Origin of the sequence: Pseudomonas sp. MWU16-30322, from assembly GCF_020515535.1 — a bacterium.
GTDB classification, from domain to species: Bacteria; Pseudomonadota; Gammaproteobacteria; order Pseudomonadales; family Pseudomonadaceae; genus Aquipseudomonas; species Aquipseudomonas fluorescens_H.
Map to the genome: position 1 here is coordinate 54,819 of NZ_JAIWYL010000013.1, position 110,845 is coordinate 165,663.

General features: G+C 59.3%; 115 protein-coding genes, 2 tRNA genes and 1 pseudogene (2 of these 118 only partly in view). 63 read left to right on the plus strand and 55 right to left on the minus strand.

Going from position 1 to position 110,845, the window contains the following annotated elements; genetic code table 11:
- Positions 1-359, plus strand: partial view of a DUF4142 domain-containing protein gene (locus LCH64_RS24500; protein WP_003222501.1) — the 3' portion only. The gene continues 145 nt to the left of window position 1, outside the view; 359 of the gene's 504 nt are visible here — the last part of the coding sequence; the start codon falls outside the window, past its left edge; the stop codon is at positions 357-359.
- Positions 360-458: 99 nt separating this feature from the next.
- Here the strand turns inward: LCH64_RS24500 and LCH64_RS24505 are convergent, their stop codons facing one another.
- From LCH64_RS24505 to LCH64_RS24515, 3 genes are all read right to left on the minus strand, one after another.
- Complete coding sequence (locus tag LCH64_RS24505; protein WP_003222503.1) at positions 459-869, minus strand: low affinity iron permease family protein; 411 nt, start codon at positions 867-869, stop codon at positions 459-461.
- Between the two features lie 120 nt (positions 870-989).
- Positions 990-1,529 carry an AidA/PixA family protein gene (locus LCH64_RS24510; protein ID WP_226501551.1) on the minus strand — a complete coding sequence of 180 codons (540 nt, stop codon included), beginning with the start codon at positions 1,527-1,529 and terminating at the stop codon, positions 990-992.
- A 124-nt stretch (positions 1,530-1,653) separates the two neighbouring features.
- Positions 1,654-2,157 carry an inclusion body family protein gene (locus tag LCH64_RS24515; protein ID WP_008076892.1) on the minus strand — a complete coding sequence of 168 codons (504 nt, stop codon included), beginning with the start codon at positions 2,155-2,157 and terminating at the stop codon, positions 1,654-1,656.
- Positions 2,158-2,530: 373 nt separating this feature from the next.
- On the opposite strand from LCH64_RS24515, the gene tam reads away from it, so the two are divergent.
- Positions 2,531-3,301 carry a trans-aconitate 2-methyltransferase gene (tam, locus tag LCH64_RS24520; protein WP_226501552.1) on the plus strand — a complete coding sequence of 257 codons (771 nt, stop codon included), beginning with the start codon at positions 2,531-2,533 and terminating at the stop codon, positions 3,299-3,301.
- 126 nt (positions 3,302-3,427) lie between these two features.
- Here tam and LCH64_RS24525 read toward each other — a convergent pair whose 3' ends face one another.
- From LCH64_RS24525 to LCH64_RS24560, 8 genes are all read right to left on the minus strand, one after another.
- The gene (locus tag LCH64_RS24525) at positions 3,428-4,156 is read right to left on the minus strand and encodes a class I SAM-dependent methyltransferase (RefSeq protein WP_226501553.1); all 729 of its coding nucleotides are present in this window, start codon (positions 4,154-4,156) and stop codon (positions 3,428-3,430) included.
- Between the two features lie 229 nt (positions 4,157-4,385).
- A complete protein-coding gene (locus tag LCH64_RS24530; protein ID WP_226501554.1) occupies positions 4,386-5,645 on the minus strand; it encodes a type II toxin-antitoxin system HipA family toxin in 1,260 nt (419 codons plus the stop codon).
- A complete protein-coding gene (locus tag LCH64_RS24535; RefSeq protein WP_003222513.1) occupies positions 5,638-5,955 on the minus strand; it encodes a helix-turn-helix transcriptional regulator in 318 nt (105 codons plus the stop codon). Before LCH64_RS24535 ends, LCH64_RS24530 begins: the two co-directional genes overlap by 8 nt.
- Before the next feature lie 289 nt (positions 5,956-6,244).
- Positions 6,245-6,318: transfer RNA gene (locus LCH64_RS24540), tRNA-Gly, on the minus strand.
- Between the two features lie 158 nt (positions 6,319-6,476).
- The gene (locus LCH64_RS24545) at positions 6,477-7,361 is read right to left on the minus strand and encodes an alpha/beta hydrolase (RefSeq protein WP_045122324.1); all 885 of its coding nucleotides are present in this window, start codon (positions 7,359-7,361) and stop codon (positions 6,477-6,479) included.
- A gap of 316 nt (positions 7,362-7,677) precedes the next feature.
- On the minus strand, positions 7,678-8,370 hold the full coding sequence (locus tag LCH64_RS24550; protein ID WP_226501555.1) for a pseudouridine synthase: 693 nt from the start codon (positions 8,368-8,370) through the stop codon (positions 7,678-7,680).
- Between the two features lie 33 nt (positions 8,371-8,403).
- On the minus strand, positions 8,404-8,634 hold the full coding sequence (locus LCH64_RS24555; RefSeq protein ID WP_103521444.1) for a cysteine-rich CWC family protein: 231 nt from the start codon (positions 8,632-8,634) through the stop codon (positions 8,404-8,406).
- Entirely contained in the window at positions 8,627-10,114 is a 1,488-nt protein-coding gene (locus LCH64_RS24560; protein ID WP_226501556.1) for a sensor domain-containing diguanylate cyclase, read from the minus strand. The genes LCH64_RS24555 and LCH64_RS24560 overlap by 8 nt, the downstream gene beginning before the upstream one ends.
- 341 nt (positions 10,115-10,455) lie before the next feature.
- On the opposite strand from LCH64_RS24560, the gene LCH64_RS24565 reads away from it, so the two are divergent.
- Positions 10,456-10,722, plus strand: a complete 267-nt coding sequence (locus LCH64_RS24565; protein WP_003222522.1) for a hypothetical protein — start codon at positions 10,456-10,458, stop codon at positions 10,720-10,722.
- Positions 10,723-10,901: 179 nt separating this feature from the next.
- Complete coding sequence (locus tag LCH64_RS24570; protein ID WP_003222524.1) at positions 10,902-11,300, plus strand: hypothetical protein; 399 nt, start codon at positions 10,902-10,904, stop codon at positions 11,298-11,300.
- A gap of 66 nt (positions 11,301-11,366) precedes the next feature.
- Here LCH64_RS24570 and LCH64_RS24575 read toward each other — a convergent pair whose 3' ends face one another.
- Positions 11,367-12,479 (minus strand): enoyl-CoA hydratase/isomerase family protein, encoded by a 1,113-nt coding sequence (locus LCH64_RS24575; RefSeq protein ID WP_226501557.1) that lies wholly within the window; start codon positions 12,477-12,479, stop codon positions 11,367-11,369.
- Positions 12,480-12,611: 132 nt separating this feature from the next.
- Here LCH64_RS24575 and ung point away from each other — a divergent pair, with 132 nt between their 5' ends.
- Positions 12,612-13,304 carry a uracil-DNA glycosylase gene (gene ung, locus LCH64_RS24580; protein WP_003222534.1) on the plus strand — a complete coding sequence of 231 codons (693 nt, stop codon included), beginning with the start codon at positions 12,612-12,614 and terminating at the stop codon, positions 13,302-13,304.
- Positions 13,305-13,423: 119 nt separating this feature from the next.
- Here the strand turns inward: ung and LCH64_RS24585 are convergent, their stop codons facing one another.
- The 5 genes from LCH64_RS24585 to LCH64_RS24605 are packed head-to-tail and all read right to left on the minus strand — an operon-like array spanning position 13,424 to position 18,793.
- Positions 13,424-14,458 (minus strand): AbrB family transcriptional regulator, encoded by a 1,035-nt coding sequence (locus LCH64_RS24585; RefSeq protein WP_226501558.1) that lies wholly within the window; start codon positions 14,456-14,458, stop codon positions 13,424-13,426.
- Entirely contained in the window at positions 14,451-15,965 is a 1,515-nt protein-coding gene (locus tag LCH64_RS24590) for a tripartite tricarboxylate transporter permease (protein ID WP_003222538.1), read from the minus strand. The genes LCH64_RS24585 and LCH64_RS24590 overlap by 8 nt, the downstream gene beginning before the upstream one ends.
- Position 15,966: 1 nt before the next feature.
- Complete coding sequence (locus LCH64_RS24595) at positions 15,967-16,425, minus strand: tripartite tricarboxylate transporter TctB family protein (RefSeq protein WP_201135575.1); 459 nt, start codon at positions 16,423-16,425, stop codon at positions 15,967-15,969.
- Between the two features lie 58 nt (positions 16,426-16,483).
- Positions 16,484-17,461: a tripartite tricarboxylate transporter substrate binding protein gene (locus tag LCH64_RS24600; RefSeq protein WP_103485701.1), complete on the minus strand. Its 978-nt coding sequence runs from the start codon at positions 17,459-17,461 to the stop codon at positions 16,484-16,486.
- A 39-nt stretch (positions 17,462-17,500) separates the two neighbouring features.
- Positions 17,501-18,793, minus strand: a complete 1,293-nt coding sequence (locus LCH64_RS24605) for an OprD family porin (RefSeq protein WP_003222544.1) — start codon at positions 18,791-18,793, stop codon at positions 17,501-17,503.
- Between the two features lie 236 nt (positions 18,794-19,029).
- Here LCH64_RS24605 and LCH64_RS24610 point away from each other — a divergent pair, with 236 nt between their 5' ends.
- Positions 19,030-19,701: a response regulator gene (locus LCH64_RS24610; RefSeq protein ID WP_003222545.1), complete on the plus strand. Its 672-nt coding sequence runs from the start codon at positions 19,030-19,032 to the stop codon at positions 19,699-19,701.
- Positions 19,694-21,079, plus strand: coding sequence for a sensor histidine kinase (locus LCH64_RS24615; protein ID WP_226501559.1), 1,386 nt, complete (start codon positions 19,694-19,696; stop codon positions 21,077-21,079). The genes LCH64_RS24610 and LCH64_RS24615 overlap by 8 nt, the downstream gene beginning before the upstream one ends.
- A gap of 152 nt (positions 21,080-21,231) precedes the next feature.
- Here LCH64_RS24615 and LCH64_RS24620 read toward each other — a convergent pair whose 3' ends face one another.
- A complete protein-coding gene (locus LCH64_RS24620) occupies positions 21,232-22,053 on the minus strand; it encodes an HDOD domain-containing protein (protein WP_226501560.1) in 822 nt (273 codons plus the stop codon).
- Positions 22,054-22,088: 35 nt separating this feature from the next.
- The gene (locus tag LCH64_RS24625) at positions 22,089-23,030 is read right to left on the minus strand and encodes a folate-binding protein YgfZ (RefSeq protein WP_226501561.1); all 942 of its coding nucleotides are present in this window, start codon (positions 23,028-23,030) and stop codon (positions 22,089-22,091) included.
- A gap of 149 nt (positions 23,031-23,179) precedes the next feature.
- On the opposite strand from LCH64_RS24625, the gene LCH64_RS24630 reads away from it, so the two are divergent.
- Positions 23,180-23,434 carry a succinate dehydrogenase assembly factor 2 gene (locus LCH64_RS24630; protein WP_003222550.1) on the plus strand — a complete coding sequence of 85 codons (255 nt, stop codon included), beginning with the start codon at positions 23,180-23,182 and terminating at the stop codon, positions 23,432-23,434.
- Positions 23,418-23,870, plus strand: a complete 453-nt coding sequence (locus tag LCH64_RS24635) for a protein YgfX (RefSeq protein ID WP_226501562.1) — start codon at positions 23,418-23,420, stop codon at positions 23,868-23,870. Before LCH64_RS24630 ends, LCH64_RS24635 begins: the two co-directional genes overlap by 17 nt.
- Here the strand turns inward: LCH64_RS24635 and nadB are convergent.
- Positions 23,839-25,455 carry an L-aspartate oxidase gene (gene nadB, locus LCH64_RS24640; RefSeq protein ID WP_226501563.1) on the minus strand — a complete coding sequence of 539 codons (1,617 nt, stop codon included), beginning with the start codon at positions 25,453-25,455 and terminating at the stop codon, positions 23,839-23,841. The genes LCH64_RS24635 and nadB overlap by 32 nt on opposite strands.
- A gap of 558 nt (positions 25,456-26,013) precedes the next feature.
- On the opposite strand from nadB, the gene rpoE reads away from it, so the two are divergent.
- From rpoE to LCH64_RS24660, 4 genes are all read left to right on the plus strand, one after another.
- A complete protein-coding gene (gene rpoE, locus LCH64_RS24645; protein ID WP_003172477.1) occupies positions 26,014-26,595 on the plus strand; it encodes an RNA polymerase sigma factor RpoE in 582 nt (193 codons plus the stop codon).
- Positions 26,596-26,625: 30 nt separating this feature from the next.
- The gene (locus LCH64_RS24650; protein WP_003222558.1) at positions 26,626-27,213 is read left to right on the plus strand and encodes an RseA family anti-sigma factor; all 588 of its coding nucleotides are present in this window, start codon (positions 26,626-26,628) and stop codon (positions 27,211-27,213) included.
- An 8-nt stretch (positions 27,214-27,221) separates the two neighbouring features.
- Positions 27,222-28,184: a MucB/RseB C-terminal domain-containing protein gene (locus LCH64_RS24655; RefSeq protein ID WP_003222560.1), complete on the plus strand. Its 963-nt coding sequence runs from the start codon at positions 27,222-27,224 to the stop codon at positions 28,182-28,184.
- Positions 28,185-28,394: 210 nt separating this feature from the next.
- A complete protein-coding gene (locus tag LCH64_RS24660; RefSeq protein WP_003222562.1) occupies positions 28,395-29,825 on the plus strand; it encodes a DegQ family serine endoprotease in 1,431 nt (476 codons plus the stop codon).
- Between the two features lie 79 nt (positions 29,826-29,904).
- On the opposite strand, the gene LCH64_RS24665 is transcribed toward LCH64_RS24660, so the two are convergent.
- A complete protein-coding gene (locus tag LCH64_RS24665) occupies positions 29,905-31,338 on the minus strand; it encodes a M48 family metalloprotease (protein ID WP_003222564.1) in 1,434 nt (477 codons plus the stop codon).
- Between the two features lie 98 nt (positions 31,339-31,436).
- On the opposite strand from LCH64_RS24665, the gene LCH64_RS24670 reads away from it, so the two are divergent.
- Together LCH64_RS24670 and LCH64_RS24675 are read left to right on the plus strand one after the other, a co-directional pair.
- Positions 31,437-31,676 carry a sulfurtransferase TusA family protein gene (locus LCH64_RS24670; protein WP_003222566.1) on the plus strand — a complete coding sequence of 80 codons (240 nt, stop codon included), beginning with the start codon at positions 31,437-31,439 and terminating at the stop codon, positions 31,674-31,676.
- A 32-nt stretch (positions 31,677-31,708) separates the two neighbouring features.
- Positions 31,709-32,779, plus strand: coding sequence for an AI-2E family transporter (locus LCH64_RS24675; RefSeq protein WP_003222568.1), 1,071 nt, complete (start codon positions 31,709-31,711; stop codon positions 32,777-32,779).
- Between the two features lie 127 nt (positions 32,780-32,906).
- Here the strand turns inward: LCH64_RS24675 and LCH64_RS24680 are convergent, their stop codons facing one another.
- On the minus strand, positions 32,907-33,374 hold the full coding sequence (locus LCH64_RS24680) for a peroxiredoxin (protein WP_226501564.1): 468 nt from the start codon (positions 33,372-33,374) through the stop codon (positions 32,907-32,909).
- Positions 33,375-33,384: 10 nt separating this feature from the next.
- Positions 33,385-33,945 (minus strand): glycine cleavage system protein R, encoded by a 561-nt coding sequence (locus LCH64_RS24685; RefSeq protein ID WP_003222572.1) that lies wholly within the window; start codon positions 33,943-33,945, stop codon positions 33,385-33,387.
- 325 nt (positions 33,946-34,270) lie between these two features.
- Here LCH64_RS24685 and dapA point away from each other — a divergent pair, with 325 nt between their 5' ends.
- The 8 genes from dapA (at position 34,271) to LCH64_RS24725 (ending at position 39,997) form a co-directional block, all read left to right on the plus strand.
- The gene (dapA, locus tag LCH64_RS24690) at positions 34,271-35,149 is read left to right on the plus strand and encodes a 4-hydroxy-tetrahydrodipicolinate synthase (protein ID WP_226501565.1); all 879 of its coding nucleotides are present in this window, start codon (positions 34,271-34,273) and stop codon (positions 35,147-35,149) included.
- A gap of 17 nt (positions 35,150-35,166) precedes the next feature.
- Positions 35,167-36,282: an outer membrane protein assembly factor BamC gene (bamC, locus tag LCH64_RS24695; protein WP_003222574.1), complete on the plus strand. Its 1,116-nt coding sequence runs from the start codon at positions 35,167-35,169 to the stop codon at positions 36,280-36,282.
- A gap of 4 nt (positions 36,283-36,286) precedes the next feature.
- On the plus strand, positions 36,287-37,048 hold the full coding sequence (locus LCH64_RS24700) for an MBL fold metallo-hydrolase (protein WP_102354439.1): 762 nt from the start codon (positions 36,287-36,289) through the stop codon (positions 37,046-37,048).
- Positions 37,049-37,076: 28 nt separating this feature from the next.
- Positions 37,077-37,790, plus strand: a complete 714-nt coding sequence (gene purC, locus LCH64_RS24705) for a phosphoribosylaminoimidazolesuccinocarboxamide synthase (RefSeq protein WP_003222578.1) — start codon at positions 37,077-37,079, stop codon at positions 37,788-37,790.
- Positions 37,791-37,874: 84 nt separating this feature from the next.
- A tRNA-Ser gene (locus LCH64_RS24710) sits at positions 37,875-37,964 on the plus strand.
- 374 nt (positions 37,965-38,338) lie between these two features.
- Positions 38,339-38,527 carry a hypothetical protein gene (locus LCH64_RS24715; RefSeq protein WP_226501566.1) on the plus strand — a complete coding sequence of 63 codons (189 nt, stop codon included), beginning with the start codon at positions 38,339-38,341 and terminating at the stop codon, positions 38,525-38,527.
- A 75-nt stretch (positions 38,528-38,602) separates the two neighbouring features.
- Positions 38,603-38,917, plus strand: a complete 315-nt coding sequence (locus tag LCH64_RS24720; protein WP_226501567.1) for a hypothetical protein — start codon at positions 38,603-38,605, stop codon at positions 38,915-38,917.
- Positions 38,918-39,004: 87 nt separating this feature from the next.
- Complete coding sequence (locus tag LCH64_RS24725; RefSeq protein ID WP_226501568.1) at positions 39,005-39,997, plus strand: SMEK domain-containing protein; 993 nt, start codon at positions 39,005-39,007, stop codon at positions 39,995-39,997.
- A 27-nt stretch (positions 39,998-40,024) separates the two neighbouring features.
- Here LCH64_RS24725 and LCH64_RS24730 read toward each other — a convergent pair whose 3' ends face one another.
- Together LCH64_RS24730 and LCH64_RS24735 are read right to left on the minus strand one after the other, a co-directional pair.
- Positions 40,025-40,660 carry a hypothetical protein gene (locus LCH64_RS24730; RefSeq protein ID WP_226501569.1) on the minus strand — a complete coding sequence of 212 codons (636 nt, stop codon included), beginning with the start codon at positions 40,658-40,660 and terminating at the stop codon, positions 40,025-40,027.
- A gap of 122 nt (positions 40,661-40,782) precedes the next feature.
- The gene (locus LCH64_RS24735; RefSeq protein ID WP_226501570.1) at positions 40,783-40,932 is read right to left on the minus strand and encodes a hypothetical protein; all 150 of its coding nucleotides are present in this window, start codon (positions 40,930-40,932) and stop codon (positions 40,783-40,785) included.
- Between the two features lie 169 nt (positions 40,933-41,101).
- Here LCH64_RS24735 and LCH64_RS24740 point away from each other — a divergent pair, with 169 nt between their 5' ends.
- Complete coding sequence (locus tag LCH64_RS24740) at positions 41,102-41,455, plus strand: hypothetical protein (protein ID WP_226501571.1); 354 nt, start codon at positions 41,102-41,104, stop codon at positions 41,453-41,455.
- Between the two features lie 91 nt (positions 41,456-41,546).
- Here LCH64_RS24740 and LCH64_RS24745 read toward each other — a convergent pair whose 3' ends face one another.
- Positions 41,547-42,299, minus strand: a complete 753-nt coding sequence (locus LCH64_RS24745; protein WP_226501572.1) for a hypothetical protein — start codon at positions 42,297-42,299, stop codon at positions 41,547-41,549.
- Positions 42,300-42,467: 168 nt separating this feature from the next.
- Here LCH64_RS24745 and LCH64_RS24750 point away from each other — a divergent pair, with 168 nt between their 5' ends.
- The 4 genes from LCH64_RS24750 (at position 42,468) to LCH64_RS24765 (ending at position 44,966) form a co-directional block, all read left to right on the plus strand.
- Positions 42,468-43,520 carry a hypothetical protein gene (locus LCH64_RS24750; RefSeq protein ID WP_226501573.1) on the plus strand — a complete coding sequence of 351 codons (1,053 nt, stop codon included), beginning with the start codon at positions 42,468-42,470 and terminating at the stop codon, positions 43,518-43,520.
- A gap of 123 nt (positions 43,521-43,643) precedes the next feature.
- Positions 43,644-44,000, plus strand: coding sequence for a hypothetical protein (locus tag LCH64_RS24755; RefSeq protein ID WP_226501574.1), 357 nt, complete (start codon positions 43,644-43,646; stop codon positions 43,998-44,000).
- Positions 44,001-44,382: 382 nt separating this feature from the next.
- Positions 44,383-44,637, plus strand: a complete 255-nt coding sequence (locus tag LCH64_RS24760) for a type II toxin-antitoxin system HicA family toxin (RefSeq protein ID WP_226501575.1) — start codon at positions 44,383-44,385, stop codon at positions 44,635-44,637.
- Complete coding sequence (locus tag LCH64_RS24765; protein ID WP_226501576.1) at positions 44,634-44,966, plus strand: type II toxin-antitoxin system HicB family antitoxin; 333 nt, start codon at positions 44,634-44,636, stop codon at positions 44,964-44,966. The genes LCH64_RS24760 and LCH64_RS24765 overlap by 4 nt, the downstream gene beginning before the upstream one ends.
- Positions 44,967-45,090: 124 nt before the next feature.
- Here LCH64_RS24765 and LCH64_RS24770 read toward each other — a convergent pair whose 3' ends face one another.
- The gene (locus LCH64_RS24770; RefSeq protein ID WP_003222579.1) at positions 45,091-45,297 is read right to left on the minus strand and encodes a hypothetical protein; all 207 of its coding nucleotides are present in this window, start codon (positions 45,295-45,297) and stop codon (positions 45,091-45,093) included.
- A gap of 154 nt (positions 45,298-45,451) precedes the next feature.
- Positions 45,452-45,643 carry a DUF1508 domain-containing protein gene (locus LCH64_RS24775; RefSeq protein ID WP_007963291.1) on the minus strand — a complete coding sequence of 64 codons (192 nt, stop codon included), beginning with the start codon at positions 45,641-45,643 and terminating at the stop codon, positions 45,452-45,454.
- 275 nt (positions 45,644-45,918) lie between these two features.
- Between LCH64_RS24775 and LCH64_RS24780 the strand changes: the two genes are divergently transcribed.
- From LCH64_RS24780 to LCH64_RS24810, 7 genes are all read left to right on the plus strand, one after another.
- Complete coding sequence (locus LCH64_RS24780) at positions 45,919-46,884, plus strand: glycosyltransferase family 2 protein (protein ID WP_226501577.1); 966 nt, start codon at positions 45,919-45,921, stop codon at positions 46,882-46,884.
- A 3-nt stretch (positions 46,885-46,887) separates the two neighbouring features.
- Positions 46,888-47,598: a class I SAM-dependent methyltransferase gene (locus tag LCH64_RS24785; protein ID WP_226501578.1), complete on the plus strand. Its 711-nt coding sequence runs from the start codon at positions 46,888-46,890 to the stop codon at positions 47,596-47,598.
- Entirely contained in the window at positions 47,595-47,981 is a 387-nt protein-coding gene (locus LCH64_RS24790; RefSeq protein WP_226501579.1) for a GtrA family protein, read from the plus strand. Before LCH64_RS24785 ends, LCH64_RS24790 begins: the two co-directional genes overlap by 4 nt.
- Positions 47,978-50,074 (plus strand): DUF6311 domain-containing protein, encoded by a 2,097-nt coding sequence (locus LCH64_RS24795; protein WP_226501580.1) that lies wholly within the window; start codon positions 47,978-47,980, stop codon positions 50,072-50,074. The genes LCH64_RS24790 and LCH64_RS24795 overlap by 4 nt, the downstream gene beginning before the upstream one ends.
- A gap of 73 nt (positions 50,075-50,147) precedes the next feature.
- The gene (locus tag LCH64_RS24800; protein ID WP_103485624.1) at positions 50,148-51,068 is read left to right on the plus strand and encodes a LysR substrate-binding domain-containing protein; all 921 of its coding nucleotides are present in this window, start codon (positions 50,148-50,150) and stop codon (positions 51,066-51,068) included.
- A gap of 175 nt (positions 51,069-51,243) precedes the next feature.
- Positions 51,244-52,452: a low temperature requirement protein A gene (locus LCH64_RS24805; protein ID WP_226501581.1), complete on the plus strand. Its 1,209-nt coding sequence runs from the start codon at positions 51,244-51,246 to the stop codon at positions 52,450-52,452.
- Between the two features lie 53 nt (positions 52,453-52,505).
- A complete protein-coding gene (locus tag LCH64_RS24810) occupies positions 52,506-52,871 on the plus strand; it encodes a 5-carboxymethyl-2-hydroxymuconate Delta-isomerase (RefSeq protein ID WP_003222593.1) in 366 nt (121 codons plus the stop codon).
- 3 nt (positions 52,872-52,874) lie between these two features.
- Here the strand turns inward: LCH64_RS24810 and LCH64_RS24815 are convergent, their stop codons facing one another.
- Positions 52,875-53,810: a LysR family transcriptional regulator gene (locus tag LCH64_RS24815; protein WP_226501582.1), complete on the minus strand. Its 936-nt coding sequence runs from the start codon at positions 53,808-53,810 to the stop codon at positions 52,875-52,877.
- Between the two features lie 199 nt (positions 53,811-54,009).
- Positions 54,010-55,191, minus strand: a complete 1,182-nt coding sequence (locus LCH64_RS24820) for a cyanate transporter (RefSeq protein WP_226501583.1) — start codon at positions 55,189-55,191, stop codon at positions 54,010-54,012.
- 267 nt (positions 55,192-55,458) lie between these two features.
- On the opposite strand from LCH64_RS24820, the gene rnd reads away from it, so the two are divergent.
- The 3 genes from rnd to LCH64_RS24835 all read left to right on the plus strand — a co-directional run bounded on the left by rnd (position 55,459) and on the right by LCH64_RS24835 (position 57,933).
- Entirely contained in the window at positions 55,459-56,592 is a 1,134-nt protein-coding gene (gene rnd, locus LCH64_RS24825) for a ribonuclease D (protein WP_103485622.1), read from the plus strand.
- On the plus strand, positions 56,589-56,882 hold the full coding sequence (locus LCH64_RS24830) for a YcgL domain-containing protein (protein ID WP_003222599.1): 294 nt from the start codon (positions 56,589-56,591) through the stop codon (positions 56,880-56,882). The genes rnd and LCH64_RS24830 overlap by 4 nt, the downstream gene beginning before the upstream one ends.
- 118 nt (positions 56,883-57,000) lie before the next feature.
- Positions 57,001-57,933: a D-2-hydroxyacid dehydrogenase gene (locus tag LCH64_RS24835; RefSeq protein WP_226501584.1), complete on the plus strand. Its 933-nt coding sequence runs from the start codon at positions 57,001-57,003 to the stop codon at positions 57,931-57,933.
- 124 nt (positions 57,934-58,057) lie between these two features.
- Here LCH64_RS24835 and LCH64_RS24840 read toward each other — a convergent pair whose 3' ends face one another.
- Entirely contained in the window at positions 58,058-58,651 is a 594-nt protein-coding gene (locus tag LCH64_RS24840) for a nitroreductase family protein (protein WP_226501585.1), read from the minus strand.
- Between the two features lie 165 nt (positions 58,652-58,816).
- Between LCH64_RS24840 and LCH64_RS24845 the strand changes: the two genes are divergently transcribed.
- Complete coding sequence (locus tag LCH64_RS24845; RefSeq protein WP_003222605.1) at positions 58,817-59,266, plus strand: YcgN family cysteine cluster protein; 450 nt, start codon at positions 58,817-58,819, stop codon at positions 59,264-59,266.
- A gap of 35 nt (positions 59,267-59,301) precedes the next feature.
- Positions 59,302-60,531 carry a hypothetical protein gene (locus tag LCH64_RS24850; RefSeq protein ID WP_226501586.1) on the plus strand — a complete coding sequence of 410 codons (1,230 nt, stop codon included), beginning with the start codon at positions 59,302-59,304 and terminating at the stop codon, positions 60,529-60,531.
- A 120-nt stretch (positions 60,532-60,651) separates the two neighbouring features.
- Here the strand turns inward: LCH64_RS24850 and LCH64_RS24855 are convergent, their stop codons facing one another.
- The 4 genes from LCH64_RS24855 to LCH64_RS24870 form a co-directional block, all read right to left on the minus strand.
- Positions 60,652-61,029 (minus strand): DUF2892 domain-containing protein, encoded by a 378-nt coding sequence (locus LCH64_RS24855; protein WP_003222608.1) that lies wholly within the window; start codon positions 61,027-61,029, stop codon positions 60,652-60,654.
- An 82-nt stretch (positions 61,030-61,111) separates the two neighbouring features.
- Positions 61,112-61,582, minus strand: coding sequence for an RNA methyltransferase (locus tag LCH64_RS24860; RefSeq protein ID WP_007911337.1), 471 nt, complete (start codon positions 61,580-61,582; stop codon positions 61,112-61,114).
- Positions 61,583-61,782: 200 nt separating this feature from the next.
- Entirely contained in the window at positions 61,783-62,154 is a 372-nt protein-coding gene (locus LCH64_RS24865) for a YajD family HNH nuclease (protein ID WP_003222612.1), read from the minus strand.
- A 49-nt stretch (positions 62,155-62,203) separates the two neighbouring features.
- Positions 62,204-62,890: a spermidine synthase gene (locus LCH64_RS24870; RefSeq protein ID WP_003222615.1), complete on the minus strand. Its 687-nt coding sequence runs from the start codon at positions 62,888-62,890 to the stop codon at positions 62,204-62,206.
- Between the two features lie 80 nt (positions 62,891-62,970).
- Here LCH64_RS24870 and LCH64_RS24875 point away from each other — a divergent pair, with 80 nt between their 5' ends.
- Positions 62,971-63,255, plus strand: coding sequence for a hypothetical protein (locus LCH64_RS24875; RefSeq protein WP_103484421.1), 285 nt, complete (start codon positions 62,971-62,973; stop codon positions 63,253-63,255).
- On the opposite strand, the gene LCH64_RS24880 is transcribed toward LCH64_RS24875, so the two are convergent.
- Entirely contained in the window at positions 63,252-63,725 is a 474-nt protein-coding gene (locus LCH64_RS24880) for a cyclic nucleotide-binding domain-containing protein (protein WP_103484422.1), read from the minus strand. The two genes, LCH64_RS24875 and LCH64_RS24880, sit on opposite strands and share 4 nt — an antisense overlap.
- Positions 63,726-63,928: 203 nt before the next feature.
- Positions 63,929-65,983 (minus strand): S9 family peptidase, encoded by a 2,055-nt coding sequence (locus LCH64_RS24885; protein WP_226501587.1) that lies wholly within the window; start codon positions 65,981-65,983, stop codon positions 63,929-63,931.
- Between the two features lie 235 nt (positions 65,984-66,218).
- Between LCH64_RS24885 and LCH64_RS24890 the strand changes: the two genes are divergently transcribed.
- From LCH64_RS24890 to LCH64_RS24900, 3 genes are read left to right on the plus strand one after another with little or no spacing between them, the layout of a single operon-like run.
- Entirely contained in the window at positions 66,219-66,716 is a 498-nt protein-coding gene (locus tag LCH64_RS24890) for a hypothetical protein (protein WP_007969598.1), read from the plus strand.
- Positions 66,717-66,732: 16 nt separating this feature from the next.
- Positions 66,733-67,509, plus strand: a complete 777-nt coding sequence (locus tag LCH64_RS24895; RefSeq protein WP_003222625.1) for a class II glutamine amidotransferase — start codon at positions 66,733-66,735, stop codon at positions 67,507-67,509.
- Positions 67,510-67,523: 14 nt separating this feature from the next.
- Positions 67,524-68,066, plus strand: coding sequence for a DUF2937 family protein (locus tag LCH64_RS24900; RefSeq protein WP_003222626.1), 543 nt, complete (start codon positions 67,524-67,526; stop codon positions 68,064-68,066).
- A gap of 152 nt (positions 68,067-68,218) precedes the next feature.
- On the opposite strand, the gene LCH64_RS24905 is transcribed toward LCH64_RS24900, so the two are convergent.
- On the minus strand, positions 68,219-69,133 hold the full coding sequence (locus LCH64_RS24905; protein WP_226501588.1) for a LysR family transcriptional regulator: 915 nt from the start codon (positions 69,131-69,133) through the stop codon (positions 68,219-68,221).
- A 158-nt stretch (positions 69,134-69,291) separates the two neighbouring features.
- Between LCH64_RS24905 and LCH64_RS24910 the strand changes: the two genes are divergently transcribed.
- From LCH64_RS24910 to LCH64_RS24925, 4 genes are all read left to right on the plus strand, one after another.
- Entirely contained in the window at positions 69,292-70,578 is a 1,287-nt protein-coding gene (locus tag LCH64_RS24910) for an MFS transporter (RefSeq protein ID WP_003222629.1), read from the plus strand.
- Positions 70,579-70,641: 63 nt separating this feature from the next.
- On the plus strand, positions 70,642-71,394 hold the full coding sequence (locus LCH64_RS24915) for a 5-oxoprolinase subunit PxpA (protein WP_226501589.1): 753 nt from the start codon (positions 70,642-70,644) through the stop codon (positions 71,392-71,394).
- Complete coding sequence (gene pxpB, locus LCH64_RS24920) at positions 71,391-72,095, plus strand: 5-oxoprolinase subunit PxpB (protein WP_226501590.1); 705 nt, start codon at positions 71,391-71,393, stop codon at positions 72,093-72,095. The genes LCH64_RS24915 and pxpB overlap by 4 nt, the downstream gene beginning before the upstream one ends.
- Positions 72,092-73,015, plus strand: a complete 924-nt coding sequence (locus LCH64_RS24925; protein WP_226501591.1) for a biotin-dependent carboxyltransferase family protein — start codon at positions 72,092-72,094, stop codon at positions 73,013-73,015. The genes pxpB and LCH64_RS24925 overlap by 4 nt, the downstream gene beginning before the upstream one ends.
- A 92-nt stretch (positions 73,016-73,107) precedes the next feature.
- Here LCH64_RS24925 and LCH64_RS24930 read toward each other — a convergent pair whose 3' ends face one another.
- Positions 73,108-74,286 (minus strand): VWA domain-containing protein, encoded by a 1,179-nt coding sequence (locus LCH64_RS24930; protein WP_003222635.1) that lies wholly within the window; start codon positions 74,284-74,286, stop codon positions 73,108-73,110.
- 10 nt (positions 74,287-74,296) lie between these two features.
- Positions 74,297-75,142: a MoxR family ATPase gene (locus LCH64_RS24935; RefSeq protein WP_226501592.1), complete on the minus strand. Its 846-nt coding sequence runs from the start codon at positions 75,140-75,142 to the stop codon at positions 74,297-74,299.
- A 290-nt stretch (positions 75,143-75,432) separates the two neighbouring features.
- On the opposite strand from LCH64_RS24935, the gene LCH64_RS24940 reads away from it, so the two are divergent.
- A complete protein-coding gene (locus tag LCH64_RS24940; protein ID WP_346269212.1) occupies positions 75,433-75,705 on the plus strand; it encodes a DUF2442 domain-containing protein in 273 nt (90 codons plus the stop codon).
- On the opposite strand, the gene LCH64_RS24945 is transcribed toward LCH64_RS24940, so the two are convergent.
- A complete protein-coding gene (locus LCH64_RS24945) occupies positions 75,686-76,762 on the minus strand; it encodes a DUF748 domain-containing protein (protein WP_226501593.1) in 1,077 nt (358 codons plus the stop codon). The two genes, LCH64_RS24940 and LCH64_RS24945, sit on opposite strands and share 20 nt — an antisense overlap.
- A 127-nt stretch (positions 76,763-76,889) precedes the next feature.
- Between LCH64_RS24945 and cysK the strand changes: the two genes are divergently transcribed.
- Both cysK and LCH64_RS24955 read left to right on the plus strand, forming a co-directional pair.
- Entirely contained in the window at positions 76,890-77,864 is a 975-nt protein-coding gene (cysK, locus tag LCH64_RS24950) for a cysteine synthase A (protein ID WP_003222645.1), read from the plus strand.
- A gap of 184 nt (positions 77,865-78,048) precedes the next feature.
- Entirely contained in the window at positions 78,049-78,987 is a 939-nt protein-coding gene (locus LCH64_RS24955) for an aspartyl/asparaginyl beta-hydroxylase domain-containing protein (protein WP_103521574.1), read from the plus strand.
- A gap of 58 nt (positions 78,988-79,045) precedes the next feature.
- Here LCH64_RS24955 and LCH64_RS24960 read toward each other — a convergent pair whose 3' ends face one another.
- Together LCH64_RS24960 and LCH64_RS24965 are read right to left on the minus strand one after the other, a co-directional pair.
- Positions 79,046-79,204: a hypothetical protein gene (locus LCH64_RS24960; protein ID WP_003222649.1), complete on the minus strand. Its 159-nt coding sequence runs from the start codon at positions 79,202-79,204 to the stop codon at positions 79,046-79,048.
- Positions 79,205-79,239: 35 nt separating this feature from the next.
- The gene (locus tag LCH64_RS24965) at positions 79,240-79,662 is read right to left on the minus strand and encodes a hypothetical protein (protein ID WP_346269213.1); all 423 of its coding nucleotides are present in this window, start codon (positions 79,660-79,662) and stop codon (positions 79,240-79,242) included.
- 555 nt (positions 79,663-80,217) lie between these two features.
- On the opposite strand from LCH64_RS24965, the gene LCH64_RS24970 reads away from it, so the two are divergent.
- Entirely contained in the window at positions 80,218-81,081 is an 864-nt protein-coding gene (locus LCH64_RS24970) for a DMT family transporter (RefSeq protein ID WP_226501594.1), read from the plus strand.
- Between the two features lie 135 nt (positions 81,082-81,216).
- Here the strand turns inward: LCH64_RS24970 and LCH64_RS24975 are convergent, their stop codons facing one another.
- Together LCH64_RS24975 and LCH64_RS24980 are read right to left on the minus strand one after the other, a co-directional pair.
- Positions 81,217-82,125 (minus strand): DMT family transporter, encoded by a 909-nt coding sequence (locus tag LCH64_RS24975; RefSeq protein WP_226501595.1) that lies wholly within the window; start codon positions 82,123-82,125, stop codon positions 81,217-81,219.
- Between the two features lie 86 nt (positions 82,126-82,211).
- Positions 82,212-83,836 (minus strand): annotated as a pseudogene (locus LCH64_RS24980) (methyl-accepting chemotaxis protein).
- A gap of 400 nt (positions 83,837-84,236) precedes the next feature.
- Here LCH64_RS24980 and aceK point away from each other — a divergent pair.
- The 5 genes from aceK to LCH64_RS25005 all read left to right on the plus strand — a co-directional run bounded on the left by aceK (position 84,237) and on the right by LCH64_RS25005 (position 92,569).
- Entirely contained in the window at positions 84,237-85,958 is a 1,722-nt protein-coding gene (gene aceK / locus LCH64_RS24985) for a bifunctional isocitrate dehydrogenase kinase/phosphatase (protein ID WP_226501596.1), read from the plus strand.
- A 213-nt stretch (positions 85,959-86,171) separates the two neighbouring features.
- Positions 86,172-90,083 (plus strand): ATP-dependent RNA helicase HrpA, encoded by a 3,912-nt coding sequence (gene hrpA / locus LCH64_RS24990; protein ID WP_226501597.1) that lies wholly within the window; start codon positions 86,172-86,174, stop codon positions 90,081-90,083.
- A gap of 325 nt (positions 90,084-90,408) precedes the next feature.
- Positions 90,409-91,530, plus strand: a complete 1,122-nt coding sequence (locus LCH64_RS24995) for a beta-ketoacyl-ACP synthase III (protein WP_007969627.1) — start codon at positions 90,409-90,411, stop codon at positions 91,528-91,530.
- Positions 91,531-91,721: 191 nt separating this feature from the next.
- Positions 91,722-92,336: an RNA polymerase sigma factor gene (locus tag LCH64_RS25000; RefSeq protein WP_003222662.1), complete on the plus strand. Its 615-nt coding sequence runs from the start codon at positions 91,722-91,724 to the stop codon at positions 92,334-92,336.
- On the plus strand, positions 92,330-92,569 hold the full coding sequence (locus LCH64_RS25005; protein ID WP_003222664.1) for a zf-HC2 domain-containing protein: 240 nt from the start codon (positions 92,330-92,332) through the stop codon (positions 92,567-92,569). Before LCH64_RS25000 ends, LCH64_RS25005 begins: the two co-directional genes overlap by 7 nt.
- A 202-nt stretch (positions 92,570-92,771) precedes the next feature.
- Here the strand turns inward: LCH64_RS25005 and LCH64_RS25010 are convergent, their stop codons facing one another.
- Positions 92,772-94,103 carry a putative porin gene (locus LCH64_RS25010; protein WP_103484437.1) on the minus strand — a complete coding sequence of 444 codons (1,332 nt, stop codon included), beginning with the start codon at positions 94,101-94,103 and terminating at the stop codon, positions 92,772-92,774.
- Positions 94,104-94,382: 279 nt separating this feature from the next.
- Between LCH64_RS25010 and LCH64_RS25015 the strand changes: the two genes are divergently transcribed.
- Positions 94,383-95,507: a GNAT family N-acetyltransferase gene (locus LCH64_RS25015; RefSeq protein WP_226501598.1), complete on the plus strand. Its 1,125-nt coding sequence runs from the start codon at positions 94,383-94,385 to the stop codon at positions 95,505-95,507.
- A gap of 159 nt (positions 95,508-95,666) precedes the next feature.
- On the opposite strand, the gene aqpZ is transcribed toward LCH64_RS25015, so the two are convergent.
- The 5 genes from aqpZ to LCH64_RS25040 all read right to left on the minus strand — a co-directional run bounded on the left by aqpZ (position 95,667) and on the right by LCH64_RS25040 (position 100,877).
- Positions 95,667-96,362 carry an aquaporin Z gene (aqpZ, locus tag LCH64_RS25020; RefSeq protein WP_201138467.1) on the minus strand — a complete coding sequence of 232 codons (696 nt, stop codon included), beginning with the start codon at positions 96,360-96,362 and terminating at the stop codon, positions 95,667-95,669.
- Between the two features lie 291 nt (positions 96,363-96,653).
- A complete protein-coding gene (locus LCH64_RS25025; protein WP_226501599.1) occupies positions 96,654-98,486 on the minus strand; it encodes an ABC transporter ATP-binding protein in 1,833 nt (610 codons plus the stop codon).
- Positions 98,487-98,574: 88 nt separating this feature from the next.
- Positions 98,575-99,132 (minus strand): peptidylprolyl isomerase A, encoded by a 558-nt coding sequence (locus LCH64_RS25030; protein ID WP_003222673.1) that lies wholly within the window; start codon positions 99,130-99,132, stop codon positions 98,575-98,577.
- A gap of 3 nt (positions 99,133-99,135) precedes the next feature.
- Positions 99,136-99,939 (minus strand): alpha/beta hydrolase, encoded by an 804-nt coding sequence (locus LCH64_RS25035; protein ID WP_226501600.1) that lies wholly within the window; start codon positions 99,937-99,939, stop codon positions 99,136-99,138.
- Between the two features lie 14 nt (positions 99,940-99,953).
- Entirely contained in the window at positions 99,954-100,877 is a 924-nt protein-coding gene (locus LCH64_RS25040; RefSeq protein ID WP_025110609.1) for a LysR family transcriptional regulator, read from the minus strand.
- Between the two features lie 49 nt (positions 100,878-100,926).
- Here LCH64_RS25040 and LCH64_RS25045 point away from each other — a divergent pair, with 49 nt between their 5' ends.
- The 3 genes from LCH64_RS25045 (at position 100,927) to LCH64_RS25055 (ending at position 103,281) form a co-directional block, all read left to right on the plus strand.
- Positions 100,927-101,241: a 3-phosphoglycerate kinase gene (locus tag LCH64_RS25045; RefSeq protein WP_201138464.1), complete on the plus strand. Its 315-nt coding sequence runs from the start codon at positions 100,927-100,929 to the stop codon at positions 101,239-101,241.
- Between the two features lie 230 nt (positions 101,242-101,471).
- The gene (locus LCH64_RS25050) at positions 101,472-102,071 is read left to right on the plus strand and encodes an FMN-dependent NADH-azoreductase (RefSeq protein ID WP_103484442.1); all 600 of its coding nucleotides are present in this window, start codon (positions 101,472-101,474) and stop codon (positions 102,069-102,071) included.
- Between the two features lie 343 nt (positions 102,072-102,414).
- Positions 102,415-103,281: a carboxylate/amino acid/amine transporter gene (locus tag LCH64_RS25055; protein WP_103484443.1), complete on the plus strand. Its 867-nt coding sequence runs from the start codon at positions 102,415-102,417 to the stop codon at positions 103,279-103,281.
- 108 nt (positions 103,282-103,389) lie between these two features.
- Here the strand turns inward: LCH64_RS25055 and LCH64_RS25060 are convergent, their stop codons facing one another.
- Positions 103,390-104,688, minus strand: a complete 1,299-nt coding sequence (locus LCH64_RS25060) for a mechanosensitive ion channel family protein (RefSeq protein ID WP_226501601.1) — start codon at positions 104,686-104,688, stop codon at positions 103,390-103,392.
- Between the two features lie 191 nt (positions 104,689-104,879).
- Here LCH64_RS25060 and LCH64_RS25065 point away from each other — a divergent pair, with 191 nt between their 5' ends.
- Positions 104,880-106,220, plus strand: coding sequence for a DEAD/DEAH box helicase (locus LCH64_RS25065; RefSeq protein ID WP_003222685.1), 1,341 nt, complete (start codon positions 104,880-104,882; stop codon positions 106,218-106,220).
- A gap of 62 nt (positions 106,221-106,282) precedes the next feature.
- Here the strand turns inward: LCH64_RS25065 and LCH64_RS25070 are convergent, their stop codons facing one another.
- The 3 genes from LCH64_RS25070 to LCH64_RS25080 all read right to left on the minus strand — a co-directional run bounded on the left by LCH64_RS25070 (position 106,283) and on the right by LCH64_RS25080 (position 108,016).
- Positions 106,283-106,882, minus strand: coding sequence for a hypothetical protein (locus tag LCH64_RS25070; RefSeq protein ID WP_226501602.1), 600 nt, complete (start codon positions 106,880-106,882; stop codon positions 106,283-106,285).
- A gap of 12 nt (positions 106,883-106,894) precedes the next feature.
- The gene (locus tag LCH64_RS25075) at positions 106,895-107,479 is read right to left on the minus strand and encodes a papain-like cysteine protease family protein (protein WP_003222689.1); all 585 of its coding nucleotides are present in this window, start codon (positions 107,477-107,479) and stop codon (positions 106,895-106,897) included.
- Between the two features lie 261 nt (positions 107,480-107,740).
- On the minus strand, positions 107,741-108,016 hold the full coding sequence (locus LCH64_RS25080) for a hypothetical protein (protein WP_003222690.1): 276 nt from the start codon (positions 108,014-108,016) through the stop codon (positions 107,741-107,743).
- A 441-nt stretch (positions 108,017-108,457) separates the two neighbouring features.
- Here LCH64_RS25080 and LCH64_RS25085 point away from each other — a divergent pair, with 441 nt between their 5' ends.
- Positions 108,458-110,845 carry the start of a hemagglutinin repeat-containing protein gene (locus LCH64_RS25085; protein WP_226501603.1) on the plus strand. The gene runs 10,536 nt beyond the window's last position, so the window shows 2,388 of its 12,924 coding nt (coding positions 1-2,388); the start codon lies at positions 108,458-108,460; its stop codon lies off the right edge, out of view.

Below are 110,845 nucleotides of genomic sequence, written 5' to 3' on the forward strand. Positions count from 1 at the left end.
TGGCGCACCAGAAATCCGACTCCAAAGAGGTCAAGGATTACACCATCGTCGTGATCAATGACCGCACCACGGCCAACCAGCATCTGGCAAAGATTGCGAAAAAGCTCGACCTGCCCGTCGCACCTCGTGAAGAAATTGCCGACAAGGCCAAAACCATGATCCCGCAGGTGAAAGACGGTGAAACCTTCGATCAGGCCTACGCCGCAAGCCAGGTGAAAGCGACCGAAGAAGCTATTCAGCAGATCCAGCAGGAAGCGCAGTCAACCGACGTTCCGGAAATCAAGGCATTTGCCGACGAGACGTTGCCAAAACTGCAAAACCATCTGGAAATGGCGCGAGCGCTGCAAGCCAGCCGCTGATCCCGCTTACAAGTCAAAAGATCGCAGCCTGCGGCAGCTCCTGCACCATTCCATGTAGGAGCTGCCGCAGGCTGCGATCTTTTGCTTTTTTGACTTTACTCAGCAGTCATTCAAATCCTGCTTCGGCTTACTCTTCTCCCCCAGCCCATCGAGATTGAACACCTCGCTTTCCCCCAGGCTACGGTAATGCTTGCGCAGCGCCTCCAATTGTTTGAGGTCCAGCGATTCCAAGCCAAGCATCGCGTTCTGCGCTTCCTTATTTACCCGCAACAACTCATCGAGCTTCAGATGCAGGATGTCCGTATCGCGGTTCTGCGTGTTCTGGATCAGGAACACCATCAGAAAGGTGATGATGGTAGTCGAGGTGTTGATGATCAGTTGCCAGGTGTCGTTGAAATGAAAAATCGGCCCACTCAGCCCCCACAGAAAAATCAGGATCAACGCGCCCATGAAGGTTTTCGGGCTACCGGCCCAAAGGGCCAGGGTCTGGGATATTTTTGCGAATTTCATTGCGGTGTTCCTTATTGGGAGACGCTAGAAATTCAGACAGTGAGGGCGTTGCGAAAATTCTGTTTTTCGTTGCCTGTCCATGAAAAACCGGTCTTGCGACCGGCTCATACTTGAGTAGGCTCAGGACGTCAGTTCGACCCTCACCTGCCACTGAAAGTACCCCGCCACTTCACATTGCTGATTGACCAGCATGAACGTTAATCCGCACTGGGCAGTGCCAGGTGTTTTCGGGGTGCAGGCCCAAAAATGATCGTCTGCCTTGCGGCTGCCCGGCACGGCGGGGGATTCGGGGTTGGGCGCGGGGACGGTAAGGCCGGTGTGGATTTCCAGTTTGGGTACAGTAAGAACGCTGCTGTCATCGACGGTCATGCGACAGGCCACCACGCTGTGCTCGGCGATCAGGCTGACGCTTCTGACGCGAAAGTGAACATCACGGTCCATCACGACTAAGACTTTGGTGGTGCTGTCATTTGTAACTATTTCTTTTGAGTTGTTACCCGTGGCGAAAAAGATAAATCCATCGGCAATGTCTGTAGGGTTGGCAGGATCCTGGCTGGCTGTTGGATAGTGCGCAAGCAGAGATTCGGCATCGACGATCAGCAATACATTCTGCGCGCTGTCGACGGTGGAAGAGGGGGAGGTGATCGGTTCGGAAGTCATCATGGATTCCTTTCATGACGTCGCTACACGCTGGCGGCCGCATCGGTCAAGGCAAGACATCCTGATTCCGCCGGGCTGCATCGGATCGGTGGAGCCCCTCGTTGCCAAGGGGCTCGTTACAGGGTCAGTTGTGGATGGAGATGAACGGGTCCCACGAGCAGCAGCCGATGATCTGGCAGTTGCGGTCGACGATCAGGAAGTGGAAGTGATAGGTCACGCGGCCGCAATCCAGGGTCTCGGATGACCAGTAATGGTTGTCGACTTTCTGGCAGCTCGGCACAGATGGATTTTCCCGGTTTGGCACTGCAACGCACGCCGTGGCCTTGCGCGGTGAGGGTGGGGAGATCAGGTCGGCCCCCGCGTTGCCGATGAACTTGTAGAAAATTACTGCCTGTTCGAAGCTCTGCGACAGGCTGGTTTCACGCCAGCGGATCAGGTCGCCGACTTGCGCCTTGAGGTCCAGTTCACCACCGGCCTGGCCACTGACGACATTGTCCTGGTTGGTGACCATATACACATGATGCCAGTCGATCAGCGTGGGATTCTTCGGATCCTTGCTGATGTTTGGATACTTTTTCAAAATGGTTTCGGTGTCGATGGAAACCAGAATATCCGTAACTCGAGACATGGTGAGGCTCCTTTTTCATAGTGAACGTCGGACTGCAATCCAGGCACGACGACGCTTGCTTGCCGTATGTCTTTTGCGAGCACACTACTGGGGGAACCCATCGGTCATGAGAGACGCGCAGGCCGTGCTCCTTGCACGAAATCAGATGAGTCGGGTTCCTTCCGACTGCCGCAAATTGACTATAGGTTTGATTTTTTAGCTGTCAAAAGTGCGTGTTAATGGTTCGACGAACGGTCGTTGATTGCATAAGAATCGCCCAATTGGCGATAAGCAGCCCGCCCGCTGACATCGTTTGCAATCAGTCGCTCTGGAACTGCTCGCGTGGCTGCCTGTATTGTGACGAACCGCTGAAGTGTCCCGACAGGAGAACGCAATGAGTTGGTCCGCCAGACAATACGTCGCTTTCGAAGATGAACGCACCCGCCCGGCCCGTGATCTGCTGGCGGCGATCCCCACGGTTCAGGCGCGATCGGTGGTCGATATCGGTTGCGGCCCGGGTAACTCCACCGAGCTGCTGGTGCCGCGTTTTGAGCAGGCCCAGGTCAGGGGCCTCGACAGTTCGCCGGACATGGTCAACGCCGCGCGCAAGCGCCTGCCGCAGTTGCAGTTCGAGGTCGCAGAAATCGATAGTTGGGCGGATCAAGGCCCGTTCGATGTGATTTTCGCCAACGCGGTATTGCAGTGGGTACCGGATCACGCGACGTTGCTGCCGGCGCTGGTGGGTAAGCTGTCGGACGGTGGCAGTCTGGCGATCCAGATGCCGGACAACCTCAACGAACCTTCCCATCGACTGATGCGCGAAGTCGCCGCCAACGGCCCGTGGGCCGCGAAACTGGCAGGCGCCGCCGGACAGCGCACCGACATGGCCAGCGCCAGCGAGTACTTCTCGATGTTGCGTCCGCACTGCTCGCGGGTCGATGTGTGGCGCACCACCTATCACCATCAGTTGTCCGGTGGCGCGGCGGGGATCGTGGAGTGGTTCAAGGGCAGTGGCTTGATTCCGTTTCTGAGCCCGCTGAGCGAAGAGGAGCGGACGCAGTATCTGCAGCAGTATCTGGCGGCCGTTGCCGAGGCGTATCCGGCGTTGCCTGATGGTTCGGTGCTGTTGCCGTTTCCACGGCTATTTATCGTCGCGACTCGCTAAAGGCAAACAACAATTCTGTGGCGAGGGAGCTTGCTCCCGCTGGACTGCGAAGCAGGCCCAAGGTCTTCGGGGCACTTCGCGCCCCAGCGGGAGCAAGCTCCCTCGCCACAATGCATGTTTCGCCAGTTAGCGCTGCACCGCCACCAACATCATCATCGGCCGTTCCCGCTCTTCAGCCAGCGCCGGTTGCGCCGCCACCTCTGCATCGCTCGGCCCCCATTCGTTGACATGGCGAATGGCAAAACCCGCCGCGATCAACGAATTCAACAGCGTGCCCATCGTGCGGTGCTGCTTGATCACCCCTTCGGCCAGCCAGTTGGTCACCCGTTCGCCTTCCATCTGATAACTGTCCAGCGGCCAGCGCTTGCGACCGTCGCTGTCGATCAACCAGCCCGGATTGCGCGGGGCCATGAAGATCGGGTGTTCGATGGAGAACACAAAATGCGAACCCTGTTTCAACGCTGCGTACAGATGAGCGAACAGCCCTGGCAGATCCTTGATGTAATGCAGTGCCAGTGAACTGTAGGCAAGATCGAAACTGCACGCTGGGAGATCGAGATGCTCAAGATCGGCGCGTTCATAGCGGATGTTCGCCGCCGCAGTGGTTTCGCGCGCGCGCTCCAGCATCTTTTCCGAGACATCCAGCCCCAGCACTTTGTCGGCGCCTTGGTCACTGGCCCAGCGGCTGAACCAGCCATAGCCGCAGCCGAGGTCGACCACATTAAGATCATGCATCGACGGCAACAACGCTTTGAGCGCCGGCCATTCCGGCGCGGCATCGAGGCCGCCGATCGAGCGGTTCATCTGGCTGTAACCCTGAAAAAATTCCGGGTCGTCGTAAATGTTTTGCGTCATGAGTGAGTTGCTCTTTTGAGTTCGGTCATCAGCGGCACACTGGCCGCGCCATGGAGTCCCTCGAAAGTCAAAACGCGTATTCGTCGATGGCCGCGCAGGGGGAGGGTGGTGGGTGAAGTGGGAATCCTACTGGGTCGTGGGGACGGTGAGAACCGTGGGTGTGTTGTGGATCTGTAATGTCGGAAAAATCTTCAGGGTTTCAAAAAATGTGATTTGCAAGGATATGCAGTCATCGCAACAGCTTGATGTTGTGATCAATTCGGCTTTGAATGGTACGCAGGGTTTCCTGAGTGATCACGCCAGGATAAAGATCATTTGCCACAGTCGAGAATTGGCTGGATACGTCGCAAAAGCGCTCAATTACAACTCCTGCCTCATAGGCACCCACCTCCGCTTCTTCTGCCAGTCCAAGCATGGCCTTTCGGTCGATTTCCAGCGCTTCGCCCATCACATCCATCTGGTGATACCCACCCGGCCCCTCGCAAAAGGTCACATCGTAGGCCGGGGCTAATTTCCAATCGCCAGCTCGCGACATGGTGTAGGCAAAGTTCTTGGGATGATCATCCCGGTTGTGGAACGCAACGTTGAAAACAGCACGCTCGAACGCCCGTGCTTTTTCACGTACATCATTGGTACATCTTTGGGTGGCGCGCAGGAAGTTGACATAGTCCAATGCTCCCGGAGAGCGAAAATCTGCACCGGTAAAGGCTGCGAGGCTTTGCATGGGGACGCGTAGTCCGTCTTGTCGATCAAACCGTCTGCTGGCGAAGGCAGCCATTCCATCTGACAGACTGAGGTACTGCGTATCCGGCGTTTGAATGCCGCAGAGGCGCAAGCAAGCGGCATACACCATTTCGATGGCGCACACTTCGGGATGTTCGTGTTGGGCAGGGAATTTCACCAGCCATGCTTCAAAACCTGGAGTGGCAGCTGTGGTGAACGTCCCGGTGTCGGGGGCGCGATAGACCAGAGCCTTGGGTCTGGCACCTTGCGGAGAGCCTCCTACCAGCAGCAACTTCTGAAGAAGCTCGCCCCCTTCACCTTTCAGCACTTGCTGCACTTCGGCTGCAAGTAGCTCAATGGGAACATGCATTTGTGGTTCTAGTACTTCAGGTGCCACAGGCTTGAACGACATGGCACCCATGGCATTGTTGCCGATATAGGCCAGTCGCTCCAAAGGTCCGATACGTGCGGGATTCAGGCCGCGACGTTTGAATAGACGATCCATCAGCAGCATGCCCCAGCCGTCAGGCAACGAGTCATAGACGGGGCCTGGCAATCCCAACTGATGTGGCGGGAAATCCCGGCTTAATTTGGCGCCTTGCAAAGGAAGTTTCAGGGACGATAATTCCAGCCCTCTTTTTTTTGCTTCGTCGCTGTACTCAAACACCACCAGCGGACGGCCGGTCAGCGCTGCGGTGGAAGCCAGTGTGCCCCACCGCCAATATTCACCCCAGCCCTCGTAGTAGATGTCTACTTTCTCAAGCATTGTCGGATTTCCTTTTGATGCGGTAACGCTTGGCACTGTTTTCGTAGCGCAGGATGTCGTCCAGAGTTTCAAGCTTTGGCAAGAACAGGTTTTCGAGTTCCTTACTGCGCCCAAGTACCATGGCAACACGTACCAGATTTTCGAAGCCCACATTACGCCCGGCTTCAAGATTGGATACCGTGTTGGTTCCGATGCCGGCACGTGCGGCTACGTCCGCTTGCGTCATTTCCAGAGCGAGTCGATCGGTGCGTAGACGTTCACAGATCCGCTTGACGATCTCACTTGGCTTGCTAAGGCTTAAATCCAACATAATGGGTCTTACACCTCAAAAACTACTTTAAAGCCGGTAATTCTGGATTTATCCAGGAATTTGTCATCCATGCACTATTCCTGATTATTGTGGCTTATCTTTTGAAAATCGCAATAACCCACAGAAAAATGGAATTATCCAAATTTGGGTTGAGCAGAGGTTCGAGTCAGGAGAATCATCATTCATGGTGTGTTCCCACAAATCCCGGACACAAAAAAACCGGCCCTGTAGGCCGGTTTTTTCTGTTTCTGCATCCCCCGTCATAACCACGACGTGAGACCCGATTGAGTGGAGCGGGTAGAGGGAATCGAACCCTCAACTAAAGCTTGGGAAGCTTTCGTTTTGCCACTAAACTATACCCGCTCAGAGCGGCTGACTTTGTACCAGAGTCGGGCGCGGATTTGAAGTTTTTCTTTTGCCCGCAGCGCGTTACAGCATTGAAAACGGTCATTCGCGGGCGAATCTGCAGGTCATCAGCGCTGGCTTCTCAGCCCCACAGACTCGCTCGCGACGACGCTTTTTCAAATGGCCGATGCATGGTGATCCTGGACGAACGAGTAACGCGTTCGGCTCGACTGCTGTGACGGTTTCAGGAAACCAAGCAGGGCATTCTGGCTGTCACGGCAAGCCGCCTTGTGCTCCATGTCGAGAAAATGCCCGGTGGCCTGCAGCGTGGTGAAGGTGCTTTGTGCCACGTGGTTGCCGAATATCCGTGCGTCTTCGGCGGCGGTGTACTCATCCCATTCGCCGTTGAGGAACAGCACCGGCACGTTGATCCTTTTCGCCGCATTCAGGTAGCACTGACGATCACTGTGCAACACGTCGTTGATGTGAAAGTGCATCTGCCCGTATTCGTGCTCGGCCAGACTGCTGACGTGGCGATAGTTGAAGCGCTTGAACAGTGACGGCAGGTGTTTGCCGATGGTGTTGTTGACCAGGTGCCCGACCCGGTCGCCGTCGCGCTGGCCGAGGTAATCGACACCGCGCTCCAGGTAATCCAGCATGTGCGCGTTGATCACCGGCGAGAACGAGCTGATCACGGCTTTTTCGATGCGCCGCGGCTGGTGGGCCAAGGCGACCAGGGTGGCCGCGCCGCCCCAGGAAAACGACAGCACGTGTTCGGCACCGAAATGGTCGATCAGCTCCAGCAGAATCTGCCCTTCCACTTCCTTCGTCAGATGTTTCTCGTGGCGGTTGTGGATTTTCGACCTGCCCGCGTAGGGCTGGTCGTAGCAAACCACGTTGAATTGCGGGTGCAGATTTTTCACGGTTTGAGCAAACGACGCAGTCGTGGCCATCGAGCCGTTGACCAGGATGATGGTCTTTTCTGCGGCGTCTGCGCGATAGAACTCCGTGTAAACCCGATACTGACCCTGTATATCCAGCACAGCGATTTCTGGCCTCATGTCATAAGACTCCTGGCAAGCAAGCGGGTATGCGCGCAAATAGAGATTGCACGAGCTTTGTGACAGGTAGGCATACGCCTGGAGTTTGGGGCCCATGTCGATCCGGAACGGCAGGTCGACGGGTATTATTATTGGCGGGCAGTCTGCCGGGGGAGGTGGAGCCTTTGAGGCTCTCTACCGGCAAAAAGGTTGCTTGGATGTACTGCGTGACTCATCGGTCACAATTTGGCCGACGTCCTGATTCAAGCAGGGGGATCAGGATCGCGCAAGTGCCGTTGGTGAATTGTTCGACAACTTCTGCTGAGCGGTCGCCGGCTTAGAACAAATGGATCTCTTCGGTGCGCAATGCGCGGTACTCGCCCGGTTTTAGCGCGTTATCGAGCAACAGCGGGCCCATGGATTCGCGGTGCAGGTGCAACACTTTGTTGTTGAAGTGACCAAACATGCGCTTCACCTGATGGTATCGACCCTCGACGATGCTCAGATGCGCCGCCCTCGGGCCGAGCACTTCGAGTTGCGCCGGTTGCGTGGTCAGATTCTCGAAGGCGAAGTAGATACCCTCGGCAAACGTGACTGCATACTCCGGCCCGATCTCCTGTTCGGTCTCGACGTAATAGACCTTCGGCAGTTTGGTCTGCGGTTGGGTCAGCCGTCGCGACCAGCTGCCATCGTTGGTGATCAGCATCAGCCCGGTGGTGTTGAAGTCGAGGCGACCGGCGATGTGCAGGTCGTCCTTGTCCGGCTCGTGGATCAGATCGAGCACGGTCGGGTGCTGCGGATCGCGGGTGGCGCTGACGCACCCCGGCGGTTTGTGCAGCATGAAGTAGCGCGCCGGTTTACCCGGTTGCAGCAACTCCTCATCGACTTCGACGCGGCTGAATTCCAGCACCTCGCTGTGCGGGTCGCTGACGATTTTTCCGTCGATCCGCACACGCTTTTCCACCAGCAACAGGCGAACCTGCTGACGGTTGTAGCGGGGCAGGTTGCTGAGGAAACGGTCGACGCGCATGGTCAGGAATCGGCGGATAAAGGGGCGCGTATCTTACGGGATCGGCCGCGCCGCTGCTTGCAGTTGCGCCTCGACCTGCGCGCAGCGCGGGCACAGGCAGGATTTATTGCGCAGTTCGGCCGGCAGGGCTTCGAGCACTGCCGGGTCGATGCTCACGCCATAGCACCAGCAAGCCTGGTCGGCGGTGCGCGGGTCGGCCAGGGTGCAGTCGTTGCGGGCGCCGCAGGCCGGGCAGAGGTCGGGTTTAGCGTCGGTATCAGGCATAAGTCGAATGAGGCATTTCCACGCAGGTGCGGTTACGGCCGGTTTGTTTGGCTCGGTACATCGCATGATCGGCCCGGGACAGCAGCGTGTGCAAGGTGTCATCCGCTTGCAGGGTGGTGGCGCCGATGCTCACGGTCAGACTCAGGCTGTGGCCATCGTAGGAATACGCCTGTTGTTCGACGTGTCGGCGGATCTTCTCGGCAATCTTCTGAGCGGTGTCGCCGTCGGTGTCCTTCAGCAATACGATAAATTCCTCACCGCCCCAACGGCAGACAATGTCGGAATGGCGCAGGCAACTTTGCAGGTCGCGGGCGAAGCCGATCAGCACCTGATCGCCGGCCATGTGTCCGTAGGTGTCGTTCAATGTTTTGAAGTGATCGAGATCGAGCAACAGCGCAGTCATGGGGTTCGACTCGCGCTGCGCTTCGTGCAGGGCCTGTACGGCGAGCAGGTCGAAGCCGCGGCGGTTCGGCAATTCAGTGAGGCTGTCGAGCGTGGCCTGCGTTTGAATCTTGCGTTGGAAACGCCGGATCACCCGATTGAGCAGGGCCAGCACGCCCAGCGTCACCAGCAGGCAGATCAGCAGATTGAGGTACAGCGACTGACGGATGTCACTGAGCGCGCCATCCTCGCGCTTGTCGACGAACAGATACCAGTGCAACTCCGGGATGTAACGTACGTTGAGAAAATGTCCCTGACCGTGGGCGGAATATTCGTAACTGCCGCTGTGGGGCTTGGGTAACTGGCTGATCAGGCTTTTCATACTGGCGAGTTCGCTGAGGCTTTGCCCGATGTGCGCTCCTTCCGGGCCGCCGCTGGCGCCGGTGAGCACCAGTCGCCCGAAGGCATCGACGAAGTAGACGCTGCGTTGATAACGCTGCTGGTACTTGTCGATGAGCTTGATCACCGCGTCCACCGTCAGGCCTACGCCCGCGGCACCAATGAAGCGGTTGTCGTAGTCGTAGACCTTGTAGTTGATGAAGAAAGTCAGGTTGTCCTTGTTGGCCAGATCCGGGTCAACGTTGATCTCGTACGGGTCTTTCATGTCGCGCACGCGGAAGTACCAGGCGTCGCGCGGCTCATCGATCCTGACCTGCTTGAGCACGCCTTTGGCGTGGTAGTACGTGTGGCTGCTGTCGGAGACGAAGAACGCGGTGTAGGCGCCGTAGTGGGTCATGACCTCGTCGAGGTAGCGGGTCATTTTTACCGGGTCTTTTTCGCCGTTCACCACCCAGTCGCGCATGAACGTATCGCGGGACATCATCGAGGAAATCAGGATCGGTCTGACGAGGTCTTTCTGGATTTCCGAATAAACGGTGTCGGATGTCAGCGGCAATTCGGTGTTGACGATGCTGTCGCGGATCGACGCCCGTGAGGCGTAGTAGCTGAGCAAGGAAGTGGCGAGGAAGCCGGCACCAAGCAGTGCGACCAGAGTCAGCACCAGCGAGCGTTGGGAGTACAGCGCAGATCTGTGCGGCATGGGCGGTTCCGTTGGCAGATGAGCCGATGGCAGCATTCTAGTGGCACTGCCGGGAAATAACTGCTCCATACGCGGCGCAAATGGTCGTTCCTGTATTTCCGGGCATTTGCACCGTTCAACGGTGGGGGCGGGCTTGCTCGCGAAGGCGGTTTTCCAGACACATGAATGTTGATTGGCCCACCGCATTCGCGAGCAAGCCCGCTCCCACAGGGGGATTCTCAGGGGGAGTGACACCGCTGATCTGAAGCTTGGCCGAGTCCGGCACTTGCCCCGGGCCTGACAGTCAAAACTGTGTCGGCTGCGCTGTCCTGCTGCGGTCGTGGGTCTTTCAGGAGGCCGTCATGCGTGTTCAGAAACTGTTTCGTCGAGTGTTGCTCGGTGCAGTGCTCGGGCTTGGGCTGTCCGGATGTTATTACTACGGACCTCCCGCCGATGTTTACTACGCCGCTCCCTACTACTATCCCGGCTACTACTCACCTTATTACTACGGCGGATATTACGGCCCGCGCTACTACGGCGGCGCCCGTTACTATTACGGTGGTTACGGCTATCGCGGTGGTTATGGTCGCGGTTACCACGGCGGCGGCTATCACGGTGGACACCACTGATCGGCGGCTGAATGACAGTGTTTTGCAAATGAACAGGATTTCATCAATCACATGTTTCAACTTGTTACGGAAGCGCACCAGATTCGGAAAACGCTGTCAGATATTTCGTCAGTCACCGAATAAACGACTGATGCCTGCCAGCGTCGCTGGTGCGGCTACCCGCGGTCCAGGAGGCCGCCATGTATCGACGAATTCTTCTACTTGCTGCGATGATGTTTTCCGTTGCCGGTTGCGCTCCCTACTCCTACGCAGACAGTTATTACAGCTCGGAGGTCTACACCTCACCCGCTCCGGCGTACTACAACACTGGTGGCACGTATTACAGCGGTGGCAGCACGTATTACTCGGCCCCGCGCTACTATCAGCCCGCGCCGCGTTACTACCAGCCCGCGCCACGGTATTACTCGCAACCGCGCTACTACCAGCCGGCCCCGCGCTACTACGAGAGCCGTCGCTGGCACGACAATGATCGCGGGCGTTGGGACGGCCACCGTGGCGGTGGTTGGGATCGCGACCGTGGTGGCCGTGATCATCACGGTGATCGGGGTGACCACGGCGGGCGAGGCGGTCGCTGGTAATCATCCGCAAACAAAAAAGCGGCGCATTGAGCGCCGCTTTTTTTGTGCCTGCGACTTGCCGGGCAATCAGTAGCTCGTCAGATCCGCCAACGGATGCCGACCTTCCCAGACCTTGTGAAAGTGCGCTTCCACCACCGCGTCCGGCACGGTATTAACGTCTGGCCAATGCCAGTGCGGTTTCTGATCCTTGTCGATCAGTCGCGCCCGCACCCCTTCGCTGAATTCCGGATGCCGGCAGCAGTTGAGGCTCAGGGTGTATTCCATCTGAAAGACTTCGGCCAGCGACAGGTGGCGCGCACGGATGATTTGCTCCCAGACCAGGTGCGCGGTCAGTGGCGAACCCTCGCTCATGGTTTTCGCAGCACGGGCGATCAGCGGGTCGCTGCTGTCACGTTGCAGGCTGATGGCTTTCCAGGCGCAGGTGACGTCGCTGACGTCGAGCAGTTCGTCGATCTGCCGGCGGCGCGGCAACCACTGCGCCTCGGGCATCTGCTCCACGGCTTCCTGTTGCAGGGCCTTGAGCAGACTGTTGAGCTGCATATCGGTCTGTTCCTGCCAGTTGAGTTGCAGCAGGCCTTCGATCAGCTGTGGTTGCTGCTCTTCAAGCAGAAAGCGGTCGGCCAGATCGAGATCGATCGCATCACGCCCGTTCATGTGCGCTCCGGTCAGACCAAGGAACAAGCCGAGCTTGCCCGGCAACCGTGACAAAAACCAACTGGCCCCGACGTCCGGATACAGACCGATGGTGATCTCCGGCATCGCCAGACGACTGCTCGGCGTGACGATTCGCGTGCTGGCGCCTTGCAACAGGCCCATGCCGCCGCCGAGCACGTAACCGTGGCCCCAGCAGATCAGCGGTTTGGGGTAAGTGTGCAGGCTGTAGTCCAAGCGATATTCGGCGGCGAAAAACTGCGCGGCCAATGGTGGGACTTCACCGGGATGGGCGCGACAGGCTTCCACCAGGCTGCGCACTTCGCCGCCGGCGCAGAACGCCTTGGCGCCGTTGCCGCGCAGCAATACGCAGACGATTTGTGGATCCTTGGCCCAGGCGTTCAGCTTGTCGCTCAGGGCGTTGATCATCGGCAAGGACAGCGCATTGAGCGATTTTTCAGCGTCCAGGCTGGCGATCCCGAGGCGGGCGCCGTCGGTGCCGGTGAGTTCTTCGAAGTGCAGATTCATCGTGACCTCGATCGGGAATTTGAACGATCAGTATGATCGCTGTGTGGGAAAGTGCCGGATCTGCGTCAGATCAATTGACAAGCGTGGTCGGCTTTCCTAGGGTTCGCCCCATTGTTTTTGCCGGGTATGACCATGACTGCTGACGACCGTATCAAACTCGAACCGAGCTGGAAGGAGGCACTGCGTGCTGAGTTCGACCAGCCTTACATGGCAGAGTTGCGCACTTTTCTGCAGCAGGAGCGGGCGGCCGGCAAGGAAATCTATCCGCCGGGCCCGCTGATTTTCAACGCGCTGAATTCGACGCCGCTGGATAAAGTCAAAGTGGTGATCCTCGGCCAGGACCCGTACCACGGCCCGGGCCAGGCCCATGGCCTGTGCTTTTCGGTGCAACCCGGCGTGCCGGCTCCGCCGTCGCTGGTCAACATCTATAAAGAGTTGAAGCGCGACCTGAACATCGACATTCCCAACCACGGCTACCTGCAGAGCTGGGCCGATCAGGGCGTGTTGATGCTCAACACCACCATGACCGTCGAGCGGGCCAATGCCAACGCGCATAAGGACAAGGGCTGGCAGTTCTTCACTGACCGGATCATTGAGGTGGTCAGCGAACGCCAGCCGCATCTGGTGTTCATGCTGTGGGGCGCGCATGCGCAGAGCAAGCAGAAGCTGATCGACGCGACCAAGCACCTGGTGCTGACGTCGGTGCATCCGTCGCCGTTGTCGGCTTATCGAGGCTTCCTGGGTTGTGGGCACTTCAGCCGGACCAACAAGTTTCTTGAGCAGAATGGCGAGGCGCCGATCGAGTGGCGGTTGCCGCCGGTTTGACTGGATGACCGGGCCGGCCCCTTCGCGAGCAAGCCCGCTCCCACATTGGTTTTGCGGCATGCACATAAACAATGTGGGAGCGGGCTTGCTCGCGAAGAAGGCAACTCGGTCTATCGGTGTTACTCGGGATTACGGTTCCAATACTTGAACAACGGCTCCGCCAGAAACAGCACAAACAGCAACCGCATTACCTGCATCGCCGTCACCAGCGGTACCGACAGTTGCAGGGTCTCCGCCGTCAGGCTCATTTCGGCGATTCCGCCGGGCATCATGCCCAGCGTCAGCGAACGCAAATCCAGATGGGTCAGGGCACTCAAACCCAACGCCGCCAATGTCGCGATCAACATGGTCAGTGCCGTGCCGATCAGCGTACGTCCCATGAATGACGGCGCGTGGCGGAAGAACTGTCGGTTGAAGTGACAGCCCAGCCCGCTGCCGATCAGCCATTGGCCGATCTGGCTGCCGCCATCCGGCAGGCCGATGTGCAAATCCCAGGCAATGCTCACCGTGGCACTGACCAGCAACGGGCCGAACAGCCACGGATTGGGTTGACGCAAGCGTTGCCAGAGCCAGGCGAGCAGGGCGCCTGTAGGAAACAGAAGCGCCAGCCAGCGCCAATCGACGTTGCCGGCGTGGGAAATCGGCGTGCCGTCGCCCAGCAGATACTTGAACGCAGCCGGCACGCACAGCACCACCACCAGCACCCGCAGACTCTGCCCCGCCGCCACATGGCTGAGCAGCGCGCCATTGCGAGCGCCGAGATTGACCATCTCGCCTGAGCCACCGGGCATGCTCGAGAAAAACGCCGTGGCGCGATCCTCGCCGGTACGGCGCATCAACCACACGCCGACCACCGCCGACAGACTGGTGACCAGCGCACCGAAGAAGATCAAACCGAAGTGACTCAGCACCTGCTCCATCACCACCGGGGTGAAGTGCAGGCCGATGCCGATGCCGACAATCCATTGGCCGCATTTGCGCCCGCCAGGGATCTCGGTCAATTGCCAGGGTGTCAGGCAGCGCACCAGGATGATCGCCAGCAGCGAGCCGACCATCCATGGCAGTGGCCAGCCGATCTGGCTGGCGATAAAACCGCCAAGCAGACCGACCAGCGGGGTGGCCCACCAGCTTCTGAGGGAGGAGCGATCAGACATCGGCGATGGCGCGTTGCGCTGCCGAGCGTTTGCGCCAGATGCGCAGCAGCGGCATCAGCAACATGATCGCGGTCAGGACCCAGACACCGAAGGTGATCGGGCTCGACCAGAGGATTTCCAGCGCACCGTTGGAGATCGACAGCGCGCGACGCAGGTTCTGCTCCATCAGCCCGCCAAGAATGAACCCGAGCAGTACCGGCGACAGCGGGAAATCCAGCTTGCGCAGGATGTAGCCGAAGATGCCGATGCCGACCATGAGGAACAGGTCAAAGGTGGTCGCATGCACCGCGTACACGCCGATTCCGGTGATGATCGCGATCACCGGCACCAGTGCCCAGTTCGGCACGGCGAGGATGCGGGTGAAGATGCGGATCATCGGGATGTTGAGGATCACCAGCATGATGTTGGCAATGAACAACGAGGCAATCAGGCCCCAGACGATGTCCGGTTGTTGTTGGAACAACAGCGGCCCTGGAGTGATGTTGTACAGCGACAGCGCGCCGATCATCACGGCGGTAGTGCCGGAACCGGGTACGCCGAGGGTCAGCATCGGCACCAGCGCACCGCAGGCCGAAGCGCCGATCGCGGTTTCCGGAGCGGCGAGGCCACGGGCGTCACCCTGACCGAATTTGCCGCCGGCACCGGCGATGCGTTTTTCGGTCATGTAGGCCACGGCACTGGCCAGCGTCGCGCCGGCGCCCGGCAACACGCCCATGATGAAACCCAGCAAGCCGCAACGGATGTTCACCACGAACACCGACGCCGCTTCCTTGAAGTTGAACATCATGCGCCCGGTGGCCTTCACCGCTTCCTGACCGCGATGGGTTTTTTCCAGCAGCAGGAGGATTTCACTGACCGAGAACAGCCCCAGTACCAACACCACGAACTGGATGCCGTCGGTCAGGTGAATGTTGTTGCCGGTGAAGCGGTACACGCCGCTGTTGGCGTCGATGCCGACGGTCGACAGGAACAGCCCGATCAGCGCCGCAATAAAGGTCTTCAGCGGTCGATCGCCGGCCATGCCGCCGAGGCAGACAATCGCGAACACCATCAGCACGAAGTATTCTGCCGGGCCGAAGGCAATCGCCCATTTCGCCAGCAGCGGGGCGAACAGCACCATGCCGCAGGTGGCGATGAACGCACCGATGAACGAACTCCACGCCGACAGCGACAGGGCGACACCGGCCAGACCCTGACGCGCCATCGGATAACCGTCGAGGGTGGTCATCACGGTGGAGGCTTCGCCCGGAATGTTCAGCAGGATCGAGCTGATCCGCCCGCCGTATTCGCAGCCCAGATACACCGCCGCCAGCAGAATCAGTGCCGACTCCGGTGGCAGGCCAAGGGCGAACGCGATCGGGATCAGCAGGGCCACGCCATTGATCGGGCCCAAGCCCGGCAACAGCCCGACCACGGTGCCGATCAGCGTGCCGGTCAGGGCCGTGACCAGGTTGTACGGACTCAGCGCGACGCCGAAGCCCTGACCCAAATAACCGAGAGTATCCATATCAGTTCTCCAGAACGTCGAGCAGGCCCAGAGGCAGCGGAACGTCCATCAGACGGTCGAACAGCAGGTACAGACCGATGGCCATCAACGTTGTCACCACGATGCTGGGCAGCCAGCGACCGCCGTACAGGCGCGCCATCGGGATGCCGATCAGGATGCTGCTGAGGATGAAGCCCAGCGGTTCGAACAGGCCGGCGAACACCAGCAGCAGGACGACGCAGATGCCGATCTTGGTCAGGGTTTGGCGATCCAGCGGTGGCTCGTCTTCGCTGTGTTTGATCGGTGCCGGGCGGAACACCATGTACAGCAGCGCCACGCCCATCAAGCCGAGCATCAGCAGGGGAAAGGCACGCGGGCCGACCGGTTCATAAGAAAAAGCCGCTTGATACGGCCACGCCATCAGCGCCAGGCCGACGCAGGCCAGCAATAGCACCGAGGCGAAAATGCGTTGTAAGAGCATGGGAAACTCCTGTGCCGAGGCCTCGATGCGCGAGGCCACGGCGGCTAGAGAGAGACGATCACTGAATCAGGCCGAACTCTTTGGCCAGCACTTTGTAGTCCGCCACCTGTTTCTTCACGTAGGTGTCCAGCTCCGGGCCGGTCATGGCGAACGGGAACAGTTCACGCTGATCGCGCAGCTTGGCGAAATCGTCCGAGGCCAGCAGTTTGTCGAAGGCGTCTTTCCACCAGGCGTAGTCTTCGTCGCTGACTTTTGGCCCGAGGTAGAAACCGCGCACCACCGGCCAGACGATGTCGTAGCCCTGCTCGCGAGCGGTCGGGATGTCTTTCATTTCCGGTTCGTCGATGCGTTTATCGGCGAACACCGCGAGCAGACGCATGTCACCGCTCTGGATGTGCGGCATGGAGTCGGAGATGTCGGTACTGCCGACCTGGATGTGACCGCCAAGCAGCGCGGTGGCAATTTCGCCGCCGCCTTCGAGGGCGACGTAACGCAGGTCTCGCGGGTTGATTCCGGCGGCCTTGGCGATCAGTGCGGTCTGCATCCAGTCCTGACTGCCGACCGTACCGCCGGAACCGATCACCACTTTGCTCGGATCTTTCTTCAGCGCCTGAACGAGATCGTCTAGAGTCTTGTAGGGCGAATCGCTTTTCACCGCGATGGCGCCGTAGCTGGTGCCGACGGCGGCCAGCCAGCGCACGTTGGTTTCATCGAAACGACCGAACTTGCCTTGCGCCAGGTTCAACAACGAACCGCTGGACCATGCCACCAGCGTCCCGGCGTCGGCCGGGCGCTGGGCCACCACCGCGTTGTACGCCACCGCGCCGACACCACCGGGCATGTAGGTCACGCGCATCGGTTTGGTCAGCAGTTTTTCGTTGACCAGCGCGCTTTGCGCCAGTTTGCAAGTCAGGTCGAAACCACCGCCGGGGGAGGCCGGTGCGATGCATTCGGGGCGTTTTGGTTCGGCCATCAGTTGGCCAGCGAACAGCATGACGCCGGCGGCTAGAGCAACTTTACGCAGTGATAAGTTCATCTATGTCTCCTTGGGAGTTGTTGTTATGGACGTACTGAATTACCAAAGGGCAACGCTATAGCTCACCAGCAGCCGCACTTCATCGGCATCGCGAGCGGAGTAGTTGGAACGGTAAGTGGCATTGCGCAGACGCACGGCAACGTCCTTCAGGGCGCCGCTTTGTACTACATATTTGATCTCGGTGTTGCGCTCCCACTCTTTGCCTTCGTCGCCATTCTTGAGCTTGATGTTGTCACCGCTCAGGTAACGGCTCATGAATGACAGGCCCGGGATGCCGAGGCGGGCGAAGTCGAAATCGTAACGCGCCTGCCACGAGCGTTCTTCGGCGCCGGCGAAGTCATTGATCTGCACGAAGTTGACCAGGTACGGGTCGCTGCCATCGACATACGGGAACGCGCTGTCGCCAGACATGTGCTGATAACCAGCGGTGAATTTGTGGCCGCTCAGCGCATAGCTGACCAGACCGTTGAGCGAGCGGTTGTCGATCTCGCCACCACGGGCCGCGCCCTGATCGTCACTGACCGCAAAGCGCAGGTCGGTGGCGAACGTGCCCGGCCCCATTGGCCGCGAGGCGACCAGACCGAAGAAGTGCTGGTTATAGACTTCGTCGAGCTGGGCGAAGTGGTAACTGCCGGTGATCTTGTCGGTGAACTTGTAGTCCACGCCGGCGAAATCGAAATGCTTGCCGGCCACGGTGCCAGCGAAACGGCTGTTCTTGTTGTTGAGGGCGATGTCCTCGAAATCGGTGCTGTCGCGATCCTTGGCTTTCTCCAGACGCCCGCCGGTGAAGGTCAGGTTCTTGATCTCTTTTGAGGTCAGCAACCCGCCTTCAAAGGTCTGCGGCAGGATGCGCCCGTCGTTCGGTTTGAGGATCGGCAGTTCCGGAATCAGGCTGCCGATTTTCAGTTCGGTGGCGGAGATTTTCACTTTGCCGGTCAGGCCGACTTTCGAATATTCGTTCGCCGCGCGTCCGTCATCGTGGGTCGGCAGCAGGCCGGTGCCGGTGCGATCCGGGCTCGAATCAAGTTTGACTCCCAACATGCCCAGCGCATCGACACCGAACCCCACCGTGCCGTCGGTGTAACCCGATTGCAGATTGAGCATGAAACCCTGCGCCCATTCATCGCGCTTGGATTGCTGGGCACTGGTGCCATCGCGAAAGTCGCGGTTGAAGTACATGTTGCGGGTTTCGAAGGTGGCGGAACTGTCTTCGATGAAGTCGGCGTAGCTCAGCGGCGAAAAACCGGCGAGGGCAGCAGTGCTGGCGAGGGTGGCGTGGCGCAAACGAGAAGGACGAACAGGCTTGAGAGCCTTGGTCTGCAAGGACGGCATGCGGGTGTACTCCGTTTATTGTTCTTATTGGTCGAAAACGCATCGGGGCGTTTTTCGTATCGCTGTGTGGCAGCAGCTACGGCAGTCGGAACTGTCCGTGGGCGGACTCTAGCGGGCTAACCTTTCACTAACCTTTCAGCCGGATTTCGCGGTTTTCGGGCTTCACAGCGGCGGTTGCGGCTGTAAACTCCGCGGCAAAGAATGGCGTCGGCCATCCGTGAATGAGGTAACGATCCATGCGTGTCCTGCTCGTCGAAGACCATCTGCAACTGGCCGAAAGTGTCGCTCAGGCGCTCAAGAGCACCGGTCTGACCGTGGACGTACTGCACGATGGGGTGGCCGCCGACCTGGCGCTGGGCAGCGAGGAATACGCGATGGCGATCCTTGATGTCGGTCTGCCGCGCATGGACGGTTTCGAGGTGCTGGCGCGCTTGCGCGCACGCGGCAAGAACCTGCCGGTGTTGATGCTGACGGCGCGCAGCGATGTGAAGGACCGGGTCCACGGCTTGAATCTCGGCGCCGACGATTACCTGGCCAAACCGTTCGAACTGACCGAGCTCGAAGCCCGGGTCAAAGCCTTGCTGCGACGCAGCGTGCTCGGTGGCGAGCGTCAACAGCGTTGCGGCGTACTGGCCTACGACCTCGACACCCGGCGCTTCAGCCTCGGCGAAGAACTGCTCACGTTGACCTCTCGCGAACAGGCGGTGCTCGAAGCGTTGATCGCCCGTCCGGGGCGGGTGATGAGCAAAGAGCAACTGGCCGCACAGGTATTTGGTCTCGATGAAGAAGCCAGCCCCGACGCGATCGAAATCTACGTGCATCGCCTGCGCAAGAAACTCGACGGCCAACCGGTGGCGATCGTGACTTTCCGTGGCCTCGGTTACTTGTTGGAAAGCCGCGATGCATAAGCCCAGCAGCCTGCGCTGGCGGTTGCTGTGGAACCTCGCGTTGTTGCTGGTGGTGTTGATGCTCGCCAGTGGTTTGAGCGCGTACTGGAACGGGCGCGAAGCCGCCGACACGGCCTACGACCGCACTCTGTTGGCCTCGGCGCGGACCATCGCCGCCGGCCTCTCGCAACGCGACGGCACGCTCAGTGCCGACGTGCCCTACGTGGCCCTCGATACGTTCGCCTACGACAGCGCCGGGCGGATTTACTACCAGGTCAACGACATCCATCAGAAGCTGATTTCCGGCTACGAAAACCTCCCCGGGCCGCCACCCGGCACCCCGAGAACCGACAGCTATCCAGCGCTGGCGCGTTTCTACAACGCGACGTATCGCGGGCAGAACGTGCGTGTGGTCAGTCTGCTCAAGGCCGTCACCGAACCGAACATGAATGGCATGGCGGAAATCCGTGTCGCGGAAACCGACGAGGCGCGGGTCAGCATGGCTCGCAGTCTGGCGGCCGATACGCTGCTGCGCCTGGGCATGCTCGCGATCGGCGCCTTGTTGCTGGTGTGGTTTGCAGTGAGTGCGGCGCTACGTCCGCTGGAGCGTTTGCGCACGGCGGTGGAAGAACGACAGTCGGACGACCTCCGGCCGCTGCCGCTGGTGGAAGTGCAGCGCGAATTGTGGCCGCTGGTGCGTGCACTCAACCATTTCACCGAGCGTTTGCGCGGGCAGTTCGAACGGCAGGCGCAGTTCATCGCTGATGCCGCACACGAACTGCGTACGCCGTTGGCAGCGTTGAAGGCGCGGCTGGAGTTGGGGCTGCGTTCGACGGAACCGCAAACCTGGCGCAGTACCCTGGAGTCCTCTGCGCAAAGCACCGATCGCCTGACTCATCTGGCCAATCAACTGCTGTCGCTGGCTCGCGTGGAAAACGGTGCGCGGGCGATTGCCGAGGGCGGCGCGCAACTGCTGGATCTGAGTCAATTGGCCCGCGAATTGGGCATGGCCATGGCGCCCTTGGCGCATGCTCGTGGGGTCGCGCTGGCGCTGGAGGCGGATGAGCCGGTGTGGTTGCGGGGTGAACCGACGTTGCTCAATGAACTGCTCAGCAACCTGGTGGACAACGCGCTGGCGCATACGCCGCCGGGCGGCAATGTGATTCTGCGGGTCGCGGCACCGGCGGTGCTTGAGGTTGAAGATGACGGGCCGGGGATTCCGCTGGAGGAGCGTGATCGAGTGTTTGAACGCTTCTACCGGCGCAATCAGCAGGTCGCGGGTTCAGGGTTGGGGCTGGCGATTGTCGGGGAAATCTGCCGGGCGCATCTGGCGCAGATCACGTTGCATGATGGCGAGCAGGCCGGTTTGAAGGTTCGAGTGAGTTTTATCGCCGGATAGCAGCCGAGATGGCTTTTGTGGCGAGGGAGCTTGCTCCCGCTCGGCTGCGCAGCAGTCGTGATCCCTGAGTGCAAGGTTTGCCTGATGAAGGGAGGCCGCCTGGTTTTGGGGCCGCTTCGCAGCCCAGCGGGAGCAAGCTCCCTCGCCACAGGTCAGTAAAACATCGTCCGCGACTCTTCCAGATCCGCGCACAATTGCTTGTTCTCCGGATCGATCCCCAGTTTCCTGAACGCCGGCACGCTGAGCGGATCAATCCGTGCAATCGGATGATCGTTGTCTTTGTGGCAATACAGACTCGCCACCTGCACCAGATCGACGTAATCGATGTGCGCCGAGTCGCGTTTGAAATCCAGGTACAGCCCCGGCAACGCCACCAGTTGCTCGGGAAACTCCCAGACCCGCAACAGCTTGTCGCCCAGCAGCGGATGAATATGGTCGATCACATGATTGAGGCTGACCGGGTCCGACAGCAGTTCGTAGTGATCTTCGGCGTAGGTCAGAATCGGCAGCACACCGATCTGATGTACCAGTCCACCGAGTGCTGCCTGATCAGGCTTGAGTTGGGTATGCCGACGGCACAACGCATAGCTGACACCGGCGATTTCCAGACTCTTGCGCCAGACTTCGCGCATCTTCTGTTCGACCACTTCGGAGCGGGCGTGGAAGATCTGTTCCATCACCAGACCGATCGCCAGGTTGCTGCTGTAGTTGACACCCAGCCGGGTGATCGCGGTGTGCAGATCGGTGACTTCCTGGGTCGCGCGCAGCAACGGGCTGTTGACCACTTTGATCAGGCGCGCCGACAGCGCCGTGTCGCGGCCAATCACTTTGCTCAGGGTGCTGACGCTGATTTCCGGGTCTTCGGCGGCCTTGCGAATTTGCAGGGCCACTTCCGGTAACGTTGGCAGAACCAGGTCATCGTTATCGATGGCCTCAACCAAATCCTGTTGGACCTTATCCGCCAGCTCGCTCATGTGGACTCTCTAGGGTGTTGCAACAAAAGCTGCGATCAGCGCTGGATTTCGCGGTCGCGATCCAGTTCGTAGGGCAAGTCGAGCAAATGCAGAGCTGGCCCTTCGAGGGCGCCCAAGTGCAAATCACCCGCTTCGGCAGCTTCGGCCTGCAACACCGCCAGCAGTTCAATTTTTTCTTCGGCGCGGGCAGCAATCACCACTTCGCCGATGGCACTGCCATGGCTTGGGGCGAATAGCGGGGTGCCCGGCTCCGGCAGTTCGCTCGCGTCCAGCTGCACGCGATAGAGACGACGCTTGAGCTTGCCGAGGTACTGCATGCGCGCGACGATTTCCTGGCCGGTGTAGCAGCCTTTCTTGAAACTCACGCCACCGACGGCCTGCAGGTTGAGCATCTGCGGGATGAACAGCTCGCGGGTGGTCGGCATGACCTGGCCGATACCGGCGCGGATTTGCCCCAGCAGCCATTGGTTCAACTCGCCTTCAGGCAGGGCGGCGGCCAATTTGGCCTTGATGGCATCGGCTTGATCGGCCGGTACCCAGAGTTCGGCGCGATCCGGCGAGACGCGAATCGCGATCAGGCCTGCGTTGCGCACCACGCTGTCGGTTTCGCCTGGCAGGTTCAGACCCAGGCTGGCCAACGCAGCGTCGCCGTGCTCCAGGCCAAAACGCACCCAGGCGGCGCTTTCGTCGGTCAGTTTGGATTTGGAGAACACCGCGTACTTTTTCAGATCCGCCAGTTGTGGCTCCAGCAGTTCGCTGGCCATCGCCAGCAGCACGCCGTCACCTTCGAGCAAAATACGGAAGCTCGACTGCATCCGGCCTTTTTGCGTGCAGCGCGCGCCCAGGCTGGCCTGGCTGTCGCTGAGGTAATTGATGTTGCAGGTCAATTGGCCTTGCAGGAATTTGCCGGCATCCACGCCGCGAACCGCGAGTACGCCTTCATGAGACAGGGTGCAGAAAAAAGCAGAATCGGCCATGGGTCATCGCAGGGTAAAAAGTCTGGGGCACATCATAAGGGCGCGTTGTTGAAATGGGTAGTTGATAAAGGATCGGTGGTGCCCGACCAAAGCCGACTGTGCGACCCGCGCCGGGGCTGTATACTGCGCGCCTATTTGAGGAGGGCTCCATGGTCGAACAAGTTGAACTCAATCGCCTCTTCTGGCACAGCCGCCGTGGCATGCTGGAACTTGACGTGCTGCTGGTGCCGTTCGTGAAAGAGGTCTATCCGCACCTCAACCAGGTCGATCGCGACTTGTATGTCCGTCTGCTGACCTGTGAGGATCAGGATATGTTCGGCTGGTTCATGGAGCGCAGCGAGTCCGAAGACCCTGAGCTGCAGCGCATGGTGCGGATGATCCTGGACCGTGTTCAGCCCAAGTAACACGTTCGAATGCCGCTGGCATGCCTCACGGCAGTTGCTGGCGGCGTATCTGTTGGCCCAGGCGTTCGCTTTGGGTGCCTTGTTTCTCCTGTCGATTCCACACTGGGCCAGTCTGCTCGGGGCTTTCGCCTGTCTGCTGCACGCCGCGTGGGTGGTGCCACGGCAAATTCTGCTGAAGCATCCGCAGGCTTTTTGCGGATTGCGCCGCGACGCCGATGGCTGGCAGTTATGGAATCAGGCGGGTGGCTGGCAGGCGGTGCAGTTGCGCCCCGACAGCCTGGCGTTGCCACTGATTGTGGTGCTGCGTTTTCGTTTGCGCGGGGAGCGGCGGGTGCGCTCGATCTGTGTGCCGCGAGACTCGCAGGCAGCCGATGTGCATCGACGCCTGCGGGTGCGGCTCAAGTTCAGCCGGCGTAGGTGGGCGGCACCAGAATAGTGTCGAGCGCCTCGGGCAGCAGGTTCGGGTAGTCGAGGGTGTAATGCAGTCCACGACTTTCCTTGCGCTCCATGGCCGAGCAGATCATCAGTTCGGCAACTTGCGCCAGATTACGCAGCTCGATCAGGTCGCGGCTGACTTTATAGTTGCTGTAGAACTCGTCGATCTCGTCCAGCAACAGACGCACGCGGTGCTGAGCCCGTTGCAGGCGCTTGTTGGTGCGCACAATGCCTACGTAGTCCCACATGAACCGACGCAGCTCGTCCCAGTTGTGGGCGATGATCACGTCTTCGTCGGAATCGGTCACCTGGCTGGCGTCCCACTCGGGTAGGGCGTTTGGCGCGGTGACGTCATCCAGTTGCGCAAGAATGTCCGCTGCCGCCGAGCGGGCATAGACGAAACATTCGAGCAGCGAGTTGCTGGCCATGCGGTTGGCACCATGCAGACCGGTGAAGCTGGTTTCGCCGATCGCGTACAGCCCCGGCACGTCGGTGCGACCGTGTTGGTCGACCATCACCCCACCACAGGTGTAGTGCGCTGCCGGTACGACCGGGATCGGTTGCTTGGTGATGTCGATGCCGAAACCCAGGCAGCGTTCGTAGACAGTCGGGAAGTGGCTTTTGATGAACGCTTCAGGCTTGTGGCTGATATCGAGATAGACGCAGTCGACGCCCAGGCGCTTCATTTCATGGTCGATGGCCCGGGCGACGATGTCGCGTGGCGCCAGTTCGGCACGTTTATCGAAACGCGGCATGAAACGTTCGCCGTTGGGCAGCTTCAGGTGCGCGCCTTCGCCACGAAGTGCTTCTGTGATCAGGAAACTCTTGGCCTGCGGGTGATACAGGCAAGTGGGGTGGAACTGATTGAATTCCAGGTTCGCTACCCGGCAACCCGAGCGCCAGGCCATGGCGATGCCATCACCACAGGCGCCGTCGGGGTTGCTGGTATAGAGGTAGACCTTGGCCGCGCCGCCTGACGCAAGGATCACGAAGCGCGCGCCGTAGGTGTCGACTTCGCCGGTCGCGCGATTCAGCACATAGGCGCCGAGGCAACGCTCGCCGTCCATGCCCAGACGGCGTTCGGTGATCAGATCAACGGCAACCCGTTGCTCAAGCAACTCGATATTGGCGCGCTCTCTGGCCTGGGCGAGGAGGGTGGTGAAAATCGCTGCACCGGTCGCATCGGCTGCGTGAATGATGCGCCGATGGCTGTGACCGCCTTCACGGGTCAGGTGGAATTCGAAACCGCCGTCTTCGGTTCCGGACTGTTCGTCGCGGGTGAAGGGCACGCCCTGGTCGATCAGCCACTGGATGGCTTCGCGGCTGTGCTCGACGGTGAAGCGCACTGCGTCTTCATGGCACAGACCGCCGCCGGCGTTAAGGGTGTCGTCGACGTGGGATTCGACAGTATCGGTATCGTCCAGCACGGCAGCGACACCGCCCTGGGCCCAATAGGTCGAGCCGTTGGCCAGATCGCCTTTGCTCAATACGGCAATGCGCAAGTGACCCGGCAGGGTCAGCGCGAGACTCAAACCGGCAGCGCCGCTGCCAATGACCAGAACATCGTGTTGAAACTGTTGGCTCATTTCAGGATTCCGCTCAAAGCGACCCGGATCGGGGGTGGCGCAAGACAGCTGGATCGGCGAGTCAAGACAGCCACACAGCCCACTAGTATATAGAGGGGGGGAGCGGCACAATAGCCGGGCTCGTATGGCATTGTGAAACTACTGTGACGACAAAAGCTTGACGCTTCGTCGGACGTTTTTTTCCGTCGTTTTGGGAAAAGGCGACTGTATCGAGGATGAAACAGGCTTTTTCCGCGCACGGTCGCTCAATGTCGCTTAAGCGCGGCTATAAATAATTGGAACTTTTGCCAGAGGCCCAAGATCAATAGTCCGTTGCCTGAAGCACGGGACAGTGTCGGCTTCAATGCAAAACCTGCGAATTGGGTTTTGCCGGCGAACCGATGACAAGATTATTCGCGCAGCCGGTTTATCCCGCGCTGCGTTTTTCGTGCGTGCCAAATCAGAGCCCGCAGGAAACTTGCCTGGAGGGGGAGAACTTTTGCGAAAAGCCCGAGTCTATGTTTGCAAGTCTGGTCGTTTAGTTATGCAAGCCTCCTCCATGCTTATCGAGGAGTGTTCATGCTAACCCAGGAAGAGGATCAGCAGCTGGTCGAGCGCGTTCAGCGTGGCGACAAGCGAGCTTTCGATCTGCTGGTGCTGAAGTATCAGCACAAAATTCTCGGGTTGATCGTGCGTTTCGTGCACGACACCCATGAAGCCCAGGATGTGGCTCAGGAAGCCTTTATCAAGGCCTACAGAGCGCTAGGAAACTTTCGCGGAGACAGCGCGTTCTATACGTGGCTTTACCGCATTGCCATCAACACGGCAAAAAACTATCTGGTTTCACGCGGCCGTCGGCCGCCGGATAGCGATGTAAGTTCTGAAGATGCGGAGTTCTACGACGGCGATCACGGCCTCAAGGATCTCGAATCACCGGAACGCGCATTGCTGCGGGATGAGATCGAAGGCACCGTCCATCGAACCATTCAGCAACTGCCAGAGGATTTACGTACGGCTTTAACTTTACGTGAATTCGATGGTCTGAGTTACGAGGACATTGCGAGCGTCATGCAGTGTCCGGTGGGTACCGTGCGCTCCCGGATTTTCCGCGCCCGGGAGGCCATCGATAAAGCCCTGCAGCCGTTGTTGCAGGAAAACTGAGACAGCGGCGACAGCCAAGAGAGGAACGCCATGAGTCGTGAAGCCCTGCAGGAATCGCTGTCCGCAGTGATGGATAACGAAGCGGACGAACTGGAATTGCGTCGAGTGATCAATGCACTGGACGATGTTGAAACCCGTGAGACCTGGGCTCGTTATCAGATCGCTCGGGCAGCGATGCACAAGGATCTGCTACTTCCGCGTCTGGACATTGCTGCGGCAGTTTCTGCTGCGCTGGAAGACGAAACGGCTCCAGCCAAAGTATCCCGTGGCCCGTGGCGCAATCTTGGCCGTCTGGCCGTTGCAGCGTCGGTGACTGTTGCGGTGCTGGCCGGTGTGCGCCTGTACAATCAGGACGAAATCGCTGGCGTCGAGCTGGCCCAGCAGTCCAATCAGCCTTCGCTGGTTGCGCCTCAGGTCAAAGGCCCGGCTGTTCTGGCGGGCTACAAGGAAAGCTCGGAAACCACAGGCCCGATGGCCAACGGCGTACTGCAAGGTCAGCCAGGCTGGCACGATCAGCGTCTGCCAGGCTATCTGCGTCAGCATGCCCAACAGGCTGCACTGAAAGGTACTGAAAGCGCACTGCCTTATGCGCGTGCAGCAAGCATGGAAAACCGTTAAGGAGGATCATGCGCGCCATACCTCTACTTTCGCTTCTGCTTGGCGGCTGGTTCGTTGTTCCAGCCCATGCCGACGAGGCTCAGGACTGGTTGACCCGCCTGGGTCAGGCCGAGCAGCAGCAAAGCTTCCACGGCACTTTCGTATACGAGCGTAACGGTAGTTTTTCTACCCACAACATCTGGCATCGTGTCCAGAATGGCCAGGTCCGCGAGCGTTTGCTTCAGCTCGATGGCTCGGCGCAGGAAGTCGTGCGCGTTGATGGACATACTCAATGCGTCAGCGGCACCCTGATTGCGGGGTTGGGAGACTCTCCCAACTCGACCGCTCGTTCGCTTGATCCCCAAAAGCTGAAAAACTGGTATGACCTTGCTGTCATCGGCAAGTCGCGCGTGGCCGGGCGTGATGCGGTAATCGTTTCGCTGACGCCTCGTGACCAGCATCGCTACGGTTTCGAACTGCATCTGGATAAACAGACTGGTTTGCCACTCAAGTCGTTGCTGCTCAATGACAAGGGGCAGTTACTCGAGCGCTTCCAGTTCACCAGCCTTGATACCGCTGATGCCCCTTCTGACAAAGATCTGCAACCTGGCACCGAGTGCAAGGCAATCACCCTCGACAGTGACAAGGCCTCCGCCGTGAAGACGGCCCAGGTCTGGCACTCGGACTGGCTGCCTCCGGGGTTTGTGCTGACGAGCAGTACCTCGCACAAAGACCCGGAAACCAAGACTCAGGTCAGCAGCCTGATGTATGACGACGGGCTGGCGCGGTTTTCGGTGTTTCTCGAGCCGTTGAACGGCGCGACAGTCACCGATACCCGCACACAGCTCGGGCCGACCGTCGCTGTGTCCCGCCGCCTGACCACGCCTGAAGGCGAAATGATGGTGACGGTGGTCGGTGAAATACCCATTGGCACGGCCGAACGGATTGCCCTGTCGATGCGCAACGATGGCGCTGCAACCAGCAAGCAGTGAGCTGATTTCAGTCATTTCCACTTCTTCGTCGAGACGTAGATGAAATGTTTGCTCAGCATTTTCATTTGCAAATCACCCGAAAGTTTTTTATAGGTCAGAGCCTCACGGCTCTGGCCTTGTCTGTTGTTCCCGGAACAAAAATGCCGGCCCGCGGTTCCCGGTGTTCCTTGCTCCATATCGCTTAACCCTGCTCGTCGTAACGGGAGCTGTATGTCGATACTTAGCTTGAAGTCTTATCTCTCCATTTTCGCCACCGTGCTGGTGCTCGGTCAGGCTGTTCCCGCTGCCCAGGCGGCCGACTTGCCGGACTTCACCCAACTGGTTGAACAGGCCTCGCCTGCGGTGGTGAACATCAGTACCACGCAGAAGCTGCCGGATCGCAAAGTGAACCAGCAGATGCCTGACCTGGAAGGCTTGCCGCCGATGCTGCGCGAGTTCTTCGAACGTGGCATGCCGCCTCAGCAGCGTTCGCCACGCGGTGATCGCCAGCGTGAAGCACAATCGCTGGGTTCGGGCTTCATCATTTCATCGGATGGCTACATCCTGACCAACAACCATGTGATTGCCGATGCCGACGAAATCCTCGTGCGTCTGGCTGATCGCAGTGAAATGAAAGCCAAGCTGATCGGCACCGACCCGCGTTCCGACGTGGCCCTGCTGAAAATCGATGGCAAGGATCTGCCGGTGCTCAAGCTCGGCAAGTCCCAGGACCTGAAGGCTGGTCAGTGGGTCGTAGCGATCGGTTCGCCGTTTGGCTTTGACCATACCGTGACTCAGGGCATCGTCAGCGCCGTCGGCCGTAGCCTGCCGAACGAAAACTACGTGCCGTTCATCCAGACCGACGTGCCGATCAACCCGGGTAACTCCGGTGGCCCGCTGTTCAACCTGAATGGTGAAGTGGTCGGGATCAACTCGCAGATCTACACCCGTTCCGGTGGTTTCATGGGTGTGTCGTTCGCCATCCCGATTGACGTAGCCATGGACGTTTCCAATCAGCTGAAAAGCGGTGGCAAGGTCAGTCGCGGTTGGCTGGGTGTGGTCATCCAGGAAGTAAACAAGGATCTGGCCGAGTCGTTCGGTCTTGATAAGCCGGCCGGTGCGCTGGTTGCGCAGATTCAGGATGACGGTCCGGCAGCCAAGGGCGGCCTGCAAGTGGGTGACGTGATCCTGAGCATGAACGGTCAGCCGATCGTCATGTCCGCCGACCTGCCACACCTTGTCGGTGCGCTGAAGGCTGGCGCCAAGGCCAACCTCGAAGTGATTCGTGACGGCAAGCGCAAGAATGTCGAGCTGACAGTCGGCGCAATTCCGGACGAAGACAAAGAGCTGGCATCGCTACCGAAATCCGGCGCGGAAAGCAGCAGCAACCGCCTGGGTGTGTCGGTGGTCGAATTGACCGATGAGCAGAAGAAAGCCTACGACCTCAAAGGTGGCGTGGTCATCAAGGACGTCCAGGATGGTCCTGCAGCCCTGATCGGTCTGCAGCCGGGTGACGTGATCACTCACCTGAACAACCAGGCCATCGGCTCCACCAAGGAGTTCGGCGAGATCGCCAAGGCGCTGCCGAAGAATCGTTCGGTGTCGATGCGCGTTCTGCGTCAAGGCCGGGCCAGCTTCATCACCTTCAAACTGGCTGAATAATCCGGTTGCGGTGAAATAAAAAACCGCCTCGAAAGAGGCGGTTTTTTTATGCCTGAAACAATGTTTCGAGGAGGAAAACTCAACCCATCATGTCCTTGATCATGCGCTCCTGCTCCATCAGCTCACGCTGGCGTGCATCGATCCGCGAGGACAGCGGGAAGTTGCTGCCAGCCTTGCGTTTGGCAAAGTCGAGCTGCTGGATCGCCTGACGATAATCACCCACCAGCGCAAAGTATTCGGCGCGAGCCTGATGCAAGCCGATGATGTTCCCTGACAGGCCACGGGTTTCGGCAACCTGATACCACACGTCCGGATCGTTCGGGCGGGATTTGAGCAGGCCTTCAAGGGCTTTCTCCGCGTCGGCGGTGCGATTCTGTTTCAGTAACAGATCGACGCGAACCTGATTCAGCGGGTAGTTGCCCGGATATTGCGTGAGCATCCGGTCAACCCGAGTTTGCGCATCCGGAAGGCGGTTGTTGGTGATGTCCAGGTCGATCTGCGCGAGGTTGTAGATGATCTCGTTCGGCGACTTGGCCAGCAACTGCTTGAGGTTCTCCCGCGCTTCATTGAGCTGAGCGCCTTTGATCTGGGCGATCGCGAGGCCATAGCGCGCCACGTCGTTTTTCGGGTTCTCGTCCAGTTGGGCGCGGAAGCGCTTGGCGCCCAGGCCCGGGGTTTCTTCATAGATCAGTTGGACGCGGGCACGAATCAACTGATAGCGCATGCTGTCTTCAATACCGCCCTGTGGTGCCTGCTCGGCGCGGTTGCGGGTGTCGGCGATACGCGATTCGGTGACCGGGTGAGTCAGCAGAAATTCCGGCGGCTTCGCGTCGAAGCGATACTGGCGCATCAGGCGCTCGAACATGGTCGGCATCGAACGCGGGTCGTAGCCGGCCTTTTCCAGGTTGAGAATGCCGATGCGGTCGGCTTCCTGTTCGTTCTGGCGCGAGAAGGTGCGTTGCGACTGAATGGCTGCGGCCTGTGTACCGGCGATGGTCGCGATCCCGGCATCACCGCCCCCGGCGGCGGCAATCACGATCCCCGCGAGCAGCGCCGCCATCATCGGCACCTGCATCCGCTGCGAAGCCTCGACGCCGCGCGCGAAGTGGCGTTGCGACAAGTGAGCCAGTTCGTGGGCCAGTACCGAAGCGTATTCGCCTTCAGTCTGCGCGTTGAGGAACAGCCCGCCGTTAACCCCGACCACGCCACCCGGCGCCGCGAAGGCGTTGAGTTGCGGGCTGTTGATCAGGATGAACTCCAGACGGCGGTCAGTCACCTGGCTGGTTTCCACCAGCTTGTAGACGCTGGACTCGACGTAGTCCTTGAGCTGCGGGTCGTTGAGTTGTGCAACCTGGCTGCGCAACATGGCCAGCCAGGCGCGGCCGAGCTGGTATTCCTGTTGCGGTGAGACAATGGCAGAACTGGCGTCGCCAAGTGACGGCAGATCGTCGGCAAAGCCCGGTGAGGCGAGCAGGCAAGCGAGCGTCAGCAGGGTAGGGCGCAGAAATGTCATGCACAAAGCCTTAGAAGACAAAGACCTTACTGTAGCCGGACACCGGGCTGGCGACCAGATATTCTAGGCAGCTCAATTACCCGAACCGGAGTGACGCGATGACCGACCCTGTAGCCCATGACTGTGAACTGGACGCCAGTGGTCTGAATTGCCCGTTGCCGTTGCTCAAGGCCAAAATGGAACTCAACAAGCTGCCCAGTGGCGCGGTGCTCAAGGTGATCGCCACGGATGCCGGCTCGCAGCGCGACTTCCGCACCTTTGCCCGTCTGGCCGGTCATACGCTGCTGCGCGAAGAAGACGAAGCAGGCGTCTACCGTTACTGGTTGAAGAAAGCCTGAAACCGACAGCGTAAAAGACCTAAGGATTATTGATGTTCAAAGTGTTACGCGACTGGATTCAGCGCTACTTTTCCGATGAAGAGGCGGTGGTGCTGGCGGTGCTGCTGTTCCTTGCCTTTACCGCGGTGCTCACCCTCGGAGGGATGCTCGCGCCGGTATTGGCCGGGATGGTGCTGGCGTATCTGATGCAGGGACTGGTGCTCGCTCTTGAGCGCATGCGCTTGCCTGGCGCAGCGGCGGTAGGGCTGGTGTTCGCGCTGTTCATGGGCGTGTTGCTGGTGTTCATCGTGGTGGTCTTGCCGTTGCTGTGGCATCAGTTGATCACGCTGTTCAACGAACTTCCGGGCATGCTCGCCAAGTGGCAGTCGCTGCTGTTGCTGCTGCCGGAGCGCTATCCGCATCTGGTCTCCGACGAGCAGGTACTGCAGGCCATCGAAGCGGCGCGTGGCGAGATCGGCAAGTTCGGCCAATGGGCGCTGACCTTCTCGCTGTCGAGCCTGCCGCTGCTGGTCAACATCATGATCTATCTGGTGCTGGTACCGATCCTGGTGTTCTTCTTCCTCAAGGATCGGGCAATGATCGGCGAGTGGGTGCGCGGCTATCTGCCCCGTGAGCGGGCGCTGATCACCCGCGTGGCGCAGGAAATGAATCGGCAGATCGCCAATTACATTCGCGGCAAGGTCATCGAGATCGTGATCTGTGGCGGTGTGACCTACATCGCCTTCGTCGCCCTTGGCCTCAACTATGCGGCGCTGCTGGCGTTGCTGGTCGGGGTGTCAGTGGTGGTGCCGTACGTCGGCGCGGTGGTGGTGACCGTGCCGGTGCTGCTGATTGCCTTGTTCCAGTGGGGCTGGAGCGATCAGTTCATCTATCTGATGGCGGTCTACGGGATCATTCAGACCCTGGATGGCAACGTGCTGGTGCCGTTGCTGTTTTCCGAGGCGGTCAACCTGCACCCGGTGGCGATCATCTGCGCGGTGCTGTTGTTTGGCGGGCTATGGGGATTCTGGGGGGTGTTCTTCGCGATTCCGCTGGCGACGCTGTTCAAGGCAGTGCTGGATGCGTGGCCGCGCAAGGAGCCGGTTGTAGCTCCGTTACTTTAAAGCCGGATTATTCGTTGAGGCTTATGGCCCCTTCGCGAGCAAGCCCGCTCCCACAGTTGACCGAGGTCTATGTGGGAGCGGGCTTGCTCGTGAAAGCGTCAGTGAAAACGACGCAGAAATATCAGGCTTAATTCAGGGCCTGAGCCGCAGCCAGCACCGCATCAACATGCCCCGGCACTTTCACGCCGCGCCATTCCTGACGCAGCACACCGTTCTTGTCGATCAGGAAAGTGCTGCGATCAACGCCCAGGTATTCCTTGCCGTACAGCTTCTTCAGCTTGATCACGTCGAACAGTTGGCAGACGGCTTCATCCTTGTCGCTGATCAGCTCGAACGGGAATTCCTGCTTGCACTTGAAGTTCTCGTGGGATTTCAGGCTGTCGCGGGAAATACCGAAAATTTCCGTGTTGGCAGCCTGGAACGCCGCGTACTGGTCACGAAAACCCTGGCCTTCGGTGGTGCAGCCCGGGGTGCTGTCCTTCGGGTAGAAGTAGATCACCACTTGCTTGCCCTTCAGGGCGGACAGGCTGACGGTCTGCCCGCTGGTGGCAGGTGCTTCGAAATCCGCAACCGGTTGGTCGATGACAACGGCCATGAAAGCTTCCTTACATTGGGTTTTGTGGGCGCCAGGGTTCGATCAGCGCGTCCAGGTTCATTGCGTCGGCGAAGTCCAGGAACTGGTCGCGCAGCCAGCTGATCTGGGTGCCGGCCGGCAGCGTCACAGTGAATGTGGCATTGAGCATGGTGCCGCCGGTCTGCGGCGCCTGATAGGTATCGCAGGTCAGGTTTTCCAGCTCGACGTTGTGATCCATGAAGAACTGGCACAGCTCGTTGATGATGTCCGGGCGATACGCCGAACTGACATAGGCCACGTACGGCAGGGCCTGTGGGCGATTTTCCAGCGCGGCACTGCGCACCACGTTGACGGTAAAGGCGTGGCGCTTGGCCAGGCCCGACAGGCTGCCTTCGAGACGGGCCAGGGCGTCCCAGCTGCCGGAGATTTCCAGCACCAGGGCGCTGCATTCGCCATGGCGAGTCAGACGGGAGGTGACGACGGCGCAGCGATTTTCATGGCTGGCGCGGCACAGGACGTTAGTCAGCTCCATGGGGTTGGCGCCAAGGGCACTGATGACAAGGAATTGTTCGCGAACTGTGGGGGTGGACATGCAGCATTCCTAAAGCGATGAGCGGTCGGTAGGTCGATGGGCGTTGGCCGTCGGGATGCGTCTGCGCGTGCCGATTCAGAAAGCCCCGGGCCATGGCTCGCAATTCGCTCCAATATAGGCAGAGCGTGCAGCAGCGACACTGGAACGGGGCCTGGGTGGCCGACAGGGGAGGCTGGAGCCCGACGTACAAGCTGATCTGTACCGATCAAAGTCTGAAGGGTAGCGAAAACCGACGCCAAGGGGAATGGCGGCGCAGTACTTCGCTTGTGCAAGCATCTTGGCGCCAGTACCATTACCGCTCTCTTTTTCCGGCAGGAGCGTTTTCATGATTCGGGGCAGTATGGTGGCACTGGTCACACCCATGGATGCACAAGGGCGTCTTGACTGGGACAGCCTCCGAAAACTCGTGGACTTCCACCTTGAAAACGGCACCCATGCCATTGTCGCGGTCGGTACCACCGGCGAGTCGGCAACCCTTGATGTAGAAGAACACATCGCCGTCATCAAAGCCGTGGTCAAACAGGTTGCCGGCCGTATTCCGGTGATCGCCGGTACCGGCGCCAATTCGACCCGCGAAGCCGTCGAACTGACCCGCAACGCCAAGGAAGCCGGCGCCGATGCCTGCCTGCTGGTGGTTCCGTACTACAACAAGCCGACTCAGGAAGGCCTGTACCAGCACTTCAAGCACATTGCCGAAGCGGTCGACATTCCCCAGATTCTCTACAACGTTCCCGGCCGCACCTCCTGCGACATGCAGGCCGAGACCGTGATTCGCCTGTCCACTGTGCCGAACATCATCGGTATCAAGGAAGCCACCGGCGACCTGAAACGCGCCAAAGCCATCATCGACGGCGTGAGCGAGGACTTCATCGTGCTGTCCGGCGATGATCCGACCGCGGTCGAGCTGATCCTGCTGGGCGGCAAAGGCAATATCTCTGTGACCGCCAACGTCGCCCCGCGCGAAATGGCTGATCTGTGTGAGGCTGCGCTGAATGGCGACGCCGACACCGCACGGGCAATCAACGAAAAACTGATGCCGCTGCACAAGGACCTGTTCATCGAAGCCAACCCGATTCCGGTGAAGTGGGCTTTGGTTGAAATGGGCCTGATGCACGAAGGCATCCGCTTGCCGCTGACCTGGCTGAGCGCTCCTTGTCATGAAACGCTTCGCACGGCCCTGCGCCAGTGCAGCGTCCTGGTTTAATTGAGGAAGTACAACGCATGAAGCGAATGGCCGGACTTTCCGCACTTGCCTTGATTATCTCCAGCACCAGTGGCTGCGGATGGGTCTGGGGCCCGGAAGGTTATTTCCGTGACCGTGGTAGCGATTACCTGGAAGCGCAACAGACTCCACCGATGCAACTGCCACCGAATGTCAGCACCTCCAAGCGTCTGGATCCGCTGTTGCCGATCCCGCGCAACGTGGCTGATGACACCGCCAAGGGCGAATACGTGGTGCCGCGTCCACAACCGCTGTCGGCGATTGCCGACGCGACCGACTACTCGTTGCAGAAGAGCGGCGACTCGCGTTGGGTCATGGCCCAGCATCAGCCGGCCGAAGTCTGGCCAGTGGCGGTGCAGTTCTTCCAGGACAACGGTTTCCGTCTGGATGAACAGCGCCCGCAAACCGGCGAGTTCACGACTAAATGGCAGCACTCCGACGAACTGTCCGCCGCCATGGCCAAGCGCCTGAGCGCAGCCGGTGTCGGTGCCGACAGCGAAACCCGCGTGCGGGTGCGTATCGAGCCAGGCGTGCAGCGCAACACCAGTGAAATCTACGTGGTCAGCGCCGAGCGTCCTGCCGGCAGCACCGCCGATGTCGATTTCACCAACCGTTCGGTCAACACTGGCCTGGACGCCGCGCTGGTCGACGACATGCTCGCGAGCATGAGCCGGATCTCCGAGAAGGGCGGTTCGGTGTCGATGCTGGCTTCGCGTGACTTCGATACCCCAAGCCGTGTCAGCCTCAGCGAAGACGGCAGCGGCAACCCGGTACTGAACGTCGGTCCGGATCTGGATCGTGCCTGGTCGAGCGTCGGTCGTGCGCTGGAGCAAGGTCAGTGGCGCGTTGAAGACATCAACCGCAGCCTGGGCCTGTACTACATCAACCTGGCCGAAAAAGCCGAGAAGAAAGACGACAAGCCTGGTTTCTTCAGCAGCCTGTTCGGCAGTGCGCCGACCAAGGAAGAAGTTGAAGCCCGCGCCGAGCGTTATCAGGTTCGCCTGAGCAAGGTCGGTGAAAACGTTCAGGTGACCGTCGAGAAGAACATCAACACCGTTGCGCCTGCCGATGTGGCACGCAAAGTGTTGAGCGTGATTCAGGACAACCTGGGCTGATCACATGCGCTTTGCCGTTCTCGGCAGCGGTAGCCAAGGGAACGGCACGCTGATCGCCAGCGCTGATACGTATGTGCTGGTGGATTGTGGTTTTTCCCTGCGGGAAACCGAAAAACGCCTGTTGCGCCTGGGTGTGAACCCGGCGCAACTGAGCGCGATACTCGTAACCCACGAACATGCCGACCACGTGCATGGCGTGGGTTTGCTGTCTCGGCGCTACAATCTTCCGGTCTACCTCAGTCGCGGCACACTGCGCGGGATGCGCAAACCGATCGAACCCGCAGGCTTTCTGGCCGGCGGCGAGCAGCTGCAGATCGGCGCACTGAACATCGGGGTCATTGCCGTGGCCCATGATGCGCAAGAGCCGACACAGTATGTATTCAGTGATAACGAGCAGCGGCGCTTCGGCCTGCTGACCGACCTGGGTTCCTACTGCGAGCGGGTGCTGGACGGCTATCGGGATCTCGATGCGTTGATGATCGAGTCCAACCACTGCCGCGACATGCTGGCCCGTGGTCACTATCCGTACTTTCTCAAGCAACGGGTGGGCGGCGAGCTGGGACATTTGAACAACCATCAGGCGGCATTCCTGGTGGCCGAGTTGGGGTGGCAGGGCTTGCAGCATCTGGTTCTCGCCCACCTGAGCAGCAAGAACAACCTGCCGCAGCTGGCCCGGCAATGTTTCGTCGACACCCTTGGGTGCGACCCGGACTGGCTGCAACTGGCCGATCAAGATTCAGGGCTCGACTGGCGCCATATCGCCTAGCCCATCTACTTAGCAAGCGGAGCCCATCATGGAAAAACGTGAAGAACTCTACCGCGGCAAAGCCAAATCGGTTTACAAGACCGACGACGCTGACCGCTTGATCCTGCTGTTTCGCAACGACACCTCGGCGTTCGACGGCAAGCGCATCGAGCAGCTCGACCGCAAAGGCATGGTGAACAACAAGTTCAACGCCTTCATCATGCAGAAACTCGAAGCGGCCGGCATTCCGACCCAATTCGACAAACTGCTGGGCGACAACGAGTGCCTGGTGAAGAAACTCGACATGATCCCGGTCGAGTGCGTCGTGCGTAACTACGCCGCCGGCAGCCTGGTAAAACGCCTGGGCGTCGAAGAGGGCATGAAACTCAACCCGTACACCTTCGAACTGTTCCTGAAGGACGACGCCAAGGGCGACCCGTTCATCAACGAATCCCACGTCGTGGCATTCGGCTGGGGCACCGCCGAGCAACTGGCGCGCATGAAAGAACTGTCGCTCAAGGTCAACGAAGTCCTGAGCAAACTGTTCGACGACGCCGGCCTGCTGCTGGTCGATTTCAAGCTTGAGTTCGGCGTGTTCAGCGACGGCTCGATCGTCCTGGGCGACGAGTTCAGCCCGGACGGCTGCCGTCTGTGGGACAAGGACACCAAGAAGAAAATGGACAAGGACCGCTTCCGCCAGGGCCTCGGTGACGTCATCGAAGCCTACGAAGAAGTCGCCAAGCGTCTGGGTGTACCGCTTTAATCGACGCAAGCATCTGATAGCACGGAGAAAATTTGCGAAAGAGGGTTTGCTTTCCGCAGAAGTGTTGTTATGATGCGCGCCGTTGGAGAGATGCCAGAGTGGCCGAATGGGACGGATTCGAAATCCGTTGTACCTTCACCGGTACCTAGGGTTCGAATCCCTATCTCTCCGCCATACCTTTAAAACCTTTGTAAATCAAGCACTTGCAGAGGTTTGGAAAAAGCGTTTTGTACCAACGCTTTGTACCAAAATAAAATAGCCCTGATCTTCGGATTGGGGTTTTTTTTGCGCAGAATTTGACCAACTGCTGGGGATCATTGATCTGTCCTGTCGAAGCCAAGCTCACAGGTAGGTCCACTTCATATCGGAGCGAATTTAAGACGTTGTAAGGCGCTTCGGCATGCCCGTGACAAATCCGGTAGGGTGGGGGCTGAAAATCGCTCAAAACGCTTCACAGAGGCATCTCTACGTAGGATCGATACGCATGAACCCTTGATGAACTCCAGAATCTCAAAGGCGAAGCGTTCGACCGCTTCCGTGAGATAGACATGCCCAACACATGGATTGCGCTCAATCCGTACATCAAAGGGTTTAAGAACGATTTCATCGTGCCGCAAAGGTTTTGGGATTTCGAAAATTCATACGCAGCAAGGATTCAGAAGCGTTTCGCTGAACCAGCACCTGTGGTCGAACTGGTTGAGGAAAGAAAACCCATTCGATCAAAACTAAAAATGTGAGGAAAGATTCGCCGTTAAGGCGAATTTTGGTTTTTTCATTTGGTAGAATTTGATTCATAACCAAATAATACTGAAATGATTAAATTCTACACGCTCGAAGATTATGTCGAATTTTTCGCTCCACTTTACGATTCCATTACTGAAATAGCTACCCGACACGGATACAAAAAATCCGGTAACACCTTAAAAGACTATAATGATGACTGTCTAATTCTTCTAGAGGATTATGCCGTGCATTTGGCTGCTGACGTGCCTTTGATAGTAGTGAAAGAGATAGGGTTAGCAGTCAGGAAATTTAAGAACAAGGATGTGACGCTTTTATGTGATGGTTCGTTTGTAACGCATAAGCAAATCAAGATGCTTGTTGAGATGGAGAAGCAGACCGCCTAAATGGCGGTTTTCTTGTCTTGTAGTGGCGTTGTGCGACTACCTGCCGCTGAGTTACAATCGGGTCATTATGACATAGGGATTTTGTGTATGGCTATCAAACGCGAAGAAATAATTAAAAACATCATTGGTATGTTCACCCGATTTTCAGATAAGGTCTTATTTGAGAACGCCGTAGGTTTCTTAGATATAAACAAAAGCGCAGAGCCATTGTTCATGGGCGTTTTGAATCGTGTTTACGATTTGCAGCTCCAGAACATGAACTCAATTCAAAGAAATTATCCCGCTATTGATTTGGGCGATGAAGGCTCAGGCATTTGCTATCAAATCACATCATCGGGCACAAACGAAAAATATAATCATACTCTTGAGAAATATAAAGAGAAGAAACTGGACGATAAATTTCGCGAGCTGCGATTTTTGCTAATTGGTGAAAATAATATTACCAAAAAAGATCCTGATGTGAGGACCAAGGTTTTCACCTTGAAAAGTCTCATTCAAGACATTGATGAGATGCCTGATCGCGACCTTGAAGAATTTGAACAATATTTTTCTACTCAAATGAATGAAAGTCGTGGTGCTGGAAGTATTTTACGAGCGCCGCTATTAGCACCAAACGGCTCGGATTCTTTCGAGAGGTTTCTCAAGCATCTCCGGGTTGATGATGAAGATAGGGATGACGCAATAAGAGAGATGAATGATTTTATTAAGCTTTTGCGTAAACTTCCAAGTCAGCTAAGAGAGCTTCTTTTCTTCATGGTTTCCGAGGGTAAATTTCCAAATAAAACAAGGCGTTCAAAAGGCGATACCGATAGAGCGTATATTTCTGTTGATGTTGTCGAGGATGAGTTTGGTCGTAGTATTTCCGGCGCGTTACGAACTTTAGCCCAAAGAGGTTTGGTTGAGTACGAAGAAAATTATAGTCCATCAACTTATGAAGATCAGATTACCGTATACAGGCTATTTTATTATGGAGAGAAATCAGATATAAATTTTGTCGCTGCAGTCAAAGATTTTCTAGATGATGATCAGGAAGATCTGCGTGATTTTTTTATAAACACAGATACATCAAAATTTGCATAAACATAAGCCCCAGTCTAGGGGCTTCGTTTACGGCTTGATTCTACGGTTAGGGTCACTGCCAGCCTTCGGCGGTTTGCTGACTGGTGGTGTCGCTTTTGCCGGTGCTGACGAACCTGCAGGACTGGTCGAGGTTGCCGGTCCGGTGACAGGTGCTGGACTCGCGGGAGAGATAGCCGGTGCAGGAGGTTGGCTCGCATGGGTTGAAGCTATTGGAGCCTTCTGACGCTCTTCTGCTGATGGATCATCATCGAGGGTTATACCGGCACGTCTCAGAATGTCCGCCAATTCGACAGAGGTTACATTTTCCGCGCTAGCGAAGTGTTCTATGACCTTCTTCTGCTCTGCCTTGGTGAGGGTGAGCTTGTCCATGTGAGCGAAGGCGTCCGGCTCCATGCCCATCTTCACGCCGTACAGAAGCCCGTAGAGCTTTGGACGTTGGTCTACGTCTACGTCGAGCTTACGATTCGTGCGAAGGTAGAGGAGCTTCGGTTTGGCATCTGGTTGAGCCTGCACAGCTTCAAGGTGCTTCTTGACCTTATCTTTGTTCGCTTCGATCAGCTTGTCACGCTCAGCATCGAGCATCGCATGTGCTTCTGCCTTGAGGGCTGCCGATGGCGTGTAGTTCGTGATTTTTATGTCATGCAACACAGACTGGATGTACATGAGACGTTGAATCTCAGGGTTGTCGGTTCCCTTACTCGAGGACGGGCATGCCTTAGCCTAGATAGTTCAGGCGTTGAAACGCGCCGCTGAGTCGAGTTCGTCAATGTCACCTTCTTCAATTTTTAAATCCAGCATTTGAACCACGAGATCAGCCATATCGTCTTTGTAATTACGTTCTCCTTCGTGGTTGAGTATCCGTCCTTCTCTGGTTTTTTCTCATCCTCATCAGGCGGTAGCGGAACATCATCTTCAATGGGGTAAACCTTGCTCATTACACATTCCTTGTCTTCAAGCTTTGGGTGGTTGCGCCGAGAGTTTTCAGGCGCAGCGTTCCTTGATGATAGCCTATGGCAGTCATTACGGATTGCCCGCTATGACGGTAGCCTGTTGCTGAGGGGGCGCGGGGAGCGTACAACCCATCAATGACAAAGGGAGATTCCATTGATCAAGCAGTACGTAGCAGCAGGAATGATTGGGTTGGTGATGTGCGGCTCTGTGTGGGCTGCAAGCAACGAAGATGAAGCCGCTGCGCTGGCAAGCCTTACGGAGGTTCAGAAGATGTATGAGAACCGTCCACAGGGCACGTTCAATGAGGCAGGCACGCGAACCCTTACGAAGAAGGACATTAATGACTGCGTGACGCAGATGACCGAAGCGAAGAACAAGCTCGATGCTGTGAAGCAGCAATACAGCTCGACCAAAGCCTATCAGTCGATGCAAACCCGCATGCTCACAGGGCAGGTCCGCGGTCGCTTAGCGACCTGCAAGCAGACCAAAGATACGCTGGGTTACTGACTAACGCTCAATGAAAGGCAGATCATTGGTGACGTTCTGCCTTTCGTATGGATTGATCTGGCAAGATTTCTGAGCCTTGTATCGTCGTTGCCTAGCTGTTTGCCTGCGTCTTATGAAATTCTTCAAGACACTCTGTGAAATCGTTCCTGAATTCCGTTGAGCTATGATCGTTTATCCAATAGTAGCTGCGGATTTCATTTGCTTGGGTTTCTAGCTCTTTTAGCTTTTCAGAAATTACATCAATTTCGTCAAGTGCATTTTTCTGTGCCATGGAATTCTTACGAAGTTCCACGTATCTCCAAAATTTCCCCGCTTCTATGTTGGTGATTCTTTGACCGTAATTGAAAAGGGTCGTAGTGCCTGCCTTTTGTAATCGTGCGTAGAATTTTAGCTGGTTGATAAAGACGGTAGATACGTTTTCGAGTGTTATATGGTTTTGCGTTTCGTTTTTCATGCAGGCGTCGATAAATGGAAAATTATCGTCGTGCTCTATGTTAAACCATGAAAATGAAGTTCTATATGATTGCGTGGTTGTCGCTATTTTTTCATGTTCCTTAAAATACTCGTATGCGTCGAAGAGAATTTTATCTTGCTTCCCAACTAAATCTTCGTATTTTTGATCGAGAGCCTTGAATTTCTTATCTATTTCCGATCTTGGCATCGTTTGCTGCGCGTTACCAAAATTTCTTGAGGATCGATATGCATAATCGGCAAGGAAATCAGAGTATTCTAGTTCGCCCTTATGGGCTAGCTCCTGTGCTAGTTTGTGAAGCTCGGCTTTAGCACCAACAAAGTCGCAATCGTCTATTTTGGCAAAGATTGAATTCAGCTCTTCATGCTTCACGTTGGATCTCCCTATGTGGTGGTAGGCAAGCACATTGCCTGCTTTACCCTGATGCGTGATACGTGGCGTGATCCTCAATAGGAGGAAATCGTGAGCCTGCCACGCTTTGAAACCTTCGTCGAGCACTGGTATGGTCCGATCTAGAGCGTTTCAACGTAAGGGAGCGGCATGAAGATTTGGGCGTGTGCGAAAGGGGTAAACGGCTTCATCAATCGGGAGGATGGTCGCTACAAGCTGTTCTTCATCTGGCAAGTCCTCAAGATGCGCCGCCTGAACCCCTCTGAATTCAGCGCTTTGACCTTCTTCAGTACCCACAGCCGAGAGGAAAAGCGCCGTGAGATGGTTGCCGTCAAGAATGGGTATTTCCGGTACAAGAACCTTGATCCGATGACTCGAACTGGTGACAGTGATGGCGAATCCCTTTCCCATGCCTGTCTCATAGCCATCCTTTCCCAGCTCGAAACGATCAATTTCGTCATTGATAATGAGATCGTTCCCTTCACCTTCACGCGCCTCGTAGCTGAGGAAACCCGGTTAAAATTCGGGAACGGCAATGGCTACATTCCTGACCTGTATGGCGAGTTCACAGCCGACAATCCTTACTACAAGAAGTGGGGAGGGAAGGTGGCGATTGAGGTCTACTATTCGAACCCATGCGGCATGCAGAAGGTTGTCGATTTCCGTGACCACGGAATCCCCATCATCGAAATCAAAATTACTGACAGCATCAAGGTTGAGAAGTACATCAACAAAGATGATGTAGAAGGGAGTCTTGAGAGGCGCTATCAGCAGGTTTCTGAAATCGTTTCTCGGCAGTTGTACTGCAAAGTGCTTTCTGACCCGGTGAGCACCAGATTCCATGAAGATTTCGCACGGCAGGCAGAGAGGGATCGGATAGCTCTGGTCGAGAAAAACAAGCGCGAAACCACATTTCTTTTCAATAAGCTTCGTGAAGCCGAATCGCTCGCTGAGGCGGTGGGCAAGGAGCGGGATGGCTTTTCCCATGCGAAAGGTTTGTTGGAAAAGGATAAAGCTGGTCTTGAGGCTTCGACCACTGAGCTGACTCAAAGCGTTGAAGATCTGAAAGCCGAGCTTGGAAAATACAAGACGGCGTATACGAACAGGGTTAACGAGATCAAAACCTTGAAGGGCAAATTGGAAGATGCCAAGGCAGGATTCTTGACGAAGGTCTGGCGAGCGATAAGCTCGGAGAAGGCATAATAAAAGCCCCAAATAAGGGGCTTTTTTATGGTTTCATTTCAATAGGTGGATATTGAAAACATCTGTCAAAATCCAATTAATTAGAAAACACATCGCGACGGCGAAAAGGTAAAGCTATTCAACGTGAACGTTGAAAAGACCTCGATGGAGCTTGAAGGAGTGTCCTGCTATGCCTTGTCCGAGGGTGCCGAGCCGAAGCAAACCATCGCCAGTACAAGGTCGTTCGGTGAGAGGGACTTTCAGATTCTGAGCTTCAGCCTTGGAGCCTGTCTTGAGAGACTGGGAAAATTGGCTCTTACCGAAATACTCGCGCAGGTCTTCTGGGATGACGTATCTGGCGTGCCAAGTGCCTGCTTTGAGGATAAGATTGTCTGCTGCCATATGGGGCACGCCTGCTGTGCGGTAGAGATACTGTTTTGTACCAGTATTTTGTACCAAACTGAAGCGAAACCCTTGCGGGGCTTGCGTTTAGAGGGCTGAGAGGCTGGTGGCAGATTTTCCCTATCTCTCCGCCATACATAGAAAAAGCCCCGTAGCTGAGAAGCTGCGGGGCTTTTTTGTTTCTGCTCGCTTGAGTAGTGAGCAAGTCCTGTCGCCGGAACCCGAGGTTGAAAAGTCGATAATCGAACGTAGGTCGATTTATGCCTGTTCGTACGTAACTCTCGGAGTCTGCCTACAGCTCTATCTCAAATCACTCCCTATCCTGATTTGCGTGCCCGATATACACCGGAATCAGGACAAAAAGACGCCGCTTTTCAAGCCTGGAGAGCGGCGTTGTCCGTTTATTCAAAGGGCGCTTCACGGATCAGCGGTATGAATCGCGATTGCCAATTTTTCCTGCGCGGTATCATGGTGTAATACTATGAACAACAAACAGCTCGGTACGCTCGCAGCTATATTTTCACGACCCACCCCCGCTACATTGGAATGGGCGCGCATCGAGTCTCTTTTCAACGCGCTCGGGGCCAAAACCGTGGAGGGCAATGGATCGAGAGTTCGGTTTGAATTGAGAGGCGTGGTCGCCACGTTCCACCGGCCTCACCCGGATAAAGAAGCAAAGCCCTATCAGGTTCGTGATGCTCGGGCTTTTCTTGAACAAGCAGGAGTCACTCCATGAATGTGATGAATTACAACGGGTATGCCGCTCGAATTGAATACAGCGATGAAGATGGTCTTTTTGTTGGCCATATCGCAGGGATCAAGGACGTCGTAGGTTTCCATGGCGAATCTGTAAAAGAGCTTCGGTCAGCGTTTGAAGAGGCTGTTACTGACTATCTGGAGACTTGCGCCAAATTGGGTCGAGCCCCGCAAAAGCCTTATTCGGGCAACCTCAGTCTGCGTTTGGCGCCAGCTCTTCATGCGACTGTTGCCGTAAAAGCGCAATTGGCTCAAAAGAGCATCAATCAGTGGGTTGCGGATGTTCTTGACCGAGAGACCCATGCCTAGCTTGATTCTGGTAACGACAAGGTCTAATTCACGCCGTTCCCGAACAAAGCAAAAAACCCCGTAGCTGAGAAGCTACGGGGCTTTTTTGTTTCTGCGGGTTTTATCGAGCACCCGCCTCAGTCACTCACGGTTGCGAGTGCCCCAGCTTCTGTTTGATCAGGTCATACACTTGCTTGTGCGTCGAGTTGCGCAGGGTGTTGTCCTTGCAAGCCGAGGCCAGGAAGGTTTTCACTTCGTCCCTGGCGTGCGGATATAGGCTGGCGACGTAGTCGGCTTCGTGCGTTTGGGTGCAGTTGAAGTGCTTGTCGTCTTTCGCTTTGTCTCTAGCCATGGTGCGGCTCCTTTTTTGAGTTGAATGTCATGTGGCGGAACAGGGCTGGATCGCCCCATACGCTGAAGAGCGTAGGGGCGCAAAAGTGCTTCGCCAGTGAGTCAGGCAAAAAAGGAAGAGGCTGTAGGACGCGGCGCCATGCCGGGCGGCGCGGTCAGATCTCCTTCACCGGTGTCTCTCCCTGCACACCCTTGATCAACTCGATCACATGTAAACAATCGGCCTTGTTCACATAGGACTCGCCACTGGCAATCGTCTCGTGGTTGCCCGCCCGCAGCCTCCAGCGCCATTGGCCTTTGCCGGTGCTCGGGGTGCCTCTGGATTGGCGGTAGATCTCGAAATACATTCAGTTCGCTCCTTGCGATGGTGTTTGCGACAACCTGTGTGGCGCATCGTCGCAAGCCTAGCGGAGCGAGTTTTTTTCGCTATCGGGCATTTGTTTCCAATCGTTGGCAGATGTTTCTGAAGAGTGCGGACTAGAGCGCACGCATCGGCGTCTGGATTGGCCAAAATGTCGCCAATTCCACCTTGCAAGGCTATCGGCGCTACTGCTTAATACGGGACGGCTCATGGCGTCGAAAATCTTCGACGACCGACAATCACTATAAAAAGAGCACTCCATTGACTGAGCACGGAACGCCACAGGCCACACGGGTCAGGTTATCGCTGGTTGTCCCCGTTTTTAACGAGGAGGACAGTCTCAATGCATTCATCCTGCGCATTGACGAAGTGTTTCAGCATCAGCCGTCGATCGAGCTGGAGCTGGTGTTCGTCAATGACGGCAGCACTGATGCCACACTTGAGCGGCTGCTGGAGCGTCAGCAGCACGACGCGCGTCTGCGCATCGTCGATCTGAGCCGCAATTTCGGCAAGGAGGCGGCGTTGTCCGCTGGCCTGCAGATCGCCTCCGGGCAGATCGTTGTCCCCATTGACGCCGACTTGCAGGACCCGCCCGAAGTCATCCTGCAAATGATCGAGCGTTGGCGCGAAGGCTATGAAGTGGTGCTCGGTCACCGCATCAGCCGCCGCAGCGACACCTGGGCCAAACAGACATCGGCGCACTGGTTCTATCGTTTGCACAACAAGATCGCCGAGCAGCCGCTGCCGGAAAACGTCGGTGATTTTCGTCTGATGGATCGTTGCGTGGTCGATGCCTTGCTGACCTTGCCCGAGTCCCGGCGCTTCATGAAAGGTCTGTTCGCCTGGGTCGGGTTTCGCACCACCCACGTTGATTACGAGCGTCCTGAGCGTGTGGCGGGGCAGAGCAAGTTCAACGGCTGGCGGCTGTGGAATTTCGCGCTGGAAGGTATCACCAGTTTCAGCACCGAGCCTCTGCGAATCTGGACTTACATCGGCGCGGCGGTCTCATTGGTGTCTTTTGCCTTTGCCATTTTTATCGTGGTGCGCACGCTGATCCATGGCGTCGATATGCCCGGTTATGCCTCGCTCATGGTGGCTGTGACGTTCCTCGGTGGCCTGCAACTGATCGGCATCGGCGTGCTCGGCGAGTACCTGGGCCGCACTTATATTGAATCCAAACGCCGGCCGGTTTTTCTGGTGCGTCGCGTCTACGACCCCAAGGACTGAAACATGGATCTCAAGGAAACCGACATCCTCGGCGACAGTATCGATGAGCATTGGTATTACTGCTCCAAAGCGGCGGCGACTCGGCGTGTGCTCGGTGATGCACCGATCACACGGATTCTCGACGTGGGCGCCGGCTCGGGTTTCTTCTCCCATCACCTGCTGACTCGAACCGCTGCGCGCGAGGCGTGGTGCGTCGACATCAGTTACCCCGCCGATTCCGATGCGACCACCGCCGGCAAACCGGTGCATTACCGCCGCGACATCGAAGCCGTCGACGCTGATCTGGTGCTGCTCATGGACGTCCTGGAGCATGTCGATGACGACCTCGGTCTGCTCAAGGCTTACGTCGACAAGGTGCCGTCCGGCAGCCGTTTTCTGATGACCGTGCCGGCCTTCCAGTTCCTGTGGAGTGGTCACGATGACTTTCTCGAGCACAAGCGCCGTTACACCCTGCCACAGTTTGAAACCCTGGCCCGTGACGCCGGTTTGAGCGTGCAGCGCGGCGCTTACTTTTTCGGCGCGGTGTTTCCGATCGCGGCGGCGTTGCGGTTGCTGCCCAAAGGGCCGCAGGCCGCAGCGCCGCAGTCTCAGCTCAAGCGCCATCATCCGCTGGTCAACGGCGTGCTCAAGACTCTTTGCAGTCTTGAACTGCCGTTGATGGGCCACAATCGTCTGGCCGGCCTGAGCGTGTTTGTGCTGGCGCAAAAACCGTGATCTCAAGCGACAGGAAAGCGCTGATCCAGCGCGGTCTGCGCTTTGCCGTGACCGGTCTGTTCGTCACCGCGCTGCATGCGCTGGTGGCGGTGCTGTTCATCAATTTCGTTGCGCCTCAACCGCCGCTGGCCAACGGTGTGGCGTTTGCCGTGGCGACGGTGGTGTCTTACGTGATCAACACCACCTGGAGTTTCTCGGCCCGACTGCACGGCAGAACATTGCTGCGATTTCTATCGGTATCGGCGTGCGGTTTTCTGTTGGCGATGTTTGTCGCCTGGGCCGCGCAGATGGCCGGGTTGAATTATCTGTTGGGCATCGTCGCGGTGGCACTGACGATTCCAGCGTTCACCTTCGTCTTGCACAATTTCTGGACCTATCGATGAGCCCCGCGCCAAAGCATTCGGTACTTTCTTTACTGCCGCTGATGTTTGGTGCGCTGATGTTTTTTGTCGTGATCGGGCCGCAGGCGCTGGATCCGCAAAACATTGCCTGGCTGGAGCAGGGCGATCCAGCGACGCATTATCTGGGCTGGGAATTCTTTCGGCATTCGCCCTGGACGTTTCCGGTCGGACTCAACCCGTTCTATGGGCTGGAACTGGGCAGTTCGATTATTTTTTCCGACTCCAATCCGCTGTTGGCGCTGCTGTTCAAACCCTTCAGCGCATGGCTGCCGGAGACCTTTCAGTATTTCGGAATGTGGCTGCTTGCGTGTTTTGTACTGCAAGCCTGGTTCGCCTGGAAACTGCTCGGGCTGATAACTGCCCAGCCGCTGATTCGCTTGCTGGGCACCGCGTTGCTGGTGTTTTCGCCGCCAATGTTCCTGCGCATGGGCGGACACCTTTCCCTTGCCGGACATTTTCTGATCCTCGCCGCACTGTATCTGGCCCTCCTGCCGAATCTGCATCGCCGCCGTCTGGCGTGGGGCACGCTATTGGCGGTGACAGCGTTGGTGCATGCGTACTTGCTGGCGATGGTCGCGCTGATCTGGGTGGCGGATCTGCTCGGCAAGACGTTCAGCCAACAATTGACTCGTCGCCAGAGTCTGATTGAAGGTGTGACGCTCTTCGCCCTGGTGAGTGTGTGTTGCTGGCAGGCAGGCTACTTTGCCATCGCCGATGGCGCGGCCTCCGGAGGTTTCGGTCTGTACCGAATGAATCTGCTGTCGCCCGTCGACCCGGCGGGCTGGTCGTTGATCCTGCCTGATCTGCCGAAGGCCAGTGGCGACTACGAAGGCTTCAATTACCTCGGCCTGGGCGTGCTGTTGTTAGCGCCGCTGTCGTTGATTGCCTGGCTGAGGAACAAGCAGGCCGTGAGCAATGAACTACGTGCCAGGCCGTGGCTGTTGATGGCATTGTTTGGCCTGTTCCTGTTTGCCCTTTCAAACCAGATCGGAGTCGGCGCATGGACGGCTCACTACCCGCTGCCGAAAAAAATCGTCGGCCTGGCGAATATCTTTCGTGCGTCGGGACGAATGTTCTGGCCCGTGTTCTATGCGCTGAGTCTGACCCTGATTTTCCTGGTGGTGCGCGGTTATCGTCCGCGCGTGGCCATCGCTTTGCTGGCGTTGGCGGTGACGGTGCAAGTGGTCGACACCCGTAACGGCTGGATGGGCCTGAGGCAGGGCAAAACGGTCGCGCCAGTCTCGGTCTGGAGCACGCCGATGCAGGATCCATTCTGGGCCAGCGCGGCTGCGCATTACACCAAGGTGCGTATTCTGCTGCCGCAGAACCAGCCGGATCGCTGGCAGATGGTGGCCGGTTTCGCAGCCACCCACGGCATAAAAACCGACGCGGTCTATCTGGGGCGCATGAGTACATCGGCGACGGCCGAGGCCCAACAGAAGGCTCGAGGCATGCTTGAGTCGGGTCAGTACGACACGGACTCGCTGTACATCCTCGACGATGAGGTGGTGCAGGCAGCCGCCAAAAGCATCAACAGCGACACCGACCTGCTGACGCGAGTGGATGGCGTGGTAGTGCTCGCACCTGGCTGGAAACGTTGTGCTCAATGCCTGTCCATCCATGATGAAGGACGGCAGATGTCGTTGATTCCACTTCTTCAACCCGGGCAGGCGCTGACGTTCAATCATAAAACGCGGCAACTGGCCGACGGCTGGTCGACGCCGGAGAACTGGGGCACATGGTCACAAGGGCAGCGGGCGCAAATCGTTTTGCGGGTGTCGCCGCAAGCGCGTTCAATCGTCATCGATGCGTTGGCATTCATCCAGCCACAACACCCTGGCCAGCGGGTCATTGTGAGCTTGAATAGCCAGCAGGTGCTGTCCACGCAACTGACGCAATTCCAGGCTAACCGTCTGGACATTCCGATCAGTGCTGCGCTCAGTCAACGCCTGAAGGACGATGATCGACTGACGATCGAGCTGCAACTGCCGGACGCCATCAGTCCGCAGCAGTTGGGGCTCAACGACGATACAAGGGTCATGGCCCTTGGCATCAGGCAACTGACGGTAGATTGAGCCATCGTGGTGATGGACGCCACACCCAAGGCCTTTCTACACTGCCCTCCAGTCTGGGACCGGGGGGCAATGGATGAATCGAAATGAATTACGCAAGGCCGACATCAACCTGATGGTGGTGTTCGAGACCTTGATGCTCGAACGCAACGTGACCCGGGCGGCGGAAAAGCTGTTTCTCGGCCAGCCGACCATCAGTTCGGCGCTCAATCGCTTGCGCGCGATGTTCAACGATCCGCTGTTTATCCGCGTCGGCCATCGCATGGAGCCGACTGCCCGGGCCGAGGAACTGTTCAAATACCTGTCGCCGGCCCTCGACTCACTGTCTGTGGCCCTGAGCTTGACCCACGACTTCGACCCGGCCGTGAGCAACATGACGTTTCGCATCGGCCTGTCCGATGACGTCGAGTTCGGTCTGTTGCCTCCGTTGTTGCGGGCGCTGCGCCAAGAGGCTCCCAGCGTGGTATTCGTGGTGCAACACGTCGACTACTGGCGCATCCCCGACCTGCTGGCCGCCGGCGACATCACCGTCGGTATCAGCCAGACCCGAGGTTTGCCGGCCAATGCCAAGCGCAAACTGCTGCGGCATATCCAGCCGAGCATCCTGCGCGCCGATGCCTCCGATTCGCCGCTGACCCTCGATGAATACTGCGCACGTCCGCACGTGCTGGTGTCGCATACGGCCAACATCAGCGGCTATGCCGATGAATGGCTCGCGGAAATTGGCCGTACCCGGCATGTGGTGTTGTCGGTGCCGCAATACAGCGCGCTGCCGGCGTTGCTGGCCGGTACTGATCTGATCGCCAGCCTGCCGGACTATACCGCCGAAGCCATGGCCGCCTCCGGGCTGCTGTTCAAGGAACCGTTCCCGTTCAAAACGCCGATGCTGGATCTGTCGATGGTCTGGCTCAGCCATGTCGACAGCGATCCGGCCGAGCGCTGGCTGCGCTCGCGGCTTGAGGCGTTCATGAGTGAACGGCCACTGACCGCGCCCTGACCCCCAACACAAATCTCTTGTAGGAGTGAGCCTGCTCGCGATGAGGGGGGGGCGGCCGACATTGATGTTGTCTGACACCACGCCATCGCGAGCAGGCTCACTCCTACAAGGGTTTGCGTTCGTCCGGTCTGCCTGCTTTGCTCAATGGCAATGACCCCGGCTGGAGACTTGTCCGATGAGCATTTCCCGTTCGTTGCTGCGTGGGCGCGGCAGTCTCGACAGTGGCAAGGTCGGCATGGTCGAACTGTTTTTCGATCTGGTGTTCGTGTTTGCCGTGACTCAGCTCTCGCATTCGCTGCTCGCGCATTTGTCGATCCTGGGCACGGTGCAGGTGGCGCTGTTGATGGTCGCGGTGTGGTGGGTATGGATTTTCACTTCGTGGATCACCAACTGGCTCGACCCGGAAAAATTGCCGATTCGTCTTGGCCTGTTCGGGCTGATGATCGCCGGTCTGCTGCTGTCGTCCTCGATCCCCAAGGCCTTCACTGAGCGCGGGCTGATGTTTGCCGCGGCGTTCGTGTTCATGCAGGTCGGGCGCACGCTGTTTGCGATCTGGGCGGTGCGCGGCGAGTCGTTGAGCATGACCCGCAACTTCCAGCGGATTCTGGCGTGGTTGATGCTTTCCGCAGTGTTCTGGATCGCCGGAGCCTTTCTCGACGGACAGCAGCGTCTACTGTGCTGGACGCTGGCGCTGTTGATCGAGCTGATCTCGCCTTCGCTGTATTTCTGGGTGCCGGGACTGGGGCGTTCGTCGTTGAGCGACTGGAACGTCGAAGGCAACCACATGGCCGAGCGTTGCGCACTGTTCGTGATCATCGCTCTGGGCGAGTCGTTGCTGGTCACCGGTGCGACTTTTGCCGAACTGACGCTGAGCCTCACCGGGGTCATCGCGTTTCTGGTGGCGGTACTGGGCAGCATCGGCATGTGGTGGGTGTACTTCGACAGCGGCGCCGAGCGCGCCCATCACCGCATCGCGCATTCGAGCGACCCGGGGCGCCAGGCGCGCATCGCCTACACCTACCTGCACGTGCTGATTGTTGCCGGGGTGATTGTCAGTGCGGTGGCCGACGAACTGGTGCTGGTGCATCCGGATCACGCCAGTGACGCCGGGATCCTGGTGATCGTGGGCGGGCCTTGGCTGTTTCTGTTGGGCAATGCGCTGTTCAAGTGGGTCATGTCCGACCGGCCGCTGCCGCCCTTGTCGCATGTGGCGGGGCTGGTGTTGCTCGCGCTGGCACTGCCGCTGGCGTTGCACCAATGGTTTTCGGCGTTGATGCTCGGGGCGCTGACCACGGCGATCGTGGTGCTCGTTGCGCTGTGGGAAAGCCTGGCATTGCGTCAGACACCGGCCTCGATAACCGCCGAAAAAGCCGCAGGAGAGTAGGGCGGTGCTGTGGTATACGTACGAACTTTCTGCCGACTGACTGGAGCACTTGAATGCCACACCTGCATTTGGAATACACCGCCAATCTGCCGCAACTCAATGCCGACGTGGCGTTGATCCGGCTCAACAATACGCTGGTGGGTTCTGGTCAGTTCGCAGCGGAATTCGACATCAAGAGTCGCGCAGTCAAGGTCGAAACCTTCAAGGTCGGCACCGGTATGGGCGAGCGCGCTTTTGTCCATGTGAAGCTGGCGCTGCTCAGCGGTCGTTCGCCACAGATCAAGAAGCAGCTCTCGGAGAGCCTGCTGGCGGTGTTGCAGGATCTGTGCGAGTGGCCGGCCGGGGTCGAAGTGCAGTTGTGCGTGGAGTTGCTCGATATCGACCGCGATTCCTACACCAAGACCGCCATCGGCGTGTAGGACTCAGGCTGCTTCCAGCTCACTGCACACCTTGATCACCTGCTCGCGCAGCCAGACGTTGGCGCTGTCCTGATCAGCGTTCTGGCTCCACTGCATGTCGAGGGTGAACCCCGGCAGGCCGTTCGGCGCCTCGCAGTGATTGAACACCGCGTCGTTGGTCAGCAGGCGCTGGATGCGCCGGGGCAGGGTGAGGATGAAGTCGGTCCCGGTAATCATCTTCAATGCCGCGCTGTAGCTGTTGGAGCGCGCGACGATCTGCCGCTTTTGCGCCTGACGCGCCAGCCAGCCGTCGACCATGTTGGTGGTGGAGGTCCACGGTGTCGGGAACACGTGCCGCCGTTCGGTGAAGGCCTGCAGACTCAGCCGCGGCTCCAGCGGCGTGGCGCGTTTGTCGAAGACACAGACCAGATCATCTTCCAGCAGCATTCGCGACTTGAGGTCGGTGTGGCTGCGGTGGAAGTTGGGACCGAAACAGATCACCAGATCGAGGCTGCCGTCGCGCAATTCGTCGGCAGGCACGTCGGTCTCGAACTTGTGCATGTTGACCACCACCGGCAAATCGTCGAAGTCGAAACGCTTCAACAGGCGCGGCAACACCAGTTGCTCGAAGTATTCCGGGGCGCAGATATTGAAGGTCACCGCTTGCCGGGTCGGATCGAAGACCGGGGCGCCGGCGTGGCACAGGTTGATGCTTTCGAGGATCTTCCGCACATGGCCGTACATGGTGCCGGCCTTGTAGGTGGGACGCATGCCTGTGCGGGTGTTGATGAACAACTCGTCTTCGAAACTGGTACGCAATTTTTTCAGGCAGTAGCTGACAGTGGACTGGCTGACGCACAGCGTCTCCGAGACATCCGTGACGCTGCTCTGCTCATACACGGCGATAAACACCATGAGGTCCTGCATGTCGAGCTTTCGAAGCAAGTTACTGTTCAGCATCCGTTCCGTCTCGCTGTGCTCCTTGCGCTGAATCCGCGCAAACGTGTGCGCATGATCGTAGCGGAACGATGGTGCCAGGACAAAGCCCTGTAGGACGTTTCAATGTCGCCAGTGGGACAGAAACTTTTAGCAACACGACGTCGGCAAATAAACCGCAAAAAGATGGCAACAGGCCTCTAGCCCGGCGATGGTATTTGGTTCAACGGATGTGTCGGGCGTAGTGCCGAGGGTCAAAGCGCAGCACTATCAGCAACATCACCACCATCACTGCAGTCAGCGACCACCAGGCCCATTCGAAGCTGCCGAGCTGGTCGCGGATCATTTCGGCCAGCAGCGGCGAAAGCCCGGCGATCAAGTAGCCGATGCCTTGCACGAACGCGGTCAGGCTGCCGGCACGCTGCGGGTGGTCGAGGTGATCGAGCGAGACGATCAGGCTCATCGGGAACAAGCCGCCAATCCCCAGCCCCAGCAGGCACGGCCACAGCAAGCTGAGGTGTTGCGGGCTGAGGATCAGTCCGCAGAAGCTGCCGATTATCAGCAGCAGCAACCCTGCCAGAACTGCCCGTCGATCACGGCTGCGGTTAGCGATGGCCGGCGTCACCAGCCCGGAAATCACCTCCATGGCCGTCAGAAAACCCAACAGCAAACCGGCCTGCTGTTCGCTCCAGCCTTGTTCCACGTAGTACGGCGCCAGCCAGGCGAGTACGCAGGTGTAGGACGCCGTGCCGAGGCCGAAGAAGATAGCGAGCAGCCAGGCGCGGGAATTACGCGTGAAGGATTCTTTTCCTACAGGCATGTTCTGGATGGATGACGGGGGCGACTGTGTCCACCAGACCAGCAACGCGAGCAAGGCCAGTCCTGCCCAGATCGCCAGGCCTGTGCGCCAGCTGCCGGTCTGCACCAGCACCAGTGGCGAAAATGAGGCGGCCAGCGCGGCGCCGCCCATGATCGACGTGACATACAGGCCCATGCACAGCGCCACGTGGTCAGGGAAACGTGATTTGATCAGCGCGGGCATCAAGGCCTGAATCAGGGCGATACCCATTCCGGCCAGCACCGCGCTGCCAATCAATTGCGGTGCCGAATCGAGCACCAGTCGCGACAGTGTCGCCAGACCGATAATCCATAGCGAGAGGATCACCGTGCGTTGCTCGCCCAGCCGGCGGCTGATGCCGATGCCGAAAAACATCGCCAGCCCCATCGCCATCACCGGCAGCATGGTCAGCAGCGAAGCGACGCTGAAGCTCAGCGGGATATCGCCGCGAATCGCCGACAGTAACGGCCCGACGGCGGCCATGGAGGGGCGCAGATTGAGCGCGACGAGCATGATGCCGATCATCAGCCAGACAGCGGGGCGGGCGGTGGCGCGAACGTTTTCCATCGGTAGACTCTGGATTGCGGAGGCTATCGATTAGGCCGCGGCCACGCGGTGCGGACAAATCAGATTTCCCGAGTGTTATTTAAAAACTAAATACCGCTCTCCTGGTAACGCGTCATGGATCGTTACGCTCGGATTAATCTTGCGAACCTCGCTGTAAGACTATTCTTTCTCTCTGGCAGGACATTTCGTTACAGCTCTGGCCCAGCGCAGGCGCGTAAAACGCCGGCGGCGATATATACTGCGCGCCATTCTTCAAGGGAGAGCCGTGTGGCCATCGATATTCACTGGATTCGCGACAACGAAAGCCTCGCGCAGTTTTGCGCCGAGTGGCAGCAGCTGCCGTTCGTTGCCCTCGACACCGAATTCATGCGGGTCGACACCTTCTACCCGATTGCCGGTTTGTTGCAGGTCGGCGACGGCAAACGCGCCTACCTGATCGATCCGCTGACCATCGACGCCTGGCAACCGCTGGCAGCGTTGCTGGAAAATCCGGCGGTGCTCAAAGTCCTGCACGCCTGCAGCGAAGACCTCGAAGTGCTGTTGCGTCTGACCGGCAGCCTGCCGGCGCCGCTGTTCGACACACAACTGGCTGCGGCCTACCTGAACCTCGGGTTCTCGATGGGCTATTCGCGGCTGGTGCAGGAAGTGCTCGGTATCGAGCTGCCGAAGGGCGAAACCCGCTCCGACTGGTTGCAGCGTCCGTTGTCCGACACTCAAGTCAGCTACGCCGCCGAAGATGCGGTGCATCTGGCGGAAGTTTTCGTACAGCTGCGACCGAAACTGTCCGACGACAAATTCGCCTGGGTGCTGGAGGATGGCGCTGAACTGGTGGCCAACCTGCGCCGCGAGACCGACCCATACGAGGTCTATCGCGAGGCCAAACTGGCGTGGAAACTGTCCCGTGCGCAACTGGCTGTGCTGCGTGAGCTCTGCGCTTGGCGTGAGCGTGAAGCCCGCGCGCGCAATCTGCCGCGCAACCGCATCGTCCGTGAACATTCGCTGTGGCCGCTGGCCCGCACGCAGCCGGACAACCTCGCCGCGCTGGGCAAGATCGAAGACATGCACCCGCGTACCGTGCGTCAGGACGGCGAATTTCTGCTTGATCTGATCAAGCGCTCTGGCAGTGTGGGGCCTGATCAATGGCCGCCAGCGGTGCCGGAGCCATTGCCGGTCGAAGCGGCGGCGCTGATCAAGCAACTGCGCGCCCTCGGCCAGGCCGAGGCCGAACGCCTGGGCATCGCGCCGGAACTGATGCTGCGCAAGAAAACCCTCGAAGCGCTGGTCAAAAGCGGCTTCCCCGAGGGCCCTTATCAATTGCCTGAGTCGCTGCGTGGCTGGCGCCGCGAACTCATGGGCCAGAAGCTGCTGGACAGCCTGGCCACCGCCGGAGAACAGCCTTGAAACGTATTTGCTCCATTTACCAAAGCTCGAAGAAACCCGGAATGTATCTTTACGTGCTCAAGAGCGATGCTCTGGAGCGCGTGCCCGAAGCGCTGATGGCGGCCTTCGGCAAGGCGAAGCATTCCTTTGACCTGGTGCTGACCCCTGAGCGCACACTGGCGCGCGAGGACATCACCGTGGTCTTGGAAAACCTCGACAAGCAGGGCTATCACCTGCAAATGCCACCGGCCGAGGACGAGTACATCGAACACCTGCCCGAAGAGTTGCTGCGACGCAACGACCCGGTTTGATCTGCGAGGCCCTGTTCTGGGCCTCTTGCCACCCTGGAACTGATTTTACGGCGACGACCGCCACGAAGGAGCACGGCTCTTTCGGCGGTTGCCTGCACGGTTTGCGAAAGGTTTGAAGATGCGCGTTCTGATTGCTGAACACGACCACGCGGTGTACGCCCGGATGCTGCGTCAGGCGGCCCCCGAACTTGAAGTACTGACCAGTGGCGACTCTGCCGAACTGGCCCGTCAGGCTGCCGATTGCCCGGTGTGGCTGGGGCAGCCGGATCTGCTGGCGACCCTGCTGCGTCAGGGCCACCAGCCGCAATGGCTGCAATCGACCTGGGCCGGCATCACGCCGCTGCTCGCCGACGGCTTGCGCCGCGATTACCGCCTGACCCGTGCGGTGGGGATCTTCGGTCAGGTGATGGCCGAATACGTGCTGACCTACATGCTCGGTCACGAGCGGGAAGTGCTGGCGCGCCTGGTCAGCCAGGTCGAGCGCAAGTGGGACAATCGCACCGGCCAGAGCCTGGTCGGGCGCAAGGTGCTGATCGTCGGCACCGGCGATATCGGCCAGAGCGTGGCGCAGTTCCTGTTGCCGTTTGGCGTAGAGCTGTACGGCATCGCCAGCAGCGCGCGCGAGCAGGCGCCGTTTGTCGAGGTCGGCTCGATGGCGGATCTGCCACGGCTGGTGGGCGCGGTCGATTACGTGGTCAACCTGCTGCCGAACACCGAGCACACCCACGACATTTACGACGCGGCGCTGTTCAAGCAATTCAAGCCGACCGGGCTGTTCATCAACGTCGGACGCGGCGTGGCAGTGGTCGATGCGGATCTGGTGGAAGCCTTGAAGGAAGGGCATCTGGCGGGCGCGGTGATCGACGTCTGCCGTCAGGAGCCGTTGCCGCAACGCCACCCGTTCTGGACCGCCTGGGGCTTGTTGCTCACCGGGCACAGCTCGGCACCGACGTCGCCGGCGTTGATGGTCCAGTTGTTTGTCGAGAATCTGAAGGCGTATCAGGCGGGTGAAGCGTTGCGCGGGGAAGTGGATTTCAACCGCGGATATTAAATCCACCGCGATACCTGTAGGAGTGAGCCTGCTCGCGATGAGGGTGTGTCAGTCGACATTGATGTTGTCTGACACTACGCCATCGCGAGCAGGCTCACTCCTACAGTGGTTTTTGCATGCTGGCTTACAGGGTGAAGTTGCCTTCAGCCACCAACTCGCTCAGCGGACGACGCGGGCTTGGCTCTTCACGGGCCTGCAGGTACTCGGCCAGGGTCGCCTTGTCGCCCAGCTTGCCGACAGCGACCGCCGCGTGCAGCGCATAACCTTCCGGAATATTCAGCTCCTTGCGGGTCAGCTCCTGATCGAAACCGGCCATGCCGTGGGTGTGCCAGCCGCTGATGCTCGCTTGCAGCGCCAGGTGGCCCCAGGCCGAACCGGTGTCGAAGGTGTGCCACAGCGCCGGGGTTTCTTCGCTGGCGCCGGGGGCGGTGAAGGTGGTTTTCGAAATCACGATCACCAATGCCGATGCGTGCTGCGCCCAGCTGCGGTTGAACTCGTTCAGCAAACCCAGGAAGCGCTCCCAGTTCGGCGTATCACGACGCGCATACAGAAAGCGCCACGGCTGCGAGTTGTAGGCCGAAGGTGCCCAGCGTGCGGCTTCGAAGAAGCTCAGCAGGGTTTCTTCCGGGATCGCTTCGCCGGTAAAGGCGCGGGGCGACCAGCGCTCGGTGAACTGCGGGTGAATGGCGTAATCGGCAACGCGAGGGTTGGCACTCATCGAAAGATTCCTTGCTGTGTTTGAGTCATGAATTCGTGGCAAAACCCTACTGGGCGGCGATTCGCCTGACAAGCGGGATTTACCGACAGTCGCCAGCGCTTGGCCCGCAAGGCCGTGGGCACTAGACTGGCGGCCTTTTCACCACCTGATGTTGATGCTTGAGCCATGGCCGCCAAAGTCGAACCGTTCTGGAAACGCAAAACCCTCGATCAACTGGATCACGAGGAATGGGAATCGCTGTGCGACGGCTGCGGTCTGTGCTGCCTGCAGAAACTCGAGGATGAAGAAGACAACAGCGTCTATTACACACGCATCGCCTGCAAACTGCTGGACCTGAAAACCTGCCAGTGCAGCGACTACCCGAATCGCATCAAGTTTGTCCCGGACTGCATTCAGCTCACTCCGGGCCAGGCCGAAGAATTCAAATGGCTGCCGCCGACCTGCGGTTATCGTCTGGTCAGCGAAGGCAAGGACCTGCCGCTGTGGCACCACCTGGTGTGCGGCGACCGTGACGCGGTGCACCACGAACGGATTTCCCAGTCCGGGCGCATGCTCGCCGAAGGCAGCGTGCCGGAGGATGACTGGGAAGATCACCTGATTTTCCGCGCCGGTTAAGCACCAAGGGTTCCAGGATTCAACAAGGAGTGTGTATGGCTGGGGGATTGCTGCGGGCATCGCTGATCGGTCTGCTGGCGCTAAGCGCGCCAGTGTGGGCGGCAAAGAAAGTCGATCTGGATTACCACGTACGCCTGCTGCCGCAAAGCGATCAGGCCGAAGTACGACTGACCCTGGCGAAAGGCGAAGCGGTGCGCAGTCTCGATTTCGACCTCGGCGACGGCAGCCACTACAGCGACTTCAAGGCCGACGGCCAGTGGCAGTTGACCCCGGGCAAACAGGCACGTGGCCTGTGGCGTCCGAGCGGCGACAAGCCCAGCCTGACTTACCGCGTCAGCATCAGCCACGGCCGCAAGAGCGGCAGCTTCGACACGCGCATGACCCCGAACTGGGCTTTGCTGCGCGGTGATGACCTGGTGCCGCCGGCCAGGCTCGATCAGCAGGATGGCGTCGAGCTGGTGTCGCGCCTGCAATTCGAACTGCCCAACGGCTGGCAAAGCGTCGAAACCGCTTGGCCGCGCATCGGCAAGAACAAATTCCGCATCGACAACCCTTCACGGCTGTTCGACCGTCCGACCGGCTGGATGCTCGCCGGTCACCTCGGCAGCCGCCGTACGCGACTGGGAGAAACCGAAGTCACCGTGGCCTCGCCGCAAGGGCAGGGCATGCGCCGCATGGATGTGCTGACGCTGCTGACGTTCATCTGGCCGCAGGTGCAGGCCGTGTATCCACGGCATCCGAGCAAGCTGTTGATCGTCGGCGCCAACGACCCGATGTGGCGCGGCAGTCTGGGCGCACATGAATCGATCTACTTGAACACGCGTCTGCCGCTGGTCAGCGAGAGTGGCAGCAGTGCGCTGGTGCGTGAGCTGGCGCAGGTGTTCGGCCGGATCAACGACGAGCATCGCAGCGACTGGATCAGCGAAGGGTTTGCCGAGTATTACGCGATCGAACTGGTACGCCGTGCCGGTGGCATGAGCGATGAGCGCTATCAGGCGTTACAGGTGAAATTGATTAGGGAAAGTCAGAAAGTCACGACCCTGCGCGGCGAGCAGATCAGCCCGGCGCAAATTGCCAAAGCGGTGATTGTGCTGCAGGAACTCGATCGCGAGATTCGCTTGAAGACGCGCAACAAGCGTTCGCTGGATGATGTGTTGCGCGGGGCGATGCATCTCGGGACGGTGGACACCAAGGTGTTTGTGCAACTGGCCGAGAGTGTTCTGGGCGAATCCTCGAAAGTTCTCGATAGCGCATTGCTTCAGTAATACCGCTTTCGCGAGCAAGCCCGCTCCCACATTTGATCGCATTCCAACTGACGGAATCCGGTTCAATGTGGGAGCGGGCTTGCTCGCGAAGAGGCCAGAAGCCTCAACGAAGATCTCGAATCAAACTCCGGCTTTCGGCGACTTCACCGAATCATTGCCAGTCACCGTGGCTGTGCTGGTCGCTGCCTCGGCATTGGCCTTGAGCTTGCTCAGTTCTTCCCCGGCCCGTTCGATCTTCGCCCGGACGTTGTTCATGTCCTCACGGCTTTTTTCCAGCAGGCTTTTCATCGAGCTGTGCCCGGTGATGCCACGGGCCATTGCCACGCCGCCAATCGCCACCTGAATCAGACCGAACACGCCGCCACGGCGCAGGCCCTTGCCGACCATGATCACGCCACCGGCCAGCGAGCCGATGCGCTCCCAGCCCTGTACGTTCTGCTCGGTCGGGCTCTGGAACGGGGTGGAATCGATACGTTGGACGCGTTTGAGTTCGGTCATGATCTGTCTCCCAGGCAATGTGCAATAGATAGATAAGCTGACTGCCGCAGCGGCCGGCTCGTTCCATCGAATGTGCGACGTTTCAGCGGAATTTCGGCCCGGAGCGAGTATTCAGGCCCTTGGCCATGCGGTCGTAGAGCACGACGTTGACCGTCGCCGCCAGATTCATGCAGCCGGTGGTCGGGATGTACACCACGTCTTCACACCAATCGCGGATCTCTTTATCCAGCGAGCCGTCTTCCGGGCCGAAGATGTACAGCGCGCGGTCCGGATGGGTGTATTCCGGCAGCGGGCGGGCGCCCTCGACCAGTTCCACGGCGACCGGGACGCAGTTGAGCGGGAGGATTTTTTTCAGGTCATCGATGCCGATCAGCGGGATGTCGTAGTGCACGCGCTTGGTGTCGGTGACGAAATCGGCGGCGCGTTCATAACGCTTGCCGGTGTAAAACACCGACGCCACGCCGTAACAGCCTGCGGCGCGCATCACCGAACCGACGTTCTCCGGTGATTTGGGGTTGTACAAACCAATGCAGCTGTAACGTTTGTCTGCCACGAGCGGGGCGCCTTCGGGAAAAAGAGGGCGATTATACGGGGATTGGGCAGTTGTGGTCAGATCACGGTTTGCCGGTGTCTGATCGACCGCCTTCGCGAGCAAGCCCGCTCCCACATTGAACCGGATTCCGCCAGCTGGAATGCGATCAAATGTGGGAGCGGGCTTGCTCGCGAAAGGGCCAGCTCAGGCGCTGAAGTTCTTCAGTCTTCTTTCTTCATCAGCCCGGCGAGGGCGGCAAACGGGTTATGCGTGGCCTTGGCGATTTTCGGCGTGCTCAGCGAGCCGTCGCCGAAATATTGCTGGTCGGTGTAGCGCGAGTGTTCGTTGTCGTGGCAATACAGGCACAACAGTTCCCAGTTCGAGCCATCCTGCGGGTTGTTGTCGTGGTTGTGATCGCGGTGGTGCACGGTCAGTTCGCTCAGACGCTTGCCGGAAAACTCTCGGGCGCAGCGGCCGCAGACGTGCGGGTACATCTTCAGGGCCTTGTCGCGGTAGCCCATTTCCTTGTCGCGCTGGTTGTCGGCAAGGATGCGATCGAGCTTCGACGTGTTGGTCGGGGTGGACGAACTCATGGGTTCACCTTTGTAAAAAGACTAATGACGGTTATGTGCAGAGTTTAGCTCAGCCCTTGAGCTTCTCGGCAATCCAGATCGTGTGGCGGGTGCCCTTGTTGCCGTGGGCGAAGACCTGCACTTCCTCGGCCTTGAAACCGGCCTTCTTCAATTTGTCGGAAAACTGCCGGTCGGCGCTGGCCGACCACACTGCCAGCACGCCCTTGGGCCGCAGGGCTTTGGCGCAGGCGTTCAGGCCGGCGGCGGAGTACAGCCAGCTGTTGGCCTTCTGCGTCAGGCCTTCGGGGCCATTGTCGACGTCGAGCATGATCGCGTCGAAGCCGTTCGGCTCGCTTTGCAGGACCTTGGCCACGTCGTCCTGACGGATCACCGTGCGCGGATCGAGTAACGGTCGCCCGGACTTTTCACCGAGCGGCCCACGGTTCCACTCGACCACGCCGGGCACCAGTTCGGCGACCACCACTTCGGCACCCTTGCCCAGATGTTTGAGCGCCGAGGCGAGGGTGAAACCCATGCCCAGACCGCCGATCAACACTCGCGAATTCGGCCGGCCGGCGACCTTGCGGCAAGGGATCTCGGCCAGTGCATCTTCCGAGCCGTGCATGCGCGTGTTCATCAATTGCCCGCCGTCGCCGCCCTGGATCTTGATGACGAAATCCTCGCCATACTCGAACAGGCACAGGGCACCGCCGTTATCTGGGATCGGCGTGGTGTCGAGCAGAACGAAACGTTTCATGGAAATCTCTACAAAGGGGAAGGCAAGCAGGCCCGTTGGGAGTAGCCTGAGCGCAGACTAAAGGCCAAACGGAGCCCTTGATGAAGCGCACCATTCTAACGGTCATTGCCCTGGCCGCGCTCTCGATTACTGCAGTGCAGGCGCAGCAGACCATTCCGGTCAGCCCGACGCCGCAACCCGGCTCACCCGGCACCGCCACGCCGACGCCGTATCCGCAAATCACCCCGATCAGCGCACCGAAGGCCGGTGCCGGCAGTGGCAGCCCGCCGCTGGTGCCGATCGAAATGCCTAGCCCGCCGAGCAAGGATCAAGCGGTGCCGGGCATCGAACCGAGCGGCACCAAGGTCAAATCCCCGGGCGGTTAAATCTGTTGCGCCGCGAGTTGGCCGTCAGCCATGCGCAGGCGTTTGGAGAGGGACACGGCAAGGGCACGGATGATCTTGGCGGCGATCTTCGGTGCGTCGTTGAGCATCTTTTCCAGCGAATCCTTGCCCAGGTTGAGCAACTGACAGTTGCTCGCGGCGACGCAGGTCGCCGAACGGCGCTCGCCATCCAGCACGGCCATTTCACCAAACGCCCGACCGCTGCGCAGGGTGGCCATGGTGATGACCTGGCCGTCGGGGCCAGTCTTCTGCACGGCGACCTGACCGGTGTGGAGGATGCACATGAAACTGCCGGCATCGCCCTCACGGAAAATCGCTTCGCCTTCAGCCACGGTGCTGATGCTGAAGTAGCCCGAGGCTGCGGCAAAGTCCGCCAGTTGCAATTGATCGAACAGGCCACAGTCCATCAGCCAGTCGCGAATTTCGTTGTTCAGCAGGGTGGGTTCTGACATGTCATTGCGGTCTTTATTGTTTTCACATTTTCAAGGCACTACACGGACCCTTGTAGGAGTGAGCCTGCTCGCGATTGCGGTCTGTCATTCACATCACCGGTGACTGATACACCGCTATCGCGAGCAGGCTCACTCCTACAGGGATCTGTGGTGTATCGGCCCCTTGGGTCTGGAATTAAGACCCAAGTGACCGACGGAGTTCCTCAGGCCAGGCCCAAAACCTTGAACACAAACGCATATTCGAGCGCTACGTCACGTAATCCCTGATAACGCCCGCTCATTCCGCCATGCCCGGCACCGAGTTCGGTCTTGAGCAGCAGCAGATTGTCGTCGGTCTTGGTCGCGCGCAATTTCGCCACCCACTTGGCCGCTTCCCAGTACTGCACGCGACTGTCGTTGTAGCCAGCGATGACCAGGATTGACGGATAATTCTGCGCGGTGACGTTTTCGTACGGCGCGTAGGCCTTGATCCGCTCGTAGACGTCCGGCTCTTCGGGGTTGCCCCACTCGTCGTACTCAGTGACGGTCAGTGGCAAGTCCGGGTCGAGCATGGTGTTGAGCACGTCGACGAACGGCACTTCGGCAATCGCCACGCCGAACAGGTCTGGACGCTGGTTCAGCACCGCGCCAATCAACAAGCCGCCAGCGCTGCCGCCGCTGATCGCCAGTTTTTCAGCGGTGGTGATGCCGTTGAGGATCAGGAATTCGGCGCAGGCAATGAAGTCGCTGAAGGTGTTGTGCTTGTGTTCCTGCTTGCCGGCGCGATACCACGCTTCGCCCAGCTCACCGCCGCCACGCACATGGGCGATGGCGAAGGCCATGCCGCGGTCCAGCAGGCTGAGGCGTGCGTGGGAGAACCACGGATCGAGACTGGAACCGTAGGCGCCATAACCGTACAGATACAGCGGCACCGGTTTGCCGAGCATTTCGCGCTTCATCACCAGGCTGATCGGCACCTGCGTGCCGTCCGGCGCGGTGGCCCACAGGCGTTGGCTGATGTAGGCGTCGGCGTCAAACGGGCCGAGCACCGGGGTTTCTTTCAGAACGGTTTGCTCGCCGCTGGCCAGCAGCAACTGCCGAACCTGCGCCGGACGGTTCAACGCCTCGTAACGCAGACGAATGCGGTCGCTCTCGAACTCCAGACTGTTTTGCACATAGAGGCTGTAGGCCGCGTCCGGCAGTTGCACGCGATATGGCGTCTGGCCTTGCGGGTGAACTTCGATGATCGGCAAACCGCCTTCGCGCAGGCTCAGGGTCATGGCCGCGGTGTTCAGTGTCACGCCGTCGAGCATCACCGTGTCGCTATGCGGGATCAGGTTCTGCCAGTCGGCTTCGCTCGGTACCGCACCAGTGTCCGGCGCCTGATACAGGGCGAAGTTGATGCCGTCGCGGTTGGTGCGGATGAACCAGGTCCACACGCCATCCAGCGCACCGTGGTCGACGTCGTATTCATGATCCTCGACCCGAGGCGCCAGACAGGTAAACGGCAGATGTGGCTGATGCGCATCCAGTGCCCAGACTTCGCTGGTGGTCTTGCTGCCCAGGGTCAGCAGCAATTGCTGCTCGGAACTGGAGCGGTAGCAATGCAGGAAGAAGCGCCCGTCCGGCTCATGGAACACCTCTTCGGCGGCCGTGCCGTCGAGGCGATAGCGATACAGTTTGTGCGGGCGATGGGTGTCGTCGAGTACGCCAAAGAACAGTGTCAGGCTGTCGTTGGCCCAGGTCATGCTGCCGTCGCAGTCTTCGAATTCGAGCTCGCTGACCTTGTCGTTGGCCAGTTCCTTGACGAACAGTGTGTAGATCTCGTCGCCCGAGGCATCGACGCTGTAGGCCAGGCGCTGGTGATCCGGGCTGATGCTGAACGCACCGAGCGAGAAGAAACCGCCATTGGCCAGCACGTTCGGGTCGAGCAGCAGTTGTTCGCGGCTTTCATCGAGGGTCAGGCTGTCGTCAGCCGGACGCGGGCAACGGTAATGCCGGGCGTACTCGTCACCCGCCGTGGTGCGGGTGTAATACAGGTACGGGCCCCAGGGCGAGGGCAGGGACAGGTCGGTCTCGAGGATCCGGCCCTTGATCTCTTCGAACAGGCTTTCACGCAGGCCGGCCTGATCGGCGGTCTGTGCTTCCTGATAGGCGTTTTCAGCCTTGAGGTAGTCGAGCACCGCGTCGGTGTCGCGTTCCTGCAGCCAGGCATACGGGGCGGCACCGGCAGCCTTGTGGGCGATCGGGGCGCGGAGGACGTGGGCGGATTCGGGCATGGAAGGCTCTCGGACAAATGACGGAATAGGTTTTTCGCAGGTCTCGCTGGCACCGCAAATCCTGTGGGAGCGGGCTTGCTCGCGAAGGCGTCCTGTCAGTAAAGACTTATTTGGCTGACACACTGCTTTCGCGAGCAAGCCCGCTCCCACAATGATTGCGGCGGGCCGTCTGGCATTGGGACAAGCCTGACGGGCGAAAAGTCGTTACTATAAGCGCCTCTTTGCCTGCCTTGCCATGGACACCATGACCGAGAACGACTATCTGATCGCCTGGGGCCTCTACGCCTTTGCCGCTGTGGGCTGCCTGTTGGTATGGATGCGCCTGACCCGCTGGATGTGGCGCTGGCTGCGCGAGCCGCTGCGGGTGCTGATGGCGGTGTTGCTGTTCAGCCCGACCATCATTGACCCGGTGAAAGCCAAGGTCGCACCGTCGATCGCCATTACCGCGCTGGATCTGGCCTTCAAGGTCGGCAACAACGCCTGGCGGGCGATTTCCGATCTGTTCATGTACGGCATGATTGCGTTCGGCATCTACCTGATTTTCGTGCTGATCCGCTTCCCGATCGAGCGTGCTTCCCGAGCGCGCCGCGAACAGGCCGAAGCCGCCAAGGCTGCGGCCCGTGCCGATGATCGCGACGACGATCAGCCGTTCGGTGGTGCCGGAGACGACCGTTACGGTCGCCCGCCGTTGCCGAACAATCCGCAACGCATGCGCGTCGAGCCGCGTCTGTAATCACGAGAGTCAGCACATGTGTGAACTACTGGGCATGAGTGCCAACGTGCCGACCGATATCGTGTTCAGCTTCACCGGCCTGATGCAGCGCGGCGGGCGTACCGGCCCGCACCGCGACGGCTGGGGCATCGCTTTCTACGAAGGTCGCGGCTTGCGCCTGTTTCAGGACCCGGCGGCGAGTTGCGAGTCGGAAGTCGCCAACCTGGTGCAGCGCTATCCGATCAAGAGCGAAGTGGTCATCGGCCATATCCGCCAGGCCAACGTCGGCAAGGTCTGCCTGTCCAACACCCACCCGTTCGTCCGCGAACTGTGGGGGCGTAATTGGTGTTTCGCGCACAACGGCCAGCTCGCCGACTTCACCCCGATCAAGAGTTTCTACCGCCCGGTGGGCGACACCGACAGCGAAGCGGCCTTCTGTGATTTGCTCAACCGCGTGCGTGCCGCATTCCCGGAGCCGGTCGATATAGAAGTGCTGCTGCCGGATCTGGTCGCCGCCTGCGCCGAATACCGTAGCAAAGGCGTGTTCAACTGCCTGCTCAGCGATGGCGACTGGCTGTTCTGCTATTGCTCGACCAAACTGGCACAGATCACCCGGCGCGCACCATTCGGTCCGGCGCGGCTCAAGGATGTCGATGTGATCGTCGATTTCCAGGCAGAAACCACGCCCAACGATGTGGTCACGGTGATCGCCACCGAGCCTTTGACCGAAAACGAAACCTGGACCCGTTACGAACCGGGCCAATGGAGCCTGTGGCGACGCGGCGAATGCGTCAGCCAGGGCACGACCGAATAAAGGATCTCTCCTCGATGTTGCTCAGTTATCTACGGCTGGTGTTGTTTGCGGCGGGCCTGTTGATCGGTGTCCAGGTGCCGGGGTTCATCAACGATTACGCCAAACGTGTCGAAGCCCATCTGATCGAAGCGCAGACCGGTTTGCGCGGTTTTCAGGGTACCGCCGAGCAGTTCTTCAAGGGCGACTTGCAGGCGCTGGTTGCACATTACCGCGCCAGTGACGATCCGGTGTTTCGCAGCGATGCCGACAGCCTGAGCACTTTGCTCGACCGGCAGTTGGCGCTGGATAAGCAGTTCCAGGCGATGCAGGGCCCGTGGTACATCCGTTTCCTGCAAGTGGTGCTGGCCGCCGACCCGGACATTCGCAAGGAAACCTGGAACGGCTACAGCTACCAGATCCTGCTGACCCCGGAAGCGATGATCTGGGGCATGAGCGGCGCGTTGCTGCTGTCGTTCGGCATCGAGTGCCTGATTCGTCTGATTGACTGGGTGGTGCTCGGTGGCCGGCGTTTGCGCCAGAGCCGGCCGATTGAAGACCGCGACGTGCGTGGTCTTTAAGGACCGCGCGATCACTGTGGCGAGGGAGCTTGCTCCCGCCCGGCTGCGCAGCAGTCGTAAACCTATGAACTCAATTGTCCTGGATGATTAGGGTGTCTGGTTTTGGGCCTGCTTCGCAGTCCAGCGGGAGCAAGCTCCCTCGCCACAGGGTGTCAGGCACTCAAGACGATGTAGTTTTCACCGACCTTGCGCGCATACCCCTCCAGCACCTGCTGACACAACGTCACCATCTCCTCGACCCACTCCACGCCCACTCGCCACGACACCACCACTTGCAGATTCGGTGGTCGCTGGTCGATGTCGAGCAAGGTCAGTTCACCCCGCGCCAGTTCCTCGGCCACCAGCACCGGCGGCAGCACGCCAATCCCAAAACCATCACGCAACAGCCGGGTAATCGCCGACACCGAGTTCACGCAGTTCAGGCGCGGCGCCAACACACCGTTGGTCTGCATCAATGCCAGCAGATCCTGATGCGGTCGGGAGTTCTTCGAGTAGGTGATGATCCGTTCCTGCGCGAGTTCGCCGAGGTCGGCGTACTCGCGGTTGTAGATCGAATTGCTCGCAACGATCCAGCCCAGCGGATGGCTGGCCAGCTCCAGACTGCGCACGCTTTCGTGGCGCACCAGATCGGTTTGCAGAACGATGTCGAGAAAGCCTTTTTGCAACTGATCGCAGAGGTTCAGCGAGGTATCCGCCACCAGCTCGATTTCCACCCGTGGATACAAATCGGTCATCTGCGCCACTAACGGGCTGAGCCAGGTGTGGATCACCGTGTCCATCACGCCGATGCGCACCCGGCCGACCTTGCTCGAGCGGGTCTCGATCGATTGCTTCAGGGCTGACATCGTATCGAGCATCTGCTCGGCATAATCCAGCACTTTCAGGCCTTCGGGTGTCAGGCTGACGCCGCGTGAATCACGCAGAAACAGCTTCACCCCCAGTTCGCCTTCGAGCACCGCGATGCGGCTGGAAATCGACGCCTGGGTGGTGAACAGCTTGTCGGCGGTCAGGCGAAAACTCTTCAGCCGGGCGACCCAGACAAAGGTCTCGAGAAACTTCAAGTTCATGGCAACGGCTCGGGTGACAAATTTTTCTTATGCCTAAGGCGGGTTTTTATTCGTTGGACGCAGCAGGGCCGGGCGACGAAAAATCGGCGCATCCGGTTCCCACGATAGGCGTCGTCGGAACTTCGAACAAGACCAATAAAAGCCTGCGGAGACTTGCCATGCGTGCGCCCGACACCCTCGACCTCCCCAAGAGCACGGCCCGCCCCGGACCGTTCGACTGGTATCGCAACATCAATCAGCAAGAGCGTCGCACCTTCTGGAGCTGCAAGATCGGCTATGGCCTGGACGGCATGGACACGCAAATGCTCAGCTTCGTGGTGCCGACCCTGATCGCCATGTGGGGCATCACCACCGGGCAGGCCGGGCTGATTCACACCAGCACCCTGATCGCCTCGGCCATTGGCGGCTGGGTCGCGGGGATTCTCTCCGACCGTATCGGCCGCGTGCGCACCCTGCAACTGACGGTGCTGTGGTTCGCCTTCTTCACGTTCCTTTGCGGTTTCGCGCAGAACTACGAACAGCTGCTGATCGCCCGCACCCTGATGGGCTTCGGTTTCGGCGGCGAATGGACCGCCGGCGCTGTGCTGATCGGTGAAGTGATCCGCGCCAAGGATCGCGGCAAAGCGGTGGGCATGGTGCAATCCGGTTGGGCGCTGGGGTGGGGGCTGACGGCGATTCTGTATGCGCTGCTGTTCTCGGTGTTGCCGCCGGAAGATGCCTGGCGTGCGCTGTTCATCCTCGGCATCGTCCCGGCAATTTTCGTGATCTTCGTGCGGCGTCTGGTGAAGGACCCGGAGATCTATCGCGAAGCCAAGGCTGCGCAAACTCCGCAGAACCCGGCGAAGTTCTACGAGATCTTCGCCCCGGGCATGCTGTTCACCACGTTCCGTGCGTCGCTGCTGACCACCGGTGCACTCGGCGGTTACTACGCGATCACTTCGTGGCTGCCAACCTTCCTCAAGAACGAACGCGGTTTAAGCGTGCTCGGCACTGGCGGGTATCTGGCGATGGTGATTGTCGGGTCCTACGTCGGCTATGTGATCAGCGCTTATCTGACCGATCTGCTCGGGCGTAAAAAGAATTTCATCCTGTTCGCGGTCGGCTCGTTCACCATTGTTCTGCTGTACACGCAAATGCCGGTGAGCAACGGGGTGATGCTGTGGCTGGGCTTTCCGTTGGGCTTCTTCGCCTCGGGGATTTTCAGCGGCATGGGCGCGTTTCTCACCGAGCTGTTTCCGACGCGGATTCGCGGTTCGGGGCAGGGCTTCTGCTACAACATCGGCCGGGCGCTGGCGGCTTTGTTTCCGCTGCTGATTGGCCTACTCAGCCAGACAGTGCCGTTGAGCGTGGGTATCGGTGCGTTCGCGGCGGTGTCGTACGGCGTGGTGATTCTCGCAGCGTTGAGCCTGCCGGAAACCCGTGGCAAGCAACTGGATGCGCAGTAACTGATAACCTGCCGGGCAAGCGTCCTACAGACAAAAAGACAAGAAGCTACAGGAGTGTTCACCGTGAGCCGCCTGCTATTGAATTGTGATATCGGCGAGAGTTTCGGCAGCTGGACCATGGGTCTGGACGCCGAGGTCATGCCCTACATCGACTGCGCCAACGTGGCCTGCGGCTTCCATGCCGGTGACCCGAGCATCATGCGCAAGACTGTCAGCCTGGCCCTGAGTCACGGCGTGCAGATTGGCGCGCACCCGGCCTATCAGGATCTGGTCGGTTTCGGCCGACGTTCCATGGCCTATTCCGCCCAGGAACTGCAAGACATTCTGCATTACCAGATCGGCGCGCTCGACGGCATTTGCCGTGCGCAGGGCGGGCGGGTCAGCTACGTCAAACCCCACGGCGCGATGTACAACGACATGATGGCCAACCCGGCGCAGTTGCGTGCAGTGATTGAGGCCGTGGCCGCCTATGATCGCAGCCTGCCGCTGATGCTGATGGCCACCCGCGATAACGCGGCGGCGCAGCAGCTCGGTGACGAATACGGCGTGACCCTGTGGTTCGAAGCCTTCGCCGACCGCGCCTACGACAGCGCAGGTCGACTGGTTTCGCGGCAACTGCCGGGCGCGGTGCATCACGAGCCAGAAAAAATCATCGAACAGGCCCTGACCATTGCCCGTGGCGGTAAACTCGTCGCCAGCGACGGCAGCGCGCTGCACCTGCAGGCCAACACCTTATGCGTGCATGGCGACAACGCCAGTTCGGTGGCTGCCGTGCAGCGCATTCGCGAGGCCCTGAATCAGCAGAGCGCGCCATGAACCCACGGATTGAAGTGGTGGCCCTGGACTGCCTGATGCTGCGCCTGTTCGATGAAATTGCCGAAGCCAACATGCCGTGGATGCTCGCTGCCAGCGAGCGCCTGCGCACGGTATTTGGCGCACAGTTGATTGACCTGGTGCCGTCCTACACCACGCTGATGGTGCATTACGACCTGACGGTACTGAATCCGAATCAGGCCCGTGAATTGATCGCTGAAGCGCTGATCGATCTGTCGCCGAACGCTCGAACCCGCGGCCAGTGCCATGTGTTGCCGGTCTGGTACGACCTGAGTGTCGGCCCCGAACTGAGCCTGCTGGCGCAGCGCAGCGGGTTGGCGGTGGAGGAGGTGATTCGGCGGCACAGCGCTCGCGAATATCAGGTGTTCGCCCTCGGCTTCGCGCCGGGATTCGCCTTCATGGGGCTGGTGGAAGAAATCCTCGCGACGCCACGCCTGGACACCCCACGCAAGAAAGTCGCGGCCGGCAGCGTCGGTATCGCCGAGCGGCAGACCGCCGCTTATCCAGTGGTATCCCCCGGTGGCTGGAACCTGATCGGCCGCACCCCGGCGAAACTGTTCGATCGTCATCGCGACGGCTACAGCCTGATGCAACCTGGCGACACCGTGCGTTTCGAAGCGGTGAGCCACGCCGAGTTCATCAACCTGGGCGGCGACGACACGCCACTGGAGGCGCTGGCATGAGCCGACTGACGATTGAGGCCAGCACGCCGCTGTGTTTGTTGCAGGACGCCGGGCGCTTTGGTGTGCGCCATTTGGGCGTGACCCAGGGCGGCGCCGCGGACGGGTGTTCGATGAGCTGGGCCAACTGGTTGCTGGGTAACGCACTGGATCTGCCGGTGCTGGAAATCACCCTCGGCGGGTTTGCCGTGCGGGCGCAGGAAGACTGCTTGCTGGCGTTGGCCGGGGCGGATCTCGGCGCGCAGATTGACGGGCAGGCGCTGGCGCCGTGGCGCAGTTTCAAGCTCAGCAAAGGGCAAATCTTGAAGTTCAGCCAACCGCTGCTCGGCGCCCGGGCGTATCTGGCGGCGCCCGGCGGTTTCGACGCGCCGCAGGTGCTGGGCAGCAGTGCCACGGTGGTGCGCGAAGAGCTCGGTGGTCTGGATGGCATGGGGTTGCCGTTGGCCAAGGGCGCGACACTGAGTTATCGCGGTGCGGTTCTGCAGGTGCGTGAAGTGCCGCTGGAGCATCGACCTGATCTGCGGCTCAATGCGCCGCTGGATCTGGTGCTCGGCGCACAGATTGGTCAGTTCAGCGGGCAGAGTCTGTTTGATGTGTTCAACAGTCCGTGGACGCTCGACAGTCGCGCCGACCGCATGGGCATTCGCTTGTTGGGCAAGGCGTTGCAGTATCAGGGCCGGCCAATGATTTCCGAAGGCATTCCGCTGGGTGCGGTACAGGTGCCGCCGGATGGACAGCCGATTGTGCTGCTCAATGATCGGCAGACGATTGGTGGCTATCCGCGCTTGGGAGCGTTGACGCCGTTGGCGCTGGCGCGATTGGCGCAGTGTCTGCCGGGGGCGCAGGTGCGGTTGAGGCCGGTGGTGCAGGACGTGGCGCACAGGGAGCATGTCGAGTATTTGCAGCGCTTTCGAAATAGCTGAGAGCTTCGCGAGCAAGCCCGCTCCCACAGGGGAATGCATTCCAAATGTGGGAGCGGGCTTGCTCGCGAAGGGACCATCACGGCTAACGAAGATTATTTCGACAGAAACCGCATCCCTTCCTCAAGACCGCGAAGGGTCAGCGGATACATCTGATCCTCGATCAAATCGCGCACGATATTGGTCGACGAGGTATAGCCCCAGGTGTCCTTCGGGTACGGGTTGATCCAGATGAGCTTCTTGTACTTTTCCATGAAGCGCTGCATCCACACGTAGCCCGGCTCTTCGTTCCAGTGCTCGACGCTGCCGCCGGCCTGGGTGATTTCGTAGGGCGCCATGGCGGCGTCACCGATGAAGATCACTTTGTAGTCGGCGCCATACTTGTGCAGCAGATCCTGCGTCGAGAAACGCTCGGACGTGCGGCGCATGTTGTTCTTCCACACCGACTCATAAATGAAGTTGTGGAAGTAGAAGTACTCCAGATGCTTGAACTCGGTCTTGCAGGCCGAGAACAATTCCTCGCAGATCTTCACGTGCGCATCCATCGAGCCGCCGATGTCGAACAGCAGCAACAGCTTTACCGTGTTGCGCCGCTCGGGGCGCATCTGGATATTCAGGAGGCCGGCGTCTTTGGCGGTGTGGTCGATGGTGCCGTCGATATCCAGCTCTTCCGCCGCCCCCTGACGGGCGAACTTGCGCAAGCGACGCAGGGCGACCTTGATGTTGCGCGTGCCCAGCTCCACCGAATCGTCGAGGTTCTTGTACTCGCGCTGATCCCAGACCTTGACCGCTTTGCCCTGGCGCTTGCCGGCGTCGCCGACCCGAATGCCTTCCGGGTTGAAGCCGCCGGAGCCGAATGGGCTGGTACCGCCGGTGCCGATCCATTTGTTGCCGCCGGCGTGACGTTCCTTCTGTTCTTCCAGACGTTTCTTGAACTCTTCGATCAGCTTGTCCAGGCCGCCGAGGGACTGGATCGCCGCGCGTTCCTCGTCAGTCAGCGAACGCTCGAATTCCTTGCGCAGCCAGTCTTCGGGAATCAGCGCCTGCAAGTGATCGTCGAGTTTTTCCAGGCCATTGAAGTAGGCGCCGAACGCACGGTCGAATTTGTCGAAATGCCGTTCGTCCTTGACCAGAATCGCCCGCGACAAGTAGTAGAACTCGTCCATGTCGGCGAAGGTCACGCGCTGTTTCAGCGCGTTGATCAGGTCGAGCAGCTCGCGCACCGACACCGGCACCTTGGCGGCACGCATTTCATTGAACAGGTTGAGCAGCATGACGATGCCCTTATCGAGAGCCGCGACGGCTCATGAATGCCAGGCGCTCAAGCAACTGCACGTCCTGTTCGTTCTTCACCAGGGCGCCGGCGAGTGGCGGAATGGCCTTGGTCGGATCGCGCTCGCGCAGCACTGCTTCGCCGATGTTGTCGGCCATCAGCAGCTTCAGCCAGTCCACCAGTTCGGAAGTCGACGGCTTCTTCTTCAGACCCGGCACCTTGCGCACGTCGAAGAACACGTCCAGCGCTTCGCTGACCAGATCCTTCTTGATGTCCGGGTAGTGCACATCGACGATTTTCTGCAGGGTGCTGCGGTCCGGGAAGGCGATGTAATGGAAGAAGCAGCGGCGCAGGAAGGCGTCCGGCAGCTCTTTCTCGTTGTTCGAGGTAATGATGATGATCGGGCGCTTCTTGGCCTTGATGGTCTCGTCGATTTCGTAAACGTAGAACTCCATCTTGTCGAGTTCTTGCAGCAAGTCATTGGGGAACTCGATGTCGGCCTTGTCGATTTCGTCGATCAGCAGGATCACCCGCTCTTCGGACTCGAAAGCCTCCCAGAGCTTGCCCTTCTCCAGGTAGTTGCGCACGTCGTGAACTTTTTCGTTGCCCAATTGCGAATCGCGCAGACGGCTGACCGCATCGTACTCGTACAGGCCCTGATGGGCCTTGGTGGTGGATTTGATGTGCCAGGTGATCAGCTTGGCGCCGAACGATTCGGCCAGTTGCTCGGCGAGCATGGTCTTGCCGGTGCCCGGTTCGCCCTTGACCAGCAGTGGCCGCTCCAGGGTGATGGCGGCGTTGACCGCCAGCTTCAGGTCATCGGTGGCGACGTAGGCCTGGGTGCCTTCGAACTTCATCTGCTAATCCTCGAACGATAACGCCGACCTGCACGGGCAGGGCGGGGGGCGAAAAAATCGGATGCTCCGACTATAACGCGCAGCCCGGTCGACTGTGAACGCAGACGGCTTATTCAGTCTCTGAATGGAGCGTCACATGTTGACTCAGTTTCGGCTGATAGCCAGCATTCAGGGCTTGCTGATTTAGCGATAGCCTCCAGGATGCCCACTAAATCTGTGGCGAGGGAGCTCGCTCCCGCTGGGCTGCGAAGCAGCCCATTATCTGATGAAGGACGTGCATGATGTTATCGATGAAACGCCCCCGCCTGTCGGCGGTTCGTGTCTGGTCTGATTTTTGTCTGGAACTGACCTTTATCGATGATCAGCGATGGGTGGTCGATTTGAGTCAAGATCTTCAAGACGGTCCAGGACTCCAGCCATTGCTGGACCCTGAGATATTCGCCTCTGTAATCCTGGGCGATCACGGCTGGAGTGTGGAATGGCCGGAACCGGATATTCAGATCGGCGCAGATACACTCTATTTGGAAATGCTGGCGCAGCGCTCTAGCCCGCATCCGGCTTAGGCCGCTCATACCGCGCATTGAAAGACTGAATGAAACCATTGCGCAAAATCTGCAAAAACGCTTCGAACGCGCTGATGTTTTGCTGGTGCACGTTGCCACTGAGTTCGACCTTGGTGGCGAACTGGTTTTTCGCCTGGTTCTTCAACACGGTTTCCGTGCCGCCGACGATGGCCTCCCAGACTGAGCGGAAGATGCTCTTGTCCTTGTTCTCCACGTCCTGCTGCCAGTTGAACACTTCGACGTCGCGTAGCAGCGGCTTGATGTAGCCAGTGACCTGGGCTTTTTTCGCCTGGGCTTCGATCACTACGTCACCATGCCCGGCGTTGAAATCGAACTTGCCGTAGGCCGAGGCGAAGTCGTTCAAGCGCTTGAGTTCGATGTCGCGGGCGCGCAGGCGGAACTGGAAGTCCTCGAAATTGCTCAGCGGATCGAAAGTCGCCGTGGTTTCCAGCGGTGCCTGGCCGAGCAGTTTGGCCTTGCCTTCGAAACGGGCGTCGCGTTTACCCTGTTTGTCGACCACGTTGGTCAGGTTGTAAATGCTCGCTTCGACATTGCTGGCGTTCATGTTGACCGGCGGTTTGGAATTGAAATTGCGGAAACTGATCTTGCCGTCGTGGATCTGCACTTCGTCGAGGGTGATCGGCAGCAGCTTGCCCAGTTGTGCCCGCCAGTCAGTGCCTTTACCGGTCTGTGAATTCTGTTTGTTGGGGCCGCCATCGACGAAGTTGATCTCGGGATTGAAGAACTGCACCTGCGCTACCACGGCATGGTCGTACCACAGCGAGTGCCAACTGACCGCCAGATCGATCACGGGCGCGTTGACGAACGGCACCGGTACCTTGCCGTCGACCTTGACGATTTTCAGGCCGTTGATCCGGTAGGCGCCACGCCACAGGGCCAGATCGACGTCGGTGACCTGGCCACGGTAATCGCCCATGTCGGCCAGTTTGTCGTTCAAGTAATCGCGCACCACGTAGGGCAGGGCGATGTGCAGGACGATCAGCAGCACAACGACGACGGCAAAAATCCCTAATGGCCAGCTGTAGCGACGCTTCATGGCAACAATTCCCGAACGATGTAAGCGATTGACTGTAGCGCGGCGCAGACGTTCGACCCGACTGGACTGTGTCCGGCAACAGGCATACCTTGAAAGGCTGAATTCAACGCTGCATAAGGACCCAGCCATGAGCCGTATTTTCGCTGACAACGCCCATTCCATCGGCAACACGCCGCTGGTGCAGATCAACCGCATCGCGCCGCGCGGCGTGACTATCCTGGCCAAGATCGAGGGGCGCAACCCCGGTTATTCGGTCAAGTGCCGGATCGGCGCGAACATGATCTGGGACGCCGAAAGCAACGGCAAACTCAAGCCGGGCATGACCATTGTCGAGCCGACATCGGGCAATACCGGCATCGGTCTGGCCTTCGTTGCCGCCGCCCGTGGTTACAAATTGATGCTGACCATGCCGGCCTCGATGAGCATCGAGCGGCGCAAGGTGCTCAAGGCACTTGGCGCAGAACTGGTACTGACTGAACCGGCCAAGGGCATGAAAGGCGCGATCGAGAAGGCCGCCGAAATCGTTGCCAGCGACACTGGCAAATACTTCATGCCATCGCAGTTCGATAACCCGGCCAACCCGGCGATCCATGAAAAAACCACCGGCCCGGAAATCTGGAACGACACCGACGGCGCCGTTGATGTGCTGGTGGCCGGGGTCGGGACCGGCGGAACCATCACTGGCGTTTCGCGGTATATCAAGAATACCCAGGGCAAACCGATTCTGTCGGTGGCGGTGGAACCGGTGTCTTCGCCGGTGATCAGCCAGGCACTGGCGGGCCAGGAGATCAAACCGAGCCCGCACAAGATTCAGGGGATTGGCGCCGGTTTCGTGCCGAAGAACCTTGATCTGTCGATGGTCGACCGGGTGGAGCAGGTCACCGACGAAGAATCCAAGGCCATGGCACTGCGCCTGATGCAGGAAGAGGGGATTTTGTGCGGTATCTCCTGCGGCGCGGCCATGGCCGTAGCAGTGCGTCTGGCGGAGACCCCGGAAATGCAGGGCAAGACCATCGTGGTGATTCTGCCGGACTCCGGTGAGCGTTATCTGTCGAGCATGCTGTTCAGCGATCTGTTCACGGAACAGGAGAATCAGCAGTAATCGAATTGATGCAGATCAGTCGGGATTCAGGAACCTTATGCTAATAAATGCTTTGTTGCGCAATTCTTAATACTGAATCTTTGGTTCGGCGGGTGTTGCCCCACGCCGGTAGTGTTTATCATTGCCGGCTGCCATGCCTGGTGAAGGGCCATGCGCAGCGTTGTCTTTATTCAAGGAGTCGTTGATGACCTTTTCGTTAGCCGCCAAGGTGTTGGTGTTGCTGCTGTTTGTGGGCAGCATCCTCTATGTGCATTTGCGCGGCAAGGCGCGTCTGCCGGTACTGCGTCAGTTCGTCAATCACTCGGCGCTGTTCGCTCCGTACAACGCCTTGATGTACCTGTTCTCCGGCGTTCCGTCCAAACCCTATCTGGATCGCAGCAAGTTCCCGGAACTTGACGTGCTGCGCGATAACTGGGAAACCATTCGCGACGAGGCCATGCACCTGTTCGACGAGGGCTATATCCGCGCTGCCGAAAAGAACAATGACGCCGGTTTCGGCTCGTTCTTCAAGAAAGGCTGGAAGCGTTTCTACCTCAAGTGGTACGACAAACCGCTGCCATCGGCCGAGACCCTGTGCCCGAAAACCGTGGCGCTGGTCAGTGCGATCCCTAACGTCAAAGGCGCGATGTTCGCGCTGTTGCCGGGTGGCAGCCACCTGAACCCGCACCGCGATCCGTTTGCCGGTTCCCTGCGCTATCACCTGGGCCTGTCGACGCCGAACTCCGACGACTGCCGGATCTTCGTTGACGGTCAGGTCTACGCCTGGCGCGACGGTGAAGACGTGATGTTCGACGAGACCTACGTGCACTGGGTCAAGAACGAAACCGATCAGACCCGCGTCATCCTGTTCTGTGACGTCGAACGACCACTGAGCAACCGCCTGATGACTCGCATCAACCGCGCCATCAGCGCCTGGCTGGGACGTGCCACCGCCCCGCAGAACCTTGACGACGAACGTGTCGGCGGAATCAACCAGGCTTACGCCTGGAGCAAGAACTTCAGCGACCGGTTCAGCGGTGTGGTCAAACAGTGGAAGCGCCGCAATCCCAAGGCCTACCGCGTCCTGCGCCCGGTGCTGGCAGTGGTGGTGTTGACGTTGCTGGGATATTGGCTGTTTGGTTGAAGCCGGATGTTGAAATGAAAAAACCGCTCCTTGTGAGCGGTTTTTTATTATCTGTGAGTCAGCGGCGCCCGGCGAGAACGTTGGGTTCGTCTTCAATGCCTGCAATCAGTAGCTGCAGAAAGCGCTGCTGATTGGCTGATAGCCCGGATGACACAATCTTTTCTTCTGTTTTGATTGATCTTTTCTTAGCGGGGGATTTCTTGACTGATTTGCGCATGCTCCCTCCCTCATTGATCATTACTTGAGCTGTTTTCACGATACTTTACTCTCCACTGCGAGGACAAGACGACCTTCCAAATCAAATTTGAAGCCGAGCTTTGTATAAACAGGAATTGCTCCCTGCATCGGCTCCTGGACTTCAATGAACTTGCTGCCGATTATTTGGGCGAACTCATCGATGACCATCATTGCCAAGGTTCCGATACGATTTTTCAGCGGGTGAGAATCTCCGGGTCGCCCTTCCAATCGTACGATTCGAATACGTTGGCGGCTTTTGTTCGGATTGACGAAACACAGTCCGCAGAGCTGTTCTTCGAACCATATTGCGATATCCAGCGACAGGGGTTCTCGTGATTTCCATGCGGCAACCTCTCGCCAGCAAAAAAGTGGATTCTCCCAGAGCTCGAACGCGCTCAGTGCTATGGCGTCGATGGGTTCGAAGCGTACTTTCGACAAGTCTTGCCGCGCTGGTAGCTGTAATAGAGCTTTTGCGATGCTTGCCTGTTTCCTGGCCTGCGACCTGTGCAACTGATACCGCAAATTCGTCCGTTCCCTTGGCATGTGATCCCGAGCATTCCCTGTCCCCCATCAATGGGCCTATCCGTTGCTCTTCAGCCTATTCACCTCGCGGCCAACTGTCCCTGCTGGCCCTTTGTCCAAATCATTGCAATCCATGTCCCGCGCTGGTTATAGTCGGCGCTCGTGAATCAGCTGATTCACGTTTCACACCCTTCAAAAAAGATCAGCCCCAATGCCTGCATCCCTCATCAACGCGGTAGTCGATTCAGCGGTCAACGCTGGCGTCGTGCCGTGCGGGAATCAGCAGCCAGGGCAGATCAGTCATTACCCTCCACCTGTCAGTAGCACGCCGGTGTGCGCCGTCGTATCACCGCCGGGCGTTGGCGTTTCGGGCTGATCGGCATTCATTGCTGACCCCTGCGCCCGCCAGAAAAACCTACTGAATTTCAGCTTCTGCTGAGTTGGCTATTGGCCTGACTACAGGTGGTATTCATGTTTGTCCTTTCGAAAAAATCCGCGCTTGCGGCGACGTCCACGAGCCTGTTCGTTCTGCTGTGGAGCAGCGGGGCGATCTTCTCCAAATGGGGGCTGGCCCACGCCTCGCCCTTTGCCTTTCTGCTGATTCGCTTTGTGATCGCCCTGTGTGGGTTGCTGCTGTTGGCGCCGCTGCTCAAGTTGAAGCTGCCCAAGGGCGGTCGGCCGATGCTGTTTGCGATGGCTACGGGCGTGGTGTTGTTGGGGGCGTATCAGATTTTCTATCTGCTGGCGCTCAACACCAAAGTCACGCCGGGGGTGATGGCGACCCTCATGGGCGTGCAGCCGATCCTCACCGTGGTGTTGATGGAGCGCCAGCGCTCGGCGAGCCGGATGTTCGGCCTGGCGCTGGGGCTGGCCGGGCTGATCATGGTGGTTTATCAGGGGATCGGTCTGGCCGGGATGTCCTGGGCAGGGATGCTGTTCGGTCTGCTGGCGCTGGCGAGCATGACCCTCGGCTCGATCATGCAGAAACGCATCACCGACAATCCCCTCGGTACGCTGCCGGTGCAGTACCTGGCCGGGCTGTTGCTGTGCGGGATCTTTGTGCCGTTTCAGCCGTTCCACTTTGAACACAACGCAGGTTTCATCGTGCCGGTGTTGTGGATGGGGCTGGTGGTGTCGGTGCTGGCGACGCTGTTGCTGTATCGCCTGATCGCCCGCGGCAATCTGGTGAATGTCACCAGTCTGTTCTATCTGGTGCCAGCGGTGACGGCGGTGATGGACTACCTGATTTTCGGTAATCGTCTGGCGGCGTTGAGTGTGCTGGGGATGCTGTTGATCATTGTCGGTCTGGCGTTTGTGTTCCGTAAATCCGCTTGAAAACCACTAGGCTGACCCAGGCATTTCCAGTGTCTGGGCCGGCCTCTTCGCGAGCAAGCCCGCTCCCACCATTGGAATGCATTCCTCCTGTGGGAGCGGGCTTGCTCGCGAAGACTGACTTGTTAACGCCGCAAATCAGCGGACGGTTACGGCAGCGGGCTTCACCACCGCAGGCTTCAACACCAGCCACAACGCCAGCGCAATCAACACCCCGCCATAAACATGCGCCATCGACAATGGCTCATCCAGCAACAGCGCCCCCCACAACACGCCGAACGGCGGGATCATGAAGGTCACGGTCATCGACTTCACCGGGCCGATCGAACTCATCAGCCGGAAATAAATGATGTAGGCGAACGCGGTGCAACCCAGGCCCAGGCCCAGCAGCGACAGCCAGACATTCCAGCCACCCCAGCTCGCCGGGGGCTGCGTGATCACGCTGTAGCCGAACAACGGCAACAGGAACAACGTCGCGCCGAGCATGCTGCCCACGGCCGAAAGACGGCTGTCGAGGCCACCGGCATGATCCAGCCAGCGTCGCGTCAGGAACCCGGCAAAGCCGTAGCAGGTGGTGGCGAGCAGGCAGGCGAGGGCGCCCATCAGCAGTTGCAGATCGAATGCCACGGGACCGGCGCGGGTCAATACGCCGACGCCGAACAGACCGAGGAATACGCCGCCAAATTTGGCCGCGGTGAGCTTTTCACTGAAAAACAACGCGCCAATCAACACACCCATCAATGGCGTGGTGGCGTTGAAGATGGCCGAGTAACCGGCCGGCAACACTTGGGCCGCGACCGAGTACAGCGTCGCCGGAATCCCCGAGTTGATCACCCCCAGCAGCATCACCGTTTTCAGCTTGCCCTTGAAGTCCCAGCTGATGCGCATCAGGCCGAGAATCACCAGCAGCCCCACAGCCGCAATCGACACGCGAAAGAACGCGGTGGGAATGGTGCCGATCACCGGGGCGATGATGCGCATGAACAGAAAGCTCGCACCCCAGATCGCTGCCAGCGACAACAAACGAAAGATATCGACAGGGCTCACGGTGGGCACTCCTTCCTTGATGGGGACGAGAGTGTTGCCGAGCGCCCCGACGATGGCAACCGCTAATCGGGCATTTAATTTCGCACTCAGAGCACGAAACGTGTCACCAGACCATTGAGGTCGATCGCCAGCCGTGACAGTTCCTGACTGGCGGCAGAGGTCTGGGTGGCACCGGCGGCGGTCTGGGTCGAGAGGTCGCGGATGGTCACCAGATTCTGGTCAACCTCACGCGCCACCAGCGCCTGTTGTTCGGCGGCACTGGCGATTACCAGGTTGCGCTGGTTGATCTGCGAAATCGACGCGGTGATTTTCTCCAGTGCCTGACCGGCACTGTTGGCCCGGCGCAACGTGTGGCTGGCCTGCTCGGCACTGCTTTGCAGCGCACCGACGGTAGCACCGGTGCCTTGTTGGATACTGCTGATCATCAACTCGATTTCTTCGGTGGAGTTCTGCGTGCGTTGTGCCAGCGAGCGCACTTCATCGGCGACCACCGCAAAGCCGCGTCCGGCTTCACCGGCGCGCGCCGCTTCGATCGCAGCGTTAAGCGCCAGCAGGTTGGTCTGCCCGGCGATGCCGCGAATCACCTCCAGCACCTTGCTGATGTCCTGGGCCTGCGTGGCCAGGCCTTCGGCTTGCTCGGAGGCGCCGAGTACCGCGCCAACCAGTTCCTGAATCGAGCTGATGGTCTCGCTGACCTGCACATGGCCATGCTTGCTGTCCTCGTTCGAGGCTTCGGACGCCTCGGCACTGGACACCGCGTTGGCGGCGACTTCATCCACTGCCGTGCTCATCTCGGTGACGGCCGTGGCGGCCTGCTCGATCTGGTCGTTTTGCTGTTGCAGGCCACGAGTGCTCTGTTCCATCACCGAACTCATTTCCTCGGCGGCGGAGGCCAGTTGTTGCGCCGATTCGCTGATGCCCCGGATGGTCGAGCGCAGATTGCCTTGCATCTCGGCGAGGGCCGTGAGCAACTGCGCCGCCTCATCGCGCCCGTTGTCGGCGATCTGGCCGCTGAGGTCGCCGGCGGCAATTTTTTGCGCGACGTTCAGCGCCTGATTGATCGGTGTAGTGATGCTGCGGGTCAGCAGCCAGGCGAGCAGCAGGGTGGCGATCAGGGCGACAACGATGATCGTTGCGACAATCCACAGCGCTCGCTGATACATCGCAGCCGCGGCCCGGGCGGCGGCTTCAGCGCCTTGCTGGTTAAGGCTGATCATCTGCTCCAGAGTCTTGTCGAGCACTTTGCCCTGCGGGCCAGATCATTGTTCAGGCGGTTGTAGGCCTGTTCGTTTTGCCCAGCGTCAATCTGGCTGATGATCTGGTCGAGGATGCTCAGGTACCGGGTGATGTCGGCGTTCAAACCGTCGAGCATCACGCGTTCCTGATCGCTGGCGAGTAAGGCTTCATGGCTTTTGAGGCGCTTGAGCAATTCTTCGCGCTGCACCTGGATCAGACCTTTGCTACGCTCACGCACGGCCGGTTGGGTGCTGGTGATCAGGCGCAGAGATTCGAGGCGGATGCTGGCGATATTCGCCGCGGCGTCATGAATGCTTTCGATACTCGGCATCCACGATTCTTCGATGACCGCGGCGCTTTCACGCAGGGTTTTCATTTGACCCAGGCCGAACAGGCCAACGATCACCAGCAGACCGGCCAGCACGGCAAAACTCAAACCAGCGCGCAAACCGATGCGCAGATTGCGGATAGACATCAAAGTGCTCCTTGATCTATGGGGGAGAGGTCGTCCTCGTGGGCCGAGGATCTTGTTGTGGGGCGGGTGCTGGCGGGCTGTATATCAAAGTGCCATTATTTTGGTAAGACCAATCGGTACGCTGTCCTGCCCCGCAATTGCCAACAGGGGCAAAGCCGCAAGCCAGAGGCCTGAGCTGGTGATTGGATCCGAAAGCCAGAGAATCCGCGGTCTGGCGCGGGAATGCCGAGCAGACCGAACGAGTGATTAATTGACCGAACGGTCATCTGAAAAAACTTTGATAAAAACTGTGTCGCTGTACAACGCTGACGCGCATTTGGCAGAAATTGCACTTCTCCTGCGCGTGCATCCGTGGCTAAGCTCAGGCACAGATTTCCACATGCATGCAGAGGTCTCATCTATGCCGCAGCAATGGCCAGCCGCCGACATCGCCCGCATGATCCTCGATGGCTTTGACGATTACCGCGAGCATTTCCGGCGGATTACCGACGGCGCCCGCGAGCGCTTCGAGCAGGCACGCTGGCAGGAGGCGCAGACCGCGTCGGCGGCGCGGATCAACCTCTACGAAGAAAAGGTCGGCGAAACCATCGCCCGCCTGCGCGAGCATTTCGACGATGAGACGCTGATGAATGTCAGCAGTTGGCCGCTGGTGAAAAGCGCCTACATCAGCCTTATCGACCTACGCTTCGACGATGAGCTGTCCGAGACCTGGTACAACTCGATCTTCTGCGGGCTGTTCAGCCACGACCTGATCAGCGACGGCTGCATGTTCATCCACACCACCCGGCCGAGCCTGCGCCGCGCCCGCGCTGCGCAAACCCGCACCTACAAGCCGCAAGGGCAGCTGTCGGCGATGCTCGCCAGCATTTTTGCCGACTATCGCTTCAGCGAGGATTACGCCGATCTGCCCGGCGACCTGCAGCGCCTCGAAGCACAGTTGCGCGAGAACCTGCCGGACTGGGTGTGCAAGGATCCGGAGTTGAGCGTCGAACTGTTTTCCTCGGTGCTGTACCGCAACAAGGGCGCGTATCTGGTCGGGCGCATCTACACCCGCGACGAGCAGTGGCCGCTGGTGATTCCATTGCTGCACCGTGAGGGTCGCGGGATTCAGATCGACGCGCTGATCACCGACGAAGCCGACGTGTCGATCATCTTCTCCTTCACCCGCTCGTACTTCATGGTCGATGTGCCGGTGCCGGCGGAGTTCATCGGCTTCCTGCGGCGCATCCTGCCGGGCAAGCACATCGCCGAGCTGTACACCTCGATCGGTTTCTACAAGCACGGCAAATCCGAGTTCTACCGAGCGCTGATCAATCATCTGGCCAACACCGACGACCAGTTCATCATGGCCCCCGGCGTGCGCGGGATGGTCATGAGCGTGTTTACCCTGCCGGGCTTCAACACCGTGTTCAAGATCATCAAGGACCGTTTCTCGCCGTCGAAAAACGTCGACCGGGCGACGGTGATCGAGAAGTACCGACTGGTGAAAAGCGTCGACCGGGTCGGGCGCATGGCCGATACCCAGGAGTTTGCCGATTTCCGTTTCCCGCTGAGCAAGTTCGATCCGGCCTGCCTGGAAGAACTGCTCGAGGTCGCGCCGTCGACGGTCTCGGTCGAAGGCGACACGGTGCTGATCCGCCACTGCTGGACCGAGCGCCGCATGACCCCGCTCAACCTTTACCTGGACAACGCCAACGAAGCTCAGGTGCGCGAGGCGCTGGAGGATTACGGCCTGGCGATCAAGCAACTGGCGGCGGCCAACATTTTTCCCGGCGACATGCTGCTGAAGAACTTTGGCGTCACCCGTCACGGCCGGGTGGTGTTCTACGACTACGACGAAATCTGCTTCCTGACCGAAGCGAATTTCCGTCACATCCCGGCGCCGCGCACACCTGAAGACGAAATGGCTTCGGAACCGTGGTACTCGATCGGGCCGCTGGATGTGTTTCCCGAGGAGTTTCCACCGTTCCTGTTCGCCGATGCCGGGCAGCGCAAACTGTTCGATCAGTTGCATGGCGAGTTGTATAACGCTGATTACTGGAAGGGTTTGCAGGAGGCGATTCGGGCGGGGAAAGTCATCGATGTCTTTCCTTATCGGCGTAAAGGATTGGATAACGAATAATCCCGGAGCATGACGAACTTGTGGCGAGGGAGCTTGCTCCCGCCGGGCTGCGAAGCGGACCTGAAACCATCCACCGCGTCCTGTCAGTGACATCCCGACAACCGGATTACGATTGCTGCGCAACCGAGCGGGAGCAAGCTCCCTCGCCACAGTAGGAGGCAAATCTGCGACAATCGCCCCCCTGCATAAACAGACGACCGAATTGCGTACCCGATGACCGACGAATCGCCCTCCATCGACAAACTGCTGAAAAACCTCGATCACGCCATGCTCGCCGACCGTCACCGGCTGCGGCGGCAGTTGCTCGAGCTGCGCAAGAAACCCGACGAGGCCAAGCTGGCCCAGTGGGTGGCGCGCATGCAGGCGTCCTGCGATCAGGTGCTGGCGCGCCGTGCCAGCCTGCCGGTGATTCGTTACGACGACAGCCTGCCGATTGCCGCCAAGCGCGATGAGATCAAGGCGGCGCTGGAGAAGCATCAGGTCCTGATCATCGCCGGCGAAACCGGCTCGGGTAAAACCACCCAGTTGCCGAAAATCTGCCTGGAAATCGGTCGCGGCCAGCATGGTCTGATCGGTCATACCCAGCCGCGCCGAATCGCTGCGCGCAGTGTCGCCAGCCGGGTGGCCGAAGAACTCGGCACGCCGCTCGGTTCGCTGGTTGGCTATCAGGTGCGCTTCGAAGATCAGAGCGATTCCAACACCCTGATCAAACTGATGACCGACGGCATCCTGCTGGCGGAAACCCAGAACGACCGCTACCTCGAGCGCTACGACACGATCATCGTCGACGAAGCCCATGAACGCAGCCTGAACATCGACTTCCTGCTCGGTTACCTGAAAACCCTGCTGCCGCGTCGCCCGGATCTGAAGGTCATCATCACCTCGGCAACCATCGATCTGGAGCGCTTCTCCAAGCATTTCGATGATGCGCCGATTGTCGAGGTGTCCGGGCGTACTTTCCCGGTGGAAACCTGGTATCGCCCGCTGACCCTGGAGCAGGACGAAGAGGGCAACCGCGTCGAGGATGACCTGACCGTGGATCAGGCGATCCTCGCCACCCTCGACGAAATCGCCGCCTATGAGCGCAGCGAGCGCCGCAGCCCCGGCGATGTGCTGGTGTTCCTGCCCGGCGAACGCGAGATTCGCGACGCCGCCGACATGCTGCGCAAAGCCCAGCTCAAACACACGGAAATCCTGCCGCTGTACGCGCGCCTGTCGCCGGCGGAGCAGCAGCGGATTTTCCAGTCGCATCCGGGGCGTCGCGTGGTGCTGGCGACCAACGTCGCCGAGACTTCGTTGACCGTGCCGGGCATCCGTTACGTGATCGACAGCGGCACCGCACGCATCAGTCGCTACAGCTATCGCGCCAAGGTACAGCGCCTGCCGATCGAAGCGATTTCCCAGGCCAGCGCCAATCAGCGTAAAGGTCGCTGCGGCCGGGTCGAGCCGGGGATCTGCGTGCGCCTGTACAGCGAGGAAGATTTCCTCGGTCGCCCGGAATTCACCGATCCGGAAATTCTGCGTACCAATCTCGCCGCCGTTATCTTGCAGATGCTGCACCTGCGCCTCGGCGAGATCACCGCGTTCCCGTTCATCGAGCCGCCGGACGGCAAGGCGATCAGTGACGGTTTCAATCTGCTGCAAGAGCTTTCGGCGGTGGATCGCAACAGTCAGTTGACCCCGCTCGGCCGCCAGTTGGCACGCCTGCCGGTGGACCCGCGCATGGGCCGCATGCTGCTCGAAGCGGCCAAGCTCGGCAGCCTGCAAGAGGTCCTGATCGTCGCCAGTGCCATGTCGATTCAGGACCCGCGCGAGCGTCCGCCGGAGCGTCAGCAAGCAGCGGATCAGGCCCATGCACAATGGAAAGATCCCGATTCGGACTTCGCCGGACTGGTCAATCTGTGGCGCGGTTTTGAAGAGCAGCGCCAGGCGCTGACTGCCAGCCCGCTGCGCAACTGGTGCCGGAAGAATTTCCTCAATTACCTGCGCCTGCGCGAGTGGCGTGATTCCCATCGCCAGTTGAGCCTGATCTGCCGCGACATGCAGTTGAGCCTCAACAAGGAACCGGCGGACTACCCGAAACTGCACAAAGCGGTGCTGGTCGGCCTGCTCAGCCAGATCGGCCAGAAAACCGAGGACGGCGATTACCTCGGTGCCCGTCAGCGGCGTTTCTGGATTCACCCGTCGTCGGGCATCGGCAAAAAGCGTCCGCAATGGCTGATGACCGCCGAACTGGTGGAAACCACCAAACTCTACGCGCGCATGGTTGCCAAGATCGACGCCGACTGGATCGAGCCACTGGCCGGGCACCTGATCAAGAAAAACCATTTCGAACCGCACTGGGAGAAGAAGCGCGGCCAGGTCGTGGCCTACGAGCAGATCACCCTGTTCGGGCTGATCGTGGTCGGTCGCCGCCCGGTGCATTACGGCCCGGTGGACCCGGTGGTTTCGCGCGAGCTGTTTATCCGCGAAGGTCTGGTGCGTGGCGAGATTCAGTCGAAAGCCAAGTGCCTGACCGCCAACAAGCAGTTGCTCGAACAGCTCGACGAACTGGAAGCCAAGGCCCGGCGTCGCGACATTCTTGCCGACGAAGAAACCCTCTACGCGTTCTACGATGCGCGTTTGCCGGCGGAGATTCACCAGACCGCGACCTTCGACAGCTGGTATCGGGTCAACAGCCAGAAAGACCCGCAACTGCTGATCATGCGCGAAGAAGACGTGCTGGCCCGCGAGGCCAGTGAAGTCACCGCGCGCGACTACCCGGACACGCTGCAAATCGGCGATCTGGAACTGGCGCTCAGTTATCACTTCGAACCCAATCACCCGCGCGACGGCGTGACCCTGCGCGTGCCGGCGCCGCTGCTGCCGATGCTGCCGCCGGAACGCCTGGAATGGCTGGTGCCGGGGCTGATCGAGGCCAAGTGCATTGCACTGGTGCGCAATCTGCCGAAAGCCCTGCGCAAGAACTTCGTGCCGGTGCCGGACTTCATCAAGGCGGCGTTGCAGCGCATGACCTTCGCCGAAGGTTCGCTGCCGCAAGCGCTAGGTCGCGAACTGTTGCGCATGACTGGCGCGCGGGTCAGCGATGAGGCGTGGGCGGAAGCCGCGCAGCAGGTCGAAAGCCATCTGCGGATGAACCTGGAAATCGTCGACGGCCAGGGCAAGTTCCTTGGCGAGGGGCGCGATCTGGCCGAGCTGACCGCACGGTTTGCCGAAGCCAGCCAGGCGGCTTTGGCGGTGCCGCAGAGTGCGAAAAGTCAGCAACCGGTGGAGGCCAAGGTCTTCGCCCCGGTGGCGGAAAAGACCCAGCAGAAGATTGCCGGGCTGTCGATGACGGTGTATCCGGCGCTGGTGGAAGAGGGCGGCACAGTCAAGGAAGGGCGCTTCTCTACCCCGGCCGAAGCCGAGTTCCAGCATCGCCGCGCCTTGCAGCGGCTGCTGCTGCAGCAACTGGCGGAACCGGCGAAGTTCCTGCGCAGCAAACTGCCGGGCATCACTGAGCTGGGCCTGCTCTATCGCGAGTTGGGCCGGGTCGATGCGCTGGTCGAAGACATTCTGCTGGCCAGCCTCGACAGCTGCATTCTGGAAGGCGAAGACCCGTTACCCCGTGACGGCGCCGGGCTGGCGGCATTGGCCGAACGCAAGCGCGGCAGCTGGACCGAACACGCCGAGCGCGTGGCGCGGCTGACGCTGGAGATCCTCAAGCTGTGGCACGGTCTGCAAAAGCGCTTCAAGGGCAAGATCGATCTGGCTCACGCTGTGGCGCTGAATGACATCAAGCAGCAAATCAGCAACTTGGTGTATCCGGGTTTCGTCCGGGAAACGCCGATGCAATGGCTCAAGGAGTTGCCGCGCTACCTGAAGGCGGTCGAGCAGCGTTTCGAGAAACTCGGTGCGCAGGTGCAGAAGGATCGAGTCTGGAGCGGCGAACTGGCCGGCCTCTGGACGCAATACCAGACCCGCGCCGCCAAGCATGCGCAGGAAGGCAAACGCGATCCGCAGTTGGAGCTGTATCGCTGGTGGCTGGAGGAATACCGGGTGTCGCTGTTCGCCCAGCAGTTGGGGACGAAAGCACCGATCTCGGACAAACGGCTGAGCAAGCAGTGGAGTCAGGTCGAGGCCTGACAGTGAGCCTTATACAATCCCTTGTAGGAGTGAGCCTGCTCGCGATTGCGGTGTGTCAGTCAGTATTACGGTGACTGACACACCGCAATCGCGAGCAGGCTCACTCCTACAGGGAAATGGGGTGGTGCTTGAGAAAGGCGCCAAAACCTTGGGTTTATGGCAAACTTCGCGACCATAAATGCCGTTTTCGCGACCCAGAGCCTTTGGCGAGTTCGCGGATCGGACTAAAAGATGCCAGGTCAGCGTCCCCGGACGGGAATAGACCCTTTGTGTGTTGGTACGTCGGTGCCAGCGCTTTCTGCCTGAACAGATTAGAGAAACGACCATGCATAACGTCGTCATCAGCGGCACCGGCCTGTACACCCCGGCCAACAGCATCTCCAACGAAGAGCTGGTGCAGTCTTTCAATACCTATGTTGCGCAGTTCAACGCCGACAACGCCGACGCCATCGCCAGCGGTGAAGTCCAGGCGCTGACCGAATCCAGTGCTGCATTCATCGAAAAAGCCTCGGGCATCAAGAGCCGCTTTGTCATGGACAAGGACGGCATCCTTGATCCTGCGCGCATGGCCCCGCGCCTGCCGGAGCGTTCCAACGACGAATGGTCGGTCCTGTGCCAGATGGCCATCGGCGCCGCGGAACAGGCGCTGCAACGTGCCGGCAAGACCGCTGCCGACATCGACGGCGTGATCGTCGCCTGCTCCAATCTGCAACGCGCTTATCCGGCCATCGCCATCGAAGTCCAGGAGGCACTGGGCATTCAGGGTTTCGGTTTCGACATGAACGTGGCCTGCTCCTCGGCGACCTTCGGCATCCAGGCCGCGGCCAACAGCGTGCAACTGGGACAGGCCCGGGCGATCCTGATGGTCAACCCGGAAGTCTGCACCGGTCACCTGAACTTCCGTGACCGCGACAGCCACTTCATCTTCGGTGACGCCGCGACGGCGGTAATCATCGAGCGCGCTGACCTGGCGACGTCCAAGTACCAGTTCGACGTGGTCAGCACCAAACTGCTGACCAAGTTCTCCAACAACATCCGCAACAACTTCGGCTTCCTCAACCGCGCGGCGGAAGAGGGCATCGGCGCCCGCGACAAGCTGTTCGTGCAGGAAGGCCGCAAGGTGTTCAAGGACGTCTGCCCGATGGTCGCCGAGCTGATCGGTGAGCACCTGGAGGAGAACAAACTCAACGTCGGCGACGTCAAGCGCTTCTGGCTGCACCAGGCCAACCTGAGCATGAACCACCTGATCGTGCGCAAGCTGCTGGGCCGTGAAGCCACTGAAGAAGAAGCGCCGGTGATTCTCGACACCTACGCCAACACCAGCTCTGCCGGGTCGGTGATTGCCTTCCACAAATATCAGGACGATCTGGCCAGCGGTTCGCTGGCGGTATTGAGCTCGTTCGGCGCCGGGTACTCGATTGGCAGCGTGATTCTGCGCAAGCGCTGAGTCATCAGCCCTCGTGGTGAGGGAGCTTGCTCCCGCTGGAGTGCGTAGCGCTGCCAAAACCGGCGATTGCGGTCTTGCTGAAGAACCGCAATCGCCGGTTTTGCGACTGCTGCGCCGCCGAGCACGAGCAAGCTCGCTCGCCACAGGGTCGAATGCGTTAACGTTAATCGGTATTTGCAAACGAGGCGTGCATGGCCGCAACCGACGACACCCAACTGCTCGAACGTCTGCTCGCGGGTGAGCAAAAGGCGTTCAAGGAACTGGTCAGCACCTACCAGAGCGCCATGCGCGCCGTGGCTTACGCGATTGTCGGTCAGCGCCATGTCGAAGAAGTGGTACAGGACGCCTGGCTTTCGGTGGTGCGCCATATCGGCAGCTTCGAGGGTCGTTCCAGTCTCAAGACCTGGCTGCTGACCATCACCGCCAATTCCGCCAAAAGCCGTTACAAACAAAACCGCCGCGAAGTGTTGATGGACGATCTTCCGTCACCCCACGGCACCATCGACGACGATCGCTTCTCTCCCGGTGACGGCCATTGGCTGGTGGCGCCATTCGCCTGGCATCAGGACACCCCGGAAGCCTTGCTCACCGAAAGCGAACTGCGTGATTGCCTGGAGCACACCTTGCTCAGCCTGTCGGAACTGCAAAGCAGCGTGTTGCTGCTGCGCGAGCGTCAGGGTCTGGAACTGGAAGAGATCTGTAATCTTCTGGAGATCTCGCTCTCCAATGTCCGTGTGCTGCTGCATCGTGCGCGGCTGAAAGTCTTCGCCACGGTGGAGCATTTTGAGGAGACCGGCGAATGCTGACCTGCAAGGAACAAGTAGCGCGCTCCAGCGATTATCTCGATGGCCAATTGAGCTTTCGCGAGAAACTGCTGGTACGCCATCACCTGATGTTTTGCCCGAACTGTCGGCGGTTCATTCGTCAGATGCGTTTGATGCAAGCGACCCTGAAGGCGCTGCCGGAGAAACCGCAAGAGGGTGTGGACGCGCTGGCCGAACGCCTGGCCGAGCAACGCCGAAAAGATAGTCTTCTGTAGGCGCTGAACCATTGTGGCGAGGGAGCTTGCTCCCGCTGGGTCGCGAAGCGGCCCCCGCTTTACTTAGAAGCAGAGGACTGCTTTGCAATCCAGCGGGAGCAAGCTCCCTCGCCACAGGTCAGATAAAAATAGCCCGGCGCGGGACGAAACGAACGGATGATGGGGATCGTCCCGCCCGCGTCAGGCTACAGGGTGACGCGTTTTAGAACTTGGCTTCGGCATCCAGTTGCAGCGTATTGATGTCGGAGTCGGTCTTCTTCAGGCTGGCGTTGGTGTAGTCCGAGTTGGCCATGAAGTAGGTGGCACCCAGGGTGAAGTTCTTGTCCAGCTCGTAGCTGACTTTCAGCTTGCTGCCGCGCGAACCGGTGTAGCCGTTGGCGAAGTCGGAGTCAGTGAAGGCACCGACCACCGCATTACGCTGCACGTCGCGGTAGTTGTAGTCGATCCCGAAGCCATAAACCTTGGTCTTGACGCCGGCCAGCCAGCCAGTGTCCTGGTCGTTGCTGGCGTCTTTGTTGTTGACGTACTGACCGTAGATCGACAGCGGCACTGGCAGGTTGGCGATGTCCAGTTGACCAAAACCTTCATACAGTTTGAAGGTTTCGTTCGGGCTGTTGCCGTTGACGGCCAAGGCACATGGCGCAGTGACGGTGCCGGTGGTCGGGCAGGCGCTGTCCTTGTCATTGTCGTAGGAATAGAGGCTGCCGCCCAGGGTCAGTTTCAGGCTGTCGGTCAGTGCGAAGCGACCGCCCAACTGGCCAGCGTACAGACGCAGGTCGTGCTTGAACTGCACGCCTTCGCCGTCGACGTTGTCCTTGAGGGTGTAGTGGCCGGCGCTACCGAACAGCTCGGTGCTGCCGTTCAACGGATACTTGTAGGTGACGGCCAGACCTTCCGGGTTGATGTCGCTGTCCCAGATGATGTCGCCCATGCTCACCCACGGCTGGTTCATTTTACCGGCGATCAGGTGCAGGTTCTTGATTGCGTCAGGGTGGTAGTCGACGTAACCCTGGTCGAGCCAGATCTGCTTCTTGTCGAAGTAGTTGTTCAGGTCCTGGTTGGTGGAGCGGGCGTCGTCGCTGCTGCCGGTGGCGATACGGATACCGGTGTCCACCTGTGGGTTGATTTCGGTGTAGGCACCCAGACGAGCACGAATGCGCTGACGGTCCTGATCCTTGCTGTTCGGCACGCCATCGTTCTTGACGGTCTCCTGACGGAAACGCACGTCACCCTTGAACTGGGTCTTGGCGGCCCAGGCAAGTTTCTGGTCGAAAGAGCTCAGTTCGTTGGTTTTCTTCGCGGTCGCCGCGATTTGCTCGTTGGTCTCTTGCTGCGCCTGCTGCGCGATTTGCTGAGCCTTCTGATCCTTGGCCAGTTCAGTTTGCAGTTCGATGTACTGCGCCTGGGAAATGGAACCGTTGGCCTTGAGCATGTCGAGCAGTTTGGCGTCGACTGCAGCACTGGCCGGAACGCTCATGGCCAGCAACAGGCCACCGCACAGGGCCGCTGCAGTTTTCGTGGAAGCAAGACGCATAGCAATCTCCGAAGATGAGAGGGGATGGCTGAACCATCCTGGGCACACCGACGCGCACGTCGGAAAACAGTGTCCGGGTAGAACCCGGCGCTCTAAAAACAGGAGCGAGTATCGCGATGGTTTATGACAGAGCAGTGGCTAAGTGATGTCATGTCGATGACGATACAAAGATGTCCTGAACTATTGATCTAGAGCGCTGTCGTCCGAATGCTCGTGTGCAAAGGGCAGCGATAAGCGATACTCGCGCGGCTTTGATGCCCGGAAGTGGAGAGTCAGTTGATGCCGTTGCAACGCCTGCAAAGCCTGTCAGAAATCGCCCCGGCGACCTGGGATGCACTGGTGCCCGAGACCCAGCCGTTTCTGCGCCATGCCTTTCTCTCGGCGCTTGAAGACAGCGGCAGCGTTGGCCCGCACACGGGTTGGCAAGCCGAGCATCTGCTGCACGTTGAAGGCGGTCGGTTGATCGCCGCGTTGCCCAGTTACCGCAAGTGGCATTCCTACGGTGAGTACGTGTTCGATCACGGCTGGGCCGATGCCTGCGCCCGGGCCGGCATCGATTACTACCCCAAGCTGCTGACGGCGGTGCCGTTCAGTCCGGTCAGCGGCCCGAGACTGTTGGCGGCGAATGTCGAGGATGGATTCGAACTGCTCAAGAGCCTGCCGGGCTATCTGGAAATCGAAGATCTTTCCAGCGCGCACATCAATTTCACCGACCCCTTCACCGACGCCGCCATGGCCGAGCAGCCGGGCTGGCTGCAGCGCATCGGCTGTCAGTATCACTGGCAGAATCGCGGTTACCGCGACTTCCAGGACTTTCTCGACGCGCTCAGTTCGCGCAAGCGCAAGCAGATGCGCAAGGAGCGCGAACAGGTGGCGGGGCAGGGCTTCGAGTTCGAATGGTTGACGGGGCGCGAGCTGGACGAGTCGCAATGGGATTTTGTCTACGCCTGCTATGCCAACACTTACGCCGTGCGCCGCCAGGCGCCCTATCTGACGCGCGAGTTCTTCAGCCTGCTGGCCGCGCGGATGCCGGAGGCGATTCGGGTGGTCTTCGCCAGACAGGGTTCACGGCCGGTGGCGATGGCCTTCAGTCTGGTCGGGGGCGACAGCTTTTATGGGCGCTACTGGGGGTGTCTGGCCGAGTTTGACCGGCTGCATTTCGAGACGTGTTTCTATCAGGGCATGGATTATGCGATTGCCCACGGATACCAGCGTTTTGATGCCGGTGCTCAGGGCGAGCACAAGCTGATTCGCGGCTTTGAACCGGTGATCACTCATTCCTGGCACTACCTGCGTCATCCCGGATTGAAAGCCGCAGTTAAAGACTTCCTGCAGCAAGAGCGCGCCGGAGTATTGGCCTACGCCGAGGAAGCCAGAACAGCCTTGCCCTACCGCCAAACCTGAGTTCGCCTTTAATCGGCGCCGACATTCATTCCCGAGCGTGGCTGATTTCCTGATGTGGGAGGGGGCTTGCTCGCGAATGCGGTGTGTCAGTGCAGTAAATAGTGACTGAAACGGCGCATTCGGGAGCAAGCCCCCTCCCACAGGGGATCTCCAGTGGTGTCAGGTGTCCTCTTTACCCAGCCAGCGATAAAGCGTCCCGCCCACCACTGCGCCCAGCAGCGGCGCGACCCAGAACATCCACAACTGCGCGATCGCCCAGCCGCCGACCATCAGCGCCGGGCCGGTGCTGCGCGCCGGGTTGACCGAGGTGTTGGTGACCGGGATCGAGATCAGGTGGATCAGCGTCAGGCCCAAACCGATGGCGATCGGTGCGAGGCCCGCCGGGGCGCGTTTGTCGGTGGCGCCGAGGATGATGATCACGAACATTCCGGTCATCACCAGTTCGGTGACAAACCCGGCCGCCATCGAGTATTTGCCCGGTGAGTGCTCACCGTAACCGTTGGAGGCCAGGCCGGCGGCGATGTCAAAACCCTCCTTGCCACTGGCGATGTAGTAGAGCAGGGCAGCGGCGAGTATCCCGCCCACTACCTGGGCGATGATGTAGGCCGGCAGCTCTCTCGCCGGAAACCGCCCGCCGACCACCAACCCGACCGACACCGCAGGATTGAGGTGACAGCCACTGATGTGACCGATGGCGAATGCCATGGTCAGCACCGTCAGACCAAATGCCAGGGCCACCCCCAGCACTCCAATGCCCAACGGCGAAGACGCTGCAATGACCGCGCTGCCACAGCCACCCAGAACCAGCCAGAACGTACCCAACAACTCCGTGACTGAACGTTTGAACAGAGACATGAGAGAGTCCTTGATAGCCCATGCTATCGAGACTGTATTGCGTTGTGCTTCCCTGCAGATTTACGACAGGTTCCGTGCTGGAGCCTTGGCTGAGTACAGCAGGCTTTGGATGGATTTCCAGCAGGCATGAAAAAACCGCCAGAGCCCGTGGTTAGAGGCCTGTGGCGGTTCTCGATGTATTGTGAGAGGGGGCTTGCTCCCGAATGCGGTGTGTCAGACAAATGTTCGGTACTGACACCCCGCTTTCGGGAGCAAGCCCCCTCCCACATTGGAGTTGTATTGATCCAATAATCAATCGATTCCGACAAACCCTCCGGTCTGGTGCGCCCACAACCGCGCATACAGGCCGCGATGTGCCAGCAGTTCGGCGTGGGTGCCGCTCTCGGCGATCTTGCCGTTTTCCAGCACCACCAGCCGATCCATACGGGCGATGGTCGAGAGGCGGTGAGCAATGGCAATCACGGTTTTGCCTTGCATCAGGGTTTCCAGGCTTTCCTGGATCGCCGCTTCCACTTCCGAGTCGAGTGCCGAGGTCGCTTCGTCCATGATCAGGATCGGCGCGTCCTTGAGCAACACCCGGGCAATCGCGATGCGCTGGCGCTGACCGCCGGACAGCTTCACCCCGCGCTCGCCGACGTGCGCATCGAAACCAGTGCGACCTTCAGCGTCCGACAGTAACGGAATGAACTCGTCGGCGCGGGCCTTGTGCACCGCATCCCAGAGCTCGGCGTCGGTGGCGTCAGGCTTGCCATACAGCAAGTTGTCGCGGATCGAGCGGTGCAGCAGGGAGGTGTCCTGCGTGATCATGCCGATGCGTGCGCGCAGGCTTTCCTGGCCGACTTCGGCGATATTCTGCCCATCGATCAGGATGCGTCCGCCCTCGACGTCGTAGAGGCGCAGCAGCAGGTTGACCAAGGTCGATTTGCCGGCGCCGGACGGCCCGATCAGGCCGATTTTTTCGCCGGGTTTAATGTTCAGGTTGAGGTCGCCGATGATGCCTTTCTTCTTGCCGTAGTGAAAATCCACGTGCTCGAAACGCACTTCGCCACGGGCCACGGCCAGCGGTTTGGCCTGTTCGCGATCAGTGACGCTGACCGGTTGCGAGATGGTCTGCAGACCGTCCTGGACCATGCCGATGTTTTCGAAGATGCCGGTGACTACCCACATGATCCAGCCGGACATGTTGACGATGCGGATCACCAGACCGGTGGCCAGGGCAATCGCGCCGACGGTGATCAGCGACTGCGTCCACAGCCACAGCGCCAGCGCGGTGGTGCCGACGATCAGCAGGCCGTTCATGGTGGTGATCGCCACGTCCATGCTGGTCACCACGCGGCCGGCCATCTGTGCCTTGACCGTCTGTTCTTCGATGGCTTCCTTGGCGTAGTGCTGTTCGAAATTGGTGTGGGCGAACAGCTTCAGGGTGGCGATGTTGGTGTAGCCGTCGACGATCCGCCCCATCAGTTTCGAGCGTGCGTCGGAAGCTTCCACCGAACGCTCTTTCACCCGCGGCACGAAGTAATACAGCGCGCCGATGTAGGCAGCGATCCACGTCAGCAGCGGGATCATCAGGCGCCAGTCGGCTTCGGCGAACAGCACCAGCGAACTGATCGCGTAGATCACCACGTGCCACAGCGCATCCACCGCTTGCACCGCGGAATCGCGCAGCGAGTTGCCGGTCTGCATGATGCGTTGGGCGATACGCCCGGCGAAGTCGTTCTGGAAGAAATTCAGGCTCTGCTTGAGCACGTAACTGTGGTTCTGCCAGCGGATCATGCTGGTCATCCCCGGGCTCAGGGTCTGATGCACCAGCAGATCGTGCAGGCCGAAAAAGATCGGCCGCAGCACCAGCGCAACCACCACCATCCACGTCAGTTCGAGGGCGTGGTCGCTGAAGAAATTCGGGTTGGGCGTGCCTTGGGCGAGGTCGATGATGCGGCTCAGGTAACTGAACAGCGCCACTTCGATCAACGCGGCAAACAGGCCAACCACCAGCAGAGCAGCGAAGCTCGGCCAGACTTGTTTCAGGTAGTAGGTATAGAAGGGCCAGACACGATCTGGAGGGGACGCCGTCGGAGCGTCGCGGAATATGTCGATCAGTTGTTCGAAACGGCGATAGAGCATCAGATAACCGCCCGGAAGCCGGGCTCTCCTTTTATCGGTGTGAGCGGCGTGGCGTCAGGCCAGCGCCGCTCGATACGCCCTGTACAGCTTAGTCGATGACTTTGGCCGACTTGATGATCACAGGGTCGACAGGCACGTTTTGCATGCCGCTTTTGGTGGTGGTTTGCGAGTTGACGATGACGTCGACCACGTCCATGCCTTTGACCACTTTGCCGAATACGGCGTAGCCATCACCCTGGTCGAGGAAATCGTTGTCCTTGACGTTGATGAAGAACTGGCTGGTCGCCGAATCAGGTGCGGAGGTGCGGGCCATGGACAAGGTGCCACGGACGTTGGCCAGACCGTTTTTGTGTTCGTTCTTGATCGGCGCCTTGGTGTCTTTCTGCTGCATCTGTGGAGTGAAACCGCCGCCCTGAGCCATGAAACCCGGGATCACACGGTGGAAAATGGTGTTGGTGTAAAAGCCGCTGTTGACGTAATCCAGAAAGTTCTTGGTACTGATCGGCGCCTTGACCGAATCCAGTTCGATTTCGATCTGACCGTTGGTGGTGTCCAGCAGCACGTGCGGTGCTTTGGCAGGCGTGGCAGCCATCAGGTTGGCGGCAAACAGCACAGTACCAGCGGCGAGGGCGAGTTTTTTCAGCATGGGTCAGTGATCCTGAGATTGAGTGTCGGCTGCGGCAAGAAACTCCAGCAGCGTTTGATTGAAGCGTTCGGGTTGATCGAGCGGGGTGGCGTGGCGCGAATCGGCGATCACCACCAGCCGCGCATTCGGCAGCAGTTTTACATAGGTTTCTTTCAGCGCGACGGGTGTGTAGTCACGGTCGGCGCTGACGATGAGGGTTGGACAGGAAATTCTCGAAAGTCGTTCCTGAACGCCCCAGCCAACAATCGCGTCGAAGCTGGCGAGATAAGCACGTTTGTCGTTTTTTGCCCAGCGTTCGGACATTTTTTGCCGCAGTTCGGCCTGCTCAGGCTTGGGAAAAAGTCTGCTGCCCAAGGCCTTGCCGATGGTCGCAAGGCTGAGTACGCGCATCAGACTCCAGCGCTTGAACCACTGCCAATAGTCGTCGCGACTGCGGATTTTGACCTCGGGGGCGCTGTTGACGATGGTCAGGCTTTTCAGCATCCGCGGCTGATCGACGCCGAACTGAAAGCCGATCATCCCGCCCATCGACAGCCCGACATAGTGCACCGGGCCGAGGTTCAAGTGTTCGATCAGTGCCAGCAGGTCTGCGCTGAAACCGGCGATGCTGTAGCGCTCGCGGGGTTTGTCCGAGCGACCGTGACCGCGAATGTCCGGAACGATCACCCGGTAGTGCGCCGACAGCGCCGGGATCTGCATTTCCCAGTCCAGGGTGCTCGAACCGAGTCCGTGAACCAGTAGCAACGGCGAACCGTGGCCATATTCCTCGTAGTGCAGGTTGCAACCTTCGTGCTCGAAATAGGCCATCGGTGAACTCCGTGTCAGGCTTGTTCAGGGGCGGCGAACGGTGCGTCCAGCGGCAAGGTGTCGAAGGTGCGCAGCAGTTCGATGAGGATCTGTGTCGCCGGGCCCAGCGGCTTGTCCTTGTTCGAATACAGATAGAAGCTCGGGTTGCGGCTGCCGCCCTGATCCAACGGTAGCAGCTTGAGCGTGCCTTCCTTCAATTCCCGTTCGATCATGTGCCGCGGCAGCCAGGCGAAGCCCAGACCGCTGCTGACGAACGTGGCAGCGGTGGCGAGGCTGCCGACCGTCCAGCGCTGTTCGGCGCCAAGCCAGCCGACGTCGCGCGGCTGCTGGCGACCGGAGTCGCGAATCACCACCTGCATCTGGGTTTCCAGATCCTGGAAGCTCAGTTCGCGATTGAGCCGATGCAGCGCGTGATCCGGGTGGGCGACCGCGACAAACTCGACGTCGCTCAATTCCGCACCGAGGTAGCCGGGAATGCTCAGGCCGGTGATCGCCAGATCGGCGACCCCTTCGAGCAAGACCTCTTCGACCCCCGACAACACCTCTTCGCGCAGCCGCACGCGGCAGCCACGACTCTGCGGCATGAACGCAGTCAGCGCGCGGACGATGCGTGCGCTCGGGTAGGCTGCATCGACCACCAGCCGCACTTCGGCCTCCCAGCCCTGTTCCATGTGGTGGGCGAGGTCTTCCAGCTGGCTGGCCTGTTTCACCAGTTGGCGCGAGCGGCGCAGCAGCACGCCACCAGCCTCGGTGAGCACCGCTTTACGTCCGTCGATGCGCAGCAACGGCACACCGAGCTGGTCCTGCATGCGGGCGACGGTGTAACTCACCGACGATTGCGAACGGTGCAAGGCCTCGGCGGCCTGGGCGAAGCCGCCGTGGTCGACCACGGCTTGCAATGTTCGCCATTGATCAAGGGTCACGCGGGGCGCTTTCATCAATAGCTCCTCTTGTCCTAAGCTGGCCGTCCCTCATGGAGACTGGCGAATGAAAAAATTCTGTTGTGTGTTGCTGGCGCTGCTGCCGCTGACGGCGTTTGCTTACCCGATCGACGTGCAGAAAAACCTCAATGGCTTGAAGATCGACTACGAAACCCACGATACCGACAAGGACATCGGCTCGATTCGGGTCGCCAACTACGGCGACGTGGACGCTACCTGCAAAGTCGTATTCAACAATGGTCCGGAAGCACCCCGTACGCGCAACATCGAAATCCCGGCCCGCAAGCATACGAACGCCACGGCCAAGTTCTCCCGCGAGATCATCAGGCTGCGCATCGACCTGAGCTGCTCCCCGAAATAACGGTCGATCCCTTGTAGGAGTGAGCCTGCTCGCGATAGCGGTGTATCAGTCAGAGAATGCGTCAATTGACACACCGCTATCGCGAGCAGGCTCACTCCTACGTGTACGTGTCAGCATCTAAACGAATTATTCGATGCTTTGCAGCAATTATTTGCGCTTTTTCATCGATCCATCCCTGTTTAACCTTCACTCCATCGACCTACAACATTCTCGGATGGAGACTACACACCATGTCCCGCGTTCTGATCATCGAAAGCAGTGCCCGCCAGCAAGACTCGGTTTCCCGTCAACTGACCCAGACCTTCATCAGCCAGTGGAAATCCGCGCACCCCAACGATCAGATCACCGTGCGTGACCTCGCCGTGAACCCCGTTCCACACCTGGACATCAACCTGCTGGGCGGCTGGATGAAGCCCGCCGAGCAGCGCAACGCCAACGAACAATCGTCGCTGGATCGATCCAACGAGTTGACCGATGAATTGCTCGCCGCCGACGTATTGGTGATGGCCGCGCCGATGTACAACTTCGCGATCCCGAGCACTCTCAAGGCCTGGCTCGACCACGTGCTGCGTGCCGGCGTGACCTTCAAGTACACCGAAACCGGCCCGCAAGGCCTGCTCAGCGGCAAGCGTGCCTATGTGCTCACCGCTCGCGGCGGCATCTATGCCGGCGGCCCGGCCGACCATCAGGAACCGTACCTGCGTCAGGTCATGGGCTTCATCGGCATCCACGACGTGACGTTCATTCACGCCGAAGGCATGAACCTGGGCGGCGACTTCCAGGAGAAGGGCCTGAATCAGGCCAACGCCAAACTGTCCCAGGTCGCTTGACAGGTTAATCCCCAGATAATCGCCGATTGTTCTAGTGACCTGGCGCAACCCCTTCAAGGCCCTACGCGCATCGAACCTCCCTTTGCACTTGTTGCTCCTGAGTGCTGTAGCCCGATTGAACGCTTTAGCGAGATCGGGCTTTTTTTTGCCTGCAATTATCTGAGCAACGTGTAACCCCTGTGGGAGCGGGCTTGCTCGCGAAGGCGGTGTGTCAGTCAACTATTCGTCGACTGACACGATGCTTTCGCGAGCAAGCCCGCTCCCACAGGGTTCAGTGTTGCCTGAGGTTCGCGGTCTGGCGTAAAAACCGCTATCGTCGCCGCCATTCGAAACAGAGGCGACCATGGGCTATCTACTTTTTGTCACGCTGATTCAGGCGTTTTCCTTCAGTCTGATCGGCGAGTACCTGGCGGGGCACGTCGACAGCTACTTCGCGGTGCTGGTGCGTGTGGTGCTGGCCGGGCTGGTGTTCATTCCGTTGACCCGCTGGCGCTCGGTAGAACCGGCGTTCATGCGCGGCATGCTGCTGATCGGCGCGTTGCAGTTCGGCATCACCTACGTCTGCCTGTACCTGAGCTTCCGCGTGCTGACGGTGCCGGAGGTGCTGCTGTTCACCATCCTCACGCCACTGCACGTGACGTTGATCGAAGATGCGTTGAACCGGCGCTTCAACCCTTGGGCGCTGGTGGCCGCGCTGGTGGCGGTGGGCGGTGCGGCGGTGATTCGTTTCGACAGCATCAACCCGGACTTCTTCATGGGTTTCCTGCTGCTGCAACTGGCCAACTTCACCTACGCCGCCGGGCAGGTGCTGTACAAGCATCTGGTGGCGAAACACCCGAGCGATCTGCCGCATTACCGGCGTTTCGGCTTCTTCTACCTCGGCGCGCTGGCGGTGGTGTTGCCGGCGTTTCTGCTGTTCGGCAAAGCCAACTTCCTGCCCGAAGCGCCGCTGCAATGGGGCGTGTTGCTGTTCCTCGGCCTGGTCTCGACGGCGCTGGGGATGTACTGGTGGAACAAGGGCGCGTGCATGGTCAACGGCGGCACGCTGGCGGTGATGAACAACCTGCATGTGCCGGTGGGCTTGCTGCTGAATTTGCTGATCTGGAATCAGCATGAGGAACTGGGAAGGTTGTTGCTTGGCGGCAGCGTGATTCTGGCGGCAGTGTGGATCAGCCGGTTGGGCATCCGCAATTCCCAAGCCACCGCATAACCCCTGTAGGAGTGAGCCTGCTCGCGATAGCGGTGTGACAGTCAACTTTGATTTGTCGGATACACCGCTATCGCGAGCAGGCTCACTCCTACAGTTCTGATCTGTGGGTTACATGAGGTGTTTTTGCGGTTCTGGAATGTGCGCTGAACCCAACACCGCCGGCAACAACCCGGTCCGCAAATCCCCACCACTCGGCTGCTGATACAGGCTCAACCCGAACTCCGGCAGCACCGCCAGCAGATAATCGAAAATATCCCCCTGAATCCGCTCGTAGTCGGCCCACACCGTGGTGGTGGTAAAACAGTAGATCTCCAGCGGAATGCCCTGCGCGGTGGTCTGCATCTGGCGGACCATGCAGGTCATGTTCGGCTGTACCTCCGGGTGACTCTTCAGATAGGCCAATGCGTAAGCGCGGAAGGTGCCGATGTTGGTCATGCGCCGGCGGTTGGCCGACATCGCCGCCACATTGCCCTGCGCCTCGTTCCACGCCTTGAGCTCGGCTTTCTTGCGGGCCATGTAACCGGTCAGCAGGTGCACCTGCGAGAGCTTTTCTTCTTCATCGTCGCGGATAAAACGCACGCCGCTGGCGTCGATGAACAGGCTGCGTTTGATCCGTCGCCCACCGGACTGCTGCATGCCGCGCCAGTTGCGGAACGATTCGGACATCAGGCGCCAGGTCGGGATCGAGACGATGGTCTTGTCGAAGTTCTGCACCTTGACCGTGTGCAAGGTGATATCGACCACGTCGCCATCGGCGCCGACTTGCGGCATTTCGATCCAGTCGCCGACCCGCAGCATGTCGTTGCTGGTCAGTTGCACGCTGGCGACGAACGACAGCAGGGTGTCCTTGTAGACCAACAGAATTACCGCCGACATCGCACCCAGACCGGAGAGCAGCAACAGTGGCGAACGGTCGATCAGCGTGGCGACGATGATGATCGCACCGAACACGTACAGCACCATTTTAGCCAGTTGCACATAGCCCTTGATCGAGCGGGTGCGGGCGTGTTCGGTGCGTGCGTAGATGTCCAGCAGCGCATTGAGCAGGGCGCTGACCGACAGCAGCAGGAACAGGATGGTGAAGGACAGCGCCACGTTGCCGAGGAAGGTCATCGCGGTTTTGCTCAGTTCCGGTACCAGGTGCAGGCCGAACTGGATCACCAGCGACGGCGTCATCTGCGCCAGGCGCTGAAACACCTTGTTGTGGCGAAAATCGTTGATCCAGTGCAAGGCCGGCTGACGGCCGAGCATGCGGCTGGCATGCAGGATCAGATAGCGCGCCACTCGTCCGAGGACCAGCGCGATCACCAAGAGCAGCATCAGCGCCAGGCCGGATTGCAGGAACGGGTGCTGTTCGAGGGCACCCCAGAGGTCTTGGGCGTTGAGCCAGAGCTGTTTGAAATCCATGTGAGCAACGATTCTTCTGTAAGACGCGATAGGCGATTAGAGCATTTAAGACGCTGTGTATTACCGTTGGAGACAAATCGAGCAACAAAAAAGCCACTGATTACGCCCGTTTGTATAAAGAAACTCGGCCTGAGCGCTCGAAACCGGTAACCTATGCAGCTGTTTTTTTGCATATCTTCGAGGTAGCACCCGTGTTTTCCCAATTCGCCCTGCACGAACGCCTGCTCAAAGCCGTGGCCGAGCTGAAATTTGTCGAGCCAACGCCTGTGCAAGCAGCGGCCATTCCGCTGGCGCTCCAGGGGCGTGACCTGCGGGTGACGGCGCAAACCGGTAGCGGCAAGACCGCCGCTTTTGTCCTGCCGATCCTCAACCGCCTGATCGGCCCGGCCAAGGTTCGCGTCAGCATCAAGACCCTGATCCTGCTGCCGACCCGCGAACTGGCCCAACAGACCCTGAAAGAAGTTGAACGCTTCTCGCAGTTCACCTTCATCAAGTCCGGCCTGATCACCGGCGGTGAAGACTTCAAGGTGCAAGCGGCGATGCTGCGCAAGGTGCCGGACATCCTGATCGGTACCCCGGGCCGGATGATCGAGCAACTCAACGCCGGCAACCTCGACCTCAAGGAAGTCGAAGTGTTGGTGCTCGACGAAGCCGACCGCATGCTCGACATGGGTTTCGCTGAAGACGTGCAGCGTCTGGTCGACGAATGCCCGAACCGTCAGCAGACCATGCTGTTCTCCGCCACCACCGGCGGTTCAGGTCTGCGTGAAATGGTCGCCAAGGTGTTGAACAACCCTGAGCACCTGCAACTCAACGCGGTCAGCCAACTGAACTCGACCACCCGTCAGCAGATCATCACCGCCGACCACAACCAGCACAAAGAACAGATCGTCAACTGGCTGCTGGCCAACGAGACTTACCAGAAGGCCATCGTCTTCACCAACACCCGTGCCATGGCTGACCGCATCTACGGTCGCCTCGTGGCTCAGGAATACAAGGCGTTCGTGCTGCACGGCGAGAAAGACCAGAAGGATCGCAAACTGGCGATCGATCGTCTGAAGCAGGGCGGCGTGAAGATCCTGGTAGCGACCGACGTCGCGGCCCGTGGTCTGGACGTTGATGGCCTGGATCTGGTGATCAACTTCGACATGCCGCGCAGCGGCGACGAATACGTGCACCGCATCGGTCGTACCGGCCGTGCCGGCAACGACGGTCTGGCGATCTCGCTGATCTGCCACGGCGACTGGAACCTGATGTCGAGCATCGAGCGCTACCTGAAGCAGAGCTTCGAGCGCCGAACCATCAAGGAAGTCAAAGGCACCTACGGCGGGCCGAAAAAGGTCAAGGCCTCGGGCAAAGCCGTCGGCGTGAAGAAGAAAAAGACCGACGCCAAGGGCGACAAGAAGAAAACCGCCGCCAAGACCCCGACCAAGCGCAAGAGCGCCAACCGTCCGAAGCCGGATTCGCTGGTGAGCAGCGACGGCATGGCCCCGCTCAAGCGTCGCAAGCCGGCTGAGCCAGCGGCTGAGTAAGGCGTTTTCGCAGGCAATAAAAAACCCGGACAGTGTCCGGGTTTTTTTATACGCAGGGTTTATCAGTTCCCCAACAGTCCGCTGGTGTCCGCGTCAAAGCGCTGTTTGGCGCGATCTGCCGCCGGTTTAAGCAAGGCGAGCAGCGCTGCTTCGCTGTACAACCGTGAGTCGCCCAGCTCTTTCGGCGTCGGCTCGATCGGGATCAGTACATCCTCACCGTCAGCGTGCAGCCAGATCGCCACGACGTGTAGCGCAGAGACAAACAGCACCCGTAGTTCAACGGTTTTGCCCTGCAATTGCGGCGCCTGTTCCGCCAGTTTCAGCGCGCCCACGGTGTCGGCGGCCCGGGTGCCGTGGTTCAGCGAAGCGAACTCGACATGGCCACGCACCTCGGCCAGTTGCGCATCGGCAATGCTCACGCCGTCGGCAAATACCAGGTAATGCCAGTCACCGATGCGTGCGTCTTTCAGACCCTTGCCCTGGCTCAGATCGTCCAGCGTCAGCGAGTAGCCGCGATAGGCTTCGCTGAGGCTGACTTTGGCCGGTGTCGCATTGGCGAACTGGCGGTTGATACCGAAGCCCTGGTTTTGCAGCGCGGCTTGCAGCACCGGACGCAAAGTCTGTACGCCGTTGGAAGGCGCCTTTGGATAAGTCAGTTGCATGATGTCGCCCTCCTAGTTTTTCGCGGTGAAGTAAGTGTGAGTCCAGTTGCCGCCGCCGTTGTACGAACCGGGGAACGCGTTCAGCGCGCGAGTCGAGTAACCGTAGATCGAGTCGGCGACCAGCACGTAGTTGCCGTTGGTGCCGTAGATCGCCAGGAAGTGCGCGCCACCACCGTACCAGGCGCAACGCAGGCCGACCGGGCGACCCATGTTGATCTGGTTCTGAATGGCCGACATCTGCAGCGAACCCTGATTCATCCCGTTGTAGCTGCGGGTGGTTTGCAGGGCCGAATCCAGATAGCCGTAGACGTTGCACGGACCTGGCTGGTTGCAGCAGTTGCGATCCAGTTGGGTGCTCGCGACCCCGCACTGTGTCCAGTTCCCGGTGCCGTAGTAGTTGCCGACCGAGGCGGAAACGGCGGCCCAGCACCAGTTGGTCTGCGTCTGTTTCTGCATGGTGAAGTTGAGGTTGGCGGCGGCCAGTGCCGCAGTTTGCGCAGTGGCTTCAACCTCGACCAGTTGCGGGTCGAGCAGGTGGCCGACGAGGCACCTTGGCAGGCTCTCGCCGGTGAATGATGTTGCTTGAGTGGTTAACATTTTTTCAGTCCTCCATGAATGAAAACAAGCGTCCAGCTTGTGATTGTGTTGCGGTATTGCCGAGCGATCGGTAGTCAACGGTTTTCATCTGCGATGAACGGTGCCGATCTCCTTGCTCGATGTAACCATAGTCTGAATATGCGTTTGTGCAAGAAAATAAATGCACAAATGCATTTTCAAGAGCAAACGATCGCAGCCTTCGGCAGCTCCTACAGGGATCGGTGTAGGAGCTGCCGAAGGCTGCGATCTTTTGCTCTTGCTTTAGCTCTCGGTTTTTTTCTCGGCCGAATCCAGCTCTTTCAAGCGCTGATCAATCAACTGGCATTTGTCCGGCAAATCCGCACTGGCCGTGCCCAAGTCCATTTTCTGCAACTCGGCATTGATCTCCTTGGCCTTGGTGGGGTTCTGCTCGGTGAGCTTGGCGACTTCCTTGGCCAGTTGCTCACGCTTGGCGGTGGCTTCTTCCGGCGTGCAGGCCCAGACGGGCAGGGCGCAGGCGAGTGTGGCGGCGAGGGTTAACTTGAGCAGGGTTTTCATGGGGGCGGGCCTCCGTTCCGGGTAAGGCGGGTTAATCGGTGGAGAGTTTCGGACGGTGAAAAGTTCAGTGACAGTATTTTTACCGGCCCATTTGGAGTGACCGAACGGTCGCGATCCCCCCTGAAAAGTAGCCTTCTTGAGGAAAAGCCGCGGGCTAGAGCCGTTGCGAAAAAAGACGTGGTACGACTTATTGACGTCAGAATGATGGCAATCTACCATCGCGCCATCACATTGATATCAATCGGTGATTTCGAGGGATCGAACAAACTCTTCGCAAGTGGTTCTGCGATTGTTTCTGCCACGCTTTGGACGTTCTGACCAAAGCGCGCATTTATCCCCTTTTGCTTGTTCTCTCACCTGGCGCCGTGTTTTGCCGGGCAGGGATCGCTTTGCCTGTTGATTACCCAGACCTCATTCGCCTGTCGCAACGAGAGCTCAAACATGGACGTTCGCCAATACGCCTTCCTCGCTCGTCAGCCTTCTGCTGCCGTGAAAACCCGTGAGCATTTCTGGGGCATGCCCAAGCGCGGGCTGGCGTTCCTGCTGGCGAACGTCATGTTCTGGCAACCGATGTGGGCGCAGGCCGACGGCATTGTCGTGGCCAACCCGAACACCGCGCTGGATCGTGCCGGCAATGGCGTGCCGATCATCAACATCGCCACGCCCAACGGCGCGGGCCTGTCGCACAACCAGTTTCATGATTACAACGTCGGCGCGCAGGGTGTCATCCTCAACAACGGCTCGAGCCAGACGTCGAACACACAATTGGGCGGCCACATCATCGGCAACCCGAACCTGAAAAACAGCGGCTCGGCGCAGGCAATTCTCAACGAAGTCATCAGCGGCAACCCGAGCCAGTTGCGCGGTTACACCGAAGTGGCGGGGCAGTCAGCGCGGGTGATCGTCGCCAACCCGTATGGCATCACCTGTAATGGCTGCGGCTTCATCAACGCGCCGCGCGTGACGCTGACCACCGGCAAACCGGTGCTGGATGGCGCGGGGCGGCTGGATCGTTTTCAGGTTGATCAGGGCAGCGTCGCCATCGAAGGCGCCGGCCTCAACGCCAACAACGTCGACCGCTTCGAAATCATCACCCGCAGCGCGAAGATCAACGCTGAACTCCAGGCGCAGAACCTGACCATCGTGGCCGGGCGCAACGACGTCAACGCACAGACCCTAAACGCCACCGCCCGCGCCGATGACGGCAGCACCAAACCGCAATTGGCGATTGACTCCTCGGCGCTGGGCGGCATGTATGCCGGGGCGATCAAACTGGTGGGCACCGAGGCCGGGGTCGGGGTGAAACTCGACGGCAAATTGATCGCCAGCGGTGGCGATATTCAGCTTGATGCCAACGGTCAATTGAGCCTGGCCGATACTTCGGCGACCGGCGCGGTCAACGTCAAGGCGGCCAGTCTCGATGCGCGCGGGCCGGTGTATGCCGGTACCGCGTTGAATGTGCAGACCCAGGGCAACCTGACCAACCGCCAGACACTCGCCGCCCGCGACAGCATCGCCCTCAGTGCCGGCGGTCAATTGACCAATGCCGGGGCCATCGAAGCCGGGGTCAACGCCGACGGCGGGCGCAACGCCAACGGAGATCTGAGCCTGAATGCGCAGAACCTCGACAACAGCGGCAAGAGTCTGGTAGCCAGTCGCAATCTGACAGTCAACACCACGCAAACCCTGAACAACCAGAGCGGCACACTCAGTGGGCAAACCACAGCGATCACCGCGGGGACACTGGACAACCGCAACGGTGGTCGCGTGCAGAGCAGCGCTACGCTGAACCTCAATGCCGCTCAAGTGCTGAACAACAAAGGCGTGATCAACAGCCAGGCCAAACTGACCGGCAATATCGGCCAACTGATCAACCGCAATGGTGAACTTGCCGGACAGACCGACGCGGTACTGACGGTCACTTCGCTGGATAACGTCGCCGGCGTGATGACCGCCGGGCAGTTGCTCGACATCACCGCACTCGGTGCGATCAACAACAGCAACGGCGGCCGGATCGGCGCCAAACAATCGCTGACCCTGCGCGCGCAACAACTCGACAACAGTCAGCAAGGCCAGTTGATCAGTGAAGGCACACTGACCACGCGCATCAGTGATCGCCTGGACAACCAGAACAAAGGCCTGATCCAGGCCAACGCTGCCACGGACGTACAGGCCACGCGCCTGGATAACCGCGCCGGCAAGATTTCCAGCCTCAACACCCTGACGCTCACCAGCGCCAATACGGACAACCGCGGCGGCACGATTCGCGCTGATCAGGCGGCGAAACTGCTGATCAGTGAACTGGACAACCGCGACAAGGGCCGCGTTGAAAGCAAGGCAACACTGACGTTCGAAGGCAACACGCTGGACAACCGCAATGGCGGCTTGCTCACTTCGACCGGCCTGCTGAGCCTCAAGGCCAAAAATGTCACCAACGATGGTGGGCGGATTTCCGGCAAGGGCGATATCGACGCCAGCATCGACAGCCTGAACCAGCAGGGCGGTGAATTGGTCGCCGAAGGCAACCTGTTGTTGACTGGCAAGACGCTGCAGAACCATCAGGACGGTCTCGTCGGGTCGCTCAAGACCCTGACGGTCAACGTCGACCAGATCGACAACCGCGGTGGCTCGCTCTCCAGCCAGCAGGACCTGCACATCAACGGTTCGCGCCTGGACAACAGCGAGGGCGGCAAGGTGTTGTCCGACACCACGCTGGAGGCGAAAGTCGCGCAGATCATCAACGGCACTAACGGTCTGATTTTCAGCAAGGGCGCGAGCACGCTGAGCGGCATCGGTTTGAGCAACGTCGCCGGGCGGATCGTCAGCCAG

What these genes read in the sequence shown, in the direction of transcription:
- LCH64_RS24725 (WP_226501568.1), top strand. Translation starts at nt 39,005, where the DNA reads ATGGCTATCAAACGCGAAGAAATAATTAAAAACATCATTGGTATGTTC.
- aceK (WP_226501596.1), top strand. Translation starts at nt 84,237, where the DNA reads ATGCCGCAGCAATGGCCAGCCGCCGACATCGCCCGCATGATCCTCGAT.
- LCH64_RS24865 (WP_003222612.1), bottom strand. Translation starts at nt 62,154, where the DNA reads ATGAGTTCGTCCACCCCGACCAACACGTCGAAGCTCGATCGCATCCTT.
- LCH64_RS24600 (WP_103485701.1), bottom strand. Translation starts at nt 17,461, where the DNA reads ATGAACTTATCACTGCGTAAAGTTGCTCTAGCCGCCGGCGTCATGCTG.
- LCH64_RS25055 (WP_103484443.1), top strand. Translation starts at nt 102,415, where the DNA reads ATGGGCTATCTACTTTTTGTCACGCTGATTCAGGCGTTTTCCTTCAGT.
- LCH64_RS24750 (WP_226501573.1), top strand. Translation starts at nt 42,468, where the DNA reads ATGAAGATTTGGGCGTGTGCGAAAGGGGTAAACGGCTTCATCAATCGG.
- LCH64_RS24895 (WP_003222625.1), top strand. Translation starts at nt 66,733, where the DNA reads ATGTGTGAACTACTGGGCATGAGTGCCAACGTGCCGACCGATATCGTG.
- LCH64_RS24625 (WP_226501561.1), bottom strand. Translation starts at nt 23,030, where the DNA reads ATGGCCGATTCTGCTTTTTTCTGCACCCTGTCTCATGAAGGCGTACTC.
- LCH64_RS25060 (WP_226501601.1), bottom strand. Translation starts at nt 104,688, where the DNA reads ATGGATTTCAAACAGCTCTGGCTCAACGCCCAAGACCTCTGGGGTGCC.
- LCH64_RS24795 (WP_226501580.1), top strand. Translation starts at nt 47,978, where the DNA reads ATGAGCCCCGCGCCAAAGCATTCGGTACTTTCTTTACTGCCGCTGATG.
- LCH64_RS25050 (WP_103484442.1), top strand. Translation starts at nt 101,472, where the DNA reads ATGTCCCGCGTTCTGATCATCGAAAGCAGTGCCCGCCAGCAAGACTCG.
- LCH64_RS24765 (WP_226501576.1), top strand. Translation starts at nt 44,634, where the DNA reads ATGAATGTGATGAATTACAACGGGTATGCCGCTCGAATTGAATACAGC.
- purC (WP_003222578.1), top strand. Translation starts at nt 37,077, where the DNA reads ATGGAAAAACGTGAAGAACTCTACCGCGGCAAAGCCAAATCGGTTTAC.
- LCH64_RS25000 (WP_003222662.1), top strand. Translation starts at nt 91,722, where the DNA reads ATGGCCGCAACCGACGACACCCAACTGCTCGAACGTCTGCTCGCGGGT.
- LCH64_RS24650 (WP_003222558.1), top strand. Translation starts at nt 26,626, where the DNA reads ATGAGTCGTGAAGCCCTGCAGGAATCGCTGTCCGCAGTGATGGATAAC.
- bamC (WP_003222574.1), top strand. Translation starts at nt 35,167, where the DNA reads ATGAAGCGAATGGCCGGACTTTCCGCACTTGCCTTGATTATCTCCAGC.
- LCH64_RS24935 (WP_226501592.1), bottom strand. Translation starts at nt 75,142, where the DNA reads ATGAAGTTCGAAGGCACCCAGGCCTACGTCGCCACCGATGACCTGAAG.
- LCH64_RS24595 (WP_201135575.1), bottom strand. Translation starts at nt 16,425, where the DNA reads ATGCTCTTACAACGCATTTTCGCCTCGGTGCTATTGCTGGCCTGCGTC.
- LCH64_RS24570 (WP_003222524.1), top strand. Translation starts at nt 10,902, where the DNA reads ATGTATCGACGAATTCTTCTACTTGCTGCGATGATGTTTTCCGTTGCC.
- LCH64_RS24685 (WP_003222572.1), bottom strand. Translation starts at nt 33,945, where the DNA reads ATGTCCACCCCCACAGTTCGCGAACAATTCCTTGTCATCAGTGCCCTT.
- LCH64_RS24605 (WP_003222544.1), bottom strand. Translation starts at nt 18,793, where the DNA reads ATGCCGTCCTTGCAGACCAAGGCTCTCAAGCCTGTTCGTCCTTCTCGT.
- LCH64_RS25075 (WP_003222689.1), bottom strand. Translation starts at nt 107,479, where the DNA reads ATGTTAACCACTCAAGCAACATCATTCACCGGCGAGAGCCTGCCAAGG.
- LCH64_RS24530 (WP_226501554.1), bottom strand. Translation starts at nt 5,645, where the DNA reads ATGCTTGAGAAAGTAGACATCTACTACGAGGGCTGGGGTGAATATTGG.
- LCH64_RS24630 (WP_003222550.1), top strand. Translation starts at nt 23,180, where the DNA reads ATGGTCGAACAAGTTGAACTCAATCGCCTCTTCTGGCACAGCCGCCGT.
- nadB (WP_226501563.1), bottom strand. Translation starts at nt 25,455, where the DNA reads ATGAGCCAACAGTTTCAACACGATGTTCTGGTCATTGGCAGCGGCGCT.
- LCH64_RS24785 (WP_226501578.1), top strand. Translation starts at nt 46,888, where the DNA reads ATGGATCTCAAGGAAACCGACATCCTCGGCGACAGTATCGATGAGCAT.
- LCH64_RS25040 (WP_025110609.1), bottom strand. Translation starts at nt 100,877, where the DNA reads ATGAAAGCGCCCCGCGTGACCCTTGATCAATGGCGAACATTGCAAGCC.
- cysK (WP_003222645.1), top strand. Translation starts at nt 76,890, where the DNA reads ATGAGCCGTATTTTCGCTGACAACGCCCATTCCATCGGCAACACGCCG.
- LCH64_RS24840 (WP_226501585.1), bottom strand. Translation starts at nt 58,651, where the DNA reads ATGAGTGCCAACCCTCGCGTTGCCGATTACGCCATTCACCCGCAGTTC.
- LCH64_RS25045 (WP_201138464.1), top strand. Translation starts at nt 100,927, where the DNA reads ATGAAAAAATTCTGTTGTGTGTTGCTGGCGCTGCTGCCGCTGACGGCG.
- LCH64_RS24715 (WP_226501566.1), top strand. Translation starts at nt 38,339, where the DNA reads ATGCCCAACACATGGATTGCGCTCAATCCGTACATCAAAGGGTTTAAG.
- LCH64_RS24835 (WP_226501584.1), top strand. Translation starts at nt 57,001, where the DNA reads ATGCGCGTTCTGATTGCTGAACACGACCACGCGGTGTACGCCCGGATG.
- tam (WP_226501552.1), top strand. Translation starts at nt 2,531, where the DNA reads ATGAGTTGGTCCGCCAGACAATACGTCGCTTTCGAAGATGAACGCACC.
- LCH64_RS24885 (WP_226501587.1), bottom strand. Translation starts at nt 65,983, where the DNA reads ATGCCCGAATCCGCCCACGTCCTCCGCGCCCCGATCGCCCACAAGGCT.
- LCH64_RS24760 (WP_226501575.1), top strand. Translation starts at nt 44,383, where the DNA reads ATGAACAACAAACAGCTCGGTACGCTCGCAGCTATATTTTCACGACCC.
- LCH64_RS24930 (WP_003222635.1), bottom strand. Translation starts at nt 74,286, where the DNA reads ATGCTGCTCAACCTGTTCAATGAAATGCGTGCCGCCAAGGTGCCGGTG.
- LCH64_RS24775 (WP_007963291.1), bottom strand. Translation starts at nt 45,643, where the DNA reads ATGTATTTCGAGATCTACCGCCAATCCAGAGGCACCCCGAGCACCGGC.
- LCH64_RS24610 (WP_003222545.1), top strand. Translation starts at nt 19,030, where the DNA reads ATGCGTGTCCTGCTCGTCGAAGACCATCTGCAACTGGCCGAAAGTGTC.
- LCH64_RS24890 (WP_007969598.1), top strand. Translation starts at nt 66,219, where the DNA reads ATGGACACCATGACCGAGAACGACTATCTGATCGCCTGGGGCCTCTAC.
- LCH64_RS24820 (WP_226501583.1), bottom strand. Translation starts at nt 55,191, where the DNA reads ATGGAAAACGTTCGCGCCACCGCCCGCCCCGCTGTCTGGCTGATGATC.
- LCH64_RS24925 (WP_226501591.1), top strand. Translation starts at nt 72,092, where the DNA reads ATGAGCCGACTGACGATTGAGGCCAGCACGCCGCTGTGTTTGTTGCAG.
- LCH64_RS24545 (WP_045122324.1), bottom strand. Translation starts at nt 7,361, where the DNA reads ATGAGGCCAGAAATCGCTGTGCTGGATATACAGGGTCAGTATCGGGTT.
- LCH64_RS24660 (WP_003222562.1), top strand. Translation starts at nt 28,395, where the DNA reads ATGTCGATACTTAGCTTGAAGTCTTATCTCTCCATTTTCGCCACCGTG.
- LCH64_RS25005 (WP_003222664.1), top strand. Translation starts at nt 92,330, where the DNA reads ATGCTGACCTGCAAGGAACAAGTAGCGCGCTCCAGCGATTATCTCGAT.
- LCH64_RS24855 (WP_003222608.1), bottom strand. Translation starts at nt 61,029, where the DNA reads ATGACCGAACTCAAACGCGTCCAACGTATCGATTCCACCCCGTTCCAG.
- hrpA (WP_226501597.1), top strand. Translation starts at nt 86,172, where the DNA reads ATGACCGACGAATCGCCCTCCATCGACAAACTGCTGAAAAACCTCGAT.
- LCH64_RS24960 (WP_003222649.1), bottom strand. Translation starts at nt 79,204, where the DNA reads ATGCGCAAATCAGTCAAGAAATCCCCCGCTAAGAAAAGATCAATCAAA.
- LCH64_RS24735 (WP_226501570.1), bottom strand. Translation starts at nt 40,932, where the DNA reads ATGAGCAAGGTTTACCCCATTGAAGATGATGTTCCGCTACCGCCTGAT.
- dapA (WP_226501565.1), top strand. Translation starts at nt 34,271, where the DNA reads ATGATTCGGGGCAGTATGGTGGCACTGGTCACACCCATGGATGCACAA.
- LCH64_RS24800 (WP_103485624.1), top strand. Translation starts at nt 50,148, where the DNA reads ATGAATCGAAATGAATTACGCAAGGCCGACATCAACCTGATGGTGGTG.
- LCH64_RS24910 (WP_003222629.1), top strand. Translation starts at nt 69,292, where the DNA reads ATGCGTGCGCCCGACACCCTCGACCTCCCCAAGAGCACGGCCCGCCCC.
- LCH64_RS24730 (WP_226501569.1), bottom strand. Translation starts at nt 40,660, where the DNA reads ATGTACATCCAGTCTGTGTTGCATGACATAAAAATCACGAACTACACG.
- LCH64_RS24850 (WP_226501586.1), top strand. Translation starts at nt 59,302, where the DNA reads ATGGCTGGGGGATTGCTGCGGGCATCGCTGATCGGTCTGCTGGCGCTA.
- LCH64_RS25070 (WP_226501602.1), bottom strand. Translation starts at nt 106,882, where the DNA reads ATGCAACTGACTTATCCAAAGGCGCCTTCCAACGGCGTACAGACTTTG.
- ung (WP_003222534.1), top strand. Translation starts at nt 12,612, where the DNA reads ATGACTGCTGACGACCGTATCAAACTCGAACCGAGCTGGAAGGAGGCA.
- LCH64_RS25035 (WP_226501600.1), bottom strand. Translation starts at nt 99,939, where the DNA reads ATGGCCTATTTCGAGCACGAAGGTTGCAACCTGCACTACGAGGAATAT.
- pxpB (WP_226501590.1), top strand. Translation starts at nt 71,391, where the DNA reads ATGAACCCACGGATTGAAGTGGTGGCCCTGGACTGCCTGATGCTGCGC.
- LCH64_RS24670 (WP_003222566.1), top strand. Translation starts at nt 31,437, where the DNA reads ATGACCGACCCTGTAGCCCATGACTGTGAACTGGACGCCAGTGGTCTG.
- LCH64_RS24995 (WP_007969627.1), top strand. Translation starts at nt 90,409, where the DNA reads ATGCATAACGTCGTCATCAGCGGCACCGGCCTGTACACCCCGGCCAAC.
- LCH64_RS24675 (WP_003222568.1), top strand. Translation starts at nt 31,709, where the DNA reads ATGTTCAAAGTGTTACGCGACTGGATTCAGCGCTACTTTTCCGATGAA.
- LCH64_RS24955 (WP_103521574.1), top strand. Translation starts at nt 78,049, where the DNA reads ATGACCTTTTCGTTAGCCGCCAAGGTGTTGGTGTTGCTGCTGTTTGTG.
- LCH64_RS24680 (WP_226501564.1), bottom strand. Translation starts at nt 33,374, where the DNA reads ATGGCCGTTGTCATCGACCAACCGGTTGCGGATTTCGAAGCACCTGCC.
- LCH64_RS24510 (WP_226501551.1), bottom strand. Translation starts at nt 1,529, where the DNA reads ATGACTTCCGAACCGATCACCTCCCCCTCTTCCACCGTCGACAGCGCG.
- LCH64_RS24870 (WP_003222615.1), bottom strand. Translation starts at nt 62,890, where the DNA reads ATGAAACGTTTCGTTCTGCTCGACACCACGCCGATCCCAGATAACGGC.
- LCH64_RS25015 (WP_226501598.1), top strand. Translation starts at nt 94,383, where the DNA reads ATGCCGTTGCAACGCCTGCAAAGCCTGTCAGAAATCGCCCCGGCGACC.
- LCH64_RS24550 (WP_226501555.1), bottom strand. Translation starts at nt 8,370, where the DNA reads ATGCGCGTCGACCGTTTCCTCAGCAACCTGCCCCGCTACAACCGTCAG.
- LCH64_RS24805 (WP_226501581.1), top strand. Translation starts at nt 51,244, where the DNA reads ATGAGCATTTCCCGTTCGTTGCTGCGTGGGCGCGGCAGTCTCGACAGT.
- LCH64_RS24945 (WP_226501593.1), bottom strand. Translation starts at nt 76,762, where the DNA reads ATGAAGCGTCGCTACAGCTGGCCATTAGGGATTTTTGCCGTCGTCGTT.
- LCH64_RS24905 (WP_226501588.1), bottom strand. Translation starts at nt 69,133, where the DNA reads ATGAACTTGAAGTTTCTCGAGACCTTTGTCTGGGTCGCCCGGCTGAAG.
- LCH64_RS24505 (WP_003222503.1), bottom strand. Translation starts at nt 869, where the DNA reads ATGAAATTCGCAAAAATATCCCAGACCCTGGCCCTTTGGGCCGGTAGC.
- LCH64_RS24620 (WP_226501560.1), bottom strand. Translation starts at nt 22,053, where the DNA reads ATGAGCGAGCTGGCGGATAAGGTCCAACAGGATTTGGTTGAGGCCATC.
- rpoE (WP_003172477.1), top strand. Translation starts at nt 26,014, where the DNA reads ATGCTAACCCAGGAAGAGGATCAGCAGCTGGTCGAGCGCGTTCAGCGT.
- LCH64_RS24940 (WP_346269212.1), top strand. Translation starts at nt 75,433, where the DNA reads ATGAAACGCCCCCGCCTGTCGGCGGTTCGTGTCTGGTCTGATTTTTGT.
- LCH64_RS24900 (WP_003222626.1), top strand. Translation starts at nt 67,524, where the DNA reads ATGTTGCTCAGTTATCTACGGCTGGTGTTGTTTGCGGCGGGCCTGTTG.
- LCH64_RS24585 (WP_226501558.1), bottom strand. Translation starts at nt 14,458, where the DNA reads ATGTCTGATCGCTCCTCCCTCAGAAGCTGGTGGGCCACCCCGCTGGTC.
- LCH64_RS25080 (WP_003222690.1), bottom strand. Translation starts at nt 108,016, where the DNA reads ATGAAAACCCTGCTCAAGTTAACCCTCGCCGCCACACTCGCCTGCGCC.
- LCH64_RS24875 (WP_103484421.1), top strand. Translation starts at nt 62,971, where the DNA reads ATGAAGCGCACCATTCTAACGGTCATTGCCCTGGCCGCGCTCTCGATT.
- LCH64_RS24590 (WP_003222538.1), bottom strand. Translation starts at nt 15,965, where the DNA reads ATGGATACTCTCGGTTATTTGGGTCAGGGCTTCGGCGTCGCGCTGAGT.
- LCH64_RS25010 (WP_103484437.1), bottom strand. Translation starts at nt 94,103, where the DNA reads ATGCGTCTTGCTTCCACGAAAACTGCAGCGGCCCTGTGCGGTGGCCTG.
- LCH64_RS24535 (WP_003222513.1), bottom strand. Translation starts at nt 5,955, where the DNA reads ATGTTGGATTTAAGCCTTAGCAAGCCAAGTGAGATCGTCAAGCGGATC.
- LCH64_RS24770 (WP_003222579.1), bottom strand. Translation starts at nt 45,297, where the DNA reads ATGGCTAGAGACAAAGCGAAAGACGACAAGCACTTCAACTGCACCCAA.
- LCH64_RS24525 (WP_226501553.1), bottom strand. Translation starts at nt 4,156, where the DNA reads ATGACGCAAAACATTTACGACGACCCGGAATTTTTTCAGGGTTACAGC.
- LCH64_RS24815 (WP_226501582.1), bottom strand. Translation starts at nt 53,810, where the DNA reads ATGCTGAACAGTAACTTGCTTCGAAAGCTCGACATGCAGGACCTCATG.
- aqpZ (WP_201138467.1), bottom strand. Translation starts at nt 96,362, where the DNA reads ATGTCTCTGTTCAAACGTTCAGTCACGGAGTTGTTGGGTACGTTCTGG.
- LCH64_RS24970 (WP_226501594.1), top strand. Translation starts at nt 80,218, where the DNA reads ATGTTTGTCCTTTCGAAAAAATCCGCGCTTGCGGCGACGTCCACGAGC.
- LCH64_RS24615 (WP_226501559.1), top strand. Translation starts at nt 19,694, where the DNA reads ATGCATAAGCCCAGCAGCCTGCGCTGGCGGTTGCTGTGGAACCTCGCG.
- LCH64_RS24655 (WP_003222560.1), top strand. Translation starts at nt 27,222, where the DNA reads ATGCGCGCCATACCTCTACTTTCGCTTCTGCTTGGCGGCTGGTTCGTT.
- LCH64_RS24565 (WP_003222522.1), top strand. Translation starts at nt 10,456, where the DNA reads ATGCGTGTTCAGAAACTGTTTCGTCGAGTGTTGCTCGGTGCAGTGCTC.
- LCH64_RS24560 (WP_226501556.1), bottom strand. Translation starts at nt 10,114, where the DNA reads ATGCCGCACAGATCTGCGCTGTACTCCCAACGCTCGCTGGTGCTGACT.
- LCH64_RS24555 (WP_103521444.1), bottom strand. Translation starts at nt 8,634, where the DNA reads ATGCCTGATACCGACGCTAAACCCGACCTCTGCCCGGCCTGCGGCGCC.
- LCH64_RS24720 (WP_226501567.1), top strand. Translation starts at nt 38,603, where the DNA reads ATGATTAAATTCTACACGCTCGAAGATTATGTCGAATTTTTCGCTCCA.
- LCH64_RS25030 (WP_003222673.1), bottom strand. Translation starts at nt 99,132, where the DNA reads ATGCTGAAAAAACTCGCCCTCGCCGCTGGTACTGTGCTGTTTGCCGCC.
- LCH64_RS24845 (WP_003222605.1), top strand. Translation starts at nt 58,817, where the DNA reads ATGGCCGCCAAAGTCGAACCGTTCTGGAAACGCAAAACCCTCGATCAA.
- LCH64_RS24665 (WP_003222564.1), bottom strand. Translation starts at nt 31,338, where the DNA reads ATGACATTTCTGCGCCCTACCCTGCTGACGCTCGCTTGCCTGCTCGCC.
- LCH64_RS24880 (WP_103484422.1), bottom strand. Translation starts at nt 63,725, where the DNA reads ATGTCAGAACCCACCCTGCTGAACAACGAAATTCGCGACTGGCTGATG.
- LCH64_RS24575 (WP_226501557.1), bottom strand. Translation starts at nt 12,479, where the DNA reads ATGAATCTGCACTTCGAAGAACTCACCGGCACCGACGGCGCCCGCCTC.
- LCH64_RS24810 (WP_003222593.1), top strand. Translation starts at nt 52,506, where the DNA reads ATGCCACACCTGCATTTGGAATACACCGCCAATCTGCCGCAACTCAAT.
- LCH64_RS24515 (WP_008076892.1), bottom strand. Translation starts at nt 2,157, where the DNA reads ATGTCTCGAGTTACGGATATTCTGGTTTCCATCGACACCGAAACCATT.
- LCH64_RS25025 (WP_226501599.1), bottom strand. Translation starts at nt 98,486, where the DNA reads ATGCTCTATCGCCGTTTCGAACAACTGATCGACATATTCCGCGACGCT.
- LCH64_RS24700 (WP_102354439.1), top strand. Translation starts at nt 36,287, where the DNA reads ATGCGCTTTGCCGTTCTCGGCAGCGGTAGCCAAGGGAACGGCACGCTG.